The sequence below is a fragment of the Winogradskyella eckloniae genome (genome assembly GCF_013249045.1).
In the GTDB taxonomy this organism is placed as follows: Bacteria; Bacteroidota; Bacteroidia; order Flavobacteriales; family Flavobacteriaceae; genus Winogradskyella; species Winogradskyella eckloniae.
Map to the genome: position 1 here is coordinate 461,372 of NZ_JABRWP010000001.1, position 115,343 is coordinate 576,714.

Consider the following 115,343-nt stretch of genomic DNA (forward strand, 5'->3'; position numbering starts at 1 on the left):
AGAAATCAATTTGACTCAAATAGTGCTTTTTTAAATTTTTAGAGTAGGTTGAAATGTCCTCATATTGGGTTGGTATATAAGGTCTATTGGCAACAATAAAGCTAAGGACTAACTTGTCTTTTGCCAAGTCTTCATATGCTAATTGCGTGTCTTTTAATGTTTTAAATATGGCTTCAAAACCCGCTTTATCTGCATTGTCTTTAGTGTAGTAATTGCTAATGGTGTAGTTAACCATTTCTATACTTTTGGTGTAAGAGGTTAGGAGTTTATTTTCTTCAGATTCTGTGAATTCTACGCCGTTTTCTTGACTAAATTTAAAATTAATAGATTCTTTACCGTCATAGATAAAATCGAAATTATTTTCTTCTGGTGGTGTGGCATATACTATTTTATAGATACCTGCTTCTAAGGAGTCTGTAAGTTTTATTTCAAATTGACCTTGCTCATCGAGTTGTCCTCTGTCAACGTAATTTGCACTTTCTGGAGTTGCTTTATATAAAAAAGCATAGGTAAAATTTTCTGCAGGAGAGAAGGTTCCTTTTATGGACTGAGCAAAAGTAATAAATGGTAATACGAATAATATGATAATGATTTTCTTCATTTTTATTTATGTTTAATCTTCAATGGATTCTCAAAAATTGAGCCATTGTTTATGAAATTATTGCTTTTTAGATCTTACACTTTCTATAATAACAGTAGCCAAAATTAATGCGCCTCCAACAAATGTATGTAATGTTGGTATTTCATTCAAGAAAAAGAATGCAATTATGATTCCGAATACGGGTTGTGTACTACCAATTATACTTGCAGTACTCGCTTTAAAGTATTGCAGACTGTTTACAAACAACGTATGGCCAATCACAGTTGTCACAATGGCGAGTAAAATAATATATGGATACTGCGTTGCAATATGAGACGTGTCCATAAAAAATAAAACAGGAAAAAGTAGTACTGACACTATGATGACTTGATAAAACATAAGCATTGTTGCGTTATAACGAGCAACTTGTTCTTTTAACATTAGAATTCTTATGGCATAACATACAGCAGAGATTAAACCAAATAGAATCCCTTGTAAATAATTATTTTGAAAGTCGAATTCTGGTGCTAAAAAATAGATACCTAGAAGCACCATAACACCTAAAATTATATGAATTGGATCTAATTTAGTTTTTGAAAAGAAAGGTTCTAACAAGGCAATAATGACCGGAAAGGTAAATAACGAAATCATACCTACAGCAACATTAGAGCGCTTTAGTGCTAAAAAATAGGTTATCCAATGTGCTCCCATTAAAATTGCGGCTATAACAAAAGTAATACGATCTTTTTTAGTATTTATCTTAAGACTTATGCCTTTTATTAAGCAAAATATAAATATTAAAATGGCAGCCAATATAGATCGCCACCAAATGATTACACCTGTTGGCATGTCTATGAATTTGCCTAAAGGACCAGACGTACTTAGGCAAATGGTGGCAATAATGAGAATGAATAAGTTGTTTATATGGCTTTTATCTCTCATTGCATATCAGATAGTGCTGCTAATGCTTGTTTCGTTGACTTTATATTATCGAAAGTTAGTAATAAACGTAAGCCTTTTCTTGTTTGTTTTTCTTTCATTTTACATAGACCAGCATTGTGTTGAACAAACTGTAACACTTTAGTAAACGCTGGACTTTGATAAAAACCACTCTGCTGATCTTGAACAAAATAACCAATCATTTTTCCTTGTTTCATAATCAATTTTTCTATACCCATTTTAGTTGCAATCCACTTTAAGCGTACACTATCAAATAAATCTGAAACTTGTGTTGGTATTTCACCAAATCGATCCGTGATTTCTAATTCAAACGAATGCAGTTCTTCTTCGGTTTTTATAGCGTTTAATTTCGTGTAGAGATTAAGTCGTTCGGTAATATTGTTAATATAATCATCCGGAAAAAGTAATTCAAAATCAGTATCTATAGTGATCTCTTTTACATACTCTTTAGGTTTCCCGTCATCTTTATATAAATCAGAAAATTCGGTTTCTTTTAATTCTTCAATCGCTTCATTTAAGATTTTTTGATACGTATCAAACCCAATATCATTAATAAATCCGCTTTGCTCACCACCTAGTAGGTCTCCTGCGCCACGAATTTCTAAATCCTTCATGGCAATATTAAAGCCACTACCTAATTCTGTAAATTGTTCTAATGCAGAAATTCGTTTTCTGGCATCAGAGGTCATTGCAGAATGTTCTGGTGTAATAAAATAACAGAATGCTTTTTTGTTACTACGACCAACACGTCCTCGCATTTGATGTAGATCACTAAGTCCAAAATTATTAGCGTTATTGATAAAAATAGTATTGGCATTTGGCACATCTAATCCGCTTTCAATAATCGTAGTACTTACCAATACATCAAACTCACCATTCATAAAGGCGAGCATTAAATTTTCAAGTTTTTTACCATCCATTTGGCCATGACCAATAGCAATTTTAGCATCAGGAACTAAACGTTGAATCATACCAGCAACTTCCTTAATGTTTTCAATTCTATTGTGTATAAAAAACACTTGTCCACCTCTTTGTATTTCATAACTCACAGCATCTCTAATGGTTTCTTCCCCAAACCGAATAACATGACTTTCTATAGGATATCGGTTGGGAGGAGCTGTATTAATTACCGATAAATCACGTGCTGCCATTAAACTAAATTGAAGCGTTCTCGGAATAGGCGTTGCGGTTAATGTTAAAACATCTACATTTTCTTTTAGCGTTCTTAATTTCTCTTTAACAGCGACACCAAATTTTTGTTCCTCATCAACTATTAGCAAACCTAAATCTTTAAATTTTACGTTTTTACTTGCTAATTGATGCGTACCTATGATAATATCTACACGTCCTTTTTCTAAGTTTTCTAGAGTTTCACGTTTTTCTTTTGCTGTTCTAAAACGATTAACATAATCTACGGTAACAGGAAAATCTTTGAGGCGTTCTTTAAATGTACGCGAATGCTGATATGCCAATATTGTTGTCGGTACCAAGACTGCAACTTGCTTACCATTGTCTACAGCTTTAAAAGCCGCTCGTATGGCAACTTCCGTTTTACCAAAGCCAACATCACCACAAATGAGTCGGTCCATTGGTCTTTCACTTTCCATATCTGCTTTTATATCTGCAGTAGACGTTATTTGGTCTGGAGTATCTTCATAAATAAAAGAAGCTTCTAGCTCGAGTTGCATATGACTATCTGGAGCGTATTGAAATCCTTTTTTTAACTTTCTCTTTGCGTAGAGTTTAATAAGGTTAAAAGCAATTTCTTTTACTCTAGATTTTGTTTTTTGCTTTAACGTTTTCCATGCTTTACTTCCTAATTTATAAACCGTTGGAGGCTTTCCATCTTTACCGTTAAATTTGGTAATTTTATGTAAAGAATGAATGCTGAGGTACAAAATATCGCGTTCTCCATAAACTAGTTTTATGGCTTCTTGTTTTTTGCCTTCAACATCTATTTTTTGTAGACCACCAAATTTTCCAATACCATGATCTATATGCGTTACATAGTCTCCAATTTCTAGATTAGTGAGTTCTTTTAAGGTAATAGCTTGTTTTTTGGCATACCCATTTTTAAGATGGAATTTATGGTAACGATCAAAAATTTGATGATCTGTATAAACCGCTATCTTATGCTCCGTATCTATAAAGCCTTGATATAGCGAAAGCACTACGGTTTTGTAGTGAACCGTTTGATCTGCGTCTTCAAAAATATCATGAAAACGTTTAGCTTGTTGCTCACTAACACAAGATATATAGTTGGTTATACCATTGGCATGGTTTTCATTTAAATCTTCTATCAATAAATTAAATTGTTTATTGAAAGCCGGTTGTGGTTTGGTATAAAATGCTATCAGTTGCTTGGCAAAAAACGCTTCGTTGCCAAACTCTATTAAAGGGTATTCTAGAAATTGACGTTTTAATAATTCTGAATTACAAAACAATTCTTCTGGAGAGGCATGTTTTATATCAGTGGTTAAGTTTTTAAAAGCGTCTTCTGCTTTATGGTAAAATTCATCAATTCTTGAAAATATATGAGCTGCATTTTTAGAAAAAATAACCGTTTTACTAGAAATGTATTTTAGAAAACTTTCGCGTTGTTCTGCAATAAGTTTATTAGCTACATTAGGAATTATGCTCACTTTTTTAATGCGCTCTGTAGACAATTGTGTTTCTACATCAAAAGTTCTGATACTATCTACTTCATCGCCAAAAAATTCTATTCTGTACGGTTCATCATGAGAAAATGAAAACACATCTACAATTCCTCCTCTAACAGAAAAATCGCCAGGTTCTGTGACAAAGTCTACACGCTTAAATTTATATTCAAACAATACCTCATTAACAAAATCGATACTTAGTTCATTACCAACCGCTAGTTTTAAGGTGTTTTTTTCGAGTTCTTTTTTGGTAACTACTTTTTCAAAAAGTGCGTCAGGATAGGTAACAATAATGCATGGTTTTTTACGTGAGTTGATTCGGTTTAAAACTTCTGCACGTAATAAGACATTGGCATTGTTTGTTTCTTCAATTTGGTATGGTCTTCTGTAGCTTCCTGGATAAAACAAAACATCCTTATCATTGATAAGTTGTTCTAAATCGTTAAGATAAAAGGCAGCTTCTTCTTTATCATTAAACACCAATAAAAATGGTTTGTCCGTTGTTTTAAAAGTTTCGGCAATGGTTATTGATAATGAAGATCCAACAAGGCCTTTAATGTGTGTTTTAGTTTCGGATTGACCAATAGAAGTTTGCAGATTTTGCAATTGCAAAGTCTGTGCGAATGTTTGGCTAATAGACACTTTACTCAAGTTTCTTATTTTGAATGTGCAAAAATACATGATTTTATTCATTTAGAATGTTCAAAAAAAACCAAATGAATTGTGCTCACGAATTAAAAACATAGATGGTATTGTGAGAAAATAGCCTAAACTGTTGTAATAAATCAAAGTTTAAAGCTATAGGAATCGCTGCTAAAATTTTAGAAGTTTTCAATAGCGATAATTCTTTGAATAGAATTATATTTGTTGAGAATTAATAAATAGACTTTAAATTAAAATATAAATATGTCATTTTCAGAATTATTCGAAAGCGGATTTAAGAAACGTAATGAAGACCATTTTGCTTCTATAGTAAGAGTTGCAATGAGTGATGGTGTAATTACCGATAATGAAAAAGCATTCTTAGATCGTTTAGCGACGAGATTAGATATTACAGAGAGCGATTACAATCAAATACTAAATGATTATAAAAGCCATCCTATTAATCCACCAACATCTTATGAACAACGTTTAGAGCGTTTATATGATTTATCTCGTATGGTTTGGGCAGATGATATTGAAGGGCCTAATCAGCATTCATTGTTAGAAAAATTATGTGTAGGATTAGGTTTTCATGCACAAAATGTGAAATACATTGCAGATAAAGCCTTGGCATTGGCTTACGAAAAAGTAGATACAGATACTTTTATTGAAGAAATGAAAGGCATGAATAGATAGATATTACACTATTTAAAATAAAAAAAGCAACCGAAATTTCGGTTGCTTTTTTTTATTGTTATTAAATTAAGTTTATCCGTTATTTCTAACAAACTCTTCGGCTTTTTCAACCATATTTTTACTACCACAAATAAAAGGGACACGTTCATGGAGTTCCGTTGGTTCAATATCCATAATTCTATTTACGCCATCACTAGCTTTTCCATTAGCTTGTTCTGCAATAAAAGCCATTGGGTTGCACTCATATAATAAACGCAATTTTCCTTTAGGGTTTTTAGTGCTTTTAGGATACATATAAATACCTCCTTTTATCATATTTCTATGAAAGTCCGATACCAGACTACCAATATATCTGCTTGTGTATGGTCTTTCTCCATCATCTTCTTGGCAGTATTTTATATATTTTTTTATGCCAACAGGGAAATCTAAATAATTGCCCTCGTTGACTGAATAGATATTACCATCTTCAGGAAATTGCATATTTGGATGAGATAAGTAATAAGAACCAATTGCCGGATTTAACGTAAAGCCATTAACACCATCACCTGTTGTGTACACCAACATTGTAGATGTTCCGTAAACCACATAACCTGCTGCAACTTGCGCACTTCCTTTTTGAAGAAAATCTTCTATAGACACTGGTGTTCCTAAAGGTGTTACACGTCTATAGATTGAAAATATAGTACCTACAGAAACGTTGACATCAATATTAGAGGAACCATCTAAAGGATCAATTAAAACAACATATTTATTTTGATGATTTTCATCTTGGCTATTAATGGTAATAAAGTCGTCTTCTTCCTCACTTGCAATACCACAAACAATGTTTCGTTTTGTTAGCGTTTGAATAAATTTTTCATTCGCATAGACATCTAATTTTTGCTGATCTTCACCTTGTATATTAGTGTCACCTGCAGCACCTATAATATCCACTAGACCTGCTTTATTCACTTCGTGATTAACCACCTTAGCAGCTAAGCGAATTGAGTTAATGAGTTTTGAAAGCTCTCCCGACGAATATTTAAATGACGTTTGGTTTTCAATTATAAATTCCCCTAAGGTTTGATTTCTTTTAGACATGAAGTAATATATTGATTAGTAGCACGCAAATATCGTATTTTTTAACAAACTATAACGTTTTCGTTAGGTAAAATTATTGTTATCTCAGTTAAGTTGAATTATATTTGATTTTTTTATAGAATCCACAAAATGAGCCAACCAAGATTAGCAATAAAACAAGATATGCCAAGAGTTTTAGAACTCATACAAGAATTGGCAATATTTGAAAAAGAAGCAGATGCTGTAGAAATTAGTATTTCTGATTTAGAAAAAGATGGTTTTGGTACACACCCAAAGTTTACTTGTTTTGTGTTAGAAGTAGATTCTATTATAGAAGGTATTGCCTTAGTTTACCCAAGATACTCAACTTGGAAAGGGGAAGTTTTACATTTAGAAGACCTCATTGTTAGTGAATCGTGTAGAGGAAAAGGTTTAGGGACTCAGCTCTTAGATACTGTTGTAACATATGCTAAACAAATTGGCGTAAAACGTGTAAGTTGGGAAGTTCTCGATTGGAACGAAAACGCCATTAAATTTTACCAAAGCAAAGGAGCAAATGTAATGCGAGATTGGAACGTAGTTCAATTAGATGAAAAAGGCATAGAGAATTATCTATCAAATTTGAATTAAATAATCTCATTTAAAAGAGAACCGTGTATGCGAGTTTATAAATTTGGAGGCGCATCAGTAAAAGATGCTAATGGTGTAAAAAATTTAGCAAAAGTTTTACAAACCACAGGACATGAGAATACATTAGTTGTAATTTCTGCAATGGGAAAAACAACCAATAGAATGGAATTGGTAATTAAAAATTATTTTGAAAACAAAGATCAATTACAAAGTTCTATACACGAAGTCATAAAATGTCATCAAGATATTCTAGAGGATTTATTCACAAATAATCGTCATCAAGTATTTGCAGATGTCAAAGCGTTTTTTGATGAAATGAATGCCTTTTTTAGAAGTAATAAATCACCAGATTATAATTATGTATATGATCAAGTCATTGGTTATGGAGAATTAATTTCTACAACAATTATTAGTCATTATTTAAACGAAATTGGCTTAAAAAGTCATTGGGTAGATGTCAGAGAGTATATAAAAACCGATAATTATTACAGGGATGCAAATGTTAATTGGGAAGCTACGCAAGATAATATTGCATCAAATTTAGATGCTAATATTTTACATATTACTCAAGGGTTTTTAGGCAGCGATTCTAATAATTTTACAACAACTTTAGGGCGAGAAGGTAGTGATTATACAGCAGCAATATTTGCATATTGTTTAAACGCCAATAGCGTAACCATATGGAAAGATGTACCAGGCGTTTTAAATGCAGATCCTCGATATTTTGAAAACACGCAGTTGTTATATCAAATATCTTATAGAGAAGCTATAGAGTTAGCCTTCTATGGTGCTTCAGTGATACATCCAAAAACACTTCAGCCCTTACAGCGCAAAGAAATTCCGTTATACGTAAAATCGTTTCTAAACCCTAAAGCTGATGGTACATGTGTAAGCAAAGGCCAAACCTTAATCCCAGAAGTACCATGTTTTATTGTGAAAAAGAATCAGGTTTTGATTTCATTATCATCACTAGATTTTTCGTACATTATGGAAGAAAATATAAGTGATATTTTTAGTTTACTTCACTTGTATAAAATGAAAGTAGATGTGATACAAAATTCTGCAATTAGTTTTTCCGTATGTATTGATAATTTATATGATAATTTAGAAAAACTGCTACAACATCTAAAAGCTAAGTTTAATGTAACAAGCCATAAAAATGTAAGTCTATACACCATTAGGCATTACAATGATGCAGCCATACAAGACCTGGAAAAAGATAAAACAGTATTATTGAAGCAATTAACACAAGGTACAGTACAGATAGTAACAAAATAAACTTTCTTACATTTGTTATATGGGTAAAACGTCCGATACAGGTTTAGTAACCGCAAAAGAAGTCGCTAAAGCAATTCATGCTGATAAGTATGGTTTTTTAGGCACCTTTTTTGGATGGATTTTAATGAAAGTGCTTAAGATTTCTACGCTAAACAAAGTGTATAATCGCAATAAACACCTTAGTAAAGTAGAATTTCTTGACGGTATTTTGGATGAATTTCAAATTAAGTTTGAAATCCCAGAAGAAGATATGAAACGGCTTCCTAAAGAAGGTCCTTATATTACAATTTCTAACCATCCGCTTGGAGGTATTGATGGGATTCTATTGTTAAAACTAATGATAGAACAACGTAGTGATTTTAAAATTATGGCTAATTTTTTACTTCATAGAATAGAGCCGTTAAAACCATATATAATGCCAGTAAATCCTTTTGAAGAACGAAAGGATGTAAAAAGTAGTATTGCAGGATTTAAAAATGCCATATTACACTTAAGAGAAGGACATCCTTTGGGTGTGTTTCCAGCAGGTGAAGTATCTACGTATCGCGATGGCAAATTAGTTGTAGATAAAGCGTGGGAAGTTGCAGCAATGAAATTAATACAAAAAGCAGAAGTGCCAGTTGTACCAATCTATTTTCATGCTAAAAATAGCCGTTTGTTTTATAGACTATCTAAGATAAGTGACACGCTGAGAACAGCTAAATTACCTTCAGAATTGTTAACGCAGAAGCGACGTGTTATAAAAGTTAGAGTGGGTAAACCCATTTCTGTAAAGGATCAAAAGGAGCATAGTAACCTACAAGATTTTTCAGACTTTTTAAGACGTAAAACGTATATGTTGTCTAAAACATTTGAGGATAAGCCAAAAATTTTAGATAATCTACAATCGCAATTAAAGCCTGTAAAATTACCAAAACGAATAGTTACTCCAATTGCACCAGAAGTGATGATTGCAGAGGTAAATAAACTAAGAGAAGAAAATTGTAGACTATTAGAAAGTAAAAATTATGAAGTGTTTTTGGCTTCTGCAGAAGACATACCTAATATTCTAAGAGAAATTGGGCGATTAAGAGAAATAACCTTTAGGGAAGTCGGTGAAGGTACCAATGAAGCCATAGATTTAGATACGTTTGACACCTATTATCATCATATGTTTTTATGGGATAATGATAAAAATATAATGGCTGGTGCTTATAGAATGGGCTTGGGCTCTCAGATTTTTGAACGTTATGGTATTGATGGGTTCTATTTGCAAGATCTCTTTCGTTTTGAACCAGAATTGCACAAAATGATGAGCCAATCTATAGAAATGGGACGTGCATTTATCATTAAAGAATACCAGCAAAAACCAATGCCATTGTTTTTACTTTGGAAAGGTATTGTGCATACCACATTGCGTTATCCAGAGCATAAATATCTTATTGGAGGTGTGAGTATTAGTAATCAGTTTTCTAATTTTTCTAAAAGTTTGATGATTGAGTTTATGAAGTCACATTATTACGATCCTTATGTTGCGCAATATGTACATCCTAAAAAAGAATTTAAAGTAAAGCTACAAGATGCAGATAAGGAATTTGTATTTGATGAAACAGAAGCCGATTTAAATAAATTCGATAAAATAATTGATGAGGTAGAGCCAGGTGCTTTACGACTTCCTGTTTTATTAAAGAAATATATAAAGCAAAACGCTAGACTTGTTGCTTTTAATGTAGATCCATTGTTTAATAATGCTGTAGATGGCTTAATGTACATTAAAATTGCAGATTTACCAGAAAGTACAGTGAGACCAGTTATGGAGGAGTTTCAGGCAGAATTAGAACGAAAGTTTATGGATAACCATGAACAGCATGATAAATAGATGGCTTTTTTTACTATTCCTTTGTCCTTGGTATTGTTTATCTCAAACACTAACAGGTACTGTTATAGATAAGGTTACGCAGCAACCTTTAGAAACAGTTGCTATTTATTTTGATAATACCACCATTGGAACAACAACAGATCAAAATGGACAGTTTTCTATTTCTTATACAGATGCAGTACAATCCACGTTAGTATTTTCATATTTAGGTTACGAAAAGATTTTTATATCAGACTACAGGTTAAAGAGCCATATAAACGTAGAACTTGTTGAAGCTGATAATGCATTAGATGAGGTACACATAGCATATGACGATGGTTTAACAAGACGTCAAAAACTAAGACTATTTAGAAAAGAATTTCTAGGTGTTTCTAAGTATGGTAAATCATGTAAAATACTAAATGAAGACGATTTAGTTTTAAAATATGATAAGGAGAATAAAGCATTATATGCAGATTCTAAAGTGGCGCTCATAATTGTAAATAAGGCATTAGATTATAAAATCACTTATGACCTAATGGATTTTGAAATTAATTTTAACTACGTAAATGAAAGAACAGCAGAATTTACGGTAAAGTCGGTTTTTTACTATGGAACCTCTTTTTATAAGAACCTAGAGGATTCAGGTCAACCAAAAACAGTGAAGAGTAGAGCGCGCGTTTATAAGGGTTCTGTGCAACATTTTATGCGTTCGTTATACAATGAGAATTTAAGGGAAGAAGACTATTTAATCTTTTTTGACGGCTTTGTGGTTAAAGAATGGTCTTACTTTAATATAGAAATAATAGCAGAATCTAATTTTAAAAAGGTCACTTTAAAAGACAAGGTTTCTATATTGTATTCTAAAAATTTCCAATCAGAATTGCAGGTAGATATTGATGAGTTTTACGTAGATATTTATGGTAATTATACACCAATTGAAGGAATTTATTTTAGTGGCGCAATGGGAAAACAGCGTATTGGCGATACGTTACCACTAGACTATGGAATTCTTAAATAAAAAACCCAGAACGTTTATTCTGGGTTTGTAACTTATATATGTCTAAATGCCTTTAAACCATTCTTGAAATTGTTTTCCAAGTAAAAAAGTTGGTTTCATTTGGCCACCTAAAGCAGCCACTAAACTCATAATCCAAGCCACAAGTAATACCAGCCACATGACTATATTTACAAATGGTATCCAAGAGGTTACCATAGCTATTATAATGAAACCTAGCACTTGTCTAACATAAAAAGAGCCAAATTCCGTTTTGTTATTGCTGTTCATAATAATGGCTATTACCCAACCAATGAAAGTAATATGAGCAATGATACCTACATTTTTACCATCACTTAATACTTCTTTGGCGTCGTCTGCAAAATCACTTGCCGCTTTTTTTGCGTCATCTGCAAATTCTTTAGCATCATCGGAGAATTCACTCGCCTTTTGGCTTATTTTATCACCTGCTTTTTTTACACCTTCTTTAGCGTCACCTATCATATCTTCAAGGTCATCACTTAAATTCTTGTTATCGTCTGACATTCTTTTATTTATTAGTATGGGTTAGACTATAAAGTTAGCAAAAAATGTGATTAGTTTTTATTTCTTACCAAACAACTTTTGGAAGAAGCCTTTTGTTTTTTGTTTCGCTTCTGTATACGTTTCTTTAGCATCTTCTGCTAAATCTTCTAATTTATCTTCTGCAGCATCTGCGAGTTTTGAAGCTTTTTCTTTAGCGTCGTCTGCAAATTCACTAATCTTTTCGCTAGCCTCTTCTGCAAATTCTTGTGCTTTCTCTTTAGCCTCAGAATATGTTTCTTTAGCGTCTTCTGCTAAATCAGATGCTTTTGCTTTAGCGGTATCTGTAAGCTCGCTAATTTTCTCACTAGCTTCACCTGCAAGTTCTTTTGCTTTGTCTTTTGCTTCGTTATAAGATTCTTTAGCATCTTCTGCTAAATGTGCTGCCTTGTCTTTGGCTGCATCTGAAAATTCGCTAATTTTTTCACTAGCTTCATCAGCTAATTCACTAGCTTTATCTTTGGCGCTACCTAAGGCTTCTTTGGCATCATTGGTCAAGTTTGAAGCTTTATCTTTTGCTGTATCTAATGTTGCTTTAGTTTCACTAATAGCTTCATTTGTAGCGTCAGTTACATGTTCTGTTGTTGTTTCTAAGCCTTCTTTAGCAGAATCTACAATGGACTCATCTAAGTTTTTATTTTCTTCAGACATATCTTTTAATTAATGTTAAGACCGTAAAGTTAGTAAAATAAGCGTGTTATATACCTAGTTGTGAAAAAATCATAAGGTAGCGGTAGATGCAGTATTGAAGCGCTATCGCAATAACATAACTAATCCGCCTACAGCAGTAACAATTAATATAAAGCGTCTGTAGTTAACATTAGATATGCGTTTTACAATTTTTACACCTATAAAAAAGCCAAGTAGAACAGCCGGAATTAAGACTGAATTTAAAACCAAAGTATCTACAGAAACGGTTTTCCAAATAAAAATATGAAAGGGGAGTTTAATAACATTAATGATAAAAAATAACCATGCTGCTGTACCAATAAATTCATTTTTTGGAAATCGCATGGTTAAAAAATAAATATTAGCAACAGGACCAGCTAAATTGCCTATCATAGTAGTGAAACCGGCTAAAAAGCCCATGCTAGAAGAAAAAAGTTTATTCTTGGGTGGTTCTGTTGATTTTATTCTCTCCAGAAATAACATTATAAAAACGGAGACTATAATAATGACGGCCATTAGTTTTTTAAATACATATTCAGAGATGTCATTACCAACCCAAACACCAACTAACACACCAACAACCATCCAAGGCATTAGCTTTTTAATAATTCCCCAATCGGCATGTCTGTTGTAATACAGAACGGCTAAGATATCTGCACAAATTAACATTGGTAATAAAATGCCAGTAGAGGCTTTTTCTCCAAATACAAAGGCTAATATTACAATGAGAATTATACCAATGCCTTTAATACCCGATTTGGATAAACCCAATAAAAAAACTGCGAAACTAATAGCAATCCATTGCAGCGCAGTTAAATTATAAGACTGAAGTATATCTAAATAGGTCAATGATTAAAGATTATAATTACGTTATAGAAAAGCTTCGTCAACGGGTTCCCACAGTTCAATTTTATTGCCATCGTTGTCTAAAATCCAACCAAATTTCCCATAGTCGTATTCTTCCATTTTACCCACTATAGTAACACCTTCTTCTTTTAAGGCTTTTAATAATTCTTCTAAATTTTCAACTCTATAGTTAAACATAAAGTCTTTTTTAGAAGGCTCAATGTATTTGGTGTCTTCTGCAAACGGACTCCATTGTGTAGAGCAATCTTTACCTTGCTTATCTTTCCACCAAAAGGTGCAACCGTAATCATCTGTATTAAAACCTAGATGTTTTTTGTACCAGTCTTTTGTTGCTTTAGGATCTTTAGTTTTAAAAAATAATCCACCAATGCCTGTAACTCTTTTTTTCATCGAAAATTTGTTTTCGTTCCCTTGAAACAGGGAATCTAGTTAAACTCAATACCTACAAGGTTTTTGGAACTATGCAGGAAACATTATTTATTTTTTTATTGCCTTTTCGTAAATTTCTATCCATTCTTCTACGGACATTTTCCCTAATAACTGTTCAATTAAATCATAAGGAATATCTTCCATTTTTTTAAACCGAACACAACTTTTTCCCATGTCTAATTTGTATTTACAATGTTTGGGATACTCTTCTACAAACCAATCGTATAATTCTTTTTTGGCATACATACCAGAATGATATAATGCAATAAAGTTTTTTTGAGATGCCAAATTTATAAAGGGTAAAGGCGGAAAAGGTTTGCAATGATAACCATCTGGATAAATAGATTTTGGAACGTAATATCCTAACATACCATAACTCATACCTACTTCTAAGCCCTTAGGCATATTCTTTTTTATAAGCTCATTTAGTTTTGTAATTGGTGCTTTTCTGTCTTCGGGAAGTTGATCGATATATTCTTCTGGTGATTCAGCTTTATAGGTCATAATTTATTTCGTTTTTCTCTGTAAAATTAATCCTGAAATTAAAGATATAATAAATCCGATAATAGTCACAAGAACTAGCATGAATAATGCTGCAGTTGTACTGGTCAATGCTACAATTTCATCAGTCTTTCCTTGGTCAATTAATTGCTGTTCATATTTACTAAAAAAAGTAGGATTAATAAATTTAGTATAAATAAAATCTGCTATTGCAATGCCTAAACCAACGAGCAAAGAGATAAGAATACCTATTAAAATAGCTTTACCTAAAGAGATAGAACCATTGTTAACATGATCTCTGTAATGTTTTATTCCAAAGTAAATAAATGAAAGTGATAGAAATATTGAAACATAACCAAGAACTTCATTGGTGGAAGAGTCTAAATTTTTAATACCAAAAATTAAATGCAAAGTGAAAACAGCAAAGCCTGTTACAAGTCCATATAGTCCATATTTAATAATGGTATTTTTCATTATAATTGATTTAAAATATACTACAAAAGTAAGTCTGACTCAACGATATGCACTCATACTAAAGTACCAAATGTGGTCATACTTTAGTACTTTATCCCATATTTTATATGATTTTGTAATTTTTAGCAATTTGAAGGGCGTGTGTTCTTCGTTTTGCATCTAACTTAGAAAGAAGACTTGAAACATATGTTTTTATGGTGCTTTCGGAAAGGAATAGTCGCTCTCCGATTTCTTTATTAGACAATCCTTCTGAAATACCTAAAAGTACTTCGTACTCGCGTTTGCTAATATCTAAATCTTCTATTTTTTTATGATTTATTTCTAGTGAAGGTTTGGATTGCTTTTGAAGACTTTTTTTATTAAGATATATACCTATGAAGAAAAAAACGATTGCAATTATAGCAATTGCAAATTCTATTTTTAAATCTCCAGAAATGATGGTGTATTTACTTAATTGAAAAAGTAGCAATAATGCCAAAATGAGTAATGTAAAAACGATAATTGTTTTTTTCATTTTATAAAATTAGCAAAATTTAGCTTTAATCTTATCTACAATAGTTTGCGAAAGTTTTATGTTACTTTCAATAGTCCAACCTGCAACATGTGGTGTTAGTAAAACATTTTCGGCTTCTATTAAATATTGAAACGCCACTGGCATATTATCGGAAGTGAATAAATTTTCAAAAGACGATTTTTCGTATTCTAAAACATCTAAACCAGCACCTAATATTTTACCCGATTGTAATGCTGAAACTAAATCTTTGGTTACAACAGATTTTCCACGTGCTGTATTAATTAACCAAAACGGTTTTTGAAACCCGTTTATAAATTCTGAATCTACCATATTTATGGTTAACTCGGTTTGTGGTGTATGTAAACTTAGTACATCTGCTTTGTCTTGTAATACTTCTAAAGGCACTTGTTTAGCATTGGCATCTTCAACATTATCTTTTAAATCGTGACATAATACCTCTACATCAAAGCCTCTTAGTTTTTTAGCGAATGCTTTTCCCATATTGCCATAGCCAATGAGTCCAACGGTTTTACCATCTAATTCTAATCCTCTATTGTCTTCTCGTAACCATTTGCCTTGTCTTACTTCGTTGTCAGCTTTGTTCAGTTTATTAAAGAGCGACAGTAACATCCCTAAGGCATGTTCGCCTACGGCATTTCGGTTGCCTTCTGGAGCAGAAATGAGATGAATGCCTTTTTCTTTGGCATAATCACAGTCTATATTTTCTAAACCTGCACCAACACGTCCTATAAATTTTAGGTTTTTAGCGGCATCTAAAAAGTGTTGGTCTATAGAGAAACGACTTCGAATTATAAACCCATCGTAATCTGCAATTTTGGCTTCAATTTCGGCTTTAGAAGAGGTGTAATCTGTGTGATTTGTGAATCCTAAATCATTAAGCTGATTTAAGAGTAGCGGATGGTTAGAATCTAGGTGTAATACTTTCATTAATTGTAACTTAAAAGAATCCTTTAATTTAAGGTTTAAAAATAAGGAAGACTTTTTAATTGATGTAACCCTTTTGATTTAAAAACCAATGATCAATCCAGATAAGACAAAGAATAAATAAATGCCTAAGATATCGTTACTTGTTGTGATAAAAGGTCCTGTTGCAATCGCAGGATCAATGCCTCTTTTGTCTAAGATTATTGGGACAAATGTACCAACTAAGGCAGCTACAACAATCACAGACATCATTGAAACAGCAATGGCAATACTTTCTGTGGTATCTTGGTTGATTAAAAGCCCAAAAAGAATAACCAAAATAGCGAGTGCAAATCCGTTAATAAGGCTTAAACCAATTTCTTTTAAAAGCCTATTTGCCATACTTCCTTTTACGTTATCATTGGCAATACCTTGAACAATAATAGCACTAGATTGTACACCAACATTACCTGCCATGGCCGCAATTAGTGGTGTGTAAAAAAATAAAGAAGGTACGGTTTCCATGACGTCCTCAAAGCCTTTCATAATAAAAACACTCCCTAGACCTCCAAAAAGACCTAAAACTAACCAAGGTAAACGCGCTTTTGTGAGTTCCCAAACACTGTCATCTGCTTCTACGTCTTGCGTAATACCTGCAGCAAGTTGGTAATCTTTATCGGCTTCTTCTTTTAATACATCTACAATATCATCAATGGTAATTCTTCCTAATAAAATTTGATTATCGTCTACAACAGGTATGGCTTCGAGATCGTATTTAGCCATAACTTTTGCAACATCTTCTACATCATCATTAACATGTACCCAATCGACATTATCTTTTGCGATATCTGCTATTTTTTGATCACTTTTAGAAGTAATTAAATCTTTTAAAGATAGTCTGCCAATTAACTTATTTTGTTTGTCTACAACGTATACAGAATGTACTCTTGTAACATCTTTTGCTTGACCTCTAATTCTGCGCAAACAACCTGCAACGGTCCATGTTTCGTATACTTTAACAAGTTCTTTTGCCATGTGACCACCTGCCGTGTCCTCATCGTAAGCTAAAAGTTCTTTTATTTCCTCTCTGTGATCTTGATCTTCAATTTGAGAGATGACATCAGCTTGCCGTTCTTCAGGAAGTTCGGCAATCATATCTGCAGCATCATCGGTATCTAATTCTTCAACTTCTTCTGCAATTTCTTTTGTAGAAAGATTACCTAGAATTTTTTCTCTAATATCCTCATCTAATTCCATGAGGATTTCTGATGTGGTTTCAGAATCTAGAAGTTTAATAACGTATACGGCATCTTCTATATCGAGGTCATCAAGAATTTCGGCAATATCTGCATAGTGATACTCATTTAATAAGGCTTTTAAAGCTTTGTCGTTTTGGTCTTCGACAAGGACTTCTACCTTTTCAATAAGGGCATCTGTAAGCTGAAATTGTATGTTGTCTTGAATGTCTTCCACTCTTAATTTAGAGTTTAAATTTTATCGTTTTCAATTAGCGATGTGAGTTCAATGAATTGCGAAACACTTAATTGTTCTGGTCGTTGCCCAAATATAGTATTTGCTTTTAAATTATCCGATAGATTGAATGTTTTTAAACTGTTACGTAATGTTTTTCTACGTTGTTGAAAACCCGTTTTTACGACTCTAAAGAATAGTTTTTCATCGCATGGCAAGGTGTAATTTTCTTTTCGTTTAAGTATTAGCACGCCAGAATCTACTTTTGGTGGTGGATTAAATACTGTAGGCGGAACGGTAAATAAATAGTCGGCATCATAAAATGCTTGCGTTAAAACAGATAAGATGCCATAGACTTTTGAACCTTCTTTAGAGCAAATGCGCATGGCAACTTCTTTTTGAAACATACCTGAAAATTCAGGAATTTGATGTCTTAATTCTAATGTTTTAAATACAATTTGAGAGGAAATATTGTAGGGAAAATTACCAATAATGGCAAAAGGTTTGTCTTTAAAAACAAGATTTAAATCGTATTTTAAGAAATCTTTTTCTATGATTCTATCCGCAAGGTTTAAGTAATTGTTTTTTAAGTAATCTACAGATTCTGTATCTATTTCTATAACGTGTGTTGTGGTATCTTTTTTAAGGAGATATTTTGTTAAAACACCCATTCCTGGACCAATTTCTAATACATCCTTGTAGCCTTCTAAAGATAAACTATCTGCAATATCTTTGGCAATAGACTCGTCTTCTAAGAAATGTTGTCCGAGATGTTTTTTTGCTTTTACGGTCATGATAAAGTTTATTTTTATAGCAAAGGTGCAAACACGCAAAGCTGATGTTTTGTAAAAATACGTATAGGATTATGAACTGTTGCAGTGCTATTGACTAAATTGAATCTAATTGTAGTTTACTACATATTCATCTACAACTTCTAATTCTGTTCTAAAAGATAATACTTTATCTGCAAAACGCTTTAATCCTTCTTGTTTTAACGGTTCTGCATGTTCTGCATAATAGGCATCTAAAGCTTCTCTAGAGTGTGCTCTGTACTGTACAGAATAGGTTTCTGAAGTGTCATCATCTACTAATACTTTAGTAAGCTTGGCTTCTTTAAACTTACCTGTAGCTAGGACTTGTGGAATATGATCTTTAATCCACTCTAGCCATTCTGTATGAACGCTTTTATCTATGTTTAGGGTAACGTTGTATATTATCATGCTATAGAATTTGGTGCAAAAATATGGATTTATAAAAGGATGTATGTTTATTTACGTTTTAAAGTTTTATGTATTAATGTACGCGAGGTATTATATGAAATTAATCATTGCGAATGGTAAGTGTTAAGCTCTAGTGTTAGTATCGTTGCGCTAATTAATACTATCACCTCGTAACATCCTAAACTTTTTTCTAGCTTCTATATAATAGATACTGTCTTGATGTTCAAAAATGATTTTCTCGTATAAAGCCTTTGCCTCTTCTGGTTGAGCGAGTTGCGTATTGTAGAGTTCTGCTAAATAGAATATAGCATCGTCGATTAAAATGCCTTCGCTATAATTTGTTAGAATAGTTTGGTAATTGGCTTCTGCCTTAGTGTATAGTTCCTTTTTTTCGTAGAGTTTACCTTGTTGAAAAAGTGTTTGTGGAATGATATTTTCAGTCTTATGTTCTTCTAAAATTAAATCTAATATTGAAATGGCATCGTCTATTTTATTTTGAAAAGCATACAAATCTGCTTTTGCATATAGTTTTAGAGAGGTTTGAAGGCTGTCTTCAAATTTATTATCTGAAATGAGTAATTTTAAATCTAGCGCATCATTGGCAATTAATTGTGAGGTTGAAGATTTAAGGATTTTAAGTTGTGATTCTGCCCAATCAAAATCGCCTTTATAATAACTAGTTTTAGCGACTTTAAATCGGGCTTCTTGAGCGATTGTGCTATTCTTCATTTCTGCCTGAATTTGCGAATAAAATATAAGGGCTTCATTAAATTTTTCTTGAAGCACTAATATATCTGCCAGTAGCAATTTTATTTTTGATTTTCTATAATAGCTTATATCTTGTTTTAAACTTGTTTTTAAAAACTCGGTAGCCCGTTTTGTATCTTTTTTATTGAAGGCTAAAAATTTTCCGTAAGCTAGTTGTAAGCCAATTGTAAATTGAGTTTTACCGTATTCTTTAAAGAGACTTTGATAGGTTTCATCGATTTGGTTTAATCTGTTTTTATCTGCATTTTTAGAGTCAATTTCTAAAATATGCTGATGAGCAGTTAACGCTGTACTTTGGTCTTGAGTGGTCTCTAAAACAAAATTAAAAATAGCTTTAGCTGTAGAATCATCATTATCCTTATGTGCCATATTTGCAAGTGATATAACACGATCTAAACTTTCTGGGTTACGTTTATAAAGTGCTTTTTCTTGGATAAACGATTTATTATAGGCCTTTTCTTGTACGTACAACCAACTTAACATTTCGTACCAGTATGGTTGCGGCTGTTGTTGTATTTTTTTTAATAAGGCACGTCTGAGATAAATATTATTTTCATTGGTACTACTTTCTGAAATAAAATCACTAATCGCACGCTTTATATTACTGAGATAGTTGGGTTTATACTCCACATATTCTACATAGTTTTCAAACATTTTCTCAACATTACCTAAGTCACCATATATACGTGCTAGCTGTATATTGTAGTTTCTATCTATGGTTAGATTTTTTCCTTTTTCGTATAAACGTATCGCTTCATTAAGGAGCGAATAATCTTCGAATTTTTTAGCTATAGAATAAATATAATAGGGCTTGGTGTCTGCAAAGGTTATGGCTTCTTCATAAAGTTCTTTGGCGCGATCTAAACTGTCAATCAGTTGATAATTATAGCCTAAAGCCACGACTAGCATAGGATCTCTTTTTTTTGCTAGTTGCTTTTTTAATAATATTTCGGCTTCGTTGTATGCTTCTAGTTGCTGGTGTATGTCTACTAATTTGTCAACGTACTTATAACTGCTTGGTTTTTCTGAGAAAAGGTTTTGGTAGATTATTAGTGCTTTGTTAAACTCGCCTTTTTTGTAATAGCTTTCTGCTTGTGTTTCGCTATTTTGTGCAAAACCAATAAGTGATGTAAAAATTAATAATATTACTGTATAATATTTAGTCATTTGTTTTTATGTCAAGTACTACATCAAATATAACAAATGCTAAATCGAGATATTATAAAAAAAGTCATAAAAAAATGCCTAAACGAAACGTAAAGGCATTTTACCAGCAAAATAAATGTGCTATTAACCATTATTTTATAAATATGATTCAGTTATTCTGACTAGGTTTTGTTTAAAATTATTACGGTTTGCTTAGTACAAAACTTTATATATAATTGTAATCAGAGTAACTAATATTACAATACGTTTTAGATTTTTCATAAATAGGTTATTCTAAATTTGGCAATATGAATTTCTGAAAATAATTTGATTTAAACGAAGAAATACAAATAAAATCGTTGAATCGCCTATTTTTTTAACAAAAATGAAATAATTTAGAAACTTTAGTCATTATGAAATCATATCAAAACCTGTGTAAGGTTGTAATACTTCTGGTATTTTTATACCTTCTTCAGTTTGGTAGTTTTCTAAAATACCTGCTAAAATTCTAGGTAAGGCTAGTGAGCTACCATTTAAGGTGTGACATAATTCATTTTTACCCTCACTGTTTTTAAAACGCAATTTTAATCGATTGGCTTGGAAGGTTTCAAAATTAGAAACAGATGATACTTCTAGCCAACGATCTTGTGCTGTAGAGAATACTTCAAAATCATACGTTAATGCAGAGGTAAACCCTAAATCGCCACCACATAATTTAAGGATTCTATAGGGTAGTTTTAATTCTTTTAAGATGTCCTTGACATGATTTACCATGCCATCTAAGGCTTGGTAAGAATTGTTAGGATGCTCTACGCGCAATATTTCTACTTTATCAAATTGGTGTAATCTATTTAGCCCTCTTACATGTGCGCCATAACTACCTGCTTCTCGTCTAAAACATGGTGTATACCCTGTGATACCTATTGGTAAATCACTTTCGTTTAACAGTGTGTCTCTAAAAACATTTGTAGCTGGCACTTCTGCTGTAGGTATGAGGTATAAATTATCTAAGGTTACGTGGTACATTTGTCCTTCTTTGTCTGGCAATTGACCAGTACCAAAACCTGAAGCTTCATTTACCAGATGTGGTACTTGATATTCTGTATAGCCAGCCGCTGTATTTTTGTCTAAGAAATATGCAATAAGTGCACGTTGAAGACGCGCGCCTTTGCCAATATATACAGGGAAACCTGCTCCAGTGATTTTATTTCCCAATTCAAAATCAATGATATTGTATTTTTTAGCTAATTCCCAATGAGGTAATGCATCGCTGTGTAATTTAGGTATGTCTCCTTCTCTAAATGTCTCTTCATTATCCTCGTCCGTATTTCCGGCCGGAACAATTTCGTTAGGTACATTTGGTATTTTATATAATAACTCTGAAAGGGAATCTACTTTGTCGTTAAGCTCTTGCTCAAATGTTTTGGTTGCTTCTTTTAATTGGGTAGTTTTTTCTTTTAAAAGATTCGCTTTTTGTACTTCACCAGATTTAAAAAGTTGGCCTATTTCTTTAGATAATGCATTGGATTCTGCTTTTGAATTATCTAAAGAAGTTTGTAATGCTTTACGCTCTTCGTCAAACGCAATGGCGTTATTAATCATTTCGGTAGCATCAATATTTCGTTTGGCTAAACGTGCTATGATGTCTTCTTTATTGTCTTTAATAAAAGCAACTTGTAACATATCTATTAATTTAGGTTTTTATACCAATAAAGCTCAGTACGAGCAGGTAACAAATGTAAAAATATTTTAAGCAGATAAAAATTAAATTATAGCTATTTTGACGTGTGAATTAGGGCTTCATCGAGTATCTGTTTTTTTTAAAAGAATTTTGCCCAAAATTTCATTAATCTAACTGAGAGGGTAATATCCAGGAATGATGTTTAAAATGCGACCACGTTTCATTGGCTAAGTCTACTTTTGGATCTATAAACTTAGATACAGATCTACCGTTTATACTTATATATGACTTTACATACACTTTTATTGAGATCCCTTTTTTAGCAAAATCTTGTTTGAGGTGTTGCGCAAATTGCCACATAATATCTGGTTTTGTTTTTGCATTTCTTTGTTGCTTTTTTGTGAGGTAATCATCAATTCTAAATGGAATTTTTTCTTCTGTGTCGGCATTAATAACCGTATATGTCGTTCTTCCATGTTTTGCTCTTAACATCATACGCCAAGAAAGTCTATGGCCTTCTTCTGTCCATAACACGTTGTCTGTAATAAAATGATGTCTAATTGGAAGCCCAATTTGAATGAAAAAATAGACAGAGAATAAAGCGAGTAATAGGGGTTTATACTTTGGTATGGTAACCGCAACAGCATCGTAAAAGGGTTTCTTTTTGAAGAATACCTTATTAATGCGTTGAGGTTCAAAAAAGAACAAACTAAAAGCCAAAGACATATATGGAAATATACCTATTTGAAAAACTATGGAATTGAATAAATGAAAGAAAATAGAAATTGCAAAAGCGAATTTTCTGGTTGGTTTAAAAAGTAATAGCGGAATAATAAGTCCATCAAATAGAATTCCGCCATAAGCCAGAAAATAATGAACCGTATTTTGTTGTAGGAGTTCACCAATTATTGGATAGTTTGCTTTGCTTCTCATTAAGAGTTTAATAACAGAGGTGTCTAACCAGTCTGGATATAATTTTGCAATGGAAGCAAATGTATACACTATAAATAATTGTAGAACAAATACCCATTTACACCAACTTGGCATGGAATGACGTTGTATTGAAGGTTTTAGTTTTGCATCAATGGAGGCATATTGATTGGCTGGCATAACGACCATTATAAAACTTAATAGCACTAAAAGGTAGTAATGATTATTGTATGAAGATTTTTGCATCAGATATGTCGCTGTCCACATGACAGCAAACATGAGCATACTAAACCTATATTTAAAGCCTAACATTATAAAGAGCCCAAAAACACCCATGACAATGTAATACACATACATCCAAAATTCTGGTAAAGGTTGTAACCATTCAAAACCAATAAAAGAAAATGTAAATTCAGGATCTATTAAAGTACGTTTTACCCAACCCGTAAGAATAGCTCCAAAAGCTTCGAGTGCACATAATAGCCCAAAGATGATTCTAAAAACAATGAGTCCGGAGTTGTCTATATTTTTAAATAGAAATTTATTCATCTAATGCATTTATAAATGCCATGGCATCTTCTTTGTCTTTATATAGTTGACCTTTTAAAACTTCAATGTTTTTAAATTTTTCTTCGTTGCGAAGGCGTTTTAGGAATTCTATTTTGATCTCAGTATTGTATAAGTCTTTATTGAAATTAAAATAATGAACCTCTATAGATTGTGTTTTTCCATTAACCGTTGGGTTAGTGCCAATATTCATCATGCCATAAACCCATTTATTGTTGATCTTAGATTTTACAACATAAACGCCATTGTTTGGTATAAGCTTATAGCTTGCTGAAATATGAATATTAGCTGTAGGAAAATTGATTGTTCGCCCTAAACCTTTTCCTTTTATTACAGTACCTGAAATAAAAAAATTATATCCTAGATACGAATTTGCTAAGGCAACTTGTCCTAGGTTTAAAGCTGTTCTAATTTTGGTAGAACTTACTGTTACCTGCTCTAGATCTTGTGCTGAAATTTCTTGAACATTAAATTTATAGAGTTTGGCAAAATCGAGTAAATCGGTAATGTTTGCACTTCGGTTTTTACCAAAATGATGATCGTAACCAATAACAATTTCTTTAGTATTTAGTTCATCTATTAATATTTGTTTTACATAATCTTTAGCAGAGAGATTGGCGAAATCTTTAGTAAACGTCTTAACAATGACGTCTTCAATACCATAGGTTTTTAGAAGCTCTATACGTTCTTCAATGGTATTTAATAATTTAATAGAATCGTCTTTTTGAAGTACCATTCTAGGATGAGGAAATAACGTTAAGACCACAGGAATATAACCTTTAGTTTTAGCAAGTTGTACAACTTGTTTTAATATTTTTTGATGACCTATATGTATGCCATCAAAAGTGCCTATGGTTGTTACTTTTGGTAGTGTTGAATTCAAATTTGTACCGTATTCTGTGTTGTTAAAATTTCTTCAATAACGAAGCTACATTTTATTTTCCATTAAATTGATTCATTGTATTATTTACACCTGCTAGCGCGAAAGATTTAACAAGTTCTGATGATATTTTTAACCGTTCTTTTAGTTTAGTGGTTTCTTCATCATTCCATTCGCCTAATACATAATCTACTTGTCTACCTTTGCTAAATTCATTACTAATACCAAATCTAAACCTATTATACTTTACAGTTTGTAATTTGTCTTGAGTATCTTTTAGGCCATTATGTCCGCCATCGCTACCTTTAGTTTTTAAGCGCAGTGAACCAAATGGTAGATTAAGGTCGTCTGTGATAACAAGTAAATTTTCTAACGGTATTTTTTCTTTTTCTAGCCAGTATTTTATGGCTTTGCCACTTAGGTTCATAAATGTACTTGGTTTTAAAAGTATTAAAGTTCGTCCTTTAACTTTTAAAGATGTAACATCGCCTAGTTTTGCCGTTTCAAATGTTACACTATTAGAATCTGCTAAATAATCGAGAATTTTAAACCCTATATTATGTCGGGTATTTATATATTTATCTCCTATATTACCTAAGCCAACAATTAAGAATTTTTTCATTTTATCTTCTTCTGTTAGTATTACATTTTTTTCAAAACCGAGCCATCTTTTTATGAGCGTGTACATGATGCTATCAATTTTTGTAAAAATAAAAAAAGCATCCTATAAATAGAATGCTTTTAAATTATTTGAGATAGGTTTTATCTATTCTGCAGCATCAGTTGCTGGTGCTTCTACACCTTCTTCTGCTTCATCTTCATCGTCATCGTCAGCATCCATAACAGCTAATCTACTACGTCTTACTTGACATACAACCGTGTTGTCTGGGTGTAAAAATGAATAATCTTCATTTTGTAATTCAGTGATGTAAAGTTTGCTTCCAATTTTTAATGGCGTAATATCTACTTCAATAAAATCTGGTAATTTAGAAGGAATAGCTTTTACTCTAAGTTTACGGTAAGGCATTCTTAAGTTACCACCATTCATTACACCTTTAGAAGATCCAACTGTACGAACAGGGATTTCCATAGTAATTGCTTTATTATCAAATATTTGATAGAAGTCAATGTGGGTAATTTTGTCTGTTACTGGGTGAAATTGAATATCTTGCATAATTGCGTTGTACTCTTCCCCATTGTCTAATGTAATCACAACTGTATGTGCGCTAGCTGTATATACAAGTTTTGAGAACGCTAATTCTGGCGCTGAGAAATGCAACGCTTTGTCTCCTCCGTATAACACGCAAGGAACCTGACCAGCATTACGTAAGGCTTTCGTTGCTTTCTTGCCTACGCTTTCTCTTTGAGATCCGTTAATTGTAATTGATTTCATTTTTTTAAAATGTTTGTTAAATAAATTTAATGCCCTCATTTTGAGGGTTTATACTCTATAGCTTATTTTGCTTTAGAGGGCTGCAAATTTAGACATATTCTTTGAAAATACTAGTATTTATGCACTATTTTTTAATGAATTCAATTTTATTGAAAACATATACGACGTGAAAGAGAATAGTAGCGCATAATAACCTATAAAGGTGCTTGGTAAAATGTATAGCTAATACGTTTTTTACATCACGAATTTATTACTAATTGATTCGTTGTTGTGAACATGATGCATCACTTCAGCAAACAGACTAGCGCAGGTTAAAACTTTTAGTTTTTTGCTTTCATTTTTTAAAGGGATAGAATCAGTAACTATTAGTTCTTCAAGTTTTGAGTTTTCTAATCTTTCATATGCTGCACCAGATAAAATTGGATGTGTACAAATAGCTCTTACACTTAGAGCGCCACGTTCCATCATTAAGTCAGCCGCCTTAGTAAGCGTACCAGCAGTGTCTACCATATCATCAACTAAAACAACATTTTTTCCGGTGACATCTCCAATAAGTTCCATATGCGAAATGACGTTAGCTTTAGCACGTTGTTTGTAACAAATAACAACATCGCTCTTTAACGCTTTTGAGTAGGCATATGCTCGTTTTGAACCACCCATATCAGGCGATGCAATTGTTAAATTGTCTAAATTTAGACTTCTTAAATAAGGTAAAAATATGGTAGAGGCAAATAAATGATCTACAGGTTTTTCAAAGAACCCTTGAATTTGATCAGCATGTAAATCCATTGTGATGATGCGTGTAGCACCTGCCGCTTCTAACATTTTTGCTACTAGTTTTGCAGCAATAGGAACTCTGGGTTTATCTTTTCTATCTTGTCTTGCCCAACCAAAATATGGCATTACAGCAGTAATGTGTCTGGCAGATGCACGTTTTGCGGCATCTATCATTAATAGTAATTCCATTAAATTTTTAGGACCAGGATGTGTAGACCCAATAATAAATACGCGTGTACCTCTTATAGATTCTTCGTACGAAGGTTGAAATTCACCATCACTATATGTTGATGTAATTACATTACCTAGTTTAGCTCCATAGGCTTTTGCAATTTGTTCAGCAAGATCTGTACTTTGCGTACATGCAAAAAATTTCGCTTCTTTAGTTTCGTGTAACATTTGATATCAGTTATTTAGTTGATGGTTTGGTGCCCTTTAATTTTGATCCAAATTTAGAAAATTATTTTACTTCAATAAGTATTAATATGACTAAATTTTGATTGTTTCACAGAAATAATTTTCTATTTTTGCAGTCCAAAAATTAATTCGCCAAAAATATAGTTGGCAAATTTATTTACCAATAAAAATCGCTCAAGTGGTGGAATTGGTAGACACGTTGGATTCAAAATCCAATGTCGCAAGACGTGTGGGTTCGATTCCCACCTTGAGTACGGAAAGCTTTAACAGAAATGTTAGAGCTTTTTTTATATCTGTACACTAAAAATATACTACTTGTTAGCGTTTCACTAATGCTATTCTAGAATCCTAGAAATATATAGAATAACGACATAACGTCTTAAAAATAGCTATTAAAAATATTAAAAGAAAAAAGATCTAGTTTTTATTAATTTAATTGCCTTATTTTTAAAGCAGCTAACTAATAAATAAACAACAAAATGAATAAAAAAACTTACTTAATTCTCATTGCAGCTGTGTCTGCTTTGGGAGGATTGCTTTTTGGATATGATACTGGAGTAATTAATGGTGCACAATTTTATCTAAGTAAATACTTTGAACTCGATGCAGCCACAAAAGGCTGGGTTGTCGGTAGTGCGTTATTAGGGTGTTTTGTAGGAGCCATAGTGGCTGGTCCTCTCAGTATAAAAATTGGTCGTAAATGGTCATTGATTATTTCAGCAATTCTATTTTCATTATCGGCTTGGGGTTCTGGTTTGCCTAATTTGTTCCCAGAAACTGTTAGTGTTCTCGTTTTATTTAGGATAATTGGTGGCTTAGGAATTGGAATTGCCTCTATGAATGCGCCAATGTACATCGCAGAAATTGCACCTAGTAATATTAGAGGACGCATGGTTACCTATTATCAATTAGCAATAGTGGTTGGTTTCTTTGTGGTGTTTTTAGCAACTTATTTTATTGGAAATGGCTTAACAGAAGTAGAGAACATAGCTTTTGGTTGGAAACGAATGTTTTGGTCAGAGTTAATACCAAGTGGCTTGTTTTTATTGTTAATGTTTTTTATCCCGAAAAGCCCGAGATGGTTGGCTTTAAAAGGACAAGAGGCAAAAGCATTAGAAGTATTAAATAAAATACATAGTAAAGACGCAGCTTTAATTGAAATTGAAGAAATTAAAACGTCCTTAAAAGCAGAAGGTAGCAACAAAATAAAAGTGAATTACTTCTCTAAGGCGATTTTTGCAATAATAATTATAGGTACAGGTCTTTCTGTATTGCAACAATTTACAGGGATAAATGCTGTTTTGTATTATGGAGCGGATATTTTTGAAAAAGCTTTAGGTTTTGGAAAAGAAGATGTTTTGAAACAACAAATTTTGTTAGCGTTTGTTAATTTGGTGTTTACCTTTATTGCTATGTATACGGTGGATAAATTTGGAAGAAAACCGCTACTATATATTGGTTCTGTTGGTATGATTATAGGTTTTCTATTGTTAGCCGTATCGCTTCAATTAAATGCCGTAGGTGTTATTTCTCTAATAGGTGTGTTGGTTTTTATAGCATCCTTTGCCTTATCTATGGGACCTGTGGTTTGGGTGCTGTTATCGGAAATGTTTCCTAATAAAATTAGAAGTGTGGCAATGTCTGTGGCTGTAGCAGCACAATGGGCTGCCAATTATGTGGTATCGCAAACTTTTCCTGTTGTAATGGAAAGTGAAATGAATAATAATGCGACATGGAGTGGTTCACTACCATATTACATTTTTATTGCCTTTATCTTACTGATTGTTATTATTACTTACAAGTTTATTCCAGAAACGAAAGGAAAGTCGCTAGAGGAAATCGAAACATTTTGGAAATAACAATGGATTATAAAGACGTATTTGTTTAGATAATTACCAAAATTGTATGCAAATTTAACCTGATAGATTCTTCTAGAATAAAAAAATAATCTATTTTTGGTTAACCAAATTGGTTAACCAGTTTTTGAATTTGAGGTTTAGAGTTGTTAAAGCTATTAAAAAACTGGATTTATAATTTAATTTTCATTTGTCTACAGTCTGCTAATTTATACAGTAATGGCGTTGGTTTTTGGGAATTACTCTATAGTGAAACAAGCTTTTTTTATGCGTTAAATACGATACGCTAAGCGTAATGTGATAATAATTTATATAAAAATTTAAAATGAAAAATTACTTATTAATTTTTAGTCTTTTCTTAATATGTTTTTCCTGTGGCGAGAAAGCGAAAACAGAATCTAGTGCATTGGTTGCTAGCGCAGAAGAATTGCAGAGTGCTGTTGCCAATATTAAGCCAGGAGATGAAATAGTATTAGCTAACGGTATCTATAAAGACGTAGAAATTAAGCTCGTTGGGAAAGGTACGGAAGAAGCTCCAATTATCTTAAGAGCAGAAACACCAGGTAAGGTGTTTATTGAAGGCGTCTCTAGTTTAGAAATTAGTGGAGATTATATAGAAGTAAGTGGTTTGTTTTTTAGAAATGGACATTCGCCAAAACCTAATGTTATTGCCTTTAGAACAAGTGAAAAGGAGGTTGCCAATCACTCTAAAGTAACGAACTGTGTTATTTTAGATTTTAACAATTTAGAACGTGACCAAGATAATCTTTGGGTACAATTTTACGGAAAACATAATGAATTAAGTAACTGTTACATTGCAGGTAAAACCAATGGAGGACCAACCGTAAGAGTAGATTTAAAAGGAAATCAAAGTATTAGAAACTATCACAAAATAATTAATAATCACTTTGGTCCAAGGCCAAGAAAAGGTGGAGCAAGAGGAGAAACCATTCAGTTAGGGAGTAGCTTCACGTCTATGTCGCCTAGTAATACGTTAATCGCTAACAACTTATTTGAAGAGTGTAATGGTGAAGTAGAAATTATTTCGAGTAAAACCAATTTCAATATTATAAAGAATAACGTCTTTTATAAAAGTGAAGGTTCTGTGGTTACGCGTCATGGTAACTACGTGACAGTAGATGGAAATTACTTTATTGGAGACGGAGTTAATGACCAATATGGAGGCATTAGAATTATCAACACAGGTCACTGGGTAATCAATAACTTATTCTACAAAATAAAAGGAAAGAATTTTAGAAGTCCGATTGCGATTATGAACGGTATTCCAAAATCGCCATTAAATAGATACAATCAAGTAACTGATGTTGTTGTGGCTTACAATACGTTTGTAGATTCAGATTCGCCGTTGCAATTTGGCGTTGGTACCAATATTGCTCAAGCAGATGTCTTACCAAAATCTGAAATTCGTTCTGCAAGGCCATTGAGAACTGAAGTTGTAAATAACGTCATTTATAATTCAGAAGGCGATGCTAACCCAATTATTGAGCACGATAAAGCAGATGGAGTAACCTTTGCAAGTAATGTTATAGATAACAATGGTGTAGACGTAAAAAACAACCATGGATTAATTACCAAAGAATTGTCATTAACAGATATCGGAACAGCACTTTCGGTGCCAACGTCTGGTTTTAGTGATGTAGAAGTTTATAAAGGCTATGATTTTGAATCTATATCAAATGATTTATTAGATGCTTCTAGAGAGAAATCAAACCAAATAGGTGCGATTTTAAATGCAGAAAACATTAACTTAAGCCTATTAGATAAATCAAAATATGGTGCAGATTGGTATTCTAATGAAGTAGAAGAAAAAACACCAACATTGCATGCCGTGACTAGTGCTTCTGAATTAGAGGCAAAATTAAAAGCAGCTGAAAGTGGTGATGTATTAGAATTAAATGAAGGTGTTTATGAAATTTCAAAAGCAATAGTTATTAATAAATCGGTTACCATTCAATCTAAAGGAAATGTTGAAATTGTATATTCTGGAGCAGCAAATACACCAGCTGTAGAATTACAACCTTATGGTAAATTAACTTTAAAAGGAATTAAGTTAACAGGAACAGGTTCTCAATATGCTTTTGCTAGTTTAAAAGAGAACATGTCTAACCACTTTGGCTTAGATGTTATAGATTCTGAAATCAGTAATTTTAATTATGCACTAAAGGTATATAAGCAATCATTTTCTGAAGAAATTACATTTAAAAACACAGCAATTTCTAACTGTGAAAACGGAATAGAATTATCAGAAGAAACAAACGATAGAGGCGATTATAATACAGAGTATTTAACCATTGATAATTGCCAATTTACAAACGTAAAACAAAATGTGATTGATTATTATAGAGGTGGTTATGACGAATCTACAATTGGTGGTAATTTGTTAGTAACCAATAGTACATTTACTAATTGTGGTGCTAAAGAGAAAAACGGCATGTTATTAAATCACAGAGGTATTGTTAATGTAGATATCAATAACAACATCTTTAAAAATAATAATGTACAGTTTGTTTCAATACTTTGGGGCGCAAAAAATAATGTAGAATCTAATAATACGTTGTCTAATTCGGGTCAAATTAAAACTGAAGAAAATTTGAAGCAGAAATTGATGTATTAAAAAAGACCAATAAAAATAAATCTAAACCATGAAGAAATTAATATTTTCATTATTAACCGTATTAACAATTGTTTCGTGTAAGGACAATTCTAAAGCAACTGAGAATACAGAAAAAGTAGTTAAAACAGAAGAGACTACTAAATATCCAAGTGATGTCCTTCCGTTTTTTGACCAATGGAGAATACTTTGTGGTGATGGAACAAAAGCAGAGGATTTAGTCAATTTTGAACACAAAGGTTTTTTTTATGTTGAACACGAAAATGATACAGATTGGGTTGTTTATAAAACGCCAAATTCTGGTATAACTTCGAGAACATCTAAAAATACTAGAACCGAAATGGGTCAGAAAAAGCATTGGAAACCTATGGAAGGTGGTAAATTAACCGGAACACTAAAAGTACAACATGTGTCTACCACTGGTGATGCTAGGGTGGCAGCTTCTTATTCTGTAGTGGTGGGTCAAATTCATGGAACAGAAGGCCATGAAAATGAACCATTAAAAATATTTTACAAAAAATTTCCAGGGCATAAAAATGGTTCAGTTTTTTGGAATTATGAAATAAATACGGCAGGTGAAGACAACTCAAGTAGATGGGATTTTTCAACTGCGGTTTGGGGTAATGACATGTCTGTTGTCGGACCAAGTTCAGATACATATCCAGAAGAGCCTGAAGGAGGAATTGCTTTGGGAGAAGAATTTAGTTATGAAGTAAATGTTTATAAAGGTATCATGTATTTAACTTTTAAAAGTGACGGTCATGAGACTAAAATTTTTACAAAAAACTTAATGAAGTCAGAGTTTACAACAGAGTTACCGCAACAAATTAAAACCTTGTATGCCTCTATTGGTCGAGATGGATTAGAACGAGAAAGTGGTTATGCTGGTGAATTACAAAATTTTAAACAAGGGGCTTACAATCAGACAAACGGAAAAAACCCAGAAGACAATTTAGTTTGGTACACAGGATCAGAAACTTATAATGGTGATATAGAGAAACAATACGCCAACGGATGTTATACAGAAGTATGGTTTAGAGAAAGTTCTATTGGTGCAGCTACAGCAATAAACAATTAAAACTAAAGCCTTGAAGAAAGTAATATTTGTTATGGGAGTTTCAGGTTGTGGAAAAAGCACAATAGGAAATTTACTGGCAAAAGAATTAAGTATTCCTTTTTTTGATGGAGACGACTATCATCCGAAAAGTAATATTGAAAAAATGGCTAGTGGACAAGCCTTAAATGATCAAGATAGACAAGGTTGGTTGGAGACTTTGAATGCGTTAGCTAAACAACAACTAAAAATAAATAGTTGTGTCATTGTCTGTTCGGCATTAAAGCAAAAGTATCGTACAATATTAAGTGATACTATTGAAGATGAAACAGAATGGATACATTTAGCAGGAACATTTAATCAAATTTTTGAAAGAGTAAATAGTCGGGCAAACCATTTTATGCCTTCAGAATTACTAAAATCACAATTTGAAACTTTAGAGCATCCTGAAAACGCTATAACAATGGATATTAGCTTAACTCCAGAGAATATTATTAAAAAGATAAAACACGATTTAATGAACACCTCAGAATTTGGATTATTTGGTTTAGGCGTTATGGGTAAAAGTCTTTGTAGAAATTTAGCCAATAACGGATTTAAAATTTCTATGTTTAATAGACATGTAGAAGGCGTAGAGGTTGATGTTGCTAAAAATTTCAAAGCACAATACACCGAATTGTCACAGTCAAAAGCATTTGATGATATCGGAGAATTTGTAAATTCTTTACAGCAACCAAGGCGTATTATGCTTATGGTTAATGCTGGTAAAACGATAGACTATGTTATAGAAGATTTATTGCCTCATTTATCTGAAAATGATATTATCATTGATGGCGGAAATTCAAACTATAAAAAAACAAAAGAACGTTACGATTACTTAAAATCAAAAGGTATTCACTTCATAGGAACAGGAGTTTCTGGTGGAGAAGAAGGTGCCTTAAAAGGGCCATCTATAATGCCGAGTGGAGACAAGGATGCGTACGATAAGGTAGCTCCATTTTTAGAAACCATTTCCGCTAAAGACAAAAACGGTTTACCATGTTGTACGTATGTTGGTCCAGAAGGAAGTGGGCAATTTATAAAAATGGTACACAATGGTGTTGAATATGTAGAAATGCAACTTTTGGCAGAAGTGTCTACTATTTTAGAAGCTTTAGGTCAAAATCCTGATGAAATTTCTCAGACTTTAGAGTCTTGGCATAATTCGGCAAGTAGCTATTTATTAGAAATAACAACGTCAATCTTTAAAAAGAAAGAAGGGAATGATTGGTTGGTGAAAAAGATTTTGGATAAAGCAGGAAATAAAGGAACCGGAAACTGGACTACCATTGCCTCAGCGGAATTAGGTGTGCCAAGTACACTTATCAGTTCAGCTTTATTTTCAAGATACATTTCTTTTTATAAAGATGAAAGATTACAACTAAGTGATTTGTTTAATACAGAAAAGACTTCAGCATTAAATATAACAACAAATGAGATTTTAGAAGCTTTTCAATTTGCAAGGATTATAAACCATTATCAAGGTTTTAAACTCATATCAGAAGCTTCAATTAAATTTGAATGGCATCTTAATCTTAGTGAGATTGCTAGAATATGGACAAACGGTTGTATCATTAGGTCTACGTTAATGGAAGAATTAGTCGGTGTTTTTAAAGAAACAACTAATATTCTAACACATACTGACTTTATAAACCAAGTGCAAAAATTTAAACCTTCAACAAAGAAGGTAGTTTCAGAATGTTTATTAAATGATTTAACAACTCCAGCATTAAGTGAAGCCGTTCAGTTTTTAAATGGAATTACAACACAATATGCTTCGGCGAACGTTATTCAGGCGCAACGCGATTATTTTGGAGCACATACTTATCTAAGGCTAGATGATAATTCAGGAAAAAGTTATCATACTAACTGGATATAGAACCAATAACTACTAATCAACAACTAATAATATGGACGCAACAACACCAAATAAATCTCTACTTAAAAAAATTATTGCAATTATATTAGGTTTCGGACCTGGTATTTTTGCTATTGGATATACTATCGGAACAGGCAGTGTAACATCTATGATTGTTGCTGGAAGTAAATTTAATATGCAATTACTTTGGGTGCTTTTATTAAGTTGTTTTTTTTCTGGAATTTTAATGTTTGTTTATGGTAACTATGCGCTAATAACCAGTGAAACAGCACTCTATGGTTTTAAAAAACATTTTAAATATGGTAAAATTTTAGCCATAGCCATTATCATAGGTATAACCTTTGGTCAATGGAATTCTTTAATGGGGATTTTAGGTATATCTTCTAATATTATTTATGAAATTTTAGCTATTAACTTCGAAGGTCTTGGCGCTTATAAGTATGAAACCGTATTAATTACAGCTATAATTATCATTATTACATTTTACCTATTAATGTTAGTAGGTAAGTACACTTTTTTTGAAAAAGTATTAGTCATTTTTGTAACCTTAATGGGTTTGTCGTTTATTTTGTCTTTATGTTTTGTGCAACCATTACCGATGGATGTAATAAATGGTTTGTTGCCATCAATTCCAGATGTTCCAGATGGTAAAATGTTAGTTGCGGCATTTGTTGGTACCACAATGGCAGCAGCCACATTTCTGTCAAGACCATTATTTGTAAAAGGAAAAGGTTGGACGATTAAAAATTTAGATCAACAGAAAAAGGATTCTATTACAGCAGCAATATTAATTTTTCTTATTAGTGGTGTTATTATGGCTGTAGCTGCAGGAGCGCTGTTTTATGAAGGTAGAGAAGTAAATCATGTATTAGATATGGCAAATACTTTAGAGCCAGTTGCTGGTAAGTGGGCTGTAACTATATTCTTTTTCGGAGCATTAAGTGCAGGTTTGTCTTCAATTTTTCCTTGTTTGTTAATCGCACCTTTGTTAGTCGCAGATTATCAATCTGGTGAATTAGATACAAGCTCTAAGCAATTTAGAATCATAACTTTTATTGCATGTTTAGTGGCTTTAATTGGTCCTGCTTTTGGTGGAAACCCTATTGAAATTCAAATCTTATCTCAGGTTTTTAATGTGTTTATTTTACCATTAGTTGTGCTGGGAATTATTCTATTAGTGAATAGTAAAAAGGTAATGAAAGGGTACAAGACAAGTTTGGGGGTGAATATTGGTTTATTTGCGGCATTGTTTTTCTCTTGTGTTGTATCTTACACAGGCGTTGTAGCTATTATTTCAAAATACTTTAATTGATTTAAATAAAAATTTAATAAATAACACGTAATAAATAACAGTAAGATGAATAAAAGGAATAGTATTATAAAAGTATCAATTCTAGTTTTTAGTGTTCTATTAACATTAAATAGTTGTAAAAACGAGAAAAAAGAATCTGATAATAAAGAAGAAGAAAAAACGGTTTATGCGAGTAATGTCATTCCGTTTTTTGACCATTGGAAATTAATTTTAGGAGATGGTAACAATGTAGGTTTTGCTAATGATTTTGAAAATAAAGACTTTTTTTATACGCAAAATGAAGATGGTGTGGATTGGGTAGTTTTTAAAGCCCCAAATGCAGGCAGCACACATGGAACCTCTAACAATACCAGAACAGAATTAGGGCAAATTAAAAAATGGTATCCAAAAACTGCAAATGATAAAATGACGGCAACACTAAAAGTAAAAAATGTATCTGCAACTGGAGATGCGCGTGTTGCAGCATCACACGCTGTAGTAGTGGGACAAATTCATAGTGCAGATGCATTTGAGAACGAACCATTAAAAATATTCTACAAAAAATTCCCTGGTCATACCAAAGGGTCTGTATTTTGGCATTATGAAATTAATACTGCAGGAAATGATAATTCTAAAAGATGGGATTTTTCTACTGCAGTTTGGGGGCATGATTTTTCTGTTGTAGGTAAAGAAGCAAATACATATCCGGAAGAACCAAAAGATGGTATAGCACTCGGAGAAGAGTTTAGTTATGAGGTTTATGTAAAAGATGGAATTATGAGTTTAAAATTTACTAGTGAAGGTCACGAGACTAAAACGTTCACTAAAAACTTAGTGCAATCTGAATATGCTACCAAAGAAGATATACCAGAACAAACTCAAAAATTATTTGTTCCAATTAATCAAGATGGTGTGGAGCGCGATAGTGCTTATACTGGAGAAGGCTGCTTTTTTAAATTAGGTTGTTATAACCAAACCAATGGAAAATCTCCTGAAGTCAATAGAAATTGGTGTTCTGGAGCCGAAACTCATGGTGGTGATATTCAAAAACAATATGCTGATGGTAACTACGCAGAAGTGTGGTTTAAAACTGCTAGTATTTCTATTAGTGATGACGCAGTATCTAATGAAGGCTATTTCTCTAAAAATGATCATTTAAAAAAATAATATGCAAAACAATTCAAAATTAAAAGGTAAAAACGTACTTATTACAGCTGGTGCGCAAGGTATTGGAGAATCTATTACAAAGCACTTTATTGATAGTGGAGCAAATGTAGCTATCCATTATTTTTCTAGTTCAGATACAGCAAATCAATTAAAGGATTATGCGAATAGTAAAGGCCTAAAAGCTGTAGCTATAAGTGGTGACTTAACAAAAGAAGCTAGTGCTAATAATTTGGTAGAAAAAACAGTTGAAGCATTAGGTAGTTTAGATATTCTTATTAATAATGCAGGATCACTTGTAGCCAGAAAATTATTAAATGAGTTAGAAGCAGATTTCTGGCATAAGGTAATGGATATTAATATGACCTCAATGCAATTTGTGACAAGAGCTTCTGCGCCTTATTTAGAAAAAAATGAAAACAGCAGTATTATCAATTTAGCATCTCTTGCAGGTCGTAAAGGAGGTCATCCTGGGTCTTTAGTTTATGCGACTAGTAAAGGAGCAATCTTAACATATACTCGTGCATTATCAACAGAACTTGGGCCTAAAGGTATTCGTGTAAATGCGGTAGCTCCAGGTTTAATCCTCGGAACCTCTTTTCATAACACGCACACTACAAAAGAGTCTGCGGCTAAAACTACAGCTGGTATTCCTATTCAACGTGCAGGTAATGCAGATGATGTTGCAAGAGCAGTTTTGTTTTTAGCATCTGAATATGATGGCTTTATTACTGGCGCAACGTTAGATATTAATGGAGGTGTTTATAATATGTAATTAATTTATAGTAAAATGTTATGTTAAAAACCCAAGTGATTCATCCAACAATTATGGAAGTTTTGGCGCGTTCAGGTCATTTTGCACAAGTTGTTATTGCGGATGGAAATTTACCTGTTGGCGCCATGACAGGTCCTAACTCTACTACAGTGCACCTTAATTTTCGTCCTGGATTATTAGATGCCCTTACAGTTTTAGAAGGTATTTTAGAGGTATGCCCAATTCAAGGCGCAATAGTTATGGAGAAACCTCAAGAAGCAAATGCGGAAATACATGAGGCTTATAAAGAATTATTGGGTGATATTTCTTGGGAAGAAATGGAGCGTTGGTCATTTTATGATAAAATTAGAGATCCTAATACAACATTAATTATTCAAACAGGTGAGCAACGTCGATTTGCGAATTTGATTTTAACAGTTGGTGTTGTAAAAATGGCAGAAGAACGTAATTTTTAAAAAAATAAAAGAAGGTTAGTCTTTCTAAAAATTATAGTCAGTAGATATCTAATATAGAAAATAAATTTAGCAAAGAGTTAAGGATGAAAATCACACAAAAAATAATATTAACATTTGCTTTAGCAGCAATTGTAGTAACTGCAATTTCATGTAATAAAGAAAATGCAACACCCACAAATGATCATACTGAAAAATCAACATCTCAAGAACATCCTAAACTTATATTAACTGCTCAAGGTGTAAAAGATATTAGAGCACAATTAGGAACTATTCCTATTTTTGATAAATCTTTACAAGCCGTTAAAGAAGAAGTGGATGCTGAAATTGAAGCAGGTATAGAGGTGCCAATTCCTAAAGATTATTCTGGTGGTTACACACATTCTAGACATAAACAAAATTGGTTTATACTGCACAAAGCTGGTCTACTGTATCAAATTTTAGAGGATGAGAAATATGCCAAGTATGTAAAAGACATGCTAATGGAATATGAAGCACTTTATAAAACTTTACCATTACACCCAAAAACAAGGTCTTATGCAAGAGGAAAATTATTTTGGCAATGTTTAAATGATTCTAATTGGTTAGTTTATGTGAGTCAGGCGTATGATTGTATCTACAATTACTTAACGGAAGAAGACCGACATAAGCTAGAGACTAATTTATTCAGGCCATTTGCAGATCATATATCAGTAGACAGTCCACAATTTTACCAACGTGTTCATAATCATAGTACTTGGGGAAATGCGGCTGTAGGAATGATTGGCTTAGTTATGGATGATGAGGAGTTAATCAATCGTGCCTTATACGGAATTAAAGATTTAAAATTAGATGCCACAAAAAAAGATGATGATGGTGGTTTTCTCAACAAAGATGGTAAGGCCGGATTTTTAGCCAACATAGAAGAACCATTTTCTCCAGATGGTTATTATAATGAAGGACCATATTACCAACGCTACGCCATGTATCCTTTTTTAATTTTTGCAGAAGGTCTGCATAATGTTAAGCCAGAATTAAAAATATTTGAATACAAAGAAGGTGTGCTTTTAAAATCCATTAATGCACTTTTAAATCTATCTGATGCTGATGGTGATTTTTTTCCGCTTAATGATGGGCAAAAAGGAATGTCTTATTACAATAGCGCTCTGGTAACGGCTGTAGATATATCTTATCATTTTGGTACACAAAATCCTGGGTTGTTATCAATAGCAAAACAACAAGACAGAGTACTGTTAGACGATTCTGGTTTGGCTGTTGCACTCGGAATTAAAAATGGAGAAGAAAAACCATTCGCAAAAAAATCCATCAATCTATCTGATGGACCAGAAGGAAAACAAGGAGGTGTAGGTATTCTAAGAAATCAAGATATAGAATTGGTTTTTAAGTATGCATCGCAAGGGTCTAGCCATGGTCATTATGATAAATTGTCTTATTCTTTATATGAAAATGGAGAAGAAGTAATTCAAGATTACGGATTATCTCGTTTTGTAAACATAGAACAAAAAGGTGGTGGAAATTACCTTAAAGAAAATAAAACTTGGGCAAAACAAACTATAGCTCATAATACGGTTACGCAAAATGAAACTTCTCATTTTACAGGTAAATATGATATAGGAAGTTTACATCATTCGGATTTACAATATTTTTCTTCGGACAATGAGGATGTGCAAGTGGTAAGTGCAGTTGAAAAAAATGCTTATCCAGGAACCACAATGCTTCGTACTATGGCAGTCATTAAAGATGAAGATTTTGAAAAACCATTTTTGTTAGATATCATGAAAGTGACTTCTGCATCGGCAAACCAATATGATTTTCCGTTTTATTATTTCGGACAAGTATTACAAACAAATTTTGAGTACAGTTCACCTGAGACTTTAAAACCGTTAGGGTCAAAAAATGGCTACCAGCATTTATATCTTGAAGGGTTAGGAAAAGCTTCAGATGAAAACACTAAATTTTCATGGTTTAGTAATAATAAGTTTTATTCATTAACGACAGTGACCAATACTAAAGATGAATTGTTGTTTACTAGAATAGGAGCGAACGACCCAGAATTTAATTTACGTCGTGATCCTGCATTAATTTTAAGAACTAAAAACTCAAAAAATAGAACTTTTGTTTCTGTTATAGAATCTCACGGAAGTTATAGTGCTGTATCAGAGTCTGCGGTAAACTCTAAAAGTAATATTAAAGAAATTAAAACGGTTTTCGATTCAGAAGCGTATACGGCAATGACTATTACAACTCTTAATGGTAAAACAAAGTTGTTTATAACTGTTAATACAAATACTTCAAAAGAAGTTAAACATAATCTAAATATTGATAATAAGAATTATGCATGGTCAGGTTCTTATTATTTCAAATAAATTAAGCTATATCATTTATAGTGTTGTACATAATCTCAAAATAATCAATAATCAAAAATTAAATAAAAATGAAAAGATTTAGCGAAAAGTATATTGTATCAAAAGATATGGAATGGGAAGAACTTGGTGGCGGAGTTTCTAGAAAGTTCTTAGGTTACGATAACCAAATTATGATGGTTAGCGTAAAGTTTGAAAAAGGTGCATTGGGAGCGCCACATCAACATTTTCATACGCAAGCTACATATTGTGTGTCAGGTAAATTTGAGTTTGAAATTGATGGTGTAAAACATATTGTAGAAGCAGGTGATGGCGTGTATATAGAGCCAAACTTATTACATAGCGCAGTGTGTTTAGAAGAAGGGCAACTAATTGATACATTTAGTCCAGTTAGAGAAGATTTCTTAACGGGCGAAGGGCCGTCTTATTTTGGAGATAAAGAATCTTAAGGATTAATTCTTTCCCAGTTTCTAAAAGTTATAAGGTATTATAGATATACTAACAATCCATCAAGGGATATAGGTTATTTGCTATATTACCTAAAATATTAACTATTTTAACATATAATTTTTACGAAAACGTTGTATTTAACAAATATTTATATATATTTGGTTTTCCAATCTGGTAAACCAATTTGGTTTACCAGTAGAAAACTTAAAAAAGACACATATTTTATTGACTAAAATAGGCGTCTTAAAGATTAAAAATAAACTAATAATAAAACAATCTAATCTAAACAATGAATTATGAATTTAAAAATTAAACTCATTACGGTTGTTGCACTTCTTTTTAGTGTAATAACGTTTGCTCAGGAGGCTTATACCATAAGTGGTACTGTCACTTCAGCAGTTGACAACATGCCCATACCAGGTGCTAATATTGTAGTTGTCAACACCACTCGTGGTACTTCTACAGATTTTGATGGAAATTATCAATTAGAGGTTAAGAAAGGAGAGGTGGTAAAATTCTCTTATATTGGGTATGTAACACAGTCAATTGTGATTGATAGCCAAACCACATTAAACGTATCCCTTGTTGAAGATGATAACTCATTAAGTGAAGTTGTCGTTGTTGGATATGGTACTCGAAAAAAATCTCACCTTACAGGTTCAGTATCTAGTGTAGGTGGTGACGATGTTGCGGCTGTTCAAGTTGCTCGTGTTGACCAAGCTTTAGCTGGTAAATTATCTGGGGTTTTGATTCAAAACCAAGATGCATCGCCTGGTGCAGCTCCAAAGATTCAAATTAGAGCAGCTTCTTCAATTTCAAGTGCATCTAATCCTTTAATAGTGGTAGATGGTTATCCTATTTCAGGTGGTTTAGAAACTGTAAACCCAAATGATATTGAAAGCTTGGAGGTACTTAAAGATGCGGCTTCTGCTGCAATTTATGGTTCTAGAGGTGCAAATGGTGTAGTTTTAGTAACAACTAAAAAAGGAAAATCTGGTAAAGCTAGTTTTAGTTATAACGCTTATACAAGTTTTTCTAAGAAATACCGTGATAATATTTTAATGTCTGGTCCAGAATGGGCTGCACATTCAAGATCTCAAATTGCTGCTGGAAACTGGGCAGGAACGGTTGATACACAAGATCCTGCTTTTCTAGAATATAGATTAAGTGCTTATGAAAATTCTCCAGGTGCAATAAGTCCTGAAGATTGGTTATTTAGAAATGGAAGTTCTGTAAGTCATGATTTTAGCATGAGTGGTGGTACTGATGATGTTAATTATTTTGCATCAATTGGTTACCAAAATTCTGATGGTGTAATTATAACTGAAGGTTTTGAAAGATTAAACGCACGTTTAAATGTAGATGCTAAGTTAGGAGACAAATTTAAAACAGGTGTTAGTTTTAATGGGTTTACCTCAGAAAGAGATATATTAGGACATGACATGAGAGATTTATTAAGAGCATATGGTGTTCATCCTATATACCATACTGCAGAATCTATCGCGTTTGTTCAGCAGTTAGATGCTCAGGCACAAGCTTTAGGTCTTGCTGATTTTGATAATGGATTTAGAGGTTCAACTTATGAAGCGTCTAGTATTTATGATTTAGAGCCAGGTATGGCAGCACAAGATTGGCATTATGGCCGAGATAACAATGGTATTGGAGGTTCTGGTGATGCAGGTCCAGCTGCTAAATTAGATAATACAGAGCGTTGGGAAAAAACATTTTTTGGTAATATAAGTTCATACTTACAATATAATATTATTGATGGATTGAATATTAAAACTGTTTTAGGTGGAGATTTAAAAGATACGCAGTATTATGAGCACAGATTACTTGGATTTGATTCTAGAGCGAGAACAGCACAAACATATATGGATCAAACAGATTTAAAAGTATGGTCTGTATTAAGTGAAACTACATTGAGTTATTCTAAAGTAATTGGAAAGCATGATATATCAGCTGTTGCTGGTGTTGAATTCCAGACGACTAGATTAATCGGAACGGGAATCGATGGTGTTAATGTGCCAGATGAGGATATCTTAAATTACAATTTATTTGATCCTGCAGATTTAACTGTAACTGAAAGAAAAGAGACAAGAGCAAGAGAGAGTGTATTTGGTAGAGTTAACTATGCTTACGATGATAAATATTTAGTGTCTGTTTCTTTAAGAAGAGATGGTGATTCTAGATTTGGGGCAAATAAAAAATATGCAACTTTCCCAGCACTTTCATTAGGTTGGAATGTACATAACGAATCTTTTATGGAAGATAACGATGTATTAAGCAAGTTAAAATTAAGATTTAGTACAGGTTCTTTAGGTACAGCTTCTTTCTTAGGTTCTTATGATGCATTAAGTTTGTTAGATCCGTCAGCAACTTTTTATGGAACTGGTTATTTAATTCCTGAGAATGTAGCTAACCCAGATTTAACATGGCAAACAAATACTGAAACTAACTATGGTATAGATTTCGGATTTTTGAATAACAGATTTACATTAGGTATTGATTATTATACTTCTGATATTGAAGATATCTTAATTAACCAAAGTGTATCTGAAGTATTAGGAACGTCTTCAATTGTACTTAACTCTGGAGATGTACAAAGTTCTGGTTGGGAATTTGAATTAAATGCAAGAGTTGTTTCTAACGATGATTTCTCTTGGAATATTAGTGGAAACTTATCTACAGTAGAAACTGAAATCACTGATTTAGGTGGTTTAGATGAATTACCACAAGCTATATATGGAGTTAGTGGTAGAGGACCAGTGTTTAGAAACTACGTAGGTGGTGGAATTGGTGAAATGTGGGGATTAGAAACTATTGGTGATGTAGAAATGGAATATTTAGCTGATGGTACTAGACACCCTAACAATGCTACAGGTGAATCATATGTAGTAGATCAAAACGGTGATGGTGTAATAGATAATACTAGATCTGTAGAAGATGGAGGAGATTTAGTAAAAATTGGTCAAAATACACCAGATTTTTATTGGGGTATGTCTCATAACTTAAGTTATAAGGATTTTGACATGTCAATCCAAATACAAGGGTCTCATGGTGCAGAAGTTTATAATGTAGATCCATTATATTATGAATCTCAATGGAGTGGACGATTAGTTTCTAGTTTTGATGCTAATGATGATGGTATTGCTGATCACAATGGAGAGCACTATATTGGTAACAGATACCAAACAGATGCAATGATTCAAGATGCTTCTTTCGTAGCATTGAGAAATATTACATTAGGATACACTTTAAGATCTGAGTGGACAGATAAAGTTGGTTTAAGTTCTGTAAGAGCATATGTTGCAGCATCAAACTTATTTTATATAATGGCTGATAATTATACGTCTTACAACCCTGAAGGTGTTAGTACTTCTGGTGGTGATTATTTAGGGCCAACAACATATGGTGCTCAGGTAGGTGCAAGTCCACTTACAAGAAGCTTTACGTTAGGTTTAAATGTTAACTTTTAAATAAAAAAAAATGAAAAAAATATATATATTATTGGGCTCGTTGTTTTTGATGACAGCATGCTCTACAGATTTAGATCAATCACCTTCTAATATTGCGAGTGCAGATTCATTAACTGAATTTGAAGGTGTGTTAAATGCTGCATATTATTACCAATTGGGTACAGTTACTCCAATGGCAATAATGGGAGAATTTCGATCAGATAACGCATTCATGGATGAGGCTCCATATACGGAGTTTGATGAGTATGATAATGGGTTAACAGCAATGGAAGATCAATTCTTTGGTCCTTTTTATACTGCTGCTTATAAATCTATTTTAAGTGCTAATAACGTAATATCAAATTCTTCAAATGATACTCAGATAGCGGAAGCTAAGTTTTTAAGAGCTTTATCTTATTTTAAACTAGTTCAAGTTTTTGGAGATGTAACAGTTAACTTATCTGAATCACCTAGTTTAACGGATACTTCTATATTAGTTAGACGTCCAGCTGCAGATGTATACAATGATGTTATTATACCAGATTTAACAGATGCAATGGCTGTTTTAAGTACTACTATTACTGATGGTAGAGCTTCAAAATATGCTGCTCAGGCTTTGTTAGGAAAAGTGTACATGGCTATGGGTAATTATACGAGTGCTGAGCCACATTTAGCAGCAGTTGTTACTGGTGCAGCAGGAGCTGGTATCATGTTAAAAACAAATTACGATGAGATTTTCGGTGCAGCTAATGAAGTTGGGAATTCAGAAATTATTTTTTCTACGCAAATCACAGGTTCTATTGTTGATGAATATACTTTTGGTTCAGATTTCTGGAACTGGTTTGTTGGAGATGATTCAAAAGCAGATTTTCCTGTAGATCAAGATTTAGTAGCTGCATTTGATGCAAGTGACGCTAATGGCGGAGGAACTGATTTAAGAAGAGCTGTAACTTTAGCGGATGATGGCTTAACTGCAATCAAATTTCCAAAAGAAGGTGATTTAGGAACGGAACATGATTGGATTGAAATTCGTTTAGCGGATGTTATTCTTATGTATGCAGAAACCTTAAATGAAAACGGTTCTTCAGCTACTACGGTATTACCTTTATTAGATGATATTAGAACTAGAGCTGGTCTTAATAGCTTAACTGGTACTGCTACTACACAAGCAGCAGTAAGACAATTAATTGCTGATGAAAGACGTTTGGAGTTGGCGTTTGAAGGACATAGATGGTTCGATTTAGTAAGAACTAATTCTGTAGATGCTGAAATGGGACAAACTGTTAATAGTAATTATCATGTATTTCCAGTTCCTGTTTCTGAAATTTTAGCAACACGTGGTGTAATTACACAGAATACAGGTTACTAATTTTTTAATATTAATAACTTTCTTTGTAAGATTTTTAGATGGATTAGAAATTTATTTAATAGTCCTTACAAAGAAAGTGTTTAAAAATACTTTATGATTAATTTATTTAATTGTAAAGTATTTTTTTTCACTAATCATTGATTGAGTCCTAAAATATATTAAGTGATTTATCTCAAATAATATAGGTGTTTCTATAAGTTTAGTGACATCAACAGTACTAAATTAAAATAACTTTGATTTAACCAAATATTTTGTTATATTTGGTAAACCAATCTGGTAAACCAATTCATAAGTGGTTTATTTCTAGCAGAATGGTGATAAAAAACTAACTAATCTAATATATAAACATGAATTTAAAAATAAAGTTAACAACGATTTTCGCTTTGTTTTTTTGTGTTTCGCTTATTGCACAAGAAAAGTACACCTTAAGCGGAACTGTTACATCGTCTAGTGATAATATGCCTATTCCAGGAGCAAACATAATTATTCTAAAAACGACGAGAGGTACCTCTACAGATTTTGATGGAAACTACCAATTAGAGGTCGCAAAAGGCGATGTTATTCAGTTTTCTTATATTGGATATGTGTCACAAACGATTATTATAGATAGTCAAAAGACTGTTAATGTGGCATTGGTGGAATCAGATAATACATTAAATGAGGTTGTAGTTATTGGTTACGGTACTCAGAAAAAAAGTCACACGACAGGAGCAATATCTAAAGTAGTAAATGATGATTTAGGGCAAATAGCTGTATCTCGAGTTGATGATGCTTTAGTTGGGCAGGTTTCAGGTGTTAATATTCAGGCGACGGATGGTGAAGCTGGTGCAGCACCAACCATTACCATTCGTGGTGTTGGTTCTATGGCTGGCGATTCTACACCTTTAATAGTGGTTGATGGCGTTATTGTAGATTCAGATTTCTTAGGGTCTTTAAATATGAATGATGTAGAGTCTTTTGAGATTTTAAAAGATGCGGCATCATCTTCTATTTATGGTTCAAAAGGATCTAATGGTATTATCATGATAACCATGAAGTCTGGTATTGAAGGTAAAACAAAGGTAAGTTATAATACATATACCGGTTTTAAGGATGCGCGTAAGAGTGATGCTTATGGTTATACCACGACGGAGTGGGCTGAGCAGCAAATGGAAGAAAATGGTGAAATTTCCATATATACTCAAGCGCAATTACAAACAGGAACTGATCGTTCTTGGCAAGATGTATTTTTTGATGGCGGAACGATTACGAGTCATGCACTTTCTTTTAGAGGTGGAAATAAAAGCACAAAATATACAGCTAGTTTAAATTACTCAGATGATGAAGGTGTGTTATTAGGAGATAACTATTCAAAATATGGAGCAAGGTTAAAAGTAGATAATAAAATAAACGACAAGTTTTCTGTAGGAGTAAATCTTAGTCCGTCATATACAATTAGAGATAGATTTGCGGAGTCTATTCACAATGTTGCTAGGCATCAACCTTGGTTGCCAATTTATCATGATGAGCATACGCTGCAAATGGTAGATCCAGATTTTGGACTTCAGGTTGGAGATTATGCTAGGCAAGATCATTTTACAATATTTGACTTTAATGGTGATGGTATCTTTGACGAAGAGTTATTTAATTTGGGGAACAGTACGAATCAGAATCCATATGGAAGAGCTACAGAAAGAAGTAGAATGGATAAAAAATTTAAGATGTTTGGTAGTGTTTATGGTAAATACAAAATCATGGACGGCTTAACATTTAAAACCTCAATTTCTGGATCTTTACAAGATACTAAGAGAACAGATTATTTGGGGACTTTAGCGCGAAGGATTTCTACAGAAGCATATATGGTTGAAACTAATCAAAAAGAACAATATTATATTTTTGATAACTTTTTAAACTATAATAAAACATTTGGAAAACATGAGTTAGGAGTGACTTTAGGTAATTCAATTGAAACAAGAGATTATTTCTTTTCTACAATAAAGGGTGTAGGTTTTGAAAATGATGTAGTTCAGCAAATTTCTGGTGCTACTAGCATTATTGCTGATGAAACATTTGGATTCGAATGGCAGAAAAGAGGTGTTTCTTACGTTTCAAGATTAACTTATGCATATGACGATAAATATTTATTGTCGCTAAGTATGCGTCGTGATGGAAGTTCAATTTTTGGATCGGATTTTAAATATGGTAATTTTCCGGCGGCTTCTATAGGTTGGAATGTAGCAAAAGAGAGTTTCTTAGAGGATAGTGACTTTGTTTCAACGCTTAAATTTAGAGCAAGTTATGGTGTTACTGGTAACGATCGTCTAAACACAGGAAGTGTTAATCCAGATGCACAAGGAAGTACTTCTGTTTTAAGTTCTGATAATGTGTTGCAAGATTATTACCCACACTTATCATTATTAGATTTAACAACCTATGTTACAGATGGTACTATAACTACAGGTTATTCGCCGTTAAATCTTGCCAACCCAGAGTTAAAATGGGAACGATTAATTGAGATCAATCCAGGTATAGATTTTGGGTTTTTAAATAATAAAATTACAGGTTCTGTTGATTGGTATCAAAGAACAAGTGATCAATTATTATTAAACAACCCTGTTTCTGCAACAACTGGTCATAATAGTGCTTTAGTTAATTTAGGAGAAGTAAAAAATCAAGGTTTTGAGTTTGAAGTAAGAACTAGAAATATTAATTTAGAGAAATTCTCTTGGCAATCTACGATAATTGCAACAACCAACGAAAATACACTTGTTAATTTTGCAGATTCAGATGGTCAAATTACAAGCATAGATCCTTCAAGACCTGCTGAATGGATAAACCAGGAAGGGCAACCAATATCTTCTTTTTACGGCTACGTGGTGGAATCGGAAGTGCCTGTTGAATATAGAGATAGACCTTATCGACATGTAGGTGCTCAATTTGGTTGGGTAAAAGTAAAAGATTTAAATGGAGATGGTGTATTAGATGCAGATGATAAAACTATTTTAGGAAACCCTTACCCAGAATTAATTTGGAGTTTTAGTAACGATTTTACAATTGGAAATTTAGATTTCTCTTTGATGTTCCAAGGGTCACATGGTGCTGAAGTTAGAAACATTGGTGATCATTACCTGTTTAGTCATAACAATAACAGAACGTTAAATGATGCGGCAGCGGCAGCAGGTTACGGTACTGAATTTTTAGTAGATAAGTATTTAACCAATAGTGTTATTCAAGACGCGTCGTATATTGCTTTAAGAAATGTGAATATAGGTTATAGTTTTCCTGAAGATTTAACGAGTAAGTTAAAGATTTCTAAATTACGAGTTTATGCATCAGGACAAAACCTAGTATACAAAACTGCAGATGGCTACACAGGCTGGAATCCAGAAGCCTTAGACAAAACCAGCCCTACACAATACGGATACCAAAGAGGTGGTTCTCCAATTTATCGAACAATATCTTTAGGATTAGACTTAGATTTTTAAAAAAAAGCATTTAATTACTTTATACAATATATCATGAAATATAAAACATATATAGCTGTCTTACTCATAGGATTTATGGCAACGTCTTGTGATAGTTTTTTAGAGCCAGAACCAAGCTCAGCTCTTACATCAAATAATTACTATACCACTACAGCTGAATTAGAATCTGCGCTAATTGGTGCTTATGATGCTATTCAAGGCGTTGGAGATTTCGATAAGGATAGTAACCATGGTGTACAATATGAATTTTACATCACAGAGATGAGAAGTGGTAATACGGCAACGAAAATTGCAGATCCAGATGATTTTTCTGACGCAGGACAATTTGAGTCATTCAACGTACTTCCAATAAATGGTCTTGTTGCTAATTATTATGATAGTTATTATGAGGTTATTTATAGAGCAAATGTTGTTTTAGAAAATTTAGGTAATGTAAGTGATGATACTTCAGTGATAGAGGCGGAAGCAAAATTTATTAGAGCCTATGCATATTTTAATTTAGTAAGACTGTTTGGAGATGTTCCTTATGTGGATCATGTTTTAAGTCCTTTGGAGAAAGAAGCTCAATTTACTAGAGTTGATACAAGTGTTATATATGATTTGATTGTTAGTGACTTATTAACAGCAGAAGAAGGTTTGGATAACACATATAAAACAAGAGCTTCTAAAGCTGCTGCTCAAGGATTGTTAGCAAAAGTATATCTAACTTTAGAAAACCCAGAATATCTTAAAGCGCAAATAATGTGTGAAAAAATCATTAACGATGGGTCATTTGGTTTAGTAGATTTTAATGATGTATTTTATGAGGAGTTAAATCAAGAAATTATTTTCGCAATTGGTTTTACTAGTCTTAATGATAGTCAAACGTTTTCTTCGCAATTTATGAATTCTGTTGGACCGTCTAGTGGTGTTAATTATGCAACCTACGATTTAGTAGATGATTTAAATGAATTTGGAGGAATTAGAGCACAGTATTCTTTTAGACAAGACCCAAACCACTTAACTTCAGTTAGATACCAATGTGCTAAATATTTCCCTGATGGTGATGACGGAGGAACAACGAATCCACATATTTTTGAAACAAGTGCCAATCCAAGATTAGCCGGAAATGACTGGATTGTTTTACGTTATGCTGATGTATTATTAATGCATGTAGAAGCAATAATGGCTGGATCGGAAGAAACAAGTGCGGGCGCTGCATTATCATCTTTTCAAGAAGTAAGAGATAGAGCTGGGTTAACGGACGCTGTTACAGAAATATCAGTTGATGATTTATTATTAGAAAGACGAGTAGAATTGGCCTTTGAAAACCACAGACTATTTGATTTAATTCGATTAGGAAGAGCAGAATCGGTTTTATCACAATACTCAACTGCTAATGGTTTTTCATTTACAACCTCAGATTTGTTGTTACCAATGCCACAAAATGAAGTGAATTTAAGTGATGGCCTAATGAGCCAGAACCCTGGTTATAATTAGAATGAAAATTTAAAACATAAAAAAAATGAAAAACATTAATAAATTGGAGAGATATGTTTCGCGAACGTTAGCGATTATTTTTCTACTTGTTACTTTTTGTATCACTACAGCATGTGACCCTTCTATCGATGCCTTGGAATTTGATTTGCCAGATGCTAATTCGCAAGAAGATTTAACACCACCAGAAGCTTTATTTTCTGCTACTGAAGGTAATGATTATTTGACTTATACGTTTTCAAACCAATCTATAAGTGCAACAATGTATGAATGGAATTATGGAGATGGTAATAGCTCAACTGGAGTTGATGGTGCTAATATATTTCCAGGTGAAGGTACATATACAGTATCTTTAACAGCAACAGATAACTTAGGTGTTTCTAGTACATACTCTGAGGAATTAGTTTTAATAGAACCAGAAGAGCCACCAACTTCAATACCAGTAATTCTCGAGCCAGGTTTTGATAATGGAAATGATAGTAGAGATCCATGGCGAAATTCTAGTCTAGGTGGAGTTATTCAGATTACAAGCTCAAATGGATACTATGAAGGTAGTAATGGCGCTAAATTACCAGATCCAGGAAGTGATAGAATTGGATATCAGTTAATCAGCGAGTTTACACCAAATAAAACGTATTCATTATCATTTAAATACAGGTTTAAAAATGATACTGCTGATAATGGGCTTCTGCATGTTTCAATGTTAACTGAGACTAATAATCCAGCTGATATTACGGCAAATACCGTAGGGTCAATTACATTTTCAGAAGATGTTGCTGGTGTAGATGCGCTGGCAACTGGAACATTGATATTTAATTCAGGGGCAAATACGTCGTTGGCTATATTCTTTTATAATGAGTTCGATGAATCGTATATTGATTCTTTCGAAATTGAAGCGCTTGATTAATTAGTTATAAAACTTGAAATATGTTACGATACTTTAAAATATGTTTATTTGTTTTTCTTACAGTTTCAGTTAGTGCTAAGTGTCAGGCTCAAGATGTTAAAACATCAAAAGAATTAAAAGAGGTTAAAAAGAAAAAGAAAAAGAAAAAAAAGAAGAAGGTCAAACTTCCAAATATTGATTTAAGTCATTGGAAAGTCACGCTACCAGTAACTAATGATAAAGGGAAGCCTTATGAAATTGATCCTCCAGAAATATTAGACTTTGCAAATAATGACGTTGCAAAACCATATATGTATATAGATTCTACTAAAGGCGCTATCGTTTTCCATGCCATGCCTACGGAATCTAAAACCAAAAACACCAAGTATACGCGATCTGAATTAAGAGAGCAAATGGTACCTGGTGAAAATAATGTGAATTGGACCTTTGCCGATGGTGGTAAAATGAGAGGAAAGATACAAATGGATGAAGTATCTAAAGATGATGAAGGTAAATATCATCGTGTTATTATAATGCAAATTCATGGTAGATTAACAAACGAACAACGCGATTTAATAGGAGAAGATGATAATAATGCGCCACCAATTCTTAAAATATATTGGGATAAAGGTAAGATAAGAATAAAATCTAAAGTGTTAAAAGACCTATCAGCTTCAGATACTGAAATATTACATGAAGATGCATGGGATAATGATGAAGGATTTAATTTTGAACAAGAAGTGGGCTTTAGGAAGTTTACTCTAGAAGTTCAAGTCTCTGATGGCAAAATGTTAATCATTTTAAATGATACGGAATATAAAGCTTACGAAGGTATTCATATAAAGAGATGGGGCGTTTTTGAAAATTATTTTAAAGCAGGTAATTATTTTCAATCTCGAGATGAAGGTGCCTATGCTAAAGTGAGATTTTACGAATTAGAAGTAAGTCATTAAAGTTTATTTGAGTTAGTCGCTTATTGAATTCTACCGTTGATTAGTTGTGCAGGTAGAATTCTTTAAGCACTATTAAACGGACTTATTTATTTAAATATAGTTGATAAAGTATTGTTGGGGTAACCCCCAAAAAAAAAATTGAGTTATGAAATTAGAAATGTTGGCAAAAATCGAAAGTTTAGATTCACAGAATGCTATTATTTCTAAAATAAGGGATTTAATTAATTTAAAAAATCTAGAACCTGGCGATAAATTGCCTTCGGAGAGAACATTATCTGAAAAGTTTGAAGTGACGAGAAGTAATGTTAGAGAAGCAATTCAGAAATTAGAATTTTATGGATTATTAGATTCAATTCCACAAAGTGGAACTTTTGTTGCTAATATTGGCGTCATTGCTATGAATGGGATGATTGACGATATTCTTAGACTCGAAACACCAGATTTTAAATCTTTAGTTGAAACTAGAATATTATTAGAACTTAAAACAGTAAGATTAGCAGCGTTACGTAGAACAGATAAAGATTTAAATGATATAAAAAATGCATTAGATGCTTATGCAGCGAAAGTATTAGCTGGTAGAGATGCCGTACAAGAAGATTTATTGTTTCATTTGGCGATAGCAAAAGCAAGTGGAAATAGTTCAATGAATACCTTTATGTTAACCATAACTCCAGAAATAATCACTAACTTTGAAAAATATCACGTTTGCGATAAGAATCGTGCTAATATGGGAATTGATGAGCATAGAGCAATCTTCGATGCCATTAAAATGCAAAACCCAAAATTGGCAAAACAAAAAATGAAAGAGCACTTTAGCGAGCTTTATCAATATTGTTATAATCTAAAAAAATCATCTTAACTTAATAAATAGAGTATGAAATTAAAAGGCTTACGTTGGTGGGTAGTTGGGCTTGTAGCATTGGCCGCAGTTATAAATTATATTGATAGACAAGCTTTTGGAGCTTTATGGCCAGATATAGCGAATGATCTCTTCCCGGAAATGGATAAAGATGGGCATAAAGCAATATATGGAACAATTTCGACCGTATTTATTTTGTCATACGCTGGAGGTCAAGCATTGTTTGGAAAAATATTTGATTGGATAGGAACCCGTATTGGTTTTGCACTTTCAATTGGTGTATGGTCTATTGCAACTATGTTACATGCTTTTGCACAAGGCATGTTGTCTTTTTCTATTTTTAGATCCATCTTAGGGATTGCAGAAGCCGGTAATTGGCCAGGAGCTGCAAAGGCAAATGCAGAATGGTTTCCAACAAAAGAAAGAGCGCTTGCACAAGGAATTTTTAATTCAGGTGCAGCCATTGGAGGTATCGTTGCATATCCAGTAATTGGTTTATTATCGGTGTATTTTGATTGGAAAGCCATATTTATAGTGGTAGCTGTTCTAGGATTTTTATGGTTATTACCTTGGTTATATATGGTAAAAGGTACGCCTAAAACACATCCATGGTTAACGGATAATGAGAGAGACTATATTCTGTCTGGACAAAAAAACCAAGATTTAGATAAAGATGGTAACTATGATGAAGGCTATACGCCTTCAACGGGTGAGTTGTTAAAACACAAAGAGAGTTGGGGTGTTATTATAGCATCAGCTGCGATAGACCCAATTTGGTGGTTGTTTATAGTTTGGATACCAATTTATTTGTCAGAAGTTTTTGGAATGGATGTTAAGGAAATAGCATTTTCAGCTTGGGTACCTTATGTAGGTGCAATGATTGGAGCTATTTTTGGTGGTTTACTGGCCAAAAACAGATTATCTGCGGGTTGGTCTGTAGATAAAACAAGAAAAATGACAATTACTTTAGGTTGTGCTATAATGATACCATGCTTTTTTCTATTAAAGGCACCAGGATCTGCAATCAATGCAGTAATAATTATGGCAGTATTGTTATTTGGATTTCAAATTTCAATCGGAAATATACAAACTTTACCAAGTGATTTATTTAGTGGAAAAATTGTAGGAACATTATCTGGATTTGCAGGTATGGCGGCAAAGTTAGGTGCGGCAGGTCTTACAATATTAGTAACATTTATAACTACAGGAGGAAACTATACACCAGCATTTTTAATTGGTGGTGCTTTAGCAATAATTGCGCTTTTAGCAGTTTGGTTTTTATGTCCTAAAGTTGAACCACTTAAACCTAGAGTATAATTAAATAAAAATAAATAAGAATAATTTAAGATTAAATAAGATGAGTAATAAAGGAAAAGTAGCTGTTGTGACTGGCGCAACAGGTGGAATTGGATTTGAAGTAGCAAAAAGGTTAGGTCAAGACGGATATACTGTAATTTTAAATGGTATTGAAGACAGCGCTGGAGCAGAAAGAGTAAAGCAACTTACTGATGAAGGTATTACAGCAGAATATTATGGATTTGACGTAACAAGTGAAGAAGCTGTTACTTCTAACATTACAAAAATTGGTGATAAATACGGTAGAATAGACGTATTAGTTAACAATGCTGGTGGTTTAGGTGGTAGATCTCGTTTTGAAGAGATGACTACAGATTTTTATAGATTTGTAATGGCACTTAACCTTGATTCTGTATTTTTTGCATCAAGAGCGGCAATTCCATATTTAAAGAAAGGTGAGCACCCTTCTATTATTAACTATACCTCAAATGCTGGTTGGACTGCAGGAGGACCAGGAGCTGGTATCTATGGTACTTCAAAAGCGGGAGTTCATGCAATTACTAGAGCTTTAGCTAAGGATTTAGCTGAGTATGGTATTAGAGCAAATGCAGTATCTCCAGGTACAATTGATACACCATTTCATGCACAAATTAAAGCAACGAAACCAGAGGTTTTTGCGTCTTGGGCAAATAACATTATGTTAGGTAGATTAGGACAACCAGAAGATGTAGCTGGTGTTGTGTCTTTCTTAGCTAGTAAAGATGCTTCATTTATTACAGCAGAGACTATTCAAATTGGTGGTGGTCAGGCATTAGGTATCTAATTAGATATTAAAATAAAAGCTTATACTAAGCGTTGTTATAGAAATATAACAACGCTTTTTTTGGTTAAAAATGTAAGACTTATTATTTTATCTAAATACATTATTTCGAAGAATCCCTAACAATTAATTCAGCATCTAGAATAATTTTATTTAAGCTTTGTTTTAAAATATCTTTTGTAGCGTGTTGTAAAAATGTTTCTGCTGCAATTCTTCCAATTTCTTTACTATGTTGGGCGATACTCGTAATAGAAGGGCTCACAAGTGACGTAAAAGGTTCATTCCCAAAGCCAATGAGACGTATGGAATCTGGTACATTTATTTTATTTTCATTTAAAACTTGTAATGCACCTAAGGCTGCATAATCACTGGCAACATAAACAGCGTCTGGTCTGTTTTGTAAATTTAGAAGATTTTGCATTTCACGTCTACCATCTTCAAGCGTAAGAGAACTTTCAATAATAAGACCATTGTCAATTGGTAAGTTGTGCTTTTTTAAGGCATCAACATATCCTCTAATTCTATTATTAAATATTCGTGTTCTTCGATAGCCTCCAATATGAGCAATACGTTTACAGCCTTTTTCTACTAAATGTTTTACAATGACATGACTACTGTCGTAATCATTAATACCAACATAATCTACATTGAGATCATTTTCTCCTCGGTCAAAAAGAACTAAAGGGATTCCTTTAGATTTTATTTTTTCGTAATGTGATAAATCAACCGTTTCATTAGCCATGGATGCAATGATACCATCGACTTGCGTAAACAATAAGGTATCAATATTTTTACATTCTTTTTCAAACGATTCGTTAGATTGGGTGATAATAATATTATAACCTGCTTTATTAAGCACATTTTCCATGCTTTCTATAACAGAAGAAAAGAAATTACTGTTCGTTTTTGGAACAATTACACCAACTAAATTACTTTTTCCTTTTCTTAGTGCACTCGCCAAATGATTGGGTTGATAATCAAGCTCCTTAGCGACACGTTTTACAGCGCGTTTGGTTTTATCACTAATACGAGAATCGTTATGCATAGCTTTAGAAACTGCAGCTGGCGAAATGTTCAATTCGTTAGCGATGTCTTTTATAGTAATTCTTTTTTTATTCGCCAAGTTTTTATATATTTGCTTAATCGATTAAGCAAATATAATATTTTAAAGTAATTAAATCAAAATAAGAGCATTTTGATTTATTTTTTGCAAAGTGCTTAAACGTTTAACTAAAGAATAAATTTATAATTAATAAACAAATATTTAGAATGAAAAAAGTAGTCACTTTTGGAGAAATTATGCTAAGATTAGCACCTCAAGGTTTTTTAAGATTTTCTCAAGCAAATAATTTCGATGCCATATATGGTGGTGGAGAATCTAATGTTGCAGTATCATTAGCCAATTATGGAGTACCTGTTGATTTTGTGACGCGTTTACCAAAAAATGATATTGGTGAATGTGCAATGATGGAAATGCGTAAAAGAGGCGTAGGCGTTGATAATATTATATATGGTGGTGATCGTTTAGGAATTTATTTCTTAGAAACAGGAGCAGTTAGTAGAGGATCTAAAGTTGTATATGATAGAGCACACTCTGCAATTTCTGAAATTAAACCAGGTATGGTAGATTGGAAGTCTGTATTTAAAGATGTTGCATGGTTTCACTGGACAGGTATAACTCCGGCTATTTCTCAAGGTGCTGCAGATGCGTGTTTAGAAGCTGTTAAAGTGGCGAGCGAAATGGGTGTTACTATTTCTACAGATTTAAACTATAGAGCTAAACTTTGGACATTTTGTGATGATGCACACAGAGAAAAAATAATGAGTGAATTAACATCATATTGTGATGTTGTTTTAGGTAATGAAGAAGATGCTGAAAAACATTTCGGTATTCACCCTGAAGGATTAGATGTTCACAAGCATGGGCACGATGTAAAAGCTGAAGCTTTCTTATCAGTTTGTAAGCAAATGATGGAAAAATTCCCTAGAGCGAAAAAAGTAATTACCACATTAAGAGGTTCAATTTCTGCTTCTCATAATACTTGGGCAGGTGTTTTATATGATGGTGAAAAAATGTATGAAACACGTCAATATCAAATTACTGATATTGTTGACCGTGTAGGAGGAGGAGATTCATTTATGGGTGGATTAATCTATGGTTTATTAAAATACCCAGAAGATGATCAGAATGCATTAGATTTTGCTGTAGCAGCCTCTTGCTTAAAGCATACTATAAAAGGAGATGCCAACTTAGTGACAGTTTCAGAAGTTGAAAAACTGATGGGTGGAGATGCGTCTGGACGTGTTGCTAGATAACGAAACGCACGCTTTTTATATGAAAAAATCAATAGCTATAATTTGTGGAGGTGGTCCTGCACCTGGAATAAATACGGTAATTAGCACCTTAGCCAAAACTTTTATGAAAGATGGCTATGAAGTTATTGGTGTACATCATGGATACCAAGGTTTATTATCGGACGAGCCAGAAGTGAAAATTTTTGATTTTCATCACGCAGATCGCATATTTAGTCGTGGAGGATCTACCTTAATAATGAGTAGGTTTAAGCCTAAAGACAGTGATTTTAAAGCTGATTTTTTCAAAAAACATAATGTAAAATTATTGGTAACTATTGGTGGTGATGATACAGCATCTACCGCCAATAGGTTAACCAAATTTCTGGGAACACAACATTTGGATGTAGCACATATTCATGTACCTAAAACAATAGATAATGATTTGCCTTTACCAGATAGAAATCCAACATTTGGATTTCATACGGCAAAGGATGAAGGTGTTAGAATTGGGAATACAGTATATGAAGATGCGCGTACAAGTGAAAATTGGTTTGTTGTTTCTGCAATGGGTCGATCTGCAGGTCATTTAGCATTTGGTATTGCTTCGGCATGTCATTTTCAAATGATGATAATTCCTGAAATGTTTAATAAAACCAACATTACATTCGATAAGTTGATCAAAATGATTATTTCTTCGATTGTAAAATGTAAAATCATGGGCGTAGAATATGGTGTTGCATTAATAAGTGAAGGTGTATTTCATTTCATGGATGAAGAAGAAATTGTAAATTCTGGAATCAATTTTACCTATGATGATCATGGTCATCCAGAATTAGGCAATGTAAGTAAATCTCATATCTTCAATTATCTATTACAAGTTAAATTAAAGGAAATTGGCTTGGAAATAAAATCGAGACCCGTAGAACTTGGTTACGAATTAAGATGTTGTAATCCTATTGCATTCGATTTAACTTTATGTACACTACTGGGTATAGGAGTTAAAAAATTGTTCGATCAAGGTGTTTCAGGTTGTATAGTTAGCGCCAACTCTAGTGGTGATATAAAACCATTATTTTTAAAAGATTTTGAAGATGAAAATGGTAAAATTCCACCGAGATTGGTAGATATTGATTCTGATATGGCACAATTATTTATAGATAATTTATTCTTTATAAAAGAAAAAGATTACGAAAAAGCGAAAACATATATTCCTAATCCAGAGGATTATGATTTCAAAAAAATATTAAACTGGAACTAAAATCAAAGAAAGAATTATGGCAAATTATACAAGAATTGAAGTTGCAAATGTTATGAAACAAACCGGAATGGTGCCGTTGTTTTATAATGCAGATATTGAAATTAGTAAAAAAGTTATTAAGGCAACCTATGATGGTGGAGCACGTTTGTTAGAATTTACAGCCAGAGGAGACTTCGCTCATGAAGTTTTTGGAGAACTTAATAAATGGGTACTTAAAGAATTACCAGGTATGATTATGGGTGTAGGTTCTGTTACAGATGCAGCATCTGCCTCTCGTTTTATGGCATTAGGTGCTAATTTTATTGTAACACCTGTATTAAGAGAAGATATCGCGATAGTATGTAATAGACGAAAAGTTGCATGGTCTCCAGGTTGTGGTTCCTTAACGGAAATTTGTAGAGCAGAAGAATTAGGTTGTGAAGTTGTTAAGTTATTCCCAGGAGGAATATATGGAGCAGATTTTGTAAAGGCAATTAAAGGCCCTCAGCCTTGGACAAGTATTATGCCAACTGGAGGTGTTTCTCCAACAAGAGAAAACCTAGAAGGATGGTTTAAAGCTGGTGTTACCTGTGTAGGTATGGGATCAAAGTTAATAGCTAAAGGTGCAGATGGTACCTATGATTTAGCTAAAATAGAATCAGATACAAGAAATGCTTTAAGTATTATTAAAGATTTAAGATCATAACAATTGAAATCGTCAGCTGTAACAATTAAAGAACTTTCATCAATATCTGGATATTCAATATCCACGGTATCTAAAGCTCTCAATAATAAACATGAAATAAGTAAAGCTACACGAGATACAATTAAAACTTTAGCAAAACAGTATAACTATGTACCTAATAGTTATGCTGTTTCACTAAGGATGCAAAAAACAGGTTCTATAGCAGTGATTTTGCCTAAAGTGACTGAATCTTGCTATAATTATTCGTTATGCTATTTACAAAAATCTGCTGAAAAATTAGGATATCGAATCTTATTTTACCAATCCTTCAATTCTAATACAAAAGAATTAAATTATATAAAAAGTCTCAGTGATGGGTCAATAGATGGCATTATTATAATCTCTTCAGAGGCTAGGGAAAAGTCGCAATATTCTGAAGAAAATTCATTTCCAATTGAGTTTCTAAATATAAGCTCTAATCAACCCTTGGAGGAAATAAAACAATTATCTCATAAAAGTTTATTAAATGTATTAGAAGGTTGAATTGATTAAATGTTTAATTCACTATACATTTTAAGGTCTTTATTATTTGATTGCCTTTAATTATTTTAAGAAAATAAATACCAGATTCTAATCCAGAAATATCTAGTGTTTCATTCTTTTTTATTCGGTTAGTAATATCAATCTCCTTACCTAAGCTATTAAAAAGGTGTAAGTCATCTATACTTTCTATAGGACTAATGCGCACACTATTTTGAACAGGATTGGGGAATAATGTTAAATCTTCATGTTCAATGTCAAGATCCGAATCAGAAAGTAAATCGAGTTCTTCAATACTAAAATTATTAAAAAGCACATATTCGTCTCGTAAATCTGTACTATTATTGAGACTTCTATAAATGCCCCATTTTGGCCTAGCAAAGGAGGCTCCATCTTGCCAAGTATCTATTGACGAATTGGAATAACTTAATAGATTAACATTATCTGAAAGCCGAATAATTTCTATAGAATAACTACCATTGTCACTAAATGTAATCTGCTCTGTAACGGCTACCCATTCTCCTCTAAATTCGTCTAAGTTTGAAGTCTGTATGGTATTTTGATTGTTCGTTGACGTATACCGTAATTCTATTCTATCTGGATTTGCTTTTCTAGCCGTAAGGGTTATCATTGGTATTGAAGCATATTGACCGTCTACAGATTTTATTTGATGAAGATGCGTAAAACTTGTTGAAGCCTGAAAATTGATATCTATTTTAAATTTCCATTTATATTCCACAGTTTCGCCTAGCGTACCTTTTAAGTTATCAGGAGAAGCATTATACGTTTTTATTTCTGTTCGTTGTCTGTCAAAATTTATGCAACGATCATTATCAGGTGTTTTGTGAGCATAAAAACGAAAGACGTTGGCGTTGACTTCCGTGTCAAATATTTCGTCAATATGCCGACCAAAATCTGCATGTATGCAATCAGGTACTTCCACTGCATTATACCCAGGAGCTAAGACAGAATTTATGTGTTCATATGTTGTGCCAGGACCATCTGCACTTAATACAACTTGAGCATGTACACTACCTACATATAGGAAAGCGATATAGAACAGAAATAATCGTGAAGTCATGAGCTCAATTTTTATAAACTAAAAATACAAGATATTTTTTTAGAAATCTTTTTGTAGACCTAATAAACTGTTAATAATATACCTATTAATTAAAATAATGGTAGAATTTTTAACTGTTTGATGTAAAATTGTAGTTAAATTTAATAAATCTACAATCGAAAACGTTTTAGCGTAAATTTTTTTGCTATATTTGGTAAACCAATTTGGTAAACCAGTTTTTTTAAGGCATTTACCTCATTTTAAGACGAATACTAAATACTAATAAATAAAAACAATAATTATGAAAACAAAACTACTTTTTACTTTATGCTTATTAATTTCCGTAATTGGGTTCGCTCAAGTACAACCAACAGTAAATAATGCCAATTTTGACAAAATCCCTAAGGCTTCAGGTTCAGATTGTGCTTGTTCAGGGTGGATAAATAAAGATATTGCAGATCAAGCAGAATCGTCTACAATCTCTAGTGATGATGTTGTGAAATTTGATAATGTAGAATCTGATGGTATTTACCAAGAAGTTGCAGTTGAGGCAAACAGTGACTATACGTTAGATTTAGAATTCCGTTTTAGTGATGAAACAACTACAACACAATATCTTGAAGTTATTGTTTTAAAAGGAAGTTCGTATGAGGCTGGTTATACACCTGCTTATTTACCTGGAGCTACTGCAGGAGAAACAGGATTTGGTTATACAACTGTAGCCGATGTAGAAGATGTATCTAATCAACTAGCTTACGGAACAATTGTACCTTCTGGAAGTACATCAGATTTAAATACAATGACACCTACAATTTCTTTTAATACAGGTTCTGAGACGAGTATTGCATTATTTATTAGAGCAGTTGGACCTTATGATGCAAGTATACATGGAGATTCAGGAAAAGATAAAGGTTGGATGAATGGAGACACAGAAGTAAGAGCAGATAATCTTGCTTTAGTTAACTTAGGAACGCTTTCTACAAACGAGTTTTCTGCATCTAGCTTAAGAGTATACCCTAACCCAGCTTCTGAGAATATTACTATACAAGCGACAGATCATAGTCAAATAGATTCAGTTGAATTATATAACATTCTTGGTTCTAAAGTATTCTCTACGTCAAGCTTAGTTAATGATTCAATTAATGTTTCTGACATGGCCTCTGGTGTATATTTATTAAAAGTAAATGCTGGTACTAACTCAGTTACTAAACGAATTGTAATAGAATAAAACAACAATTATTTGAAATTAAAGGGTAGCTTAGAATGTGTAAGTTGCCCTTTTTTTTTGGTTGATAATAATAGAATCATTCGGTAATATGATTAAATTGCTGACTGTTAAAAACACTCTAAATTATATTTCATTTTGAAAAAAGCAATTCAATACATGATTATTAGTGCACTTGCATTTACGTTACTAAATGTATTTGTAAAATCTCTAAAAAGTTTTAGTGTTTATCAAATTGTCTTTTTTAGAGCCTTAGGCTCTTTATTTTTTACGATTCCATTTTTATTAAAAAACAAGATTTCATTGCTTGGTAATAAAAGAGGGTTAATGATAATGCGCAGTGTTGTAGGACTTATTTCTATGACCTTATTTTTTATGTCAATAAAATATATTGCCATGGGCACTGCAGTTTCATTGCGATATATTGCCCCAATTTTCGCTACAGTTTTTGCATTATTTATACTTAAGGAAAAAATTAGACCAATACAATGGTTGTTTTTTGCGATCGCCTTTTCTGGTGTCCTAATTTTGAAAGGTTTTGATGATACAGAAATGCAAGTAACAGGCGTAATATTAGCAATAGTATCAGCTTTATTTGCAGGTTTAGTCTACATTTTTATACGTAAAATTGGTGATGCAGATCATCCTGTTGTTATTGTTAATTATTTTATGGTCATATCTGCAGTCATTGGTGGCCTATTATCCATAAGTGATTGGGTAACTCCAGTAGGTAAAGACTGGTTAATTCTCATGAGTCTTGGTGTTTTTGGCTATTTTGCTCAATTATACATGACAAAAGCCATGCAAGTAGGTGAAACAAACCAAGTGGCTCCATTAAAATATCTTGAGGTAATTTTCACAATAATTATTGGTTTACTTTGGTTTAAAGAAGTGTATACATTGTGGAGTTTAGTCGGTGTAATTTTAATTGTTTCGGGCTTAACGTTAAATGTTATAACTAAGAAAAAATCTTAGTCTTTAAAACAGCTCAGAAGCAATTGCTTTCACATTATCACTTTTTCCCATAGAATAGTAGTGCAATACTGGGACACCAGCGGCTTGTAATTCTTTAGATTGTTGAATCGCCCATTCTACACCAACTTGTCGTACTTGTTGATTGTTTTTGCAGGCTTCAACAGCATCAATTAAATCTTCAGGTAAATCAATTTTAAAAACTTGCGGCAATAGTTGTAAATGACGTTTTACAGCAAGAGGTTTTATACCTGGAATAATTGGCACATTAATCCCTTCGGCTTTGGCGGCTTCTACAAATTCAAAATACTTTTGGTTGTCAAAAAACATTTGGGTTACCACGTAATCTGCGCCAGCATCTATTTTTTCTTTTAAACGTTTTAAGTCTGTTTTTAAAGAAGGTGCTTCTAAGTGTTTTTCGGGATAACCTGCCACACCAATACAAAAATCCGATTTACCGTCGGCTTCAATGACATCATGTAAATACTGACCTTTATTTAGATTTTGAATTTGACCAACCAATTCCTTCGCAAATTGATGACCACCATCACAAGCTTTAAAATATTGTTCATGTTTCATGGCATCGCCTCGTAAGGCCATCACATTATGAATGCCTAGATAATGACAATCGACCAATAAATATTCGGTTTCTTCTTTGGTAAAACCTCCACATAATACATGCGGAACCGTGTCTACATTATATTTATGCGATATGGCAGCACAAATCCCTACAGTTCCTGGTCGCATACGTGTAATTTTACGGTCCAGAAGTCCGTCTTTCTCTATATAAAGGTATTCTTCTCTAGAGGTGGTGACATCTATAAATGGTGGATTGAACTCCATTAATGGGTCAATATTATTATAGAGTTGTTGTATGCTATTTCCTTTTTTTGGTGGAATAATTTCAAAGGAAAATAAGGTTTTTCCGTTCGCGTTTTTTATGTGGTCTGTTACTTTCATGTTTACTTCCCACGAAAGTGGGAATCTTTTTAATTAATAATATATTTATCAGTAGGTTACTGTTTTCACAAGAATGACAGTTAATCTGCAATATTAGGACTTAGCCATTTGGTTGCTTCTTCCATGGTAATTCCTCTACGTTTACTATAATCTTCAATTTGGTCTTCCTTTATCTTACCTAAACCAAAATATTTAGCTTCTGCATTACCAAAATAGTAACCACTGACACTTGCCGCTGGCCACATGGCTAAACTTTCGGTAAGTTTTACACCAATGTTTTCTTCTACTTTTAGAACTTCCCAAATGGTTTTCTTTTCTAAATGGTCTGGACAAGCAGGATAACCTGGTGCTGGTCTAATACCTTTATAATCTTCTTTAATTAACTCGTCGTTAGACAAGTTTTCATTATTAGCATAACTCCAATGTTTTGTTCTGACTTCTTTGTGTAAATATTCGGCAAAAGCTTCTGCTAATCTATCTGCTAAAGCTTTTATCATAATGGAATTGTAATCATCGTGCTCTGCTTCAAACTGTGCAGCTAATTCTGCTGTTCCAAATCCCGTCGTTACACAAAAACAGCCCATATAATCTTGTTTGTTGGTTGCTTTTGGTGCAATAAAATCGGCTAGAGCGATATTTGGTTTGCCTGCTGATTTTTTGGATTGCTGACGAAGGGTTAAAAAAGTATAGTTGTTTTTAGGAGATGCCGAATCAAGTTCAGCATTATAATCAGAGATTGTAATATCATCATCATTTACTGTATTCGCTTCAAACAGTCCAAAAATGGCTTTAGCTTTAAGCAGTTTTTCATTGAAAATACGTTTCAATAAGACCTGTGCATCGGCAAATAAATCCGTGGCTTGTGTGCCAACAACATCATCGGTTAATATGGCTGGATATTTACCATGCAAATCCCAACTTCTAAAAAATGGTGACCAATCAATAAAATCTTCAAGTTTAGTGATATCAAAATCTTCAATAATTTGAATGCCTAATTGTTTTGGTTTTACAATTTCGGATGTGTTCCAATTGATTTTAAATTTGTTTTTTCGAGCATCAGCAAGCGTTAAATAATCCTTTTTCTTGGTACGTTTTAAGAACTGCTCTCGGAAGGCATCATACTCTTCTCTAATTTGGTTTTTATAAACTTTACTGTCTTTTTGAAGTAAATTACCAACAACCGTTACTGCTCTTGAGGCATCATTAATATGTACTACCGTATTGTTATAATGCGGTGCAATTTTTACAGCAGAATGCGCTCTAGATGTTGTTGCGCCACCAATAATAAGAGGAATGTTTACTTTTTCTTTTTCTAGTGATTTAGACACGTAAACCATTTCATCTAACGATGGTGTAATTAAACCACTCAACCCAATGATATCTACCTTTTCCTTAATAGCCGTTTCAATAATTTTTTCTGGTGGCACCATCACACCAAGGTCAATGATTTCATAATTATTACAGCCTAAAACAACACTTACAATGTTCTTTCCGATATCATGTACATCGCCTTTAACGGTTGCCATTAATATTTTACCTGCAAACTCTTGCTTGCCATCTTTTTCCGCTTCAATAAAAGGTTGTAGATAAGCAACGGCTTTTTTCATAACTCGTGCTGATTTTACCACCTGAGGTAAGAACATTTTACCACTTCCAAATAAATCGCCAACCACATTCATACCAATCATTAAATGCCCTTCAATAACTTCAATAGGTTTGTCTGAGGCTAAACGCGCCTCTTCCACATCTTCTAAAATAAAGGTGTCAATACCTTTTACTAAGGCGTGTGTAATTCTATTTTGAAGTGCTTCACTTCGCCATGCTTGTACTTTATCTTCTTGTTCTTTTTTCTGTCCTTTTACCGATTCGGCAAAATCTAATAAGCGTTCGGTGGCATCATCACGTCTGTCAAAGAGGACGTCCTCTACACGTTCTAATAAATCTTTATCAATTTCATCATATACCTCAAGCATCGTAGGGTTTACAATCCCTAAGTTCATACCATTCTTAATAGCATGATATAAAAAAGCGGAATGCATGGCTTCACGTACCACATTATTTCCTCTAAATGAAAATGATACATTACTCACACCACCAGAAACGTTGGCATGAGGTAAGTTTTCTCGAATCCATTTGGTAGCTTCAAAAAAGTCGAGTGCGTTTCTGCGATGCTCTTCCATTCCTGTGGCAACCGGAAAAATGTTTGGGTCAAAGATGATATCTTGCGCAGGAAATTTTAGTTCGTTTACCAAAATGTGATACGAACGTTTACAAATTTCAATGCGTCGTTCGTAGGTATCGGCTTGGCCATCTTCATCAAAAGCCATAACGACAACAGCAGCACCATAACGTTTTATGAGTTTGGCGTGATGTTTAAATTGGGATTCGCCTTCCTTTAAACTTATAGAATTAACGACACATTTTCCTTGTGCGACTTGCAAACCAGCTTCAATAATTTCCCATTTAGAGCTATCTATCATCAATGGAATTCTCGAGATATCGGGTTCTGATGCAATAAGATTCAAGAAGGTGGTCATGGCAAGCACACCATCTAACATGCCTTCGTCCATGTTGACATCGAGGATTTGCGCACCACCTTCCACTTGATCTCTTGCCACCTCTAAAGCTTCGTCGTATTTTTCTTCTTTAATTAGGCGAAGAAATTTACGTGAGCCAGTGACGTTGGTACGTTCGCCAACATTAATGAAGTTTGATTCTGGTGTAACCACTAGAGGTTCAAGACCAGAAAGTGTTAGGTATTTTTTATTTTGAGTCATGTGAGTCTTTTCAAAGTGGATTCCTGCTTATGCAGGAATGACAAGTTTTCTCGGTTCATACTTCTTAGCCACATCAGCAATAGCTTTAATGTGCTCAGGACTTGTGCCGCAGCAACCACCAATAATGTTGATGAGGTTATCTTTAAGATAGGCTTCAATATAACCTTGCATTTGCTCTGGAGTTTCATCGTATTCTCCAAAAGCATTTGGTAATCCTGCGTTTGGATGTGCTGAGGTAAAAAACTCGGTTTCGTCCGATAAGCGTTGTAAGTATGGTTGCAGTTGTTGCGCGCCTAACGCACAATTAAAACCTACGCTTAATAACGGAATATGAGATACTGAGGTTAAAAACGCTTCAACGGTTTGGCCAGATAATGTTCTTCCAGAGGCATCCGTTATGGTACCAGAAACCATAATTGGAATATCAATATGACGCTCTTCTTTTACTTCTTCAATGGCAAATAAAGCCGCTTTTGCATTTAATGTATCAAAAATAGTTTCCACCAAAAGCATATCAACACCTCCATCAATTAAAGCTTCTACTTGTTGTTTGTAAGCAACACGTAATTCGTTAAAAGTAATAGCTCTGTATTCTGGTCGGTTAACGTCTGGCGATAAACTTGCCGTTCGGTTGGTTGGCCCAATACTGCCGGCTACAAAACGAGGCTTTTCAGGATTCTCTTTCGTGAATTTATCCGCAACGTCTTTAGCTATTTTAGCCGATTCATAGTTCAGTTCGTAAACCAAATCTTCCATGTCGTAATCAGCCATGGCAATGGTTGTGCCTGAGAAGGTGTTAGTTTCTACAATATCTGCACCAGCTTCAAAATATTTTGCGTGAATTTCTGCTATGGCTTTAGGCTGTGTGATAGATAATAAATCGTTATTTCCTTTTAAAGGTGAAGGATAATCCTTAAAACGTTCGCCTCTAAAATCTTCTTCCGAGAAATTATATTGCTGCAACATAGTTCCCATGGCACCATCGAGAACTAAGATTCGTTTTTGTAATTCTTGTTTTATTTTGCTCATAATATTTTTGTTTGAAACACCCCTAAAGTCCCCTCAAGGGGACAGTCCAATCAATTAAAATTTTTATACAATTTCAAATTCAAGTTTTCTAAGGCTTGTTTTAAATCGTTAATAATATCTTCAGGATGTTCTAAGCCTACAGAAATTCTTATTAAACCAGCTGTGATTCCTGTTTCTAAACGAATAGCTTCTGGTATTTTAGCATGCGTTGTTGATGCAGGATGCGTTACTATGGTTCTTGTATCTCCTAAATTTGCTGAGAGGGATAATAGTTTTATGGCATTGAGGAATTGTCTTCCGGCTTCAATGCCTCCTTTTATTTCAAACGCCACGATGCTTCCACCTAATTTCATTTGTTTTTTTGCTAATTCGTATTGTGGATGTGATTTTAAAAACGGGTATTTTACCAATTTCACATTCTCATGACTTTCTAAAAACATGGCTACTTTTAGCGCATTATCACAATGTCTGTCTACTCTAACAGGTAAAGTCTCTAAACTTTTAGAGAGTACCCAAGAATTGAATGGTGATAAGGCTGGACCGCTAATTCTAGAAAACAAATATATTTTCTGAATTAATTCTGAACTTCCAACGGTTACACCTCCTAGAACTCTACCTTGTCCATCCATTAATTTAGTCGCCGAATGAATTACCAAATCTGCACCAAATTTTATGGGTTGTTGTAAATAAGGCGTCGCAAAACAATTATCTATAATAAATAAGAGATTGTGTTTTTTAGCTATATCGCCTAAGCGTTGTAAGTCTAAAATATCTACAGCAGGATTTGTTGGACTCTCTGCGTAAATCACTTTTGTATTTGGTTGAATTAGGCTTTCAATAGCATCTAATTCATCAATTTTAAAATAGCTAGTTGAGATGTTCCACTTTGGTAAAATATTATTAAATAAGGTTTGTGTAGAACCAAATATGCTTCGTGATGAAATAATATGGTCATCGGAATCTAACAAAGCACCAAAAGTTGAAAATACAGCAGACATACCAGAGGCAAAGGCATAACCACGCTCTGCGCCTTCCATTTTACACACTTTTTCTACAAATTCTGATGAGTTTGGGTTAGAATAACGACTGTAAATATTACGTTCTTTTTCATCTGCAAATGACGCGCGCATATCTTCGGCGTCTTCAAATACGTAGCTCGATGTTAAATACATTGGGCTAGAATGTTCTAGGTATTGTGAACGTTCTATTTGTGTGCGAATAGCTTCTGTTTCTATGTGTTTTGAACTCATTTTATTTTACTTAATATGTATTGGTAAACAAAAATCAAATGCGTCATAAATTGACGAGTAAATAAAAAAATGTTATAAGAATTTAACTACCATGATGTGGTAATTTGGCTTGGTTATCTATCCAATTACACGATAAATGAATCGTTAATTACGTAGAATTTAGCACCTTCTTAATAAGTTTAAGGGTTGCTAAGGCTTCAATGGGTCTAATCCCTCAACCTTTCTTGATAACATCTCAATAAGTTATTTGAACTTTGTAGACTACAATATTCCGAAACAAATTAGTAAATAACAAATATTATTCACTTTATTTTAACAGAAAGCTATTAGCTTTTAATTGTAACTTTGAAGAATCCCAAAGAAATAATTATGTTAGAAAATTTTTGGTTTAACGTAGAGTATGGCATCAACCATGTTTTAAATATTAATGGCTACGACCATGTTCTTTTCTTAATGGTATTAGCTGTGCCTTACCTTTTTAAAGATTGGAAGCGTGTACTTTTGTTGGTTTCTATGTTTACGCTTGGTCATACGTTGTCTTTAGTATTAGCAGCTTATGGTATAGTAAGTGTTAACGGTAAGTTAGTAGAGTTTTTGATTCCTATTACGATCTTAATTGCAGCTGTATATAATATATTCACTTCAGGAAAAAAGTCTAAATCTAACAAAGTGGGCTTGTTGTTTTTTACAACCTTGTTTTTTGGTATTGTTCACGGATTGGGTTTTGCACGAGAATTTAAAATGTTTGCAGGTCAAAGTGAAAATAAATTAGAACTTCTTATTGAGTTTGCACTTGGAATTGAATTTGCGCAAGTTATTATAGTATTTGTTGTGTTGTTTGTTGGGTTTTTATGCCAAACCATATTTAGAGTATCACGTAGAGATTGGGTTTTGGTGCTGTCTTCTGTGGTAACTGGTTTAGTGATTCCTATGATTTTGGGAAGCGAAATTTTTAATAATGCATAAAATTTGGTTAAAATTTACCCATTGTAAATTGGTTATAAAATACTAAGCGTTTATATTCGTTTCTTACAAGTGTACTTATATTAAGAAAATTCTAATGTTAAATTCTAAACAACTTCGTTACGATAAAGCTTATTTACGCATTGCAAAAGAATGGGGAAAATTATCGCACTGTAAACGTAAACAAGTTGGAGCTTTGATTGTAAAGGATAGAATGATCATTTCTGATGGATACAATGGTACACCTACTGGTTTTGAAAACTATTGTGAAGATGATGAAGGTTATACCAAATGGTATGTTTTACATGCAGAAGCAAATGCAATACTTAAGGTTGCAGCATCTACACAATCTTGTCAAGGCGCAACGCTATATATTACCTTATCACCTTGTAAAGAATGCAGCAAGTTAATTCATCAAGCCGGAATTGTGAGGGTCGTTTATCATCAAGGCTATAAGGATGATTCTGGACTTAAATTTTTAGAAAAGGCTGGTATTGAGTTACAATTAATAGAAGATTTAAAGGAAGGTTAGCCTTCGTAAAATACAATATGACCACAAAAAATAAATACATTCCTCTTATCATTGGTGTGGCAATTGCTGCAGGTGTTGTTATTGGTGGTAGATTGAACTTTACTGATACTTCAGATAACCTGTTTTCAACCAACAGTAAAAAAGATAAACTTAACCGGTTAATAGATTACATAGATTACGAATATGTTGAAGAGGTAAATACAGACAGTATTGTTGATGTCACAGTGAACGGCATATTAAACAATCTCGATCCGCATTCTTCTTACATTCCTAAAGAAGATTTAGAACGCATTACGGAAAACATGAAAGGTAATTTTGTGGGTATTGGTATTAATTTTTATCCTTATAAAGATACTGTTACAGTTGTTAAACCCACAGAAGGAGGTCCTAGTGAGCGTGCAGGCATAATGAGTGGAGATCGTATTTTGTTTGCCAATGGCGATACGATTTATGGAAAACATTTTGATTATGATTTAATAGGTGAAAAACTTAGAGGAGAAAAAAACACGTATGTTAATTTAACCGTATACAGAAAAGGGGAAGAGCAGCTATTAGATTTCGAAATAAAACGAAAAGAAATACCTATAAAAAGTATTGATGCCGCTTACATGTTAACCGATGATTTAGGGTATATTAAAATGAATCGTTTTGCGGAAACAACGTTTATAGAATTTAAAGACGCATTAGATGAATTAAAGGATTTAGGTGCATTAAAATTAGTATTGGATTTAAGGGATAATCCAGGAGGTTTTTTGGGTATTGCAGAACAAATTGCAGATGAGTTTTTGGAGGATGATAAATTAATTCTATTCACAAGAGATAAAAAAGGAAAAGAAGAACGAACTTATGCAACAGGAAGAGGCGATTTTGAACATGGCGAGGTGTACATTCTCATCAATGAAAATTCAGCTTCGGCAAGTGAAGTTATAGCAGGAGCGCTTCAAGATAATGACAAAGGGACAATTGTTGGTAGACGTTCTTATGGAAAAGGATTAGTACAGCGCGAAATGTCTTTAGGAGATGGTAGTGCAGTAAGGCTAACCGTTTCTAGATATTATACACCAACTGGTCGCTCAATACAAAGGCCTTATGTTAATGGAGGTAATGAAGATTATTACAATGACTATTACAAGCGTTTACGAACAGGCGAATTAGCGGAAGAAGAAAGTATTGAGGTAGATGATTCTTTAAAATTTACAACACCAAAAGGTAAAGTAGTTTATGGTGGTGGAGGCATTATACCAGATGTATTTGTACCAGTGGATCGTTTATTTGATAATGAAACGATTAATTACTTAAGAAGACGAGGCCACTTTGGATACTTTGTTTTTGAAGAGTTAGACAAGGATAGAACAATCTATCAAGGCATTACAAAATATGATTTTATAAATAATTTTGAAGTGAGCGATGATATTGTAGTTCGTTTTCAGGAGTATGTCAATGAAAGAGAGCGAACCGATATTACTTTTGTTGCTTATAATGATGAAATAAGACGAATTATTAAGGCAACTCTTGCCCGACAATTATTTGATGATAATGCGTTTGAAGAAATTATAAACAAAGAAGATATTATGGTACAAGAAGTCGTTTTACTGAGTACTGGTGAATCTTTAGATGAGCAGCAAGATTAGAGCCTATATCTTATCATGGACTTTGGTGTGTTTTCCGCCGTTCCAAAGAGTTAATATGTCTGTTGCGACGTGTGCTCCACTTCCGCTAGCTATTGCAAATTGACTTCGCCAACCGGCTAAAGTACCAGCGACATATAAATTTTTTTCGATAAGGTGATCTTCGTTTTTTAACCAAATACGGTCTTTTTCTGTGGCAGCTCTAGGATGCGGTTCTATGTAAGATTTTAAACCATCAATATGCATTAAGCTGGTATATCCTACAGCAACGACAACAATAGTAGAAGCGTAGCTATTCTTATTAGTTTCAATAATAAAGTGCTCATCTTGTTTTGTTACCGACAGTACTTTTTCTTTACTAATTTGGTTGATGTGTGGATACAAATTACGTAATTGCGCTAAACCATCATTTAATATATCTGCACCTAAAGTGCCTGGTTTTAATCCTAGAACGTTATTAAATAAAGCATTTTGAAGATGCGATGTTTTTTGATGTGTAATAATACCAATTTGCTTTTCTTTTGCAAATGGTTTATGTTGAGCAGAACCCAATACTAAAGCACAAGATAAACCTGCTGCGCCACCACCAATAATTATAGCATCAAAAATCATTTTTGTTTTTTACTTAGTTTTTCAATTTTTTTAGAAATTCTTAGAATTTGCAATAAAATAATGGCACAGAGTGCAGCTATAATTGTAATGATAGCCGCTTGACTTTCACCTGTTAAAAGCGCGTCGAAATTCAATTTTGTGGCATTAAAGATAATAAGAGCAACTGCGATAACGGATAAAATGAGTGTAAATGTTTTCATATTAAATATTTTAAGCTAACAACTCTTTAATATTATGAGCGAATAATTTTACAGCTATGGCTAACAAAATTACGCCAAAAACTTTTCTAATGATTTTAATGCCATTTGCGCCAATAATTTGTTCGATTTTTGATGATGTTTTTAATACAATATATATTAATACAACATTACAAATAACTGCAACAATAATATTTTCAATAGCAAATTCTGCACGTAAAGATAATAATGTAGTTAAACTTCCTGGTCCTGCCATTAAAGGGAAGGCTAACGGAAACACTGAAGCTGTCATAGCATCATGGTCATCGTCTTTATAAAGTGTTACACCTAAAACCATTTCTAGTGCAATAAAAAAGATTACAAATGCACCTGCAACAGCAAAAGAATTGACATCTATACCTATAAGGTTTAAAAGACTCTTTCCAACAAATAAAAATATTATCATTATAACGCCTGCAATGATTGATGCTTTTTCACTTTGAATATGACCAACTTTTTGGCGTAAATCCATAATAATAGGAATGTTACCAATAATATCAATAACGGCAAACAACACCATAAATGCTGTAAATATTTCTTTAAAATCGAATTGTAATTCCATAGTAAGTATTTAATAATTTCAATACAAATAATTGAATATCAGTTAATTGTGTTTTAAAATGATGTTTTGGGTCTCAAATTTTTTGCAAAGGTGCGATATTATTAGAGATATTCAATATGAATTAATGATTAATAACATTTCAACTTTGAAATAGTTTTATTTAAGTATTTTTACACCATGTTTCAATTAGGAAAAACCATAGTCTCAGAAGACATCATAGAGAAAGATTTTGTTTGTAATCTTTCGGCATGTAAAGGCGCTTGTTGTATAGATGGTGATGCAGGTGCACCATTAGATAAGGAGGAGGTCAACATATTAGAAGAGATATATCCAAAAGTAAAGCCTTATCTACGTAAAGAAGGCATTGAGGCCATTGAAACACAAGGCACATCAATTGTTACAGCATTTGGTGATTTAGAAACACCGTTAATCGATGGTGCGGATTGTGCTTATGTCATATTTGATGAAAAAAACACAGCGCTTTGTGCTATTGAGGAGGCTTACAACCAAGGTGACGTCACTTGGAAAAAACCAGTGTCTTGTCATTTATATCCTATCAGAGTTAAAGAATACTCTGAGTTTTCTGGAGTTAATTATGATCGTTGGGAAATCTGTGATGATGCCTGTTCTTTAGGTAAAGAATTACAAGTACCTATATATAAATTTGTAAAAGAGGCACTTATTAGAAAATTTGGAGAAGATTGGTATGCCGAATTAGAGAAAGTGGCCCAAGGATTTAATAAGTGATAGAGACGCTAAGGATATTCTAAGTTTAAATTTTTTGTAATTAGGAAAGATTATCAATATTCCGTGTATACACAATTAGCTTCTAACGACACATAAAGTATTGATAATTAAGTGTTAATTGATTATTTTGAGTGTAATTAATCTAAATATTATTCTCATGAAAACGTCAACTTATTTAAAACATTTTGTACTTCTAATTTGGTTTTTATCCTTACAAACTGTGTTTTCTCAAATCGGAAAAGCTAATAAAGTAGTCTTACCAGAAACCTATGATTTTGATTATATCTATAAATTAAAAATGACGCACAAAAAAGGTGACATTACCTTTGATTATTATCTTAATGAAGATGCGTCCTATTTTGGCTTTAATACTGAAGAATTGTCAAAATCTAATGACAATGGAACTATTTTTTCGGTAATGGATTCCGATCTCGAAATTGTCGCAATGTTTATGGAAATGATGGGTAAAAAAGTAGTGCAAAAAACAAAATTAAAAGTGTCTAATTTAGACTCGGAAGAAGACATGTCTGATTATACGTTTACAGAAATTGATCCTAAAACCATTAACGGTTATGAATGTGAAGGCTTCGTTAGTGAAAATGATAAAATTAAAATAACATTTTATATTACGGATGATGCGCCAGTAAGTTTTAGTAAAGCTTTTGAGTCTAATACTAAACAGATGCCTAAAGGATTCAATGCAGCACTACTGAAAAAATATATGGATAACGGTTTAATGATGGAGATGATTTATGAAGACAAAAAGAAGTCTAAGAATAATATGACAATGCAATGTGTTAGTTTGGAAGAAACAGAGTTTTCTATAGATACAACAGAATATGGATCAATGTTAAGTGCTTTTGGAGGCTAAACTTTGAAAATTTGATTTGAGTTTTTTTACCGGAATTTGTAAAGTGATTTTTGTGCCACAAGGTAAATCGTTATTGTATAAATCTTCAATTTTTAAAGAATAAGAATTTTCAAAAGCTTCGGAGAAATTGGCTAATCTAGCTTTAGTAATGTCAATACCAACCGAATTTCGTTGGAGCTTTTTTTGCTTATTTATTTTTTGTGAAGCCACTCTACCAATACCATTGTCTACAATTTCAACCGTAATATAATTTGGAGATTTTTTAGTTACATTTAATTCTATTTTTTTATTGTCTTCTTTAGAGGATAGGCCATGCCATAACGAATTTTCTAAAAACGGCTGAAGTACCAATGACGGAATTTTTGTGACTTCAGTATTTATAGAAGGGTCCACGTTTATTTTAAAATCTATTTCGTTAGAAAACCGAATGTTTTCAATATTCATATAGAGTTTCATGGTTTCAAGTTCATCATGGAGTGATGTTTCTTTTTCTTTTGAAGCCATTAATATCTTTCTAATTAATTTAGAGAATTTATTGAGGTAGTATACCGCGTTTTCTTTCTCGTTGTTAATGATGTAGAGTTTAATAGAATTTAATGAGTTAAAAATAAAATGTGGATTCATTTGACTTCGCAACATATCTTGTTCTAAAGTTAAAATATGCTTATCTCGTCTTAAGGCTTTGGTTCTATTCATTATAAATAATATAGTTCCAATGATCGCTAATAATAATGACGTAAATAATAATATATTTTTATTGCGTTCTAACCTTAGTCTAACCAATTCATTTTCTAAGGCTAATGCCTTTATTTGGTTGTTTTTATTTTCATTTTCGTATTCAATAACGATATCGTTAACATATTGGAGGTTCTGCTCGGTTAAAATGGTGTTTTCAATGTCTACTGCTTTGTGGTAGTAGCTGAGTGCTACATCATATTTTTTCTTCTTTTCGTTTATTTGAGATAATAGTTTGTTAGACTCTGCAACCGAAGATTTAAGGTTGTATGAGCTTGCGATATTAAGCGCTTTTTTTAAATTTTTTTCAGATGAAATTAGGTCGTTTAACTTAAATTGTAGCAGCCCTAAATTGAGATATGAGGCGGTAATATAAAATTGGTCATCGAGTTGTAATGCTTTCTCAAGGGCCTCTTTTATTATTGGTTTGGCGTCATTATAATTTTCTTGCTTTAAATAAATAGTGCCTATACTATTAAAGCAAATTACTCGTCCTATGTCAGAGTTAATTGCGTTATTATAATCTAATGATTTTTTATAGTTAGTAAGCGCTGCGTCTAAATTGCCTTTTGCTTCCTCTGCAAAACCTATATTATGGTAATTAATGGCAAGACCTAATTTGTTATTGGCCTCTTTTTCAATTTTAAGTGATTTTTTAAATTGGTTTATGGCTAAATCATTTTGCTTTAAAACCATATAAATGTTTCCAATACTATTTTGTGAAACGGCAATACTTCGTTTTACGGTTTTGGAAGGATTAATAACAGAATAAGCCGTTTTTAAAGCTTCTGTATGGTAATCTAGTGCTGGCTTAATCACATCCATTCTTCTGTAAGCAACACCAATCATATTTAAACTAATAATTTTTAACTCTGTGCTCTTTGCGGAATCTGCATATTTTTTAGCGTTTTGGTGGTAAGTAATAGACGTATTATAATTAGATATATTTCTATTTACAACACCAAGTGCATTTAAGGCGTAGCATGTGCCTTCATGGTGTTTGTTTTCTTTTGTAACTAAAAGAAGACGCTTCATTTTTAGACTATCGCTTTCAAAGGACTTTAATAATGAGTCTAGTTCAGAATATTGAGTGGGCTGTTGTTGGTTAACGTATGCTAATACGTTTTCAAAGCCGTGTTCTTGTGCTGTACTACTAAACGTGTAAAGCAAAAACAATAGGCAGAGGCAAGGCAGTAGTTTTGGGTAAAAAGAGATCATAGGTTATAGTTTTTCTAAAAAATCTGATTTACGCTGTCGTGCCACAGGAATTTTTTGATCACTATCCATAATAACATAACCTTCATTTTTTATAAATGCTTTTATCTTATTTAGGTTAATGATATAAGAGTTATGAATTCTAAAAAAGTAGTGCTCTGGTAAAATGGCATCGACCTCTTTGAGTTTTTTAGTTACAACAATCTTTTTTTGGTTTTGTAAAAACAAGGTGCTATAGTTTCCGTCTGATTCTATATAGACGATATCATCTACATCTAAAAATAATAATTTACCATCGGTGTTAATGGTAATTCGTTTTTTATCATATTGAGAATTAAAATTAGTAAGCATGCGCTCTAACTTTATAGAGTTTATGGTACGTTCACTATGTTTTTTAATTTTTGATATGCTTTCTTTTAAATCATCAGAGTCAATAGGTTTTAAAAGGTAATCTATAGCTTCATGCTTAAGTGCTTTAATAGCGTATTCATCATAAGCTGTAGTGATTATGACCGCAAAATCTGAATGATTTATTTGTTCTAAAAACTGAAAACCACCAATTGTAGGCATCTGCACGTCTAAAAATAAGCAATCTGGCGTGTTAGAATTTAAATACTTTAGAGCTTCATCCGGATTAGAAAAAGAAGCCATCACTTCAACTTCGTCGTTAAAATTACTCAGTTCCCAAATTAAACTCTGGATAGCTTTGGGTTCATCATCTACTATTACTGCTTTTAACATGTATGGATTTATTTATTATAAAGATAAGGATATATTGAAAAATTTTAAGGGAAATATGTATGTAATGTATGGTTTTGTGTATAGTATGCTAAAACCTTTTTTTAGTGAAAATACGTAGCGCCAATTATACACTATTTATTACCATTTATACATTAGAGGTTTGATAATAAGTTGTTTATGGTCATATTTGAGTACTGAGACCGACTATTTATAAAACATAATGAGGGTTTGTTTTATCGGTTTCATGCTATTAATTTGGATAAATAAGGATTTAGAAAATCTTATTTTTCATTTCAGTGTTAATTATTAGTAATCAATTATTAAAAAAAATTGATTATCATTAATTTAAAGTTAGTTATTAGGGGAAAAAGAGCACATAATCAGTGCTCTTTTTTGTTTCTAATTTTAACATTTTTTTATATCTATCACATCAATAAACTCCATTGCTAGCCCTAGTTTTAACATGATAAAACTTACAAAAAAATAATTTTAATTACAAACATAAATACTTGCAAATCAGTTGGTTAACCAGTTTTTGTGCGAATTGTATGTTTTATAGGCATTACAAGAGTTTGTTAAAAACTTGTTGAAAACGTTTATAACATCCGCTTTCATTTTTAACGACAATTGTCAATCTTTGTTGAAGACAAAAACTTATCATTTATTCTAATGTTTTCGATCTAGAAATTGATAATTATAGAAATGTCTCAGTGATTCCTTGTTAGGGAAAAATAAAACACATTTTACGGATTATTAAAAGGATATTGAACGGTAAAAATCGTTCTAATGACTTTTAGGCTTTAAACTAAAAATTTATGGAGATTACGCAGATTATAAAAAGAGATTATGAAACAAGTCCGTTTGTTTTAAATAAGATTTCTAATGCCATAGAAAAGGCAATGATGTCGGTAGGCAATGGAACAAAAGAAGATGCTAATAAAATTTCTGTAAATGTTTTACAAACACTTTTAGAGCGAAAAAGTTTAGATCATAAGTATTTGCCTACTGTAGAAGAAGTACAAGATCTTGTTGAAGAAAAATTAATGGTGAGCTCTTTTCCTGGTGTTGCAAAAGCTTATATACTATATAGAGACGAGCAGGCAAGAAATAGAAAGACCAATATTTTTGAAAAACGTATAAATTTAAAACCATACGAGTACCCAGAACTTAATGAATATGTAGATGCCATTAGACACTCGTATTGGATACATTCAGAATTTAACTTTACAAGTGATATTCAAGATTTTAAAACAAGATTAACTGTTGTAGAACAGAATGCTATTAAAAATACAATGTTAGCAATTTCGCAGATTGAAGTTGCCGTAAAATCATTTTGGGGAGAAATTTATAATAAAATGCCTAAACCAGAAATAGGTGCAGTAGGTGCTACTTTTGCAGAAAGTGAAGTGCGTCACCATGATGCATACTCGCACTTATTAGAAATATTAGGACTTAATAATGAATTTAAGCATTTAAAGAAAAAGCCAGTTATAATGAGACGTGTTCATTATTTAGAAACGGCTTTAAAAAATGCAAAAAGTGAAGATAATAAAGAGTATGCAGAGTCAATATTATTGTTTTCTCTGTTTATTGAGCATGTGTCTTTATTCTCTCAATTTTTAATCATAATGGCCTTTAATAAGCACAAAAATATGCTAAAAGGTGTTTCTAATGTTGTTGAGGCGACCTCAAAAGAGGAGCAAATCCACGGCGATTTTGGAATAGATATCATTAGAATTATTAAAAATGAAAACCCAACATGGTTTGATGAAGAGCATAGTACTTTAGTTAGAGAACTATGTGAAGAAGCATTTAAATCAGAAAGTAAACTTGTGGATTGGATTTTTGAAGCAGGTGAATTAGACTTCTTACCAAAAGATGTTATTAATGAATTTATAAAAAACAGATTTAATAATTCATTAGAAAGTATTGGCATTGAAAAAGTATTTGATGTAAACGATACATTATTAGAACAAACCGAATGGTTTGATGATGAAATTATAGGAACAAAACACGGAGATTTCTTTGTGAAACGTTCTATCAACTATAGCAAAAGAACAAAAAGTATAACCAGCGACGACTTATTTTAAACCATGAACGACAACACTAACTTAGACTTAGACAACAAAGTAGAGAACCCTCAGACTACTAAAACATTAAACCACGATGAACTTATAAAAGCTCGTAAAGAGGCAATAAAAGAAGCAAATTCAGAACCAGAAATAAAATGGTTAACAGACCATAGTCGTCAATTTTTGGCATCTGGATACTTAACAGGAGATACCACTCCTGAAGAAAGAATAAGAGAAATTGCTAATAATGCAGAACGCATTTTAGGAATCGATGGATTTGCAGATAAGTTCTATGGCTATATGGCAGAAGGCTTTTATTCTTTAGCCTCTCCAGTATGGTCTAACTTCGGAAAAAAACGAGGCTTACCAATTAGTTGCTTTGGTTCGCATATTTCTGATGATATGGGCGATATTCTTTATACCCAATCAGAAGTTGGAATGATGTCTAAATTAGGTGGTGGAACGTCTGGTTACTTTGGTAAATTACGTCATAGAGGAGCACCTGTTAAGAACAATGGAGAATCGTCTGGAGCAGTGCATATTATGCAGTTGTTTGAAAAAATGGTAGACGTGGTAAGTCAAGGCTCTGTGAGAAGAGGTCGTTTTTCGCCATACTTACCAATAGACCATAATGATATTAATGAGTTTTTAGAAATTGGTACAGAGGGAAATCCTATTCAAGAATTAACGCATGGTGTTACCGTAGGTAATGACTGGATGCAAGAAATGATTGATGGAGATACTGAAAAAAGAGCTATTTGGGCAAAAGTATTACAACGTAGAGGAGAAATAGGATATCCTTATATCTTCTTTAGAGATAATGCTAACAATGCAGCACCAGATGTATATAGAGATAACAAACATGAGATCTATGCAAGTAACTTATGTTCTGAAATAATGTTGCCAACCAATGATAAGTGGTCGTTTGTATGTGTATTATCTTCTATCAATTTATTACATTATGATAAGTGGAAAAATACAGACGCGGTTGAGACGATGGTGTATTTCTTAGATGCGGTATTAGAAGAATTTATTACCAAATTAGAAGTATATAGAGATTCTGAAGATAGAGACAATAAACAAACCTTTTTGTTTATGGAAAAAGCCTATAATTTTGCTAAAGAAAACAGAGCATTGGGACTTGGCGCATTAGGATGGCACTCTTTATTACAGTCTAAAATGGTTGCTTTTGATAGTAAAGAAGCCTTTGATTTAAATAGTGAAATATTTAGAACCATTAAAGAAAAGTCAGTTAAAGCTTCAGAAGAATTGGCTAAATTATTTGGTGAGCCAGAAGTGTTGAAAGGTTACGGAAGACGTAATACAACATTAAATGCTGTAGCGCCAACAACATCTTCAGCTTTTATTTTAGGTCAGGTATCACAAGGTATTGAGCCAATTTGGTCTAATAGCTATGTAAAAGATATTGCTAAGATTAAAACAACGATTAAGAATCCTTTTTTAACTGCTTTATTAGAAGAAAAAGGAATGAATACATCAGAAATATGGAGAAGCATTAGAGATTACGATGGTTCGGTACAGCACTTAGAAGGTCTTACAGATCATGAAAAAGATGTGTTTAAAACGTATTCTGAGATTGATCAAATGACTATTATTTATCAAGCTGCGAATAGACAAAACCATATTGACCAAGCACAGTCGCTAAATATTATGGTGCATCCAGATATGCCTGTGAAAGATATTAATAAGCTTTATGTAACGGCTTGGCAATTAGGTGTAAAATCATTGTACTACCAACACAGTATGAATGCTGCACAGAAATTTAAGCAGAAGAAAGAATGTACTAGTTGTGAAGGCTAGGAATAGAATTTAGTATAAACTAACCAACTCGAAAGAGTTGGTTTTTTAGAATAAATAAATAAACTTAAAATGAATATTAACCTTAAAATATATTGCTGAGGTATATAAAACACAAAAGGATATTACAAAAAATGTAATATCCTTTCAAAAAATTTTTCAAATTTTGGATTCCGAGGCCCATTGTTTGATAAGTAGCAGAAACGAGAATACCTCGCCTCATTTTGTTTTTCAAAAATAAGTATACAACTCTTCTTGACAAACAAATTATTCTGCTTTTTTATATTTTTTTTATTAACAATTGTGCTAAAAGCACAATTAAAACAAATTTAATTATGGCAATAGATTTAACTAATGTATTGGTAATAGGCGTCTCATCTCGCGCACTATTTGATTTAGAAGAAGAGAATTTAATATTTGAACAAAAAGGAATAAAAGAATATCGAAAACATCAGTTAGAGACTGAAGATATTCCATTAAAACCAGGTTCGGCATTTTATTTAATTAAGAATATCCTTGGTTTAAACCAAATATCTAAAAACAAAATTTTTGAAGTAGTTATAATGTCCAAAAACAGTCCTGAAACAGGGATGAGGATATTAAATTCTCTAAGAAATTATAAATTAGATATAACAAGAATGGCAATGACGGGAGGTGAACCTCTTAATGCTAATTTGATTGATGCTTTTAGTATAGATTTATTTTTGTCAAAAAATGAGGCAGATGTACAAATGGTAATTGATAAAAACTTATGTGCAGCAGCAACTATTTTTCCTAATCCTTTAAATTACCAAAATATTGATAATAGAGTTAAGATAGCATTTGATGCAGACGCTGTATTATTTTCTGAAGAATCGGAATTTAGGTATAAAACAGAAGGTATGGAGTCTTTTCATCAATTTGAGCGTGAACATGAGAACGAACCTTTGAGAGAAGGACCTTTTGCTTCATTGATTAAAAAGTTGTCTAAAATTCAATCTGAGCTACCAACTAGTATTGAATTGTCTCAACTTAGAATTGCAATTGTTACGGCAAGGAATGCACCATCCCATTTAAGAGTTATAAAAACATTAAGAAAATGGGGTGTTTATGTAGATGAAGTTTATTTTTTAGGTGGTTTATCTAAGCATAAAGTACTTCAGTCATTTGGAGCACAGATATTTTTTGATGACCAAGTTACACATCTAAATGATACTTGCAGATGGATTCCTTCTGGGCAAGTTCCTTATAGTAGTAGTTCTCCATTACGAAAAATAGTTTAATATCTAAAAAAGCATCTCAGAAATGAGATGCTTTTTTTATTTTTCTACTAAAGTATCTGTCCCTAAATACTTATCTGCTTTATTATAATACCATGCTCTTACTTTAGGCATTTTAATATCATTTACAATGGTTTCATCAGACAGTAATATATACTCTCCAGAATCTGGTTTTACGTTTCCTTCGTCATCGGTTTTAAAAAACTGATACACTTCCATAGCATATGTTTCAGGATTAAAATAGAAATACCAAACATCGCTACCAACGGCTTCATCATATGTGACTTTTAGCACTAAATAGTCTTTGCCTTTAAAAGTTTTCTTTTCTACAATATCGCTGAGGTTGGTGCCAGGATCATTTAATTTCATTGGTAAGCCATATAGATACGTGTAGTAGTTTTTATAAAGTAAAGCTCTATCGCAAGACATTTTTTTGTTCTTAGCGGCTACACTATCTAATAGCTTGCCGTTATAGCGCATTTCACATGTTTGTTTCGTTAGCTTATATGTTGTAGAGACTGTGTCTTTGGTTGCTGTTACTTCAAAATATTCTTCTGGTAAATTAATAGCAATAATACTTGTACGTTTTACAGACGTTGGTGTCGTCATTTCTACGGTAAACTTGGAATTAAAAGTTGCCCAAGTTGAATTTGGGTCATGGTAGGCAATAGCGTTTTCTAAGACCTGTTTAGAAGTTATGTTTTGACTGTTAATGGACCAGGAGGCACAAATGATTAAGACTAATAAAACTGATTTCATAACAATAAATATTTTTTACAAATTACAAATTAGTGTATAAAAAAAAGCATCCAATGCCGAATTATACGGGAGGATGCTTTTTGTTTAAGTTATGATTAACTTAGAGATTTTATGCTGAATCTTATTTTTCTTCCATCATTGCAAAAAACTTGTCAATGTTTGGCATTAAAATAATACGCGTTCTTCTGTTTTTAGCTCTATTAGACCATGTGTCATTGTCTACTAAAGGTTGGTAACTACTACGACCAGAAGCGATTAATTGCTCAGGCGCAACATTAAATTGATTTTGTAATTTTTTAACGACTGAAGTTGCACGTAAAACACTTAATTCCCAGTTGTCTGAAATCTTATCTGTATGAATAGATCTCGAGTCTGTGTGACCTTCTACCATAACATCTAAGCTAGGTTCAGAATTGATAACGTCTGCTAACTTCTTTAAAATTTTATCTGCTTTATTTCCTACTTTATAACTTGCTGTGCTAAATAACATATCGTCATCTATAGATATCATAACAACCGTTTCGTTGATATCAACCACCATATCACCTTCTTCATTAAGGTCATTTGTATTAATTGCTTTACTTAAGTTGTATTGTACAGCTAAATTCATAGAATCCTTTAAAGTTTTAGCACCAGCTAATTTCTCAGGACTTACGTTTAATAGAGTTGCGCGCATTTTTTCTTTACTTGCTCCAGAGGCTACTGTACCATCTTTAGAAACTTCAAATTTTGATTTATTTTCTAATGTTAAACCTGCAACATCACTATTTAAGGATTGAATTTTAGAGTTGTATTGGTTAACACGTGCCTCAATGATGGCAAATTTATTTTCTAATTCTTCTTTTTCTACACGCGTTTTAGTTAACTCACTTACGGTTTCACCATGTTGTTGTTCTAAAGCCAAGAATTTTTTCTTAGATACACATGAGCTTAATAAAACTGCTGTTACTAATAAGATTGAAATTTTTTTCATTATTTTAATTTTGGTTTTTGATTTTAGTTTTATAATTCTATATACGTTAGTTTGTTTGTTTTGGACGTTGAAAAATTTAAAAATTTAACATTTTTTCAAAAAAAACCCAATATGAAAATATTGGGCTTGCATTTTTATTTATGTGTTCTTACTCTTCTTGTTCGCTAGCTAATTTAGCGGGTTCTACACTACTGTCATGAGCTCCAAAATATTCTTCTAACAGATTCATTGTTGCCGCTAATAAATCTTTTGTTTCTAACAATAAGCTAAAATATAAAGTTGTGTTTTTTGGACTAGATTCTTCACTTCGTGTGCGTTCGACTTGTTTTTGGATTTTTTCTTTAACTAATCCATAAACATCAGAGCGTTCTCCAAGTACAGCGCCAATTTGTTCAAATGATCGCGATTCAAAAGCAACTTGTATCCTTGTAAAGAAGGCTTCCATACGAGCGTCTAATTCTTTTAACTCCTTTATCTGGCTAAACTTTAATTTCTTATGATTGTTGTTAACATGCTTATGACTTGCTTTAGAGATGTAATCTAAAGACTGAGTCATATCTTGTAAATAACCTAGTATGTTGATATAAAAATTACTAGCCTCTAAACTAGGTTCTTCAAGATTTTTAATGAAATAGAAAATATTATCTCTTAAATCATCAATTTCGTCAGATAGTTTATCTATTTGTTTTCTATTCTTTTTTAATAACTTTAAGTCTTGTACTGCTAAACCATTTATCGCAGAGGTGTAAATTTTGTTTCCACGTTTTACAACACTAGCAATGTTAGAGGCACTCTCTTGTATTACACCTTGAGTAGAACTACTTTCGGCTTTTTCTAATTGATCTTCCTCTTTCATCACCTTAGATTTCTGTATGTGTGACATGTAGCTACGAATTAGTAATAAAATTGCTAAAACAAGTAAACCGACTAAGGCGTAACCTTTTCCATAATACAGAATATAAGCCATAATTGCAGCCGCAACAAAGGCGCTAAATGCGGTAAAGAACCAGCCACCAATAACATTTAAAACACCTGCAACTCTATATACAGCACTTTCACTTCCCCATGCTCTATCTGCTAAAGACGTTCCCATGGCAACCATAAAGGTTACATACGTTGTAGATAGTGGTAATTTCATTGAAGTTGCAATTGAGATTAGTACACTAGCTACCATTAAATTTACAGCTGCACGTACTAAATCAAAAGCAGGTAAATCTTGTTCTTTAACAACAACTTTAGGTTTTATAAATTGATTGTCGGACCATTTTTTATAAGATTCTGGTAGTATAGCATTAAGACTCTCTGACGTAGCGATAGAAAACCTAACAATGCTTCGTGATAAAAAATTAGGTTCAAAACGTTCCTTTACATCATCTTGTCTTGATAAATCTACTGAGGTTTTTACAACCGCTTTAGCCTTGCTAGAAAACCAAAGTGTTAAGACCATTATGAGTCCTGCAATTAATAAAAGATATGGTTGCGTTTGTACTGGATCGCCTAAAGCTGTCATTACATATTCATTTGGTAGCGCTCCACTTACAGACCATGCTTCGTATGAGTTAAATGCCGCAATAGGAACACCAATAAAATTAACTAAATCGTTACCTGCAAAAGCCACAGCTAACGCAAAAGTACCTACGACTATAATTAGGGCGTATATATTGGTTTTAGTAAATTTTATAAGTAAATAAGATACTGCAGTTAGAACTAAAAAACTAATACCAATTAAAGCTATTGGATTAGTAGAAATTAATGACTTTATATCGTCATTCATGAAGCTTGCATTCTTAATCCCTTTAATAAGTATAAAATACAAAATAGACGCGGTTGCAACACCACTAAAAATTGCACCATACCAAGATGGCTTTTCTTGAAATTTAAAAGATAATAGTAGTCTAGAAATGTATTGAATTATGGCACCAACAGAAAAGGCTACAACAACGGACAGCAGTATTCCTAATATAATTTGAATTGCTTTATCATTATTTATATAAACGGATAAGTCCGTAATAGACTGTTCGCTATCGGCATAAATCTTAATTAAAGCGACAGCAACAGAAGCTCCTAATAACTCAAATACAATAGAAACTGTTGTAGATGTAGGCATTCCGAGTGTGTTGAAAAAATCTAGAAGTAGAATGTCTGTTAGCATTACAGCCATGAAAATGACCATAATCTCATTAAACATAAATTGACCAGGATTAAAAATGCCTTTTCTGGCAACTTCCATCATTCCGCTAGAGGTCAATGCGCCTACAGCAACACCAATACTCGCGACAATCATTATGGTTTTAAATGAAACAGCTTTAGATCCTATTGCAGAATTTAAAAAGTTAACAGCGTCATTACTTACACCAACTACTAAATCTGCGATGGCCAAAAAAGCCAGTGCAGCAAGCATATAGATATATAGGTTTTCCATTTAAAAGGATGCTAAAAATTGAACGCAAAGTACCTTTTTTATTTCAAAAATAATGTTATCTAATTGTTATTATTAAAAGTTGGCTTTTTATCTAAATAAATTGATTTTAAACGACCTGTTTTTTTAATTAAACTTTTAGAATATATGAGGTAAGAACGTAGAATTTCTGTTCTGTATTTATATTAAAAGCTTCCAAACGATATTCTAAACCAAATTGTAGTTTAGACTTTTGTGATATTAACCAACCCATTTGCACTGTTGTTCTATGGTCTATTTCGGGTTTAAATTTGGAGCTCATACTTAATAAGGCTTCGGTGGAAGCGACAAGATAGCGTTCTCCATAATCTAACGTGTCGCCATTGAGCGGAAAGTCTAATGCAAAGCGATATCGTGTACGGAATTGTGTTAAATTTTTAAAATAGCGTTGTTCAATTCTTGCTCTGTGTCCAAACCTAATGGCATGCGTTTTTGTTGTGAAATTATATTGTTGTACTAATCTTATCTCATCATGTTCACCATCTATAGATTCTCTAATTCTATATTGTATACCTAAGCTTATACTTTGGTTATGATCTAACGCTAAAGTTGAAAAATGAACCAAATCGATCTGTCGGTTTACAAAACTGAAGGTGTCATCTTTATAGAAATAGTAACGGCCTTTAACGGAGAAATTAGCTTTATAATTTTGATTTACTTTATGGTTAATATTAAAAGCCGTTTCACCTAAACCTTCAAAATTATTCTGAGAATTAAGGTTAAAGACGAATACTATGAATAATGCTAAAAGAGCTCTTTTAATATAATACATGCTCGTATGATGATTGACTTAATGTTCTTTGATTTAGAAATTCTCCGGAATTGCTAAATAGGAATTCTCTTGTTTCTCTTTTTTTATTGGTTTTAACGTTTATAATAATTTCAAAATTTGGAGATAATTGTGTTTCATTATTAAGTATGTTATTTACAAAAGCTATTGGGTCTTCATCTATAGAGAAAACATATTGTTTCTGAATTTTTATGAATTTATATTTAAGAAAGGTGTTTGACAGGTACATGTCAATATTCTGTTTGGCTATACTATTTATGTTATGACGCGTAGAAAGGACTTCTATGTCTTCAATCTGTCCATCTTCTGTAAACTCTAAACTATAGTGCTTTTTATAGTATTTAAATTTTAGTTCGAAACTGCGTTTAGTGCTATCGGTTTCAAGAAAGTATTTTAAGCGTTTACAATTTGTAGGTAGACTTTTTATAACATCTTGTGCTATTTTGGGAAATGCTGTCAGTTTTATCCGTATCTCTTTTTCATTTTTAGTTTGGCCAAAAGCTGTATGGCTAAATAGAGAAAGCAGTGTTGCCATAAAAACTGATTTTAAAAGCATGTTATGAAACGGGATCATTCTTTTATCTGTTTTTAACAAGAACTCTAAAAATAGTGTTTTTTATGAATTCCTACGATTTGAAATTATCAAAAATGATAATATTGTTAATAACGCAACTAAATGATTGTCAATAAGATACGTGTTCAATGTTAATTAAATGTTATGTAAATGTTGTTTAAATGTAAAAATAATGTTATGTTTGTAAAGTAAATATTAATAAAAAGCCCAAATAATATGAAAAAGTTAGTTATACTATTAGTGATGTTAAGTGTTAGTTTTACTTATGCACAAGATAAAAAAGAAACAAAATTAGAAAAGAAAGGTGATTTAACGATTGCCACATATTATCATGAAAGTGGAGAAGTAGCTCAAACAGGAGCATTTGATGCTGATGGAAAGCTACAAGGCGAATGGACTAGTTATGATGTAGATGGTAACAAAGTTACTGTTGGTACCTATGAAGCTGGAAAAAAAGTTGGTAAATGGTTTTTCTGGGAAGGTAATTCTTTGAAGGAAGTTGACTATATAGACTCTCGTGTTGTTAACATTAACAAATGGGATAACAAAACTAAAGTTGCTCTTAGAAATAGATAATAAAATAGAAGATATAAAAAAAGGCTTTCTGAATTCTCAGAAAGCCTTTTTTGCTTTTAATCAATATGTGTTTTTCTTTTACTTAGAATTTAAAAGAATAACCTAAAGAAATTTCTGTACCAGGTTCTCTTAAAGAAAACGTCTGGTTAGCAGTTTTATAAGATTCATATTCACTTAATCTTGTGCTACCTAAGATATTGGTAACTTTTAAGTCAATAGAAGACTTTTTATTTTCTCCAAGGGTTTTGTTAAACGTAAAGTTAAGACTATTAAAAGATTGTGTATAAACATCTGGTACTAATCCAATACCAACAACTTCTAAAGTTGGGCCTTGTACGTTAAAAAATAATCCTGTTTGTAAACCTAAATCAGAGTTGTTATAGTCTAAGCCAAGATTAATTAAAAAAGGTGCTTGTCCTTGTAAATCTCTTTCGCGTTCTACAACCTCACCATCTCTTGCGGCAAGCGTACGGCTTTCAAATTCGCCATCAGACATGGTTAACTCAGAAGTCATAAACGAAATATTAGCGTTAAATTTTAAATTATTTAAACTTTCAGAGATAAAACCTAATCGTTGTCTTAGTTCAAACTCAATACCATATACTTTAGCATTTCCTAAGTTATCCACAGTAATTTGTGTTGGTGCTTGTAAAAAGAAAGACTGTTCAATTGGGTCAGTAAGGTCTTTGTAGAAACCACTAACGGCAAACATCTGACCATTTTCACCAAAACGCTCAAATCTCACATCGTAATTATTTACATACGTTGGTGATAAATCAATATTTCCAATAAATAAACGACTTGTAATAGGATCGAAAATTTGTGCAACTGAAGCTTCTTTGAAAGAAGGTCTTGCTGTTGTTCTACCATAGGATGCTCTTAAGTTAATATCGTCATTTAATGCATAGATTAAATTTGCACTAGGAAAAACATCAAACTCGTCTAATATTGATTTTCTGTCATAGACAATCGTATTATTTTGACCAGTATAGTAAGAGTTAAAATATTCAGTTCTAATACCAAGTACTGTTTTTAATTTTTCTGAAATATTAAATTCTGAAGAAAAATAAGTGGCTCCAATAGTTTGCTCACCTTCATAAGCATCGTTTGCATTAAATTGATCTCCAAAAACTAAGAACGTACCATTATCTGTTGTAGGATTCCATATATTATTAGAGTTTAATAATTGATCAACATCGCCACTTGCTATAAAGGCATCATCACCTGCTATATTAAAGGTATAGTCATCGATACTAAAGTCTCTAAACTTATAGGTATAAGCGCCTCCAAATTTAATTTTTGCATCACGACCAAATAACTCAATTTTTTTGTCTAAATCTACTTTACCAGACCAGCTTTCTTCTATTAAATTTCGCCATAGTTGAATAGGGAAAGTTGAAGCAGATGGACTAATAAATGAATCGCCATTATCAGCTTGTTGTAATGGTGTAATTCTATGGTCCTTGTCCATTACTTTAGAAAACGTAGGTGCTATTTTCCATTCTAAATTTAATGGGTTTTCTTTGTCACTTAATCGGTGTGTACCAGAAAATAAAAGATTGGTCACAGAACGTTCTGTATACGTAATTGCGTTTTTTGTTAAAGGCTCTAAACCACCACCAACAGCATCTTGAGATATAATCTGATCATAAAAACCAGCACTAGATTCGCCATTTTGAATGTGTAAAAAGTTAACCTTATATTTAGATAAATCTGTTTTATAAGTTAAACCTAACATACCATTCATTATAACGTTGTTTGTACCTTCAGATCCTTTAGAATCAAATACTGAGCTTAATTCGTTGTTACCTGAATCAGCAAAATTCTTAACAAAAGCACCATCTTCTCTGTTTTTATAAAAAGTAGTTTCGTTTTTATAAGAAAAAGAGGCTAAATACCCGATTTTATTATCACCTAAGTCATATTGATTTCCTAGAGTAAACCCAAAATCAAAGTTCATTCCACTTGTTTGTTGTTTTGCTCTAAGTTCTTTAGAAAATCTATCTGTTAAAGTGGTTAATAATAAACGATCTTCAAAAGTACCAGGTATTTGTTGGTATCTATGAATTGGTAAACTTCGTGTACCATCATCAAAACCAAAAATATCAGTGTCACTTCCAGTAGACGTTAAATAATTGTTGTTAAAATGCATATCAGGATTGTAACCTAAGCCTAGTGATAATGAATATTCCGCTTTAGATGGAAAATCTTTTGTGACAATATCTACAAGACCACCAGTGAAATCTGCTGGATATTCTGCAGAGGCAGATTTAATTACAATAACATTTTCTAAAATATTGGTTGGAAACAAATCCATTTGAATTGTATTTCTATCCGGATCTAAACCAGGAATGTCAATACCATTTAAAATCGATTTAGTGTAACGGTCACCTAATCCACGCACGTAAACATACTTGCCACCTTGGATAGAAACACCAGGTACGCTTTTTACAGCACTTGCAACATTACTTGCACCAGAGTTTTTAATGGCTTGTGCAGAAATACCATCCATAACTACCACAGATTTTTTCTGTAAGTTTAAGACAGCACTTTCAGTATTTCGTTTTGTAGATGTTGTAATTACTACTGTGTCTAATGAGTTAGTTTCTAATAGAATGTCTAAAATTACGGTTTCCCCATTTTTAATAACGACATCAGTAACTTCTTTAGTTGTGTAACCAACAAAAGAAAATACTAGAGTATATGTACCTTCTTCTAATTCTAATTGGTATTTTCCATCAAAATCAGAACTAATTCCAATTGATGTTCCTTTTACCAATACATTAGTAAAGGCCATTGGCTCACTAAATTCATCATCAATAATAGTACCTGTAACTATACCTTGTGCAAAGGAAAAAAATGTAGTTAGAAAGAAAACAAAAACTAAAGCTTTTTGTATATTTTTCATATTAATATTTAAATAGCCCATCGACTAATAAATAATCGATGGGCAAAAAGTTAATTATGATTTTTAGAAACCTAAACCAGCTGCATTATTTGCATATGTCCAGCTTAAGTTTGAAGTTGTAGCTCCTACGGTTTGAGAACCTGCAGTTACTGCAGTTGCTGTAGAACCTAAACCTGTAACAGTAACAGTTTCTGCTTTGTTAGCAAAGATATCTGCGGCATTAGTAACACCAGCTGGTAAAACAATTTCCCAAGCTCCAAATGTTATTAAACCATTGTTGTAGTTTGTTGCAACACCATCGTTATCTAATTCTACATCAGAAGAATCTTTAAATCCGTACGCATAGATGTTACTAGTAGTTCCCATAGCGTTACTTCTGTAATCTGCATACTCACCATTTTCTGTAACTGTGTTACCAATGATAGTTGCATTTTGTAAAGTAAATGAACCAGTAGCAGTTCCTTCAGGACCATCAATTTCAAAAGCATGATCAGAAAAGTCACCTAATACAACAACAGCATTATCAATAGTTCCAGAATATGCTTGGTCAATATCTAAAGCATCATCACCTTGAGCCCAAATTAATAAGTTAGAAGCATCAACAGTTCCACCGAAAAATTCAATACCGTCATCTACGTTTCCAACAACTTCTATATGGTTAACTACAGTACCAGAACCTACACCACCAAGTGTTAATCCATTAATTTCGTTTCCTTCTCCAATTAATGCACCTCCATGACGTATAGAGATATATTGTAATACTCCAGAGCTATCAGCAGCATCAGAACCACCGTAAAGTCCAAATGTATCAGCAGCAGGAATTCCTTCTATCTGAGCTTCAGAAATATCTCCTGAAAAAGAACATGGTGCATTTCCTAAGACTATTAATCCTCCCCAAAGACCTCTATCATTTTCGTCTAAGTTTGTACCTGCAGTTTCGCCACAAGTAATATCATCACTAGTAGATGTAAAAATAATTGGTTGGTCAGCAGTACCTTGTGCGTTTAATGTTGCACCTCTTGCTACAATTAATGCAGAAGCTAAAGAACCTGTACCAGCAGAACCTTTTATTATTGTACCTGGATTAATTGTTAAAGTAACACCAGAACTTACAACCACTTTTTGGTTTAATTGATAAATGTTATCTGCAGTCCATGTAGTGCTTTCTGAAATAGCACCTGTAACTGCAACGATTGGGCAATCTACTGTACCTCCTCCATTATCATTAATATAGATTGTCGTTTCTTCTATAATGATAGGTGTGTCGTCATCCTTAAAACAACTAGTGAAAACTAGTGAACAAGCGATTAAAGCGATTGATAGTAATTTTTTCATGAGTTAAAATTTATTTTCAATTTGATTTTTTAATTTGATGCTGCAAAGAAACTATCGAAACGCGCAAATTAGGTTATATAAAAATTAACGATTCATCACTAAAAGGTTAGCGTATCGTTACGTTAATATTATGTGAATTTATATTTAGGAAACATTTACATAACATTGGCCTTGGGAGGATGTAACTCCTATTTTTATATTTAATTCTATATCAAATTATCTATCTTGCATGTTTTAATAATTTTACTATGAACTGGGAACAATTACTTTCATTAAAGCGTTTTGGAGACACAAATAAAAGACTGAGAAAAGAACAAGACGAAACGCGTTTGGGGTTTGAGGTAGATTACGATCGTATTATATTTTCGTCAGAATTTAGAGGGTTACAAGACAAAACTCAAGTGGTTCCATTATCTAAAACAGACTTTGTACATACGCGTTTAACGCATAGTTTAGAGGTTAGTGTGGTGGGTCGGTCTTTAGGAAGGAAAGTAGGTCAGTTATTATTAAAAAAACATCCGCACTTGCAAAATGTTCACGGCTATCAAATAAACGATTTTGGTGCTATTGTTGCCGCAGCAGCTTTGGCCCATGATATAGGAAATCCTCCTTTTGGCCACTCTGGTGAAAAGGCTATTGGTGCTTATTTTAAAGCAGGTAATGGTAGCGCATTTAAACGTTATTTATCAGATAAAGAATATCAAGATTTATGTGATTTTGAAGGTAATGCCAATGGGTTTAAAATTTTAACAGAGAGTAGAGAAGGACGAGAAGGCGGCTTGCGATTAAGTTATGCAACCTTAGGTGCTTTTACAAAGTACCCAAAAGAATCACTACCTAAAAAACCAACAAAACACATTGTAGATAAAAAATATGGCTTTTTTCAAAGTGAAAAATTAATGTTTCAAGATGTTGCAGAAGAGCTTGGTTTAATAAAAAGACATACTGATTATATCAGTTACCAAAGACATCCTCTCGCTTTTTTGGTAGAGGCCGCAGATGATATTTGTTATACTATTGTAGATTTTGAAGATGGTATTAACCTTGGATTAATTCAAGAAGAATATGCCTTAGAGTATTTGATAAACTTGGTTAGAGATAGTATAAAAACCGAAAATTATAACGCGCTTCGTACCACAGAGGATAGGGTAAGTTATTTAAGAGCTTTGGCGATAGGACGATTAATACATGAAGCAGCTTCGTTATTTATGAAACATGAAGAAGCCATTTTGTTAGGACAGTTTGAGACTGCTTTATTAGATGTTAGTCAATATAAAGCTCAGATAAAAGATATTATAAATATTAGTGTTAAAAATGTTTACCAATCTAAAGAAGTTCTAAACAAGGAAATTGCTGGTTACGAAATTTTAAATCATCTATTAAAAGCATTTGGTAATTTGGCATACAATTATTTTACGGATACTATGACTAATTATGATGAATTGTTACTAAATACGTTGCCCAAAACAGTGAAATTAGGGACTGATTCTTTATATAATAATTTACTTGCCGTATGCCTGTATATCTCTAAATTATCAGATACTAATGCCATGCTACTTTATAAAAAACTAAAAGGTCAAATTTAAAACAAGTGTATTTTGTCGATTAAATTTGCATATTAACGATTTTTTATTTTAATTTGTCTGATATTCAAGCTATTAAAAAATACCTACTTATGAGAAATAATATACTCGGAGGTCTCGTTATTTTCTTTGTTGTTGTAACGTGCCTTTTAATGTTAGATGATATTTCTAGCCCAAACAAGGAGAATTATACAGTACAACCTACAGAAACAGAACAGCCGATTCAGAATTCATCAGACATGGCCGTTGTTGACAGTGAGGAATAAATTTTCTATTTCTTTTTTTATAGAAAGTTCATCTAAATGCTGCAGTTGATTAAGCTCATCTGTTGTACCATGCTCTACAAATTGATCATCAATGCCTAGAGTAATTATATTATGTTTATAATTATGGGTATTAGCAAAAGCTAAAACAGAACTGCCAAATCCACCTATTATCGTTCCATCTTCAACAGTAATGATGGCATGATAATGTTGAAAGATATCATGCAATAAGGATGTGTCTAATGGTTTAATAAATTGCATATCATATTGGCCTACGTTAAATTTTTTATCTAATGAAGCAATAGCGTTTTTTATTTTGAAAGCCACTGTGCCAACAGATAGAACTGCAATTTGTTCGCCTTTATTTATACATATACCTTTACCAATTTCAATTTTTTCAAAAGGGGTTTTCCAGTCAATTATATGGCCTCGACCTCTAGGATAACGGATGGCAATTGGGACATCTATACCCAGTTGAACGGTATACATTATTTGTCTTAAAGCTATGGCATTACTTGGTGCAAAAATGACCAAATTAGGTATGCAATTTAAATAGGCAATATCAAAAACACCATGATGAGTAGCGCCATCTTCACCGACCAAACCTGCTCTGTCTAAACAAAAAACTACAGGTAATTTCTGCAAAGCGACGTCGTGTATCACTTGGTCATAAGCACGCTGTAAGAAAGTTGAATATATATTACAAAAAGGAATAAGCCCTTGTGTAGCCATACCAGCCGCTAAAGTCACGGCATGTTGTTCTGCAATGCCAACATCAAAAGCGCGTTCTGGAATGGTGTCCATCATATATTTTAATGAACTTCCGGTTGGCATTGCAGGTGTAATACCTACAATTTTTTTATTCTTTAAAGCCAATTCTACAATGGTTTCTCCAAAAACATCTTGATATTTTGGAGCTTCCTGACCTATATTGTTTTTTGTAACTAACTCACCTGTTTTGGCATCAAATTTCCCAGGTGCATGGTATTTAACTTGGTTTTCTTCAGCTTGTCTTAAGCCTTTACCTTTGGTTGTAATGATGTGTAAAAACTTAGGGCCTTTGATTGTTTTAAGCCTTTTTAATTCTGAAATTAAAGTCGGTAAATCATGACCATCAATAGGACCAGAGTAATTAAAATTTAAAGCTTCAAAAATGTTATCTTGTTTTTCAGTCCCTTTTTTTACATTGGTTAAATATTGTTTTAAGGCACCAACGCTTGGGTCAATTCCTATGGCATTATCATTAAGTATTACTAATAAATTCGCATTGGTAACACCAGCATGATTTAAGCCTTCAAAAGCCATTCCACTCGCAATAGAAGCATCGCCAATAACAGCGATATGATGTTTGTCTTCTCCTTTTAGTTGCGAAGCAATTGCCATACCTAATGCCGCAGAAATTGAGGTAGACGAGTGCCCAACTCCAAAAGCGTCATAAGCACTTTCACTGCGTTTTGGAAAACCACTAATGCCATTAAGTTGTCTATTGGTATCAAAAATTTCTTTTCGTCCTGTGAGTATTTTATGACCATATGCTTGGTGGCCAACATCCCAAATTAATGCATCAATTGGCGTGTTAAAAACGTAATGTAAGGCAATTGTTAATTCTACAACGCCAAGACTTGCGCCTAAATGGCCTTCTTTTGTCGCAACGATATTTATAATAAAGTCACGTAACTCTTTGGCAAGATGAGGTAAATCTTCTTGATTAAGAAGACGTAGATCTTTAGGTAAATTAATTTGTTTTAATAGCGACTTTTTCACGTTGTAAAAATACGAGATTTTATGAGTCTTCGACTATAAATACGATTGGTAAAGAATAAACCACACCAATGTTTTTTCCGCTTTGTAGACCTGGAATAAATTGAGGTAAAAGATTAATGACGCGTTTTGCCTCTTTTTCTAATTCAGGATGAGTACCTCTTGCTTTTATATTGGTAACGCGTCCATCTTCATTGATTTTAAATTGTACCATAATTCTTTGCTTACCTTTTAAACTTAGAGATCTACCTATATCTTTATTAAAATTATCAGAAATAATCTTGTTAATTTCATTAGTCATGTACGTTTTCTTCTCAGAAATTGAAAGGTTTTTCGGCATGCCTTTAAATTCTGGTGGATGACTAATAACCATAAAACCAACGACGATTTCTTCATTTAAGATTTGTTCAGAATGTTCTACATTATCTAATTTTATAGGTTCGTTTTTCAAAATCGTATCAATAACAACATCTCCTGTTAAAATCGGAACAGGTACTTTATGTGGTTTATTGGGTATTTGTTTGAGATGATCTTCAAGGGGTTTAGCGGTATCTGTTTTAATTTTGCCAATGTCTTCAGATTTTATTTTTAATGAATCTACAACTTCTACAACATCAATCCTTTTAGTGTTTCCGTTTTGGTCAGAACAATTAAACAAGGTAGTTCCCATGGCAATGAGTAATGCTAAAAGGAATAACTTATTAAAATTAGTTTGTTGTTTAATTAATTGCTGCGGGATTTTAATTCTAATTTCTTCGAGTTGAGAAACTTTAAATCGGCCGCATATTTTATTCTTGCTATGAATCGCTAAATATTCTTCAACTTGTTTTTTAGACATCGTTGTAAAATCTATAACCGTTTTTGAACACAATTGACAAAACCGACCTTTTTTATGAGGTGTCATTTTGGCCCAATCTTCATGGCATGGTTTTGGGATTGAAATAGAATAGTTAGATTTCATAATTGATGGCTTTGTTTGATAGCATCAAATTTCTTGCCGTGATTAATCATTATAATTTTGAAATTGTATTTTTACAACTATGATAAATCCTTTTGATGATACTTACTTTATGAAAAAAGCGCTTCAGGAAGCTGAGACGGCTTTTGAAAAAGGGGAAATTCCTGTTGGCGCAGTAATTGTAGTAGATAATAGAATCATAGCAAGAACGCATAACTTAACGGAACTATTAAATGATGTTACAGCACATGCAGAAATGCAGGCTATAACATCTGCAGCAAATTTTTTGGGTGGAAAATACCTCAATAAATGTACGCTGTATGTTACTTTAGAACCATGCCAAATGTGTGCAGGCGCCTTATATTGGAGTCAGATATCTAAGATAGTTTTTGGAGCTTCAGATACACAAAGAGGATTTAAAACAATGGGCACAACTTTGCATCCTAAAACGGAAGTCATCGGCGGAATTATGGAAGAGGAAGCGTCATCATTAATGAAACGCTTTTTTATTGAAAAACGAAACTTGAATTAATTAAAATATATTAATCATGAAAATAAAGACATTAATATTACTATCCTTAATTGTTACTTATGGATGTAAATGCAATAAAACCAGTACTGAAATGGTAAACAAAAAAGTTGAAACGACTCTAATTGCTCAGGGTAATCTTTATGGTTCAGGATCCGAAGGTATTGATAAACAAAACTTGGTTATTACCAATGAAAACGATTGGACGCAATTATTAAACCAAATGGATTCAGTGAATAAAGTGTCTTCAGGTTTTAGTGAAAGCAAGATTGATTTTTCAAAATATGCTGTGATTACAATTTTTGAAAGCGTAAAAGGAAGTGGAGGTCATAAAATTAATATTGCTGTGAGTACAACATCGGAGACTAAAATAGTGAAAGTAATGCTTACTGCACCAAGTGGTGTTGCATCAAGTGTGATGACACAGCCTTATTATCTTGCAAAAATAGCAAAGTCTAATTTGCCTATTGTATTTGAGAATATGAACTAATATTGCTCTAAAAAAATAGCAAAAAAAAACGCCCAACCATAGGTTGAGCGTTGAAACTTGTAAGATATATTACTTATAGTACCTGCACGTTTGCAGCTACCATTCCTTTTCTTCCTTCTTCTTCATCGTACTCTACGTTGTCACCTTCACGTAATTCTACGCCATTAAGGTTTGATACGTGTACAAAGATGTCTTTTCCTGTTTCTTCGTTGGTAATGAATCCAAATCCTTTTGAATCATTAAAAAATTTAACTGTTCCAGTCATTATAATATATTATAAAAAATTAAAGTGCAAAGATACTATAAATATAATCGCTATTGTTAATAAATCGTTTTATTTTGAGTTTATGCTTCGATATTGAGTGTCAATGAGTTATGTTATTTTTATAAAAGCTTTGTTAAGCCCTATATTCAAAAGGATTTTTGAAATATTAACATATGGTAATTTTTTAGAATTTTTTTTAAGATCGATGTTGATTATCGCGCATTTTATCAAGATTCTCTTTTGTAAGCATATAATCTTTAACATCTTTTCCTTTCCATCTGTAATATGAAAACAGTGGGAAAACAATAAAAAACAAGCCAACAACACCGAAGCCAATAAGTTTCTGCGCATAATTAACATCTAGAATTAAGCCACAAATAATGCTAATAAATGAGGCAATTAGTGCAATGCATGTGATGATTTTAATGGGTTTCATAAGTATGTGTTTAATGACTTTTCTATAGTGGTTGTTATGATGTAAAATTAATTAATTCGTTTCGGTATGCAGTTAATAGTTTTGATTTAGAGACAAAACCATAGTATTTATTGTCTTTTATGACGGGTAAATTCCAGGCTCTAGAATCTTGAAATTTCTTCATAACTTCCTGCATAGAGTCTTTTTCATAAATAATATAATCTGGTGCCTGATGCATAAAGGTTTCCACAGTTGTAGATCGGTATAAGGATTGGTCAAACATTACGGATCTAATATCATCTAACAGAATTATACCAACAAACATGTTTTTTGCGTCAGTAACAGGAAATAAATTTCGACTAGATTTAGACACACCTTCTTTTAACATTTCTCCCAAACTCATTTCTGGATTTAAGGCAATAAAATCTTGTTCTATAACGGTATCTAATTGCATTAAGGTTAAAACACTTTGGTCCTTATCTTGGGTTAGAATAGCACCTTTTTCTAACAGTTCTTTGGTGTAAATGGTATGATCTAGTCCGTTTTTGTTAATTATAAAGGACATTGATGCAGTAATCATTAATGGTACAAACAACTCATAGCCTCCAGTGATTTCAGCAATTAAGAAAATAGCAGTTAATGGCGCATGTAGCACACCAGCAATTAAACCTGCCATTCCAATTAGAGTAAAATTGGCTTCAGAAACTGAGAAGTTTAACCCACAATGGTTAATGACTTTAGCGACGACATTTCCTAGAGCACTGCCCATAACTAATGTTGGAATTATAATTCCGCCTGTTCCACCTGCAGCAAAAGTTGTGGTCATGGCAATGGCCTTAAACAAGGTTATGCCAAAAAGTAAGGCAATAACAATCCATATATTATCTAAATGCGCATCAAAAGGTGTATTCCCTAAGGCCTTAATGTCGTTTCCCAACATTAAATCATTAATAAAACTAAACCCTTCACCATAGAGTGGCGGAATAAAAAAGAGCATCACACCTATGGCTAAACCACCTATGATGAATTTATGTCTTGCCGATTTAAACCGATTAAAAAAACCAGTTATGGCAAAGTAGATTTTTGAAAAATAGATTGAGGCAACACCAGTTCCCATTCCTAATATAACATAGAATAAAGTGTCTTTAATCATAAATTTTTCTGAAACCGTAAAGTTGAAAAGTACACTATCTCCTAAAAAAAAGTAGGAGGTAATAACGGAAGATACAGAAGCAATTAAAAGTGGGAGTAAAGAGGCAAACGTAAGATCTAAACTAAAAACTTCAATAGCAAAAATAATAGCCGCAATAGGAGATTTAAAAATAGAAGCAATTGCACCAGCTGCAGCACACGCAATTAGTAAACTTCTTTTTTTTCTATCAATATGTAATAATTGACCTAAGTTAGAACTAATGGCTGCGGCTGAGGCTATTGCAGGACCGAGTAAACCAACAGAACCTCCAAAACCAACAGTTAATGGTGCCGTTATTAATGGAAGGTAAATATTCTTTTTTTCAATAATACCACCACGCTTTGATAGGGAAAAAAGAATGGATGGAATGGCGTGGCTACTTGGTTTTTTAGACACATATTTTACAAATAAATAAACGAATAATAAGCCAATTACTGGGAGTATAAAATATAACTGATTGTTAGAGAAATAAATACCTTTTTCTAATAAGGCTTCTATGGTAAAAGTAATATTTTTAATAGTTACTGATACAATACCAGCCAATAGACCAATGATTAAACTCAACAAGAATATAAAGTTCTTTTCGGAGATATATTTATATCTCCATAGTAACAAACGTTTATATAGTTTTGTTTTTGGCATTACTTAAATCTACTAAAAAATCCTGCAAAAAGCAGGATTTTAATTGTTTAAGATTTTAAATTAAGTTTCAAACTTAATTCTTCAAGCTGTTCATCATCTATTGGTGCAGGTGCATCAATCATCACGTCGCGTCCGGAATTATTTTTAGGGAAGGCAATAAAATCTCTAATGGTTTCTTGGCCTCCTAGAATGGCTACCAATCTGTCTAAACCAAATGCTAAACCGCCATGTGGTGGTGCACCATATTCAAAGGCATCCATTAAAAATCCAAATTGAGCTCTGGCGTCTTCTTCTGAAAAACCTAAATGTTTAAGCATAATAGCCTGTGTCGCTTTATCGTGAATACGAATAGAACCACCTCCAATTTCGTTACCATTTAGTACTAAATCGTAGGCGTTTGCTTTTACGTCTCCAGGATTGGTATCTAATAATTCTATTTGTCCTGGTTTTGGCGATGTAAATGGATGATGCATCGCATGGTAATGACCTGTTTCTTCATCTAACTCTAATAATGGGAAATCAATCACCCAAAGTGGTGCAAATACCTTAGGATCTCTTAAGCCTAAGCGCTCTGCTAATTCCATACGTAATGCACTGAGTTGTGCTCTTACTTTATTAGTGTCGCCAGAAAGTACGCAAACTAAATCACCAGCTTTTGCACCTGTAGCTTCTGCCCATTTAGCTAAATCATCTTGGTCGTAGAATTTATCTACTGAAGATTTATAAGTGCCGTCATCATTGCATCGGCTATATATCATTCCTAAGGCGCCAACTTGAGGACGTTTTACCCATTTAATTAAGTTGTCAATTTCTTTTCTCGTATAGCTATTTCCTCCTGGTACTGCAATACCAACAACCAATTCTGCACTATTAAAAACACCGAAATCTTTGTGTTGTGTTACGTTGTTAAGCTCGGCGAACTCCATTCCAAATCTAATGTCTGGTTTGTCATTTCCGTATAAACGCATAGCATCGTCATAAAGTAGTCGCGGGAATTTTTCTATTTCAACACCATTTACTTCTTTAAGTAAGTGACGCGTCAATCCTTCAAATACATTAAGGATATCTTCTTGTTCTACAAATGCCATTTCACAATCTATCTGTGTGAATTCTGGTTGTCTATCTGCTCTTAAATCTTCATCTCTAAAACACTTTACAATCTGAAAGTATTTATCCATGCCACCAACCATCAATAACTGTTTGAACGTTTGAGGCGATTGTGGAAGTGCGTAAAATTGGCCTTCGTTCATACGAGATGGTACCACAAAATCACGAGCACCTTCTGGTGTAGATTTTATTAAATATGGTGTTTCAACTTCTATAAATCCATCTCCAGAAAGGTAATTTCTAACTTCTTGAGTCACTTTTGCTCTAAAAATTAAACTTTCTTTTACGGGATTACGACGAATATCTAAGTAACGATATTTCATACGTAAATCGTCGCCACCATCGGTTTTGTCTTCAATTGTAAAAGGTGGAATTATTGAGGCATTTAATACGGTTAATTCTGAAACTAAAACTTCTATATCACCAGTTAAAATATTAGGATTTTTGGAAGCACGCTCAATAACTGTTCCTGTAACTTGTATTACAAATTCGCGCCCTAATTTTGAAGCTTGCGCCATCAATGCTTTTGAACTGCGTTCTTCATCAAAATAAAGTTGAGTAATACCGTAACGATCTCTAAGATCGATGTAAATCATAAATCCTTTGTCTCTTATTCCTTGTACCCAACCAGATAGTTTTACTTCTGTATTGCTGTGTGATGTTCTTAATTCACCACAATTGTGACTTCTATACATATTGAAATTTTAATTTGTCCATTATTGCTTAAGCGTTAATGAATGCGGTGGCAAATTTAAGCAACTTAAAGGATAATAAAATAAAAAGCCTCAACAATTGTTAAGGCTTTATAATAAAAGTTTTAATAAAGGTTAAAGTTTAAATTGTGCTTTCCTCAATTTTGTTATCCATATTAAAAGGTTCTTGAGGTTGCACTTGATATGTCGATGCAATTCTTGATTTATTCATCCACATTTTTATTCTCACACTTAAATAAAATAGAATAGGTACTACAATTAAGGTTAAGAATGTGGCCACCAATAATCCATATATTACGGTCCAAGCAAGAGGTCCCCAAAACACAACATTATCACCTCCCATATATATGTTAGGGTCAAAATCTGCGAACAATGTAAAGAAGTTAATGTTAAGACCAATGGCTAATGGAATTAATCCTAAAATGGTTGTAATTGCCGTAAGTATTACTGGTCTTAAACGGGCTTTACCTGCTTTTATAATACTTTCATATAAATCTTCTTTTACTAAATATTGACTCTCATCTAAATTGAGTGCATTTTTCTTTCTGTCAATTAATAGTTGTGCATAATCTAAAAGTACAACACCATTGTTTACTACAATTCCGGCAAGGGAAATAATACCAACCATGGTCATCATAATAACAAAGGCACTACCAGATAAAACAATACCACCAAACACACCAATAAAACTCAAGAAAATAGCGATCATAATAATAGTTGGCTTAGAGACTGAGTTAAATTGAAATATTAAAATGAAGAATATTAAACCCAAACCAGTGAAAAATGCGCCCATTAAAAACGCCATTTGTTTGTTTTGTTCTTCAATTTGACCTGTATAATCAATATGTATGTCATCAGAGAGCCCTTCAAAACTTTTCATTTCATTCTGAATCTGTGTTACGATAGCGCCAGCATCTGTATATCCAGGTGCTAATGCAGAGTAAACTGTAACAACACGTTTTGCATCTTTGTGTTTAATAGCATTAAATCCTGAATTATTTTTCTGTTTTGCAACGGCAGATAAAGGCACTTCTTTAAGCTGACCTGTATTGTCTCTAAACGTAATGTTTTGATTAAATAAGGCACTTGTATTATATCTGTTTTCTTCATTAAAACGTACATAAATATCAAAGTCATCACCATCTTCTTTATAAATACCAGCTTTAGAACCAAATATTGAATTTCTAAGTTGGCTACCAATTTGGTTTGCTGTAACACCTAATTCACCAGCTTTTTGTCTGTCAATTTCAACCAGCATTGTTGGCTTGTCTTTGTTAACATCAATTTTTAGCTCGTCAATACCAGGCACATTTTTAGAATTAATAAATTCTCGCATGCGCTCTGCTGTAGATATAAGCTCAACATAATCATCGCCTTCAATTTCTATATTAATTGGAGAACCAGCAGGAGGTCCATTGACATCTTTTTCTACAGAAATTAATACGCCTGGATAAATTCCAACTAAAGCAGCTTGTACTTTTTGACGTAATATTTCACTGTCTTCACCTCGTCGGTATTTATACTCACGCATAGAGGCCGTAATTTTGGCTTTATGTGGCATTTCTGCTGCCGAACCCGAATCGGTGTTAGGGTTTCCGGCACCTTCTCCAACTTGAGAAACAGCACTTTCTACTAAGAAATTTCGGTCGCCATCCATATAGTAATCTTGGTTAATTACATCATACACACGATTCTCAATTTGCTTAGTAATTGCATTCGTTTTTTCTATTGCTGTACCTTCAGGATATTCTATATATACAATAATCTGATTAGGTTTGTTATCTGGGAAAAATTCAATTTTAGTTCGTTGTGTTGCAACAGAAATTCCAAAGGCAACGAATGATGCAAATAATAGTAAAACCGTAATACTGGTTAATATTTGAGGTTTCCATCCAGATAAAGCCCATCTTAATTTGCCTTCATACCAATTTTCTAATTTTACCAATGATTTATTCTGAAAGTTATTAGCCCATTTTCTAATAAAAAAGCGATATGCCCAAAGCATTATAGCTGTAAAGACCATTATAGTACCTAAGCCTCTATATGGACCTCCAAAAACTAAAATTAGTAAGCCTATTACTGCTACAATAATTGTCGTTCTTATAATTTGGTTTAATGGCATGTCTTTATCTTCAGTTGTCATATATCGCGATACTAAAACTGAATTAAAAAATATGGCAACAAATAGTGAAGAGCCAAGTACGATAGACAAGGTAATCGGTAAAATCTTCATAAACTCACCCATAATTCCAGGCCAAAGCCCTAAAGGAACAAAGGCGGCAACCGTTGTTGCTGTAGAAATAATAATAGGAAAAGCAATTTCACCAATACCTTTTTTAGCGGCTTCAATTCTACTCATGCCTTCTTCTTCCATTAATCTATAGACGTTTTCTACCACTACGATACCGTTATCTACCAACATACCAAGACCCATAATTAGACCAAAAAGTACCATGGTATTTAAGCTGTATCCTATAAGGCTTAATATCATTAGTGACATAAACATAGACATTGGTATAGCAAACCCTACGAAAAGTGCATTTTTAAATCCTAAAAAGAACATAAGAACAGTAACCACTAGAATAACACCAAAAATGATGTTGTTCACTAAATCATCAACCTGTCCTATGGTTACTGGTGATTGATCGTTTGTAATTAATACTTCTAAATCTTGAGGAAATACATTTTCTTTAGCTTCTTGTACAATCACTTGAATTTGCTCTGCGGCAGCTACCATGTTTTTTCCTGCTCGTTTTGTAACATCGAGCATTACTACTGGTTTTCCAGATTTTCTAGCAAATGTTGTTTTGTCCTCTTCTTTAAAAGACACAGTAGCCACATCTTTTAGGTAAATGGCATTTCCATTTTCTGATTTTACAACAAAGTTTTCTAATTCTGAAGGCTTTTCAATTTCTCCAATGATTCTAATGGTACGACGTTGTCCACTACTTTTTAGGTTTCCGGCAGACTGCGTAATGTTGCCATTGCCTATAGCACCAAGAATATCATTAAAAGTGACTTTTGCAGCCATCATTTTGTAAATATCTACTGCAACTTCTACTTCTTTTTCTTGGGCACCTCTTATGTCTGCCTTTTTTATTTCTTGAAGATTTTCTATTTCATCTTGAAGATACTCGGCAAAATCTTTTAGTTTTTCAATAGGATAATCTCCAGAAATATTAATATTTAAAATTGGCATTTCTTCAGATAGACTTAATTCAAAAACATCTGGCTCTACTTTTGCACCATTAAAAGTGGGCCAATCTTCACTTGAAGTTTCTCCGTCAATTTCGTCTTTAACCTTTTGTAAAGCCGCTTCTACTGTAATACCTTCATCGAACTCTACAATGAGCATTCCGTAATCTTCTTGAGAAGTTGAGGTTGTTTCTACGACGTTACTAACCGTTTTGAGTTTATCTTCTAAAGGGTCAATAATTAACTTTTCTATATCCTCTGCAGTGTTTCCAGGATAAACTGTACTTACATATATTTTTGTCTCGTTTACCTCAGGGAAATTTTCTCTAGGCATACTAAAAAAAGCAGAGATTCCTAAATAGAAAAAGACAGCAATAAGAACATACATCGTGGTTTTATTATTAATTGCCCACGTGGACATTCCAAATTCTTTTTCTGTATTTTTTTTGTTGCTATTACTCATTACCTTCTTCTTTATAGCTTATTACTTCTACTGATTGTCCGTCTTTTACACTACGAGCACCTTCTTTTACAATTTCAGCACCTGTTTCAAGGTTTTTTAGAACCTCAATAACATCTCCTTGTGTTTTTCCTGTTTCAATAATGATACGCTTTGCAGTACCAATTCCTTTATTGTTTTTGTCAGTTACAACGTAAACATATTGTTCACCATCTGCATTTTCTGAAATAACACTTTGCGGAATTAAAATAGCATTTTCGCTAGTGTAATCATTTATTTTTAAACGTGCTGTAAGGTTAGGTTTAATGTCTTTGTCTTTATTAGGGACTTCAATTTCTGCTTTAAATGTTCTGTTTGCAGGATTAATAAAATCACTTGCTTGACGAATTTCTGTAGCGATTGTTTTACCTAATACAGGGATTTCTACGTCTACTTTTTTACCTTTTACAACATTAGTAATATAGCTTTCTGGTACTTCAACCTCAATGTACATCTGGTCTAAGTTTACAATACGCATCAATGGAGATTGACCAGCAGCTACAACACTTCCTTGCTCTGTGATAACGTCATCAATGGTACCAGAAAATGGAGCTTTTACGGTAGTTTTTGCAATTTGTTGTTGCATTTGATTTATCGCCTTTTCTTGTGACTCGTAGGTAGACTTAGCTTGTAAATATTGAATTTCACTTCCTATATTTTGGTCCCAAAGACGTTTTTGGCGCTCGTAGGTTGTTTTAGCTAATTCCGATTGAATCTTCAATTGCGCAACCTGTTGGCTTAAGCCACCATCATCAATTTTTGCCAGTACTTGTCCTTTTCTAACACGTTGACCTTCTTTTACATAAACACGTGTTAAAATACCATTGTACTCTGGTGTTATTGTTAATAGATTTTTGGTTGTAACGTTTCCTTGAAGATCTAAGTGGTGCTCAAATTTTTCGGCTTTCGCTGTAAAGGTTGTTATTAATGGTACATTTTGAGTGGTATCTAAACTCTTAATTTTAGAATCCAATAATTTAATTTGCTCTTGTATAGATTGTTGTTCATTGACTAATTCGCCTCGTTTTTTTCGAATGGCTTCTAAACTATTACTTTCTAATACGTTTTCTGTAGAGTTTTTCTTTTCACCTCCACAAGAGACAAGAAGTAAGGTTATTATTAAAAGTGAATATATGTTTTTCATGATTGATTAATTTAGTATTGTGGTATTTAATGCTGTTTCTAAAGTTGCTTTGGTATTTATAACATCTAGCATGGCTTGTAGCATTTCTTGTTGTGCTGTGTATAGTTGTGTTTGGGCTTGGCGCAGTTCAAAACTAGACCCTATACCTTCAAAAAACTTGGTTTGATTTTTAGTTTCAATGCGTTCTGCAAGATTTAAGTTTTGCTTTTTGTTTTCATAATCTTCTATAGCAAATTGATAATCACTTTTGGCAGAGGCAATTTGAAGTTTAATGCGCTGTTCTGTTTCTGTTAATTCCGTTTCTGCTTTTTCAAGATTTATTTTTGCACGTTGCGTAGATGCATTTCGCATGCCCGAACTAAAAATTGGAATGTCTAAGCTTACACCTAATAATGAGGACCCAAACCAATCTTGGCTTTTCTTTGTAAAATTAAACTCATCACCATAACCAGAATAGCCACCGTTAATAAAGGCATTAAGCGTTGGTAAAGCTTTGCTTTTTTCTAGTTTTAATAAAAGTTCTTTAGATGTTTTGTCATTTTCAGCAATTAAATAATCTATAGTACTTTTTGGATTGTTTTCCATTTCTAAAATGGACAGTGAAATATTTTGATCCGTTAATGTCTCGAGATTATCCGTTAAAACTAGAGCATTATAAATGTCTAACCCTAATGTTATGTTTAGCATTTGGTAGGCTAAGGTTTTTAACCTTTCAACATTATTTAGATTGCTTTTTACACCAGATAATGTGATTTGAAGTTGTTCTACACTTTCTTCTTCACCTAATCCGTTTTCATATATTTTTTGTGTTTCAAACAGGTTCTTTTCAAGTACATCTATATTACGTTCAAGAATTTGAATGCTCTCTTCTGCTAATAGCACATTTCCGTACGCTTCAATGACCGCTTTTCTCACTTCTAAATCGGTTTTAATCTTGGCATTCTCTGATATTTCTAAATAGACTTTAGCCGATTGTAAACCTACCAGATAAGAACCATCAAATATTTTTTGGCTCAATGTAGCAAAAGCAGTTACACTATGTTTTGTACCGAATGTAATAGGTAAAAAACCTTCTGGTGGATCAGGAAGCGCTTGTATCTCTAGATCTTCAAGATCATAGTATTCTTCTAATTGTCTAATACCGCTCAATGGATCAAAGGCAGATGCAGGCAATAAGGATACTTGCTGTTTTAAATTGTTTTGATAATCTATACTTGCATTTATTTGAGGTAAACCCGTAGCTGTAGTTTCCTTTTTTTGTTGCTCTGCGACGTCAATATCACGAGCAGCATTAATGGCAGATCTATTATTTTCTAAAGCAAAATCTATGGCTTCTTGAAGCGAAAGATTTTGAGGTTGATCTTGCGAATAACCTACTTGGAAAATAATGAAACCTACGACTATTATTAGTGTTTTTTTCATTGTTTAAATTTGATTGGTGTTATATTGATTTAGTGTTTCTAGTCCTTTATTAGAGCAAATACCTCTTAAGTGGTATTCTAAGTAATTATTCATAAGCATGAGCATTGAAAACTTTTGAGGTGGAAAAATGCTTTGATCTTTTAGACAAACCATATTGTTAAAATATAGTCGCGCTACAAAATCTACCGCTATAGAATCTCTGTAAAGGTTTTGAGCGATACCTCTTTTTAAATTTTGAGTCACACAACTGAGCATTTTGTCAAATTGTTTGCGTTTTAATGTCGCATAAATTTTAGGATAATATTTTTGTAGTTGATATTGAGGCGAAGATTTCTCGTCCTTTAAATGATGCATTACAAATCTTTTAATTTCATAAACCTCTTCAATTGGGTTTTTATTTAAAGCGCAGATATCATCTATACCGCAAGCAATGTTTTCAAAAACCTGCGTAGCTGTCGCTTCTACTAATTTTGTTTTATTTTGAAAATGCTGATAAATCGTTTTTTTAGAAATACCCATTTCATTAGCAATATCATCCATAGTGACACTCTTAAACCCTAGGTTTAAGAACATGTCAGATGATTTTAGAATTATTTTTTCTTTCATATTAGTGATTCACAACGACATAAAATCTATTATTGAGGTGCAAATCTACGGCAGGAAACTTTAAAAACAAAAAAAGTTTCCAAAGTTTTAATTATTTTTTAACATTGCTAACATTAGTTTAAAATATGTTTAAAACATTATTTTTGCTTTATGCAACATATTGAACAATATCAAAAGTCATTTCTAAAATATTTAGAAGGATTTGCAGTAGAGAAGGAGCCACAGAATTTATATAATCCTATTAATTATATCCTACAATTAGGAGGAAAGCGATTACGACCAGTATTAACGTTGATGACGGCTGAGGTTTTTGGTGGTAATGCACAAGTAGCAATGGATGCCGCATTGTCTATAGAAGTGTTTCATAATTTCTCTTTGGTCCACGATGATATTATGGATGACGCACCATTGCGTAGAGGTAAAAAAACGGTACACGAAAAATGGAATTTAAATACTGGGATTCTCTCTGGTGATGCTATGCTAATTATGGCGTATCAACTTTTTGAGAAATATGAAGCTCAAACATTTCAGGCATTAGCTAAGCTATTTAGTAAAACGGCTTTAGAAGTTTGTGAAGGTCAGCAATATGATATTGATTTTGAAACCAGAAATGACGTTACTATTGTAGAGTATTTAAAAATGATAGAATACAAAACTGCGGTTTTAGTAGGTGCAGCCATGAAAATGGGAGCCATTGTTGCTAAGGCATCCATTGAATTCCAAAACGCTATTTATGAATTTGGACGTTTGTTAGGGATTGCATTTCAATTACAAGATGATTACTTAGATGCGTTTGGGAATCCTGAAACTTTCGGAAAACAAGTTGGTGGTGATATTATTGAAAACAAAAAAACCTATCTTTATTTAAAAACTTTAGAGCTAGGATCTCATGATATTCAAGAGAGTTTAAAAGCTATTATGGCGAATACAGCTTTGTCAAATGAAGATAAAGTTGAAAAAGTAAAAGTGCTATTTACCAGTTCTGGTGCAGCTGAAGCAACCCAACATGCTGTAAAAGATTATACAAATAGAGCCTTTAACGTTTTAGATAAATTAAACATACCAGAAGACAAAAAACAACTACTTATAGTGTTTGGCGAGCAGCTAATGACGAGACGTGTTTAATGAATTTACCTGTTAGTTTTGAAGACTTAGTTTCTGAAGCCGAAACCTTAAACCTGTATAAGAAATTAATACAGCAGCTTAATAAAGATTTATTATACGCTAATATTGATTTAGAATTTGATAAAGAAACCCTTCCAACAAGCTTAAAATTTGTTTTGCAAGAAACCGTTTTTAATCTTATAAATTCTAAATTTTCAGACTACTTAAATTTGCTTTATATCGTAGATGTTTCTGAAATTAAAATAAAATCATTAGAAGGAAGTGATGCCTTAAAATTGTCTGAAGACGTCACCTTTTTGTTGCTACAAAGAGAATGGCAAAAAGTTTGGTTTAAGGCGCAGTATTCTTAGAAATAAAACCGAACAAAAGGCATCCAAGCTTCAGAATAAATACTCTTGTCTTTATCGTAAAGCACATCATATCTCAAACCAATTGTTACGTTGTTGCTAGAGTAGCCTAAGCCTATAAATAATGCAGGATACCAGTAGTCATCATCTGGATTAGAAACAAAATTTTGGTTAAAATTTCTACGCACATGTAACTGTTCAAATTCTGTTGAAATTTGTACTACTTCATAAGGATTAAATAAACCAATTACGCTGGCACCCAAAACCGTAGATTTAAAAAAATCTTTTTGTTGACTATAAGAAAAATTTAGACCAACACCAGTAGCGATATAAGGACTAAATCTATATAGTGCATTTGGAGAAATGGCAGTACTAAAATAACCGTCGCCAAAATTTAAGCCAAAACCACCACCAAACTCTACGTTGTTCCAAAAATTGTTCGTCGAAGTATCTGATTGAGCGATTACGCAAAAGGTGAAGAAACTTAAGAATATGGTAAAAATTTTAATTTTTATGCTATATAAAAGCGACAAATTTGTGATAGTCATAATAGTTCCTTTTTTTTGTTATAAATATAATAAATACTTAACTATATTTACTAAAAGTTGTATTTTTGACTAAAACATGTGGAAACGACAACGTCTCAAAAAGTATAATGGATAAATATTCCTTTCTCAACGCAGCACATACAGCATATTTTGCTGATTTATACGATCAATATTTAAAAAATCCAGATGCCGTGGAGCCTAGTTGGCGAGCATTTTTTCAAGGCTATGATTTTGGTGCAGAAAACTATGGACTAGATGGTGAAATTGTTGAAGGTGTTTCAACACAAATACCAGAACAGCTTCAAAAAGAATTTCAGGTTTTAAAACTTATAGATGGTTATAGAAGTCGAGGGCATTTGTTTACTAAAACAAACCCAGTACGTGCTAGACGTAAGTATGCGCCTACATTAGAAATAGAGAATTTTGGTCTAAGCAAAAAGGACTTAAATACGTCTTTTTCTGCTGGTGAAATTTTGGGCATTGGTACAGCTCCACTTCAAAGTATTATAGATCATCTCGAGAGCATTTATTGTGATTCTATTGGTGTTGAATATATGTACATTAGAAAGCCGGAAGAGATTCAATGGATACAAGATAAGTTGAATATTAACGACAACCATACCATATTCACATCTGATGAGAAAAAATATATTCTAAAAAAATTAAATCAAGCGGTTTCGTTTGAATCGTTTTTGCATACCAAATATGTTGGTCAAAAGCGTTTTTCATTAGAAGGGAATGAGTCTTTAATACCTGCCGTTGATGCTATCATTGAAAAAGCAGCTGACGAAGGTGTAAAAGAATTTGTGATGGGAATGGCGCATAGAGGACGACTAAGTACCTTAACCAATATCTTTGGTAAATCTGCAAAAGATATTTTTAGCGAGTTTGATGGTAAAGATTACGAAGAGAAAGTGTTTGATGGTGATGTGAAATATCACTTAGGCTGGACGAGTAATCGCGAAACTTATAACAACAAAAAGATTAATTTAAATATTGCACCAAATCCTTCGCATTTAGAAACCGTAGGTGCAGTTGTACAAGGAATTACAAGAGCTAAGCAAGATAAAGATGGTATTACAGATGCTTCACAAGTACTGCCAATAGTAGTGCATGGTGATGCTGCTATTGCAGGTCAGGGCTTGGTATATGAGGTAGTTCAGATGGCAAAATTAGATGGCTACAAAACAAATGGTACCATTCATATTGTAGTAAATAATCAAATAGGCTTTACAACCAATTATTTAGATGCACGTTCTAGTACATATTGTACAGATGTTGCCAAAGTAACTTTATCGCCTGTATTGCATGTAAATTCTGATGATGCTGAAGCTGTAGTGCATGCGGCTCTGTTTGCACTTCATTTTAGAATGAAATTTAAACGTGATGTTTTTATTGACTTATTAGGCTATAGAAAATATGGACATAACGAAGGTGATGAACCTAAATTTACACAACCATTATTATATAAAGCGATAGCTAAACATAAAAATCCAAGAGATATTTATGCGCAACGTTTATTAGACGAGGGTGTCATAACTGATGGCTATGTAAAACATATCGAAAAAAGATATAAAGAGTCTTTAGAAGAAAAACTAGAAGATTCTCGTAAAGAAGATAAAACCGAAATAACTGCTTTTATGCAAGAAGAGTGGAAAGGTTTTACAAGAGTTACGGAGAGCACAATGATGGAGCAGGTTGATACAACTGTGACTAAAGCGGTATTAACAGCTATTACAAAAGTTATTTCTAAACTTCCTGAAGACAAGAAATTTATTCGTAAAATTCAGCGTTTAATAGAATCTCGTCAAACCATGTTTGATGAAAACAGATTAGACTGGGCAATGGCAGAGCATTTAGCATATGGATCATTATTATCTGAAGGTTTTAATGTTAGAATTTCTGGGCAAGATGTAGAACGAGGAACATTTTCTCATCGTCATGCTGTAGTTAAAGTAGAGGATAGTGAAGAGGAAATAATATTACTTAAAAATGTATCAGAGAATCAAGGACAATTTGATATCTATAATTCACTATTATCAGAATATGGTGTTGTAGGAT

97 protein-coding genes, 1 tRNA gene and 1 riboswitch (2 of these 99 running past the window's edge) are annotated in these 115,343 nt (G+C 32.8%); of the genes, 47 read left to right on the forward strand and 51 right to left on the reverse strand.

All coding sequences use genetic code 11. The features are described 5' to 3' along the window. The 3 genes in view from HNV08_RS02060 to mfd are tightly spaced (at most 57 nt apart) and all read right to left on the reverse strand, a layout consistent with a single transcriptional unit that may run on beyond the window. Positions 1 to 601, reverse strand: partial view of a TlpA family protein disulfide reductase gene (locus HNV08_RS02060; protein WP_173279443.1) — the 5' end (the start) only. 704 nt of this gene lie to the left of the window's left edge; 601 of the gene's 1,305 nt are visible here — the first part of the coding sequence; it begins with the start codon at positions 599 to 601; its stop codon lies off the left edge, out of view. Positions 602 to 658: 57 nt separating this feature from the next. After that, positions 659 to 1,522 carry a DMT family transporter gene (locus HNV08_RS02065; protein ID WP_173279444.1) on the reverse strand — a complete coding sequence of 288 codons (864 nt, stop codon included), beginning with the start codon at positions 1,520 to 1,522 and terminating at the stop codon, positions 659 to 661. After that, positions 1,519 to 4,851, reverse strand: a complete 3,333-nt coding sequence (gene mfd / locus HNV08_RS02070; RefSeq protein WP_173279445.1) for a transcription-repair coupling factor — start codon at positions 4,849 to 4,851, stop codon at positions 1,519 to 1,521. The genes HNV08_RS02065 and mfd overlap by 4 nt, the downstream gene beginning before the upstream one ends. 255 nt (positions 4,852 to 5,106) lie before the next feature. On the opposite strand from mfd, the gene HNV08_RS02075 reads away from it, so the two are divergent. Next, the gene (locus HNV08_RS02075; RefSeq protein ID WP_173279446.1) at positions 5,107 to 5,538 is read left to right on the forward strand and encodes a tellurite resistance TerB family protein; all 432 of its coding nucleotides are present in this window, start codon (positions 5,107 to 5,109) and stop codon (positions 5,536 to 5,538) included. 72 nt (positions 5,539 to 5,610) lie between these two features. Here the strand turns inward: HNV08_RS02075 and fbp are convergent, their stop codons facing one another. After that, positions 5,611 to 6,618 (reverse strand): class 1 fructose-bisphosphatase, encoded by a 1,008-nt coding sequence (fbp, locus tag HNV08_RS02080; RefSeq protein WP_173279447.1) that lies wholly within the window; start codon positions 6,616 to 6,618, stop codon positions 5,611 to 5,613. A gap of 129 nt (positions 6,619 to 6,747) precedes the next feature. On the opposite strand from fbp, the gene HNV08_RS02085 reads away from it, so the two are divergent. Genes HNV08_RS02085 through HNV08_RS02100 form a run of 4 tightly spaced genes read left to right on the forward strand, consistent with a single transcriptional unit; the run spans position 6,748 to position 11,363 of the window. Beyond that, positions 6,748 to 7,227, forward strand: coding sequence for a GNAT family N-acetyltransferase (locus HNV08_RS02085; RefSeq protein WP_173279448.1), 480 nt, complete (start codon positions 6,748 to 6,750; stop codon positions 7,225 to 7,227). 27 nt (positions 7,228 to 7,254) lie between these two features. Then, positions 7,255 to 8,505, forward strand: coding sequence for an aspartate kinase (locus tag HNV08_RS02090; RefSeq protein ID WP_173279449.1), 1,251 nt, complete (start codon positions 7,255 to 7,257; stop codon positions 8,503 to 8,505). A gap of 19 nt (positions 8,506 to 8,524) precedes the next feature. Next, the gene (locus HNV08_RS02095) at positions 8,525 to 10,363 is read left to right on the forward strand and encodes a GNAT family N-acyltransferase (RefSeq protein WP_173279450.1); all 1,839 of its coding nucleotides are present in this window, start codon (positions 8,525 to 8,527) and stop codon (positions 10,361 to 10,363) included. Beyond that, the gene (locus HNV08_RS02100) at positions 10,353 to 11,363 is read left to right on the forward strand and encodes a carboxypeptidase-like regulatory domain-containing protein (protein WP_173279451.1); all 1,011 of its coding nucleotides are present in this window, start codon (positions 10,353 to 10,355) and stop codon (positions 11,361 to 11,363) included. The genes HNV08_RS02095 and HNV08_RS02100 overlap by 11 nt, the downstream gene beginning before the upstream one ends. Before the next feature lie 42 nt (positions 11,364 to 11,405). On the opposite strand, the gene HNV08_RS02105 is transcribed toward HNV08_RS02100, so the two are convergent. The 18 genes from HNV08_RS02105 to HNV08_RS02190 all read right to left on the reverse strand — a co-directional run bounded on the left by HNV08_RS02105 (position 11,406) and on the right by HNV08_RS02190 (position 27,530). Beyond that, entirely contained in the window at positions 11,406 to 11,885 is a 480-nt protein-coding gene (locus HNV08_RS02105) for a YtxH domain-containing protein (RefSeq protein ID WP_173279452.1), read from the reverse strand. A gap of 57 nt (positions 11,886 to 11,942) precedes the next feature. After that, on the reverse strand, positions 11,943 to 12,572 hold the full coding sequence (locus HNV08_RS02110; RefSeq protein WP_173279453.1) for a hypothetical protein: 630 nt from the start codon (positions 12,570 to 12,572) through the stop codon (positions 11,943 to 11,945). 102 nt (positions 12,573 to 12,674) lie between these two features. Beyond that, positions 12,675 to 13,439, reverse strand: coding sequence for a sulfite exporter TauE/SafE family protein (locus HNV08_RS02115; RefSeq protein WP_173279454.1), 765 nt, complete (start codon positions 13,437 to 13,439; stop codon positions 12,675 to 12,677). Between the two features lie 21 nt (positions 13,440 to 13,460). Beyond that, a complete protein-coding gene (locus tag HNV08_RS02120) occupies positions 13,461 to 13,847 on the reverse strand; it encodes a VOC family protein (RefSeq protein WP_173279455.1) in 387 nt (128 codons plus the stop codon). 87 nt (positions 13,848 to 13,934) lie between these two features. Beyond that, complete coding sequence (locus HNV08_RS02125; RefSeq protein WP_173279456.1) at positions 13,935 to 14,390, reverse strand: DUF1801 domain-containing protein; 456 nt, start codon at positions 14,388 to 14,390, stop codon at positions 13,935 to 13,937. Between the two features lie 3 nt (positions 14,391 to 14,393). After that, positions 14,394 to 14,861 (reverse strand): DUF4199 domain-containing protein, encoded by a 468-nt coding sequence (locus HNV08_RS02130; protein ID WP_173279457.1) that lies wholly within the window; start codon positions 14,859 to 14,861, stop codon positions 14,394 to 14,396. 103 nt (positions 14,862 to 14,964) lie between these two features. Then, a complete protein-coding gene (locus tag HNV08_RS16380; RefSeq protein WP_173279458.1) occupies positions 14,965 to 15,375 on the reverse strand; it encodes a response regulator transcription factor in 411 nt (136 codons plus the stop codon). Between the two features lie 9 nt (positions 15,376 to 15,384). Beyond that, positions 15,385 to 16,323 (reverse strand): 2-hydroxyacid dehydrogenase, encoded by a 939-nt coding sequence (locus HNV08_RS02140; protein ID WP_173279459.1) that lies wholly within the window; start codon positions 16,321 to 16,323, stop codon positions 15,385 to 15,387. A 78-nt stretch (positions 16,324 to 16,401) separates the two neighbouring features. Then, entirely contained in the window at positions 16,402 to 17,751 is a 1,350-nt protein-coding gene (gene mgtE / locus HNV08_RS02145) for a magnesium transporter (RefSeq protein ID WP_173279639.1), read from the reverse strand. 35 nt (positions 17,752 to 17,786) lie between these two features. Next, positions 17,787 to 18,563 (reverse strand): 16S rRNA (adenine(1518)-N(6)/adenine(1519)-N(6))-dimethyltransferase RsmA, encoded by a 777-nt coding sequence (rsmA, locus tag HNV08_RS02150; protein WP_173279460.1) that lies wholly within the window; start codon positions 18,561 to 18,563, stop codon positions 17,787 to 17,789. 105 nt (positions 18,564 to 18,668) lie between these two features. Further along, entirely contained in the window at positions 18,669 to 18,989 is a 321-nt protein-coding gene (locus tag HNV08_RS02155) for a DUF4286 family protein (RefSeq protein WP_173279461.1), read from the reverse strand. Positions 18,990 to 19,139: 150 nt separating this feature from the next. Further along, positions 19,140 to 20,924 carry a tetratricopeptide repeat protein gene (locus HNV08_RS02160; protein WP_173279462.1) on the reverse strand — a complete coding sequence of 595 codons (1,785 nt, stop codon included), beginning with the start codon at positions 20,922 to 20,924 and terminating at the stop codon, positions 19,140 to 19,142. Positions 20,925 to 21,314: 390 nt separating this feature from the next. Next, positions 21,315 to 22,586: a serine--tRNA ligase gene (serS, locus tag HNV08_RS02165; protein WP_173279463.1), complete on the reverse strand. Its 1,272-nt coding sequence runs from the start codon at positions 22,584 to 22,586 to the stop codon at positions 21,315 to 21,317. A gap of 163 nt (positions 22,587 to 22,749) precedes the next feature. After that, positions 22,750 to 24,063, reverse strand: a complete 1,314-nt coding sequence (locus tag HNV08_RS02170) for an HTTM domain-containing protein (protein ID WP_173279464.1) — start codon at positions 24,061 to 24,063, stop codon at positions 22,750 to 22,752. Continuing rightward, the gene (locus HNV08_RS02175; protein ID WP_173279465.1) at positions 24,056 to 24,964 is read right to left on the reverse strand and encodes a bifunctional riboflavin kinase/FAD synthetase; all 909 of its coding nucleotides are present in this window, start codon (positions 24,962 to 24,964) and stop codon (positions 24,056 to 24,058) included. The genes HNV08_RS02170 and HNV08_RS02175 overlap by 8 nt, the downstream gene beginning before the upstream one ends. 52 nt (positions 24,965 to 25,016) lie before the next feature. After that, positions 25,017 to 25,583, reverse strand: coding sequence for an aminoacyl-tRNA hydrolase (gene pth / locus HNV08_RS02180; protein ID WP_241697158.1), 567 nt, complete (start codon positions 25,581 to 25,583; stop codon positions 25,017 to 25,019). 144 nt (positions 25,584 to 25,727) lie between these two features. Further along, positions 25,728 to 26,354: a 50S ribosomal protein L25/general stress protein Ctc gene (locus tag HNV08_RS02185; RefSeq protein WP_173279467.1), complete on the reverse strand. Its 627-nt coding sequence runs from the start codon at positions 26,352 to 26,354 to the stop codon at positions 25,728 to 25,730. Positions 26,355 to 26,588: 234 nt separating this feature from the next. Beyond that, the gene (locus tag HNV08_RS02190) at positions 26,589 to 27,530 is read right to left on the reverse strand and encodes a ribose-phosphate pyrophosphokinase (protein WP_173279468.1); all 942 of its coding nucleotides are present in this window, start codon (positions 27,528 to 27,530) and stop codon (positions 26,589 to 26,591) included. A gap of 190 nt (positions 27,531 to 27,720) precedes the next feature. On the opposite strand from HNV08_RS02190, the gene HNV08_RS02195 reads away from it, so the two are divergent. The 20 genes from HNV08_RS02195 to HNV08_RS02290 all read left to right on the forward strand — a co-directional run bounded on the left by HNV08_RS02195 (position 27,721) and on the right by HNV08_RS02290 (position 56,087). Then, a tRNA-Leu gene (locus tag HNV08_RS02195) sits at positions 27,721 to 27,802 on the forward strand. A 225-nt stretch (positions 27,803 to 28,027) separates the two neighbouring features. Further along, positions 28,028 to 29,407 carry a sugar porter family MFS transporter gene (locus HNV08_RS02200; RefSeq protein ID WP_173279469.1) on the forward strand — a complete coding sequence of 460 codons (1,380 nt, stop codon included), beginning with the start codon at positions 28,028 to 28,030 and terminating at the stop codon, positions 29,405 to 29,407. Positions 29,408 to 29,729: 322 nt separating this feature from the next. Beyond that, positions 29,730 to 32,039 (forward strand): chondroitinase-B domain-containing protein, encoded by a 2,310-nt coding sequence (locus HNV08_RS02205; RefSeq protein WP_173279470.1) that lies wholly within the window; start codon positions 29,730 to 29,732, stop codon positions 32,037 to 32,039. Between the two features lie 28 nt (positions 32,040 to 32,067). After that, the gene (locus tag HNV08_RS02210; protein ID WP_173279471.1) at positions 32,068 to 33,114 is read left to right on the forward strand and encodes a polysaccharide lyase family 7 protein; all 1,047 of its coding nucleotides are present in this window, start codon (positions 32,068 to 32,070) and stop codon (positions 33,112 to 33,114) included. A 10-nt stretch (positions 33,115 to 33,124) separates the two neighbouring features. Next, complete coding sequence (gndA, locus tag HNV08_RS02215) at positions 33,125 to 35,008, forward strand: NADP-dependent phosphogluconate dehydrogenase (protein WP_241697159.1); 1,884 nt, start codon at positions 33,125 to 33,127, stop codon at positions 35,006 to 35,008. Positions 35,009 to 35,039: 31 nt separating this feature from the next. Then, a complete protein-coding gene (locus HNV08_RS02220; protein WP_173279472.1) occupies positions 35,040 to 36,320 on the forward strand; it encodes an Nramp family divalent metal transporter in 1,281 nt (426 codons plus the stop codon). 45 nt (positions 36,321 to 36,365) lie between these two features. Continuing rightward, a complete protein-coding gene (locus HNV08_RS02225) occupies positions 36,366 to 37,466 on the forward strand; it encodes a polysaccharide lyase family 7 protein (protein ID WP_173279473.1) in 1,101 nt (366 codons plus the stop codon). A gap of 1 nt (position 37,467) precedes the next feature. Beyond that, positions 37,468 to 38,238 carry an SDR family NAD(P)-dependent oxidoreductase gene (locus HNV08_RS02230; RefSeq protein WP_173279474.1) on the forward strand — a complete coding sequence of 257 codons (771 nt, stop codon included), beginning with the start codon at positions 37,468 to 37,470 and terminating at the stop codon, positions 38,236 to 38,238. Between the two features lie 20 nt (positions 38,239 to 38,258). Then, entirely contained in the window at positions 38,259 to 38,693 is a 435-nt protein-coding gene (locus HNV08_RS02235; protein ID WP_173279475.1) for an RbsD/FucU domain-containing protein, read from the forward strand. A gap of 83 nt (positions 38,694 to 38,776) precedes the next feature. Further along, entirely contained in the window at positions 38,777 to 41,056 is a 2,280-nt protein-coding gene (locus HNV08_RS02240; RefSeq protein WP_173279476.1) for an alginate lyase family protein, read from the forward strand. A gap of 68 nt (positions 41,057 to 41,124) precedes the next feature. Beyond that, on the forward strand, positions 41,125 to 41,502 hold the full coding sequence (locus HNV08_RS02245) for a cupin domain-containing protein (RefSeq protein ID WP_173279477.1): 378 nt from the start codon (positions 41,125 to 41,127) through the stop codon (positions 41,500 to 41,502). A gap of 297 nt (positions 41,503 to 41,799) precedes the next feature. Next, the gene (locus HNV08_RS02250; protein ID WP_173279478.1) at positions 41,800 to 44,982 is read left to right on the forward strand and encodes a SusC/RagA family TonB-linked outer membrane protein; all 3,183 of its coding nucleotides are present in this window, start codon (positions 41,800 to 41,802) and stop codon (positions 44,980 to 44,982) included. A gap of 10 nt (positions 44,983 to 44,992) precedes the next feature. After that, positions 44,993 to 46,330: a RagB/SusD family nutrient uptake outer membrane protein gene (locus HNV08_RS02255; protein ID WP_173279479.1), complete on the forward strand. Its 1,338-nt coding sequence runs from the start codon at positions 44,993 to 44,995 to the stop codon at positions 46,328 to 46,330. A 347-nt stretch (positions 46,331 to 46,677) separates the two neighbouring features. Beyond that, on the forward strand, positions 46,678 to 49,794 hold the full coding sequence (locus HNV08_RS02260; RefSeq protein ID WP_173279480.1) for a SusC/RagA family TonB-linked outer membrane protein: 3,117 nt from the start codon (positions 46,678 to 46,680) through the stop codon (positions 49,792 to 49,794). Positions 49,795 to 49,827: 33 nt separating this feature from the next. Beyond that, complete coding sequence (locus tag HNV08_RS02265; protein ID WP_173279481.1) at positions 49,828 to 51,273, forward strand: RagB/SusD family nutrient uptake outer membrane protein; 1,446 nt, start codon at positions 49,828 to 49,830, stop codon at positions 51,271 to 51,273. Between the two features lie 25 nt (positions 51,274 to 51,298). Beyond that, entirely contained in the window at positions 51,299 to 52,177 is an 879-nt protein-coding gene (locus HNV08_RS02270) for a PKD domain-containing protein (protein WP_173279482.1), read from the forward strand. Positions 52,178 to 52,197: 20 nt separating this feature from the next. Then, the gene (locus HNV08_RS02275; RefSeq protein WP_173279483.1) at positions 52,198 to 53,109 is read left to right on the forward strand and encodes a polysaccharide lyase family 7 protein; all 912 of its coding nucleotides are present in this window, start codon (positions 52,198 to 52,200) and stop codon (positions 53,107 to 53,109) included. A gap of 145 nt (positions 53,110 to 53,254) precedes the next feature. Then, a complete protein-coding gene (locus tag HNV08_RS02280; protein ID WP_173279484.1) occupies positions 53,255 to 53,968 on the forward strand; it encodes a FadR/GntR family transcriptional regulator in 714 nt (237 codons plus the stop codon). 15 nt (positions 53,969 to 53,983) lie between these two features. After that, a complete protein-coding gene (locus HNV08_RS02285) occupies positions 53,984 to 55,285 on the forward strand; it encodes an MFS transporter (RefSeq protein WP_173279485.1) in 1,302 nt (433 codons plus the stop codon). A gap of 40 nt (positions 55,286 to 55,325) precedes the next feature. Further along, positions 55,326 to 56,087, forward strand: a complete 762-nt coding sequence (locus HNV08_RS02290; protein WP_173279486.1) for an SDR family NAD(P)-dependent oxidoreductase — start codon at positions 55,326 to 55,328, stop codon at positions 56,085 to 56,087. 100 nt (positions 56,088 to 56,187) lie between these two features. Here HNV08_RS02290 and HNV08_RS02295 read toward each other — a convergent pair whose 3' ends face one another. After that, positions 56,188 to 57,207 (reverse strand): LacI family DNA-binding transcriptional regulator, encoded by a 1,020-nt coding sequence (locus HNV08_RS02295; RefSeq protein WP_194241962.1) that lies wholly within the window; start codon positions 57,205 to 57,207, stop codon positions 56,188 to 56,190. A gap of 146 nt (positions 57,208 to 57,353) precedes the next feature. Between HNV08_RS02295 and HNV08_RS02300 the strand changes: the two genes are divergently transcribed. From HNV08_RS02300 to HNV08_RS02315, 4 genes are read left to right on the forward strand one after another with little or no spacing between them, the layout of a single operon-like run. Continuing rightward, the gene (locus HNV08_RS02300) at positions 57,354 to 58,400 is read left to right on the forward strand and encodes a sugar kinase (protein WP_173279487.1); all 1,047 of its coding nucleotides are present in this window, start codon (positions 57,354 to 57,356) and stop codon (positions 58,398 to 58,400) included. Positions 58,401 to 58,419: 19 nt separating this feature from the next. Continuing rightward, positions 58,420 to 59,637 (forward strand): 6-phosphofructokinase, encoded by a 1,218-nt coding sequence (locus HNV08_RS02305; protein WP_173279488.1) that lies wholly within the window; start codon positions 58,420 to 58,422, stop codon positions 59,635 to 59,637. 16 nt (positions 59,638 to 59,653) lie between these two features. Then, positions 59,654 to 60,322: a bifunctional 4-hydroxy-2-oxoglutarate aldolase/2-dehydro-3-deoxy-phosphogluconate aldolase gene (locus HNV08_RS02310; RefSeq protein ID WP_173279489.1), complete on the forward strand. Its 669-nt coding sequence runs from the start codon at positions 59,654 to 59,656 to the stop codon at positions 60,320 to 60,322. A gap of 3 nt (positions 60,323 to 60,325) precedes the next feature. After that, positions 60,326 to 60,844, forward strand: coding sequence for a LacI family DNA-binding transcriptional regulator (locus tag HNV08_RS02315; RefSeq protein ID WP_173279490.1), 519 nt, complete (start codon positions 60,326 to 60,328; stop codon positions 60,842 to 60,844). A 13-nt stretch (positions 60,845 to 60,857) separates the two neighbouring features. On the opposite strand, the gene HNV08_RS02320 is transcribed toward HNV08_RS02315, so the two are convergent. Beyond that, positions 60,858 to 61,922 carry a T9SS type A sorting domain-containing protein gene (locus tag HNV08_RS02320; protein WP_173279491.1) on the reverse strand — a complete coding sequence of 355 codons (1,065 nt, stop codon included), beginning with the start codon at positions 61,920 to 61,922 and terminating at the stop codon, positions 60,858 to 60,860. Positions 61,923 to 62,202: 280 nt separating this feature from the next. On the opposite strand from HNV08_RS02320, the gene HNV08_RS02325 reads away from it, so the two are divergent. Further along, complete coding sequence (locus HNV08_RS02325) at positions 62,203 to 63,129, forward strand: T9SS type A sorting domain-containing protein (protein ID WP_173279492.1); 927 nt, start codon at positions 62,203 to 62,205, stop codon at positions 63,127 to 63,129. A 132-nt stretch (positions 63,130 to 63,261) separates the two neighbouring features. Continuing rightward, on the forward strand, positions 63,262 to 64,101 hold the full coding sequence (locus tag HNV08_RS02330) for a DMT family transporter (RefSeq protein WP_317170194.1): 840 nt from the start codon (positions 63,262 to 63,264) through the stop codon (positions 64,099 to 64,101). Between the two features lie 3 nt (positions 64,102 to 64,104). Here the strand turns inward: HNV08_RS02330 and metF are convergent, their stop codons facing one another. From metF to HNV08_RS02350, 4 genes are all read right to left on the reverse strand, one after another. After that, a complete protein-coding gene (metF, locus tag HNV08_RS02335) occupies positions 64,105 to 65,058 on the reverse strand; it encodes a methylenetetrahydrofolate reductase [NAD(P)H] (protein ID WP_173279493.1) in 954 nt (317 codons plus the stop codon). Positions 65,059 to 65,138: 80 nt separating this feature from the next. Then, positions 65,139 to 67,835: a methionine synthase gene (metH, locus tag HNV08_RS02340; protein ID WP_173279494.1), complete on the reverse strand. Its 2,697-nt coding sequence runs from the start codon at positions 67,833 to 67,835 to the stop codon at positions 65,139 to 65,141. Between the two features lie 27 nt (positions 67,836 to 67,862). Further along, complete coding sequence (locus HNV08_RS02345; RefSeq protein WP_173279495.1) at positions 67,863 to 68,864, reverse strand: homocysteine S-methyltransferase family protein; 1,002 nt, start codon at positions 68,862 to 68,864, stop codon at positions 67,863 to 67,865. Between the two features lie 50 nt (positions 68,865 to 68,914). Continuing rightward, positions 68,915 to 70,114, reverse strand: coding sequence for a trans-sulfuration enzyme family protein (locus HNV08_RS02350; protein ID WP_173279496.1), 1,200 nt, complete (start codon positions 70,112 to 70,114; stop codon positions 68,915 to 68,917). A gap of 110 nt (positions 70,115 to 70,224) precedes the next feature. Beyond that, a riboswitch (SAM riboswitch) is annotated at positions 70,225 to 70,348 on the reverse strand. Positions 70,349 to 70,483: 135 nt separating this feature from the next. Between HNV08_RS02350 and HNV08_RS02355 the strand changes: the two genes are divergently transcribed. From HNV08_RS02355 to HNV08_RS02365, 3 genes are all read left to right on the forward strand, one after another. Further along, on the forward strand, positions 70,484 to 71,080 hold the full coding sequence (locus tag HNV08_RS02355) for a HupE/UreJ family protein (protein WP_173279497.1): 597 nt from the start codon (positions 70,484 to 70,486) through the stop codon (positions 71,078 to 71,080). A 94-nt stretch (positions 71,081 to 71,174) separates the two neighbouring features. Beyond that, positions 71,175 to 71,609, forward strand: a complete 435-nt coding sequence (locus HNV08_RS02360; RefSeq protein ID WP_173279498.1) for a deoxycytidylate deaminase — start codon at positions 71,175 to 71,177, stop codon at positions 71,607 to 71,609. A gap of 17 nt (positions 71,610 to 71,626) precedes the next feature. Further along, a complete protein-coding gene (locus HNV08_RS02365; RefSeq protein WP_173279499.1) occupies positions 71,627 to 73,240 on the forward strand; it encodes a S41 family peptidase in 1,614 nt (537 codons plus the stop codon). Positions 73,241 to 73,243: 3 nt separating this feature from the next. Here the strand turns inward: HNV08_RS02365 and HNV08_RS02370 are convergent, their stop codons facing one another. Genes HNV08_RS02370 through HNV08_RS02380 form a run of 3 tightly spaced genes read right to left on the reverse strand, consistent with a single transcriptional unit; the run spans position 73,244 to position 74,647 of the window. Continuing rightward, on the reverse strand, positions 73,244 to 73,846 hold the full coding sequence (locus HNV08_RS02370) for an FAD-dependent oxidoreductase (RefSeq protein WP_173279643.1): 603 nt from the start codon (positions 73,844 to 73,846) through the stop codon (positions 73,244 to 73,246). After that, complete coding sequence (locus HNV08_RS02375; RefSeq protein ID WP_173279500.1) at positions 73,846 to 74,049, reverse strand: hypothetical protein; 204 nt, start codon at positions 74,047 to 74,049, stop codon at positions 73,846 to 73,848. Before HNV08_RS02375 ends, HNV08_RS02370 begins: the two co-directional genes overlap by 1 nt. Before the next feature lie 10 nt (positions 74,050 to 74,059). Continuing rightward, positions 74,060 to 74,647, reverse strand: coding sequence for a MarC family protein (locus HNV08_RS02380; protein WP_173279501.1), 588 nt, complete (start codon positions 74,645 to 74,647; stop codon positions 74,060 to 74,062). 177 nt (positions 74,648 to 74,824) lie between these two features. Here HNV08_RS02380 and HNV08_RS02385 point away from each other — a divergent pair, with 177 nt between their 5' ends. Next, positions 74,825 to 75,394, forward strand: coding sequence for a DUF3109 family protein (locus tag HNV08_RS02385; RefSeq protein WP_173279502.1), 570 nt, complete (start codon positions 74,825 to 74,827; stop codon positions 75,392 to 75,394). 157 nt (positions 75,395 to 75,551) lie between these two features. Further along, the gene (locus tag HNV08_RS02390) at positions 75,552 to 76,265 is read left to right on the forward strand and encodes a DUF4412 domain-containing protein (RefSeq protein WP_173279503.1); all 714 of its coding nucleotides are present in this window, start codon (positions 75,552 to 75,554) and stop codon (positions 76,263 to 76,265) included. Here HNV08_RS02390 and HNV08_RS02395 read toward each other — a convergent pair. Both HNV08_RS02395 and HNV08_RS02400 read right to left on the reverse strand, forming a co-directional pair. Beyond that, entirely contained in the window at positions 76,245 to 78,218 is a 1,974-nt protein-coding gene (locus HNV08_RS02395) for a tetratricopeptide repeat-containing sensor histidine kinase (protein ID WP_173279504.1), read from the reverse strand. The genes HNV08_RS02390 and HNV08_RS02395 overlap by 21 nt on opposite strands. Positions 78,219 to 78,221: 3 nt before the next feature. Beyond that, positions 78,222 to 78,956: a LytR/AlgR family response regulator transcription factor gene (locus tag HNV08_RS02400; protein ID WP_173279505.1), complete on the reverse strand. Its 735-nt coding sequence runs from the start codon at positions 78,954 to 78,956 to the stop codon at positions 78,222 to 78,224. An 815-nt stretch (positions 78,957 to 79,771) separates the two neighbouring features. On the opposite strand from HNV08_RS02400, the gene HNV08_RS02405 reads away from it, so the two are divergent. The 3 genes from HNV08_RS02405 (at position 79,772) to HNV08_RS02415 (ending at position 84,108) form a co-directional block, all read left to right on the forward strand. Then, complete coding sequence (locus HNV08_RS02405) at positions 79,772 to 81,046, forward strand: ribonucleotide-diphosphate reductase subunit beta (protein ID WP_173279506.1); 1,275 nt, start codon at positions 79,772 to 79,774, stop codon at positions 81,044 to 81,046. A gap of 3 nt (positions 81,047 to 81,049) precedes the next feature. Next, complete coding sequence (locus HNV08_RS02410) at positions 81,050 to 82,849, forward strand: ribonucleoside-diphosphate reductase subunit alpha (protein WP_173279507.1); 1,800 nt, start codon at positions 81,050 to 81,052, stop codon at positions 82,847 to 82,849. Between the two features lie 332 nt (positions 82,850 to 83,181). Beyond that, positions 83,182 to 84,108 carry a 5'-nucleotidase gene (locus HNV08_RS02415; protein WP_173279508.1) on the forward strand — a complete coding sequence of 309 codons (927 nt, stop codon included), beginning with the start codon at positions 83,182 to 83,184 and terminating at the stop codon, positions 84,106 to 84,108. A gap of 36 nt (positions 84,109 to 84,144) precedes the next feature. Here HNV08_RS02415 and HNV08_RS02420 read toward each other — a convergent pair whose 3' ends face one another. The 5 genes from HNV08_RS02420 to HNV08_RS02440 form a co-directional block, all read right to left on the reverse strand. After that, the gene (locus HNV08_RS02420; RefSeq protein ID WP_173279509.1) at positions 84,145 to 84,864 is read right to left on the reverse strand and encodes a DUF6503 family protein; all 720 of its coding nucleotides are present in this window, start codon (positions 84,862 to 84,864) and stop codon (positions 84,145 to 84,147) included. 121 nt (positions 84,865 to 84,985) lie between these two features. Further along, complete coding sequence (locus HNV08_RS02425) at positions 84,986 to 85,837, reverse strand: OmpA/MotB family protein (RefSeq protein ID WP_173279510.1); 852 nt, start codon at positions 85,835 to 85,837, stop codon at positions 84,986 to 84,988. Positions 85,838 to 85,985: 148 nt separating this feature from the next. Further along, a complete protein-coding gene (locus tag HNV08_RS02430; protein ID WP_173279511.1) occupies positions 85,986 to 88,259 on the reverse strand; it encodes an inorganic phosphate transporter in 2,274 nt (757 codons plus the stop codon). Positions 88,260 to 88,386: 127 nt separating this feature from the next. Continuing rightward, positions 88,387 to 89,067 (reverse strand): DUF2490 domain-containing protein, encoded by a 681-nt coding sequence (locus tag HNV08_RS02435; protein WP_194241964.1) that lies wholly within the window; start codon positions 89,065 to 89,067, stop codon positions 88,387 to 88,389. Further along, positions 89,054 to 89,620: a hypothetical protein gene (locus tag HNV08_RS02440; protein ID WP_173279512.1), complete on the reverse strand. Its 567-nt coding sequence runs from the start codon at positions 89,618 to 89,620 to the stop codon at positions 89,054 to 89,056. The genes HNV08_RS02435 and HNV08_RS02440 overlap by 14 nt, the downstream gene beginning before the upstream one ends. A gap of 255 nt (positions 89,621 to 89,875) precedes the next feature. Here HNV08_RS02440 and HNV08_RS02445 point away from each other — a divergent pair, with 255 nt between their 5' ends. Next, a complete protein-coding gene (locus HNV08_RS02445) occupies positions 89,876 to 90,235 on the forward strand; it encodes a toxin-antitoxin system YwqK family antitoxin (RefSeq protein ID WP_173279513.1) in 360 nt (119 codons plus the stop codon). Positions 90,236 to 90,317: 82 nt separating this feature from the next. Here the strand turns inward: HNV08_RS02445 and HNV08_RS02450 are convergent, their stop codons facing one another. Then, positions 90,318 to 93,143, reverse strand: coding sequence for a TonB-dependent receptor (locus HNV08_RS02450; RefSeq protein WP_173279514.1), 2,826 nt, complete (start codon positions 93,141 to 93,143; stop codon positions 90,318 to 90,320). Positions 93,144 to 93,206: 63 nt separating this feature from the next. Further along, positions 93,207 to 94,478 (reverse strand): autotransporter outer membrane beta-barrel domain-containing protein, encoded by a 1,272-nt coding sequence (locus HNV08_RS02455; protein WP_173279515.1) that lies wholly within the window; start codon positions 94,476 to 94,478, stop codon positions 93,207 to 93,209. 248 nt (positions 94,479 to 94,726) lie between these two features. On the opposite strand from HNV08_RS02455, the gene HNV08_RS02460 reads away from it, so the two are divergent. After that, entirely contained in the window at positions 94,727 to 96,064 is a 1,338-nt protein-coding gene (locus HNV08_RS02460; protein ID WP_173279516.1) for a deoxyguanosinetriphosphate triphosphohydrolase, read from the forward strand. 89 nt (positions 96,065 to 96,153) lie between these two features. After that, positions 96,154 to 96,327 (forward strand): hypothetical protein, encoded by a 174-nt coding sequence (locus HNV08_RS02465; protein WP_173279517.1) that lies wholly within the window; start codon positions 96,154 to 96,156, stop codon positions 96,325 to 96,327. Here the strand turns inward: HNV08_RS02465 and HNV08_RS02470 are convergent. Continuing rightward, positions 96,295 to 98,088, reverse strand: a complete 1,794-nt coding sequence (locus HNV08_RS02470; protein WP_173279518.1) for a 1-deoxy-D-xylulose-5-phosphate synthase — start codon at positions 98,086 to 98,088, stop codon at positions 96,295 to 96,297. The genes HNV08_RS02465 and HNV08_RS02470 overlap by 33 nt on opposite strands. A gap of 19 nt (positions 98,089 to 98,107) precedes the next feature. Further along, complete coding sequence (locus tag HNV08_RS02475; RefSeq protein ID WP_173279519.1) at positions 98,108 to 99,046, reverse strand: energy transducer TonB; 939 nt, start codon at positions 99,044 to 99,046, stop codon at positions 98,108 to 98,110. Positions 99,047 to 99,125: 79 nt separating this feature from the next. Here HNV08_RS02475 and HNV08_RS02480 point away from each other — a divergent pair, with 79 nt between their 5' ends. Further along, positions 99,126 to 99,575 (forward strand): nucleoside deaminase, encoded by a 450-nt coding sequence (locus HNV08_RS02480; RefSeq protein WP_173279520.1) that lies wholly within the window; start codon positions 99,126 to 99,128, stop codon positions 99,573 to 99,575. 16 nt (positions 99,576 to 99,591) lie between these two features. Further along, entirely contained in the window at positions 99,592 to 100,062 is a 471-nt protein-coding gene (locus tag HNV08_RS02485) for a hypothetical protein (protein WP_173279521.1), read from the forward strand. Positions 100,063 to 100,135: 73 nt separating this feature from the next. On the opposite strand, the gene HNV08_RS02490 is transcribed toward HNV08_RS02485, so the two are convergent. From HNV08_RS02490 to HNV08_RS02525, 8 genes are all read right to left on the reverse strand, one after another. Then, positions 100,136 to 100,327 (reverse strand): cold-shock protein, encoded by a 192-nt coding sequence (locus HNV08_RS02490; RefSeq protein WP_173279522.1) that lies wholly within the window; start codon positions 100,325 to 100,327, stop codon positions 100,136 to 100,138. Between the two features lie 196 nt (positions 100,328 to 100,523). Continuing rightward, positions 100,524 to 100,763 carry a hypothetical protein gene (locus HNV08_RS02495; RefSeq protein ID WP_173279523.1) on the reverse strand — a complete coding sequence of 80 codons (240 nt, stop codon included), beginning with the start codon at positions 100,761 to 100,763 and terminating at the stop codon, positions 100,524 to 100,526. A gap of 34 nt (positions 100,764 to 100,797) precedes the next feature. After that, the gene (locus tag HNV08_RS02500) at positions 100,798 to 102,576 is read right to left on the reverse strand and encodes a chloride channel protein (protein ID WP_173279524.1); all 1,779 of its coding nucleotides are present in this window, start codon (positions 102,574 to 102,576) and stop codon (positions 100,798 to 100,800) included. Positions 102,577 to 102,623: 47 nt separating this feature from the next. Continuing rightward, positions 102,624 to 104,378, reverse strand: a complete 1,755-nt coding sequence (gene aspS / locus HNV08_RS02505) for an aspartate--tRNA ligase (RefSeq protein WP_173279525.1) — start codon at positions 104,376 to 104,378, stop codon at positions 102,624 to 102,626. Between the two features lie 139 nt (positions 104,379 to 104,517). Continuing rightward, positions 104,518 to 108,054, reverse strand: coding sequence for an efflux RND transporter permease subunit (locus tag HNV08_RS02510; protein ID WP_173279526.1), 3,537 nt, complete (start codon positions 108,052 to 108,054; stop codon positions 104,518 to 104,520). Beyond that, complete coding sequence (locus HNV08_RS02515) at positions 108,047 to 109,234, reverse strand: efflux RND transporter periplasmic adaptor subunit (RefSeq protein WP_173279527.1); 1,188 nt, start codon at positions 109,232 to 109,234, stop codon at positions 108,047 to 108,049. The genes HNV08_RS02510 and HNV08_RS02515 overlap by 8 nt, the downstream gene beginning before the upstream one ends. 6 nt (positions 109,235 to 109,240) lie before the next feature. Further along, the gene (locus HNV08_RS02520; RefSeq protein ID WP_173279528.1) at positions 109,241 to 110,656 is read right to left on the reverse strand and encodes a TolC family protein; all 1,416 of its coding nucleotides are present in this window, start codon (positions 110,654 to 110,656) and stop codon (positions 109,241 to 109,243) included. A gap of 3 nt (positions 110,657 to 110,659) precedes the next feature. After that, positions 110,660 to 111,262, reverse strand: coding sequence for a TetR/AcrR family transcriptional regulator (locus HNV08_RS02525; protein ID WP_173279529.1), 603 nt, complete (start codon positions 111,260 to 111,262; stop codon positions 110,660 to 110,662). A 150-nt stretch (positions 111,263 to 111,412) separates the two neighbouring features. On the opposite strand from HNV08_RS02525, the gene HNV08_RS02530 reads away from it, so the two are divergent. Together HNV08_RS02530 and HNV08_RS02535 are read left to right on the forward strand one after the other, a co-directional pair. Then, the gene (locus HNV08_RS02530) at positions 111,413 to 112,387 is read left to right on the forward strand and encodes a polyprenyl synthetase family protein (RefSeq protein ID WP_173279530.1); all 975 of its coding nucleotides are present in this window, start codon (positions 111,413 to 111,415) and stop codon (positions 112,385 to 112,387) included. Beyond that, on the forward strand, positions 112,387 to 112,737 hold the full coding sequence (locus tag HNV08_RS02535) for a hypothetical protein (RefSeq protein WP_173279531.1): 351 nt from the start codon (positions 112,387 to 112,389) through the stop codon (positions 112,735 to 112,737). The genes HNV08_RS02530 and HNV08_RS02535 overlap by 1 nt, the downstream gene beginning before the upstream one ends. Here HNV08_RS02535 and HNV08_RS02540 read toward each other — a convergent pair. Beyond that, complete coding sequence (locus HNV08_RS02540; protein ID WP_173279532.1) at positions 112,734 to 113,282, reverse strand: alpha-ketoglutarate decarboxylase; 549 nt, start codon at positions 113,280 to 113,282, stop codon at positions 112,734 to 112,736. The two genes, HNV08_RS02535 and HNV08_RS02540, sit on opposite strands and share 4 nt — an antisense overlap. Before the next feature lie 107 nt (positions 113,283 to 113,389). Here HNV08_RS02540 and HNV08_RS02545 point away from each other — a divergent pair, with 107 nt between their 5' ends. Beyond that, positions 113,390 to 115,343, forward strand: the 5' portion of a protein-coding gene (locus HNV08_RS02545; protein WP_173279533.1) for a 2-oxoglutarate dehydrogenase E1 component. It continues 803 nt past the right edge of the window; only the first 1,954 of its 2,757 coding nucleotides appear in the window; its start codon is at positions 113,390 to 113,392; the stop codon falls past the right edge of the window.

Excerpts from the sequence above, each read along its gene's own strand:
- HNV08_RS02515 (WP_173279527.1), bottom strand. The coding sequence starts at position 109,234 with ATGAAAAACATATATTCACTTTTAATAATAACCTTACTTCTTGTCTCT.
- HNV08_RS02490 (WP_173279522.1), bottom strand. The coding sequence starts at position 100,327 with ATGACTGGAACAGTTAAATTTTTTAATGATTCAAAAGGATTTGGATTC.
- HNV08_RS02450 (WP_173279514.1), bottom strand. The coding sequence starts at position 93,143 with ATGAAAAATATACAAAAAGCTTTAGTTTTTGTTTTCTTTCTAACTACA.
- HNV08_RS02310 (WP_173279489.1), top strand. The coding sequence starts at position 59,654 with ATGGCAAATTATACAAGAATTGAAGTTGCAAATGTTATGAAACAAACC.
- HNV08_RS02100 (WP_173279451.1), top strand. The coding sequence starts at position 10,353 with ATGATAAATAGATGGCTTTTTTTACTATTCCTTTGTCCTTGGTATTGT.
- HNV08_RS02265 (WP_173279481.1), top strand. The coding sequence starts at position 49,828 with ATGAAATATAAAACATATATAGCTGTCTTACTCATAGGATTTATGGCA.
- HNV08_RS02155 (WP_173279461.1), bottom strand. The coding sequence starts at position 18,989 with ATGATAATATACAACGTTACCCTAAACATAGATAAAAGCGTTCATACA.
- HNV08_RS02530 (WP_173279530.1), top strand. The coding sequence starts at position 111,413 with ATGCAACATATTGAACAATATCAAAAGTCATTTCTAAAATATTTAGAA.
- HNV08_RS02235 (WP_173279475.1), top strand. The coding sequence starts at position 38,259 with ATGTTAAAAACCCAAGTGATTCATCCAACAATTATGGAAGTTTTGGCG.
- HNV08_RS02430 (WP_173279511.1), bottom strand. The coding sequence starts at position 88,259 with ATGGAAAACCTATATATCTATATGCTTGCTGCACTGGCTTTTTTGGCC.
- fbp (WP_173279447.1), bottom strand. The coding sequence starts at position 6,618 with ATGTCTAAAAGAAATCAAACCTTAGGGGAATTTATAATTGAAAACCAA.
- HNV08_RS02225 (WP_173279473.1), top strand. The coding sequence starts at position 36,366 with ATGAATAAAAGGAATAGTATTATAAAAGTATCAATTCTAGTTTTTAGT.
- HNV08_RS02460 (WP_173279516.1), top strand. The coding sequence starts at position 94,727 with ATGAACTGGGAACAATTACTTTCATTAAAGCGTTTTGGAGACACAAAT.
- HNV08_RS02420 (WP_173279509.1), bottom strand. The coding sequence starts at position 84,864 with ATGAAATCAGTTTTATTAGTCTTAATCATTTGTGCCTCCTGGTCCATT.
- HNV08_RS02390 (WP_173279503.1), top strand. The coding sequence starts at position 75,552 with ATGAAAACGTCAACTTATTTAAAACATTTTGTACTTCTAATTTGGTTT.
- HNV08_RS02385 (WP_173279502.1), top strand. The coding sequence starts at position 74,825 with ATGTTTCAATTAGGAAAAACCATAGTCTCAGAAGACATCATAGAGAAA.
- HNV08_RS02325 (WP_173279492.1), top strand. The coding sequence starts at position 62,203 with ATGAAAACAAAACTACTTTTTACTTTATGCTTATTAATTTCCGTAATT.
- HNV08_RS02240 (WP_173279476.1), top strand. The coding sequence starts at position 38,777 with ATGAAAATCACACAAAAAATAATATTAACATTTGCTTTAGCAGCAATT.
- HNV08_RS02480 (WP_173279520.1), top strand. The coding sequence starts at position 99,126 with ATGATAAATCCTTTTGATGATACTTACTTTATGAAAAAAGCGCTTCAG.
- HNV08_RS02305 (WP_173279488.1), top strand. The coding sequence starts at position 58,420 with ATGAAAAAATCAATAGCTATAATTTGTGGAGGTGGTCCTGCACCTGGA.
- HNV08_RS02120 (WP_173279455.1), bottom strand. The coding sequence starts at position 13,847 with ATGAAAAAAAGAGTTACAGGCATTGGTGGATTATTTTTTAAAACTAAA.
- HNV08_RS02090 (WP_173279449.1), top strand. The coding sequence starts at position 7,255 with ATGCGAGTTTATAAATTTGGAGGCGCATCAGTAAAAGATGCTAATGGT.
- HNV08_RS02455 (WP_173279515.1), bottom strand. The coding sequence starts at position 94,478 with ATGAAAAAATTACTATCAATCGCTTTAATCGCTTGTTCACTAGTTTTC.
- HNV08_RS02410 (WP_173279507.1), top strand. The coding sequence starts at position 81,050 with ATGAACGACAACACTAACTTAGACTTAGACAACAAAGTAGAGAACCCT.
- HNV08_RS02465 (WP_173279517.1), top strand. The coding sequence starts at position 96,154 with ATGAGAAATAATATACTCGGAGGTCTCGTTATTTTCTTTGTTGTTGTA.
- HNV08_RS02095 (WP_173279450.1), top strand. The coding sequence starts at position 8,525 with ATGGGTAAAACGTCCGATACAGGTTTAGTAACCGCAAAAGAAGTCGCT.
- HNV08_RS02285 (WP_173279485.1), top strand. The coding sequence starts at position 53,984 with ATGAAATTAAAAGGCTTACGTTGGTGGGTAGTTGGGCTTGTAGCATTG.
- HNV08_RS02125 (WP_173279456.1), bottom strand. The coding sequence starts at position 14,390 with ATGACCTATAAAGCTGAATCACCAGAAGAATATATCGATCAACTTCCC.
- HNV08_RS02075 (WP_173279446.1), top strand. The coding sequence starts at position 5,107 with ATGTCATTTTCAGAATTATTCGAAAGCGGATTTAAGAAACGTAATGAA.
- HNV08_RS02355 (WP_173279497.1), top strand. The coding sequence starts at position 70,484 with ATGTTAGAAAATTTTTGGTTTAACGTAGAGTATGGCATCAACCATGTT.
- pth (WP_241697158.1), bottom strand. The coding sequence starts at position 25,583 with ATGAAAAAATTCTTAATTGTTGGCTTAGGTAATATAGGAGATAAATAT.
- HNV08_RS02345 (WP_173279495.1), bottom strand. The coding sequence starts at position 68,864 with ATGAGCAAAATAAAACAAGAATTACAAAAACGAATCTTAGTTCTCGAT.
- HNV08_RS02475 (WP_173279519.1), bottom strand. The coding sequence starts at position 99,046 with ATGAAATCTAACTATTCTATTTCAATCCCAAAACCATGCCATGAAGAT.
- HNV08_RS02210 (WP_173279471.1), top strand. The coding sequence starts at position 32,068 with ATGAAGAAATTAATATTTTCATTATTAACCGTATTAACAATTGTTTCG.
- HNV08_RS02130 (WP_173279457.1), bottom strand. The coding sequence starts at position 14,861 with ATGAAAAATACCATTATTAAATATGGACTATATGGACTTGTAACAGGC.
- HNV08_RS02425 (WP_173279510.1), bottom strand. The coding sequence starts at position 85,837 with ATGAAAAAAATTTCAATCTTATTAGTAACAGCAGTTTTATTAAGCTCA.
- HNV08_RS02365 (WP_173279499.1), top strand. The coding sequence starts at position 71,627 with ATGACCACAAAAAATAAATACATTCCTCTTATCATTGGTGTGGCAATT.
- aspS (WP_173279525.1), bottom strand. The coding sequence starts at position 104,378 with ATGTATAGAAGTCACAATTGTGGTGAATTAAGAACATCACACAGCAAT.
- HNV08_RS02400 (WP_173279505.1), bottom strand. The coding sequence starts at position 78,956 with ATGTTAAAAGCAGTAATAGTAGATGATGAACCCAAAGCTATCCAGAGT.
- HNV08_RS02260 (WP_173279480.1), top strand. The coding sequence starts at position 46,678 with ATGAATTTAAAAATAAAGTTAACAACGATTTTCGCTTTGTTTTTTTGT.
- HNV08_RS02190 (WP_173279468.1), bottom strand. The coding sequence starts at position 27,530 with ATGTTACACGAAACTAAAGAAGCGAAATTTTTTGCATGTACGCAAAGT.
- HNV08_RS02350 (WP_173279496.1), bottom strand. The coding sequence starts at position 70,114 with ATGAGTTCAAAACACATAGAAACAGAAGCTATTCGCACACAAATAGAA.
- HNV08_RS02380 (WP_173279501.1), bottom strand. The coding sequence starts at position 74,647 with ATGGAATTACAATTCGATTTTAAAGAAATATTTACAGCATTTATGGTG.
- HNV08_RS02375 (WP_173279500.1), bottom strand. The coding sequence starts at position 74,049 with ATGAAAACATTTACACTCATTTTATCCGTTATCGCAGTTGCTCTTATT.
- HNV08_RS02255 (WP_173279479.1), top strand. The coding sequence starts at position 44,993 with ATGAAAAAAATATATATATTATTGGGCTCGTTGTTTTTGATGACAGCA.
- HNV08_RS16380 (WP_173279458.1), bottom strand. The coding sequence starts at position 15,375 with ATGAAAAAAACAATTATCGTTTTTACATTACTCATTTTGGCATTATTG.
- rsmA (WP_173279460.1), bottom strand. The coding sequence starts at position 18,563 with ATGACCGTAAAAGCAAAAAAACATCTCGGACAACATTTCTTAGAAGAC.
- HNV08_RS02510 (WP_173279526.1), bottom strand. The coding sequence starts at position 108,054 with ATGAGTAATAGCAACAAAAAAAATACAGAAAAAGAATTTGGAATGTCC.
- HNV08_RS02105 (WP_173279452.1), bottom strand. The coding sequence starts at position 11,885 with ATGTCAGACGATAACAAGAATTTAAGTGATGACCTTGAAGATATGATA.
- HNV08_RS02200 (WP_173279469.1), top strand. The coding sequence starts at position 28,028 with ATGAATAAAAAAACTTACTTAATTCTCATTGCAGCTGTGTCTGCTTTG.
- HNV08_RS02520 (WP_173279528.1), bottom strand. The coding sequence starts at position 110,656 with ATGAAAAAAACACTAATAATAGTCGTAGGTTTCATTATTTTCCAAGTA.
- HNV08_RS02320 (WP_173279491.1), bottom strand. The coding sequence starts at position 61,922 with ATGACTTCACGATTATTTCTGTTCTATATCGCTTTCCTATATGTAGGT.
- HNV08_RS02300 (WP_173279487.1), top strand. The coding sequence starts at position 57,354 with ATGAAAAAAGTAGTCACTTTTGGAGAAATTATGCTAAGATTAGCACCT.
- HNV08_RS02500 (WP_173279524.1), bottom strand. The coding sequence starts at position 102,576 with ATGCCAAAAACAAAACTATATAAACGTTTGTTACTATGGAGATATAAA.
- HNV08_RS02205 (WP_173279470.1), top strand. The coding sequence starts at position 29,730 with ATGAAAAATTACTTATTAATTTTTAGTCTTTTCTTAATATGTTTTTCC.
- HNV08_RS02495 (WP_173279523.1), bottom strand. The coding sequence starts at position 100,763 with ATGAAACCCATTAAAATCATCACATGCATTGCACTAATTGCCTCATTT.
- HNV08_RS02445 (WP_173279513.1), top strand. The coding sequence starts at position 89,876 with ATGAAAAAGTTAGTTATACTATTAGTGATGTTAAGTGTTAGTTTTACT.
- HNV08_RS02395 (WP_173279504.1), bottom strand. The coding sequence starts at position 78,218 with ATGATCTCTTTTTACCCAAAACTACTGCCTTGCCTCTGCCTATTGTTT.
- HNV08_RS02230 (WP_173279474.1), top strand. The coding sequence starts at position 37,468 with ATGCAAAACAATTCAAAATTAAAAGGTAAAAACGTACTTATTACAGCT.
- HNV08_RS02415 (WP_173279508.1), top strand. The coding sequence starts at position 83,182 with ATGGCAATAGATTTAACTAATGTATTGGTAATAGGCGTCTCATCTCGC.
- HNV08_RS02280 (WP_173279484.1), top strand. The coding sequence starts at position 53,255 with ATGAAATTAGAAATGTTGGCAAAAATCGAAAGTTTAGATTCACAGAAT.
- HNV08_RS02290 (WP_173279486.1), top strand. The coding sequence starts at position 55,326 with ATGAGTAATAAAGGAAAAGTAGCTGTTGTGACTGGCGCAACAGGTGGA.
- HNV08_RS02485 (WP_173279521.1), top strand. The coding sequence starts at position 99,592 with ATGAAAATAAAGACATTAATATTACTATCCTTAATTGTTACTTATGGA.
- HNV08_RS02140 (WP_173279459.1), bottom strand. The coding sequence starts at position 16,323 with ATGAAAGTATTACACCTAGATTCTAACCATCCGCTACTCTTAAATCAG.
- HNV08_RS02275 (WP_173279483.1), top strand. The coding sequence starts at position 52,198 with ATGTTACGATACTTTAAAATATGTTTATTTGTTTTTCTTACAGTTTCA.
- HNV08_RS02535 (WP_173279531.1), top strand. The coding sequence starts at position 112,387 with ATGAATTTACCTGTTAGTTTTGAAGACTTAGTTTCTGAAGCCGAAACC.
- HNV08_RS02270 (WP_173279482.1), top strand. The coding sequence starts at position 51,299 with ATGAAAAACATTAATAAATTGGAGAGATATGTTTCGCGAACGTTAGCG.
- HNV08_RS02245 (WP_173279477.1), top strand. The coding sequence starts at position 41,125 with ATGAAAAGATTTAGCGAAAAGTATATTGTATCAAAAGATATGGAATGG.
- HNV08_RS02405 (WP_173279506.1), top strand. The coding sequence starts at position 79,772 with ATGGAGATTACGCAGATTATAAAAAGAGATTATGAAACAAGTCCGTTT.
- HNV08_RS02170 (WP_173279464.1), bottom strand. The coding sequence starts at position 24,063 with ATGAATAAATTTCTATTTAAAAATATAGACAACTCCGGACTCATTGTT.
- HNV08_RS02435 (WP_194241964.1), bottom strand. The coding sequence starts at position 89,067 with ATGTATTATATTAAAAGAGCTCTTTTAGCATTATTCATAGTATTCGTC.
- HNV08_RS02540 (WP_173279532.1), bottom strand. The coding sequence starts at position 113,282 with ATGACTATCACAAATTTGTCGCTTTTATATAGCATAAAAATTAAAATT.
- metF (WP_173279493.1), bottom strand. The coding sequence starts at position 65,058 with ATGAAAGTAACAGACCACATAAAAAACGCGAACGGAAAAACCTTATTT.
- HNV08_RS02525 (WP_173279529.1), bottom strand. The coding sequence starts at position 111,262 with ATGAAAGAAAAAATAATTCTAAAATCATCTGACATGTTCTTAAACCTA.
- HNV08_RS02110 (WP_173279453.1), bottom strand. The coding sequence starts at position 12,572 with ATGTCTGAAGAAAATAAAAACTTAGATGAGTCCATTGTAGATTCTGCT.
- HNV08_RS02185 (WP_173279467.1), bottom strand. The coding sequence starts at position 26,354 with ATGAAATCAATTACAATTAACGGATCTCAAAGAGAAAGCGTAGGCAAG.
- HNV08_RS02065 (WP_173279444.1), bottom strand. The coding sequence starts at position 1,522 with ATGAGAGATAAAAGCCATATAAACAACTTATTCATTCTCATTATTGCC.
- HNV08_RS02220 (WP_173279472.1), top strand. The coding sequence starts at position 35,040 with ATGGACGCAACAACACCAAATAAATCTCTACTTAAAAAAATTATTGCA.
- HNV08_RS02250 (WP_173279478.1), top strand. The coding sequence starts at position 41,800 with ATGAATTTAAAAATTAAACTCATTACGGTTGTTGCACTTCTTTTTAGT.
- metH (WP_173279494.1), bottom strand. The coding sequence starts at position 67,835 with ATGACTCAAAATAAAAAATACCTAACACTTTCTGGTCTTGAACCTCTA.
- HNV08_RS02440 (WP_173279512.1), bottom strand. The coding sequence starts at position 89,620 with ATGGCAACACTGCTTTCTCTATTTAGCCATACAGCTTTTGGCCAAACT.
- HNV08_RS02160 (WP_173279462.1), bottom strand. The coding sequence starts at position 20,924 with ATGACTAAATATTATACAGTAATATTATTAATTTTTACATCACTTATT.
- serS (WP_173279463.1), bottom strand. The coding sequence starts at position 22,586 with ATGTTACAAGTTGCTTTTATTAAAGACAATAAAGAAGACATCATAGCA.
- HNV08_RS02360 (WP_173279498.1), top strand. The coding sequence starts at position 71,175 with ATGTTAAATTCTAAACAACTTCGTTACGATAAAGCTTATTTACGCATT.
- HNV08_RS02085 (WP_173279448.1), top strand. The coding sequence starts at position 6,748 with ATGAGCCAACCAAGATTAGCAATAAAACAAGATATGCCAAGAGTTTTA.